Origin of the sequence: Vreelandella titanicae BH1 (assembly GCF_000336575.1) — a bacterium.
Taxonomy (GTDB): domain Bacteria; phylum Pseudomonadota; class Gammaproteobacteria; order Pseudomonadales; family Halomonadaceae; genus Vreelandella; species Vreelandella titanicae.
Genome location: NZ_AOPO01000007.1, coordinates 1 through 114,554, shown reverse-complemented (window position 1 = coordinate 114,554; position 114,554 = coordinate 1). Strand labels below are relative to the sequence as shown.

General features: G+C 56.6%; 106 protein-coding genes (1 of these 106 running past the window's edge). 39 read left to right on the top strand and 67 right to left on the bottom strand.

Annotated features, from left to right (window positions below; genetic code table 11):
* On the bottom strand, positions 1-845 hold the 5' portion of the coding sequence (locus HALTITAN_RS14270; RefSeq protein WP_009287525.1) for a UDP-glucose dehydrogenase family protein. It extends 484 nt beyond the left edge of the window; only the first 845 of its 1,329 coding nucleotides appear in the window; the start codon lies at positions 843-845; its stop codon lies beyond the left edge, outside the window.
* Between the two features lie 172 nt (positions 846-1,017).
* Here HALTITAN_RS14270 and HALTITAN_RS14265 point away from each other — a divergent pair, with 172 nt between their 5' ends.
* Complete coding sequence (locus HALTITAN_RS14265; protein ID WP_039859540.1) at positions 1,018-1,389, top strand: hypothetical protein; 372 nt, start codon at positions 1,018-1,020, stop codon at positions 1,387-1,389.
* A gap of 375 nt (positions 1,390-1,764) precedes the next feature.
* On the opposite strand, the gene HALTITAN_RS14260 is transcribed toward HALTITAN_RS14265, so the two are convergent.
* Both HALTITAN_RS14260 and HALTITAN_RS14255 read right to left on the bottom strand, forming a co-directional pair.
* The gene (locus tag HALTITAN_RS14260; protein ID WP_039859539.1) at positions 1,765-3,003 is read right to left on the bottom strand and encodes a type II toxin-antitoxin system HipA family toxin; all 1,239 of its coding nucleotides are present in this window, start codon (positions 3,001-3,003) and stop codon (positions 1,765-1,767) included.
* Entirely contained in the window at positions 3,000-3,320 is a 321-nt protein-coding gene (locus tag HALTITAN_RS14255) for a helix-turn-helix domain-containing protein (protein WP_230805795.1), read from the bottom strand. The genes HALTITAN_RS14260 and HALTITAN_RS14255 overlap by 4 nt, the downstream gene beginning before the upstream one ends.
* Before the next feature lie 179 nt (positions 3,321-3,499).
* Between HALTITAN_RS14255 and HALTITAN_RS14250 the strand changes: the two genes are divergently transcribed.
* A complete protein-coding gene (locus HALTITAN_RS14250; protein ID WP_039859537.1) occupies positions 3,500-4,522 on the top strand; it encodes a serine hydrolase domain-containing protein in 1,023 nt (340 codons plus the stop codon).
* Positions 4,523-4,544: 22 nt separating this feature from the next.
* On the opposite strand, the gene HALTITAN_RS14245 is transcribed toward HALTITAN_RS14250, so the two are convergent.
* From HALTITAN_RS14245 to HALTITAN_RS14140, 22 genes are all read right to left on the bottom strand, one after another.
* Positions 4,545-5,105, bottom strand: a complete 561-nt coding sequence (locus HALTITAN_RS14245; RefSeq protein ID WP_009287524.1) for a YqhA family protein — start codon at positions 5,103-5,105, stop codon at positions 4,545-4,547.
* Positions 5,106-5,134: 29 nt separating this feature from the next.
* Complete coding sequence (locus HALTITAN_RS14240; protein ID WP_009287523.1) at positions 5,135-5,728, bottom strand: exopolysaccharide biosynthesis protein; 594 nt, start codon at positions 5,726-5,728, stop codon at positions 5,135-5,137.
* Complete coding sequence (locus tag HALTITAN_RS14235; protein WP_039859535.1) at positions 5,721-6,185, bottom strand: tellurite resistance TerB family protein; 465 nt, start codon at positions 6,183-6,185, stop codon at positions 5,721-5,723. The genes HALTITAN_RS14240 and HALTITAN_RS14235 overlap by 8 nt, the downstream gene beginning before the upstream one ends.
* Positions 6,186-6,221: 36 nt before the next feature.
* On the bottom strand, positions 6,222-7,235 hold the full coding sequence (locus tag HALTITAN_RS14230) for a nucleoid-associated protein (RefSeq protein WP_009287522.1): 1,014 nt from the start codon (positions 7,233-7,235) through the stop codon (positions 6,222-6,224).
* Positions 7,236-7,269: 34 nt separating this feature from the next.
* Positions 7,270-8,031, bottom strand: a complete 762-nt coding sequence (locus tag HALTITAN_RS14225; RefSeq protein WP_009287521.1) for an ABC transporter permease — start codon at positions 8,029-8,031, stop codon at positions 7,270-7,272.
* Positions 8,028-8,963 carry an ABC transporter ATP-binding protein gene (locus tag HALTITAN_RS14220; RefSeq protein WP_039859534.1) on the bottom strand — a complete coding sequence of 312 codons (936 nt, stop codon included), beginning with the start codon at positions 8,961-8,963 and terminating at the stop codon, positions 8,028-8,030. Before HALTITAN_RS14220 ends, HALTITAN_RS14225 begins: the two co-directional genes overlap by 4 nt.
* Before the next feature lie 83 nt (positions 8,964-9,046).
* Positions 9,047-9,325 carry a peptidylprolyl isomerase gene (locus tag HALTITAN_RS14215; RefSeq protein ID WP_007112840.1) on the bottom strand — a complete coding sequence of 93 codons (279 nt, stop codon included), beginning with the start codon at positions 9,323-9,325 and terminating at the stop codon, positions 9,047-9,049.
* Between the two features lie 48 nt (positions 9,326-9,373).
* On the bottom strand, positions 9,374-10,498 hold the full coding sequence (locus HALTITAN_RS14210) for a serine hydrolase (protein WP_039859532.1): 1,125 nt from the start codon (positions 10,496-10,498) through the stop codon (positions 9,374-9,376).
* 29 nt (positions 10,499-10,527) lie between these two features.
* Complete coding sequence (locus HALTITAN_RS14205) at positions 10,528-11,652, bottom strand: heparan-alpha-glucosaminide N-acetyltransferase domain-containing protein (protein ID WP_009287520.1); 1,125 nt, start codon at positions 11,650-11,652, stop codon at positions 10,528-10,530.
* A gap of 187 nt (positions 11,653-11,839) precedes the next feature.
* A complete protein-coding gene (locus HALTITAN_RS14200; protein WP_085947154.1) occupies positions 11,840-12,139 on the bottom strand; it encodes a hypothetical protein in 300 nt (99 codons plus the stop codon).
* A gap of 291 nt (positions 12,140-12,430) precedes the next feature.
* Positions 12,431-13,837 (bottom strand): sugar porter family MFS transporter, encoded by a 1,407-nt coding sequence (locus tag HALTITAN_RS14195; RefSeq protein WP_009287519.1) that lies wholly within the window; start codon positions 13,835-13,837, stop codon positions 12,431-12,433.
* Between the two features lie 60 nt (positions 13,838-13,897).
* Entirely contained in the window at positions 13,898-14,953 is a 1,056-nt protein-coding gene (locus HALTITAN_RS14190; protein WP_039859531.1) for an ABC transporter ATP-binding protein, read from the bottom strand.
* Positions 14,954-14,957: 4 nt separating this feature from the next.
* Positions 14,958-16,574, bottom strand: coding sequence for a glycoside hydrolase family 43 protein (locus tag HALTITAN_RS14185; RefSeq protein WP_039859530.1), 1,617 nt, complete (start codon positions 16,572-16,574; stop codon positions 14,958-14,960).
* Positions 16,575-16,587: 13 nt separating this feature from the next.
* Entirely contained in the window at positions 16,588-17,415 is an 828-nt protein-coding gene (locus tag HALTITAN_RS14180) for a carbohydrate ABC transporter permease (RefSeq protein ID WP_009287518.1), read from the bottom strand.
* Positions 17,412-18,344 carry a carbohydrate ABC transporter permease gene (locus HALTITAN_RS14175; RefSeq protein WP_009287517.1) on the bottom strand — a complete coding sequence of 311 codons (933 nt, stop codon included), beginning with the start codon at positions 18,342-18,344 and terminating at the stop codon, positions 17,412-17,414. Before HALTITAN_RS14175 ends, HALTITAN_RS14180 begins: the two co-directional genes overlap by 4 nt.
* 66 nt (positions 18,345-18,410) lie before the next feature.
* The gene (locus HALTITAN_RS14170) at positions 18,411-19,700 is read right to left on the bottom strand and encodes an ABC transporter substrate-binding protein (protein WP_009287516.1); all 1,290 of its coding nucleotides are present in this window, start codon (positions 19,698-19,700) and stop codon (positions 18,411-18,413) included.
* Between the two features lie 45 nt (positions 19,701-19,745).
* A complete protein-coding gene (locus tag HALTITAN_RS14165) occupies positions 19,746-20,516 on the bottom strand; it encodes an SDR family NAD(P)-dependent oxidoreductase (RefSeq protein WP_039859529.1) in 771 nt (256 codons plus the stop codon).
* 43 nt (positions 20,517-20,559) lie between these two features.
* Positions 20,560-21,723 (bottom strand): Gfo/Idh/MocA family protein, encoded by a 1,164-nt coding sequence (locus HALTITAN_RS14160; protein ID WP_039859528.1) that lies wholly within the window; start codon positions 21,721-21,723, stop codon positions 20,560-20,562.
* A gap of 22 nt (positions 21,724-21,745) precedes the next feature.
* Positions 21,746-22,801 (bottom strand): sugar phosphate isomerase/epimerase family protein, encoded by a 1,056-nt coding sequence (locus HALTITAN_RS14155; protein WP_039859527.1) that lies wholly within the window; start codon positions 22,799-22,801, stop codon positions 21,746-21,748.
* A 100-nt stretch (positions 22,802-22,901) separates the two neighbouring features.
* A complete protein-coding gene (locus HALTITAN_RS14150; protein WP_009287515.1) occupies positions 22,902-23,867 on the bottom strand; it encodes an ABC transporter substrate-binding protein in 966 nt (321 codons plus the stop codon).
* Positions 23,868-23,994: 127 nt separating this feature from the next.
* Positions 23,995-25,020, bottom strand: coding sequence for an ABC transporter permease (locus HALTITAN_RS14145; RefSeq protein WP_223828102.1), 1,026 nt, complete (start codon positions 25,018-25,020; stop codon positions 23,995-23,997).
* Positions 25,013-26,524, bottom strand: a complete 1,512-nt coding sequence (locus HALTITAN_RS14140; RefSeq protein ID WP_039859525.1) for a sugar ABC transporter ATP-binding protein — start codon at positions 26,522-26,524, stop codon at positions 25,013-25,015. The genes HALTITAN_RS14145 and HALTITAN_RS14140 overlap by 8 nt, the downstream gene beginning before the upstream one ends.
* A gap of 213 nt (positions 26,525-26,737) precedes the next feature.
* On the opposite strand from HALTITAN_RS14140, the gene HALTITAN_RS14135 reads away from it, so the two are divergent.
* Positions 26,738-27,964, top strand: coding sequence for an ROK family transcriptional regulator (locus tag HALTITAN_RS14135; protein ID WP_039859524.1), 1,227 nt, complete (start codon positions 26,738-26,740; stop codon positions 27,962-27,964).
* 43 nt (positions 27,965-28,007) lie between these two features.
* On the opposite strand, the gene HALTITAN_RS14130 is transcribed toward HALTITAN_RS14135, so the two are convergent.
* From HALTITAN_RS14130 to HALTITAN_RS14110, 5 genes are all read right to left on the bottom strand, one after another.
* On the bottom strand, positions 28,008-29,753 hold the full coding sequence (locus HALTITAN_RS14130; RefSeq protein WP_039859522.1) for an IlvD/Edd family dehydratase: 1,746 nt from the start codon (positions 29,751-29,753) through the stop codon (positions 28,008-28,010).
* Positions 29,754-29,817: 64 nt separating this feature from the next.
* Positions 29,818-30,828, bottom strand: coding sequence for an L-arabinose ABC transporter permease AraH (gene araH / locus HALTITAN_RS14125; RefSeq protein WP_009287512.1), 1,011 nt, complete (start codon positions 30,826-30,828; stop codon positions 29,818-29,820).
* Between the two features lie 65 nt (positions 30,829-30,893).
* Positions 30,894-32,387, bottom strand: a complete 1,494-nt coding sequence (araG, locus tag HALTITAN_RS14120) for an L-arabinose ABC transporter ATP-binding protein AraG (RefSeq protein WP_027958970.1) — start codon at positions 32,385-32,387, stop codon at positions 30,894-30,896.
* Positions 32,388-32,458: 71 nt separating this feature from the next.
* Positions 32,459-33,454, bottom strand: coding sequence for an arabinose ABC transporter substrate-binding protein (locus HALTITAN_RS14115; RefSeq protein WP_009287511.1), 996 nt, complete (start codon positions 33,452-33,454; stop codon positions 32,459-32,461).
* Positions 33,455-33,544: 90 nt separating this feature from the next.
* On the bottom strand, positions 33,545-34,774 hold the full coding sequence (locus HALTITAN_RS14110) for an aldose epimerase family protein (RefSeq protein WP_039859520.1): 1,230 nt from the start codon (positions 34,772-34,774) through the stop codon (positions 33,545-33,547).
* 194 nt (positions 34,775-34,968) lie between these two features.
* Here HALTITAN_RS14110 and HALTITAN_RS14105 point away from each other — a divergent pair, with 194 nt between their 5' ends.
* A complete protein-coding gene (locus tag HALTITAN_RS14105) occupies positions 34,969-35,910 on the top strand; it encodes a LysR substrate-binding domain-containing protein (RefSeq protein WP_009287509.1) in 942 nt (313 codons plus the stop codon).
* Here the strand turns inward: HALTITAN_RS14105 and HALTITAN_RS14100 are convergent.
* Positions 35,907-37,652 (bottom strand): IlvD/Edd family dehydratase, encoded by a 1,746-nt coding sequence (locus HALTITAN_RS14100; protein ID WP_027956957.1) that lies wholly within the window; start codon positions 37,650-37,652, stop codon positions 35,907-35,909. The two genes, HALTITAN_RS14105 and HALTITAN_RS14100, sit on opposite strands and share 4 nt — an antisense overlap.
* A 238-nt stretch (positions 37,653-37,890) precedes the next feature.
* Between HALTITAN_RS14100 and HALTITAN_RS14095 the strand changes: the two genes are divergently transcribed.
* From HALTITAN_RS14095 to HALTITAN_RS14075, 5 genes are all read left to right on the top strand, one after another.
* On the top strand, positions 37,891-38,910 hold the full coding sequence (locus HALTITAN_RS14095) for a TRAP transporter substrate-binding protein (protein WP_022521929.1): 1,020 nt from the start codon (positions 37,891-37,893) through the stop codon (positions 38,908-38,910).
* A gap of 97 nt (positions 38,911-39,007) precedes the next feature.
* Entirely contained in the window at positions 39,008-39,619 is a 612-nt protein-coding gene (locus tag HALTITAN_RS14090; RefSeq protein ID WP_009287508.1) for a TRAP transporter small permease subunit, read from the top strand.
* Entirely contained in the window at positions 39,619-40,920 is a 1,302-nt protein-coding gene (locus HALTITAN_RS14085; protein ID WP_009287507.1) for a TRAP transporter large permease, read from the top strand. Before HALTITAN_RS14090 ends, HALTITAN_RS14085 begins: the two co-directional genes overlap by 1 nt.
* A gap of 42 nt (positions 40,921-40,962) precedes the next feature.
* Positions 40,963-41,949 carry an AraD1 family protein gene (gene araD1 / locus HALTITAN_RS14080; RefSeq protein WP_009287506.1) on the top strand — a complete coding sequence of 329 codons (987 nt, stop codon included), beginning with the start codon at positions 40,963-40,965 and terminating at the stop codon, positions 41,947-41,949.
* A gap of 30 nt (positions 41,950-41,979) precedes the next feature.
* Positions 41,980-43,554, top strand: a complete 1,575-nt coding sequence (locus HALTITAN_RS14075) for an aldehyde dehydrogenase (NADP(+)) (protein WP_009287505.1) — start codon at positions 41,980-41,982, stop codon at positions 43,552-43,554.
* A gap of 109 nt (positions 43,555-43,663) precedes the next feature.
* Here HALTITAN_RS14075 and HALTITAN_RS14070 read toward each other — a convergent pair whose 3' ends face one another.
* From HALTITAN_RS14070 to HALTITAN_RS14055, 4 genes are all read right to left on the bottom strand, one after another.
* A complete protein-coding gene (locus HALTITAN_RS14070; protein ID WP_009287504.1) occupies positions 43,664-45,166 on the bottom strand; it encodes a tripartite tricarboxylate transporter permease in 1,503 nt (500 codons plus the stop codon).
* The gene (locus HALTITAN_RS14065) at positions 45,154-45,489 is read right to left on the bottom strand and encodes a tripartite tricarboxylate transporter TctB family protein (RefSeq protein WP_236614960.1); all 336 of its coding nucleotides are present in this window, start codon (positions 45,487-45,489) and stop codon (positions 45,154-45,156) included. The genes HALTITAN_RS14070 and HALTITAN_RS14065 overlap by 13 nt, the downstream gene beginning before the upstream one ends.
* Positions 45,490-45,656: 167 nt before the next feature.
* A complete protein-coding gene (locus HALTITAN_RS14060) occupies positions 45,657-46,583 on the bottom strand; it encodes a tripartite tricarboxylate transporter substrate binding protein (RefSeq protein WP_197029746.1) in 927 nt (308 codons plus the stop codon).
* A 189-nt stretch (positions 46,584-46,772) separates the two neighbouring features.
* Entirely contained in the window at positions 46,773-47,906 is a 1,134-nt protein-coding gene (locus HALTITAN_RS14055) for an iron-containing alcohol dehydrogenase (RefSeq protein WP_039859518.1), read from the bottom strand.
* 550 nt (positions 47,907-48,456) lie between these two features.
* Between HALTITAN_RS14055 and HALTITAN_RS14050 the strand changes: the two genes are divergently transcribed.
* The 5 genes from HALTITAN_RS14050 (at position 48,457) to HALTITAN_RS14030 (ending at position 54,048) form a co-directional block, all read left to right on the top strand.
* Positions 48,457-49,986, top strand: a complete 1,530-nt coding sequence (locus tag HALTITAN_RS14050) for a UxaA family hydrolase (protein ID WP_027956961.1) — start codon at positions 48,457-48,459, stop codon at positions 49,984-49,986.
* A gap of 28 nt (positions 49,987-50,014) precedes the next feature.
* A complete protein-coding gene (locus HALTITAN_RS14045) occupies positions 50,015-50,980 on the top strand; it encodes a GntR family transcriptional regulator (protein ID WP_009287501.1) in 966 nt (321 codons plus the stop codon).
* A gap of 131 nt (positions 50,981-51,111) precedes the next feature.
* Positions 51,112-51,990, top strand: coding sequence for an NAD(P)-dependent oxidoreductase (locus HALTITAN_RS14040; RefSeq protein ID WP_009287500.1), 879 nt, complete (start codon positions 51,112-51,114; stop codon positions 51,988-51,990).
* Between the two features lie 38 nt (positions 51,991-52,028).
* Positions 52,029-53,084, top strand: a complete 1,056-nt coding sequence (locus tag HALTITAN_RS14035; protein WP_009287499.1) for an Ldh family oxidoreductase — start codon at positions 52,029-52,031, stop codon at positions 53,082-53,084.
* A gap of 67 nt (positions 53,085-53,151) precedes the next feature.
* Positions 53,152-54,048, top strand: coding sequence for an NAD(P)-dependent oxidoreductase (locus HALTITAN_RS14030; protein WP_009287498.1), 897 nt, complete (start codon positions 53,152-53,154; stop codon positions 54,046-54,048).
* 48 nt (positions 54,049-54,096) lie between these two features.
* Here the strand turns inward: HALTITAN_RS14030 and HALTITAN_RS14025 are convergent, their stop codons facing one another.
* The 4 genes from HALTITAN_RS14025 to HALTITAN_RS14010 are packed head-to-tail and all read right to left on the bottom strand — an operon-like array spanning position 54,097 to position 58,649.
* Positions 54,097-55,047 carry a Gfo/Idh/MocA family protein gene (locus tag HALTITAN_RS14025; protein ID WP_051052052.1) on the bottom strand — a complete coding sequence of 317 codons (951 nt, stop codon included), beginning with the start codon at positions 55,045-55,047 and terminating at the stop codon, positions 54,097-54,099.
* A 35-nt stretch (positions 55,048-55,082) separates the two neighbouring features.
* Positions 55,083-55,853, bottom strand: a complete 771-nt coding sequence (locus HALTITAN_RS14020) for a FadR/GntR family transcriptional regulator (RefSeq protein ID WP_027956964.1) — start codon at positions 55,851-55,853, stop codon at positions 55,083-55,085.
* Between the two features lie 31 nt (positions 55,854-55,884).
* Complete coding sequence (locus HALTITAN_RS14015) at positions 55,885-56,829, bottom strand: DMT family transporter (protein ID WP_009287497.1); 945 nt, start codon at positions 56,827-56,829, stop codon at positions 55,885-55,887.
* Between the two features lie 17 nt (positions 56,830-56,846).
* Positions 56,847-58,649: an IlvD/Edd family dehydratase gene (locus HALTITAN_RS14010; protein ID WP_009287496.1), complete on the bottom strand. Its 1,803-nt coding sequence runs from the start codon at positions 58,647-58,649 to the stop codon at positions 56,847-56,849.
* Positions 58,650-58,976: 327 nt separating this feature from the next.
* Between HALTITAN_RS14010 and HALTITAN_RS14005 the strand changes: the two genes are divergently transcribed.
* Positions 58,977-60,053: a TRAP transporter substrate-binding protein gene (locus HALTITAN_RS14005; protein ID WP_022521914.1), complete on the top strand. Its 1,077-nt coding sequence runs from the start codon at positions 58,977-58,979 to the stop codon at positions 60,051-60,053.
* Positions 60,054-60,109: 56 nt separating this feature from the next.
* Here the strand turns inward: HALTITAN_RS14005 and nanR are convergent, their stop codons facing one another.
* From nanR to HALTITAN_RS13965, 8 genes are all read right to left on the bottom strand, one after another.
* Complete coding sequence (nanR, locus tag HALTITAN_RS14000; RefSeq protein ID WP_022521913.1) at positions 60,110-60,832, bottom strand: transcriptional regulator NanR; 723 nt, start codon at positions 60,830-60,832, stop codon at positions 60,110-60,112.
* Positions 60,833-60,896: 64 nt separating this feature from the next.
* Positions 60,897-61,973, bottom strand: a complete 1,077-nt coding sequence (locus HALTITAN_RS13995) for an Ldh family oxidoreductase (RefSeq protein ID WP_027956966.1) — start codon at positions 61,971-61,973, stop codon at positions 60,897-60,899.
* 62 nt (positions 61,974-62,035) lie between these two features.
* On the bottom strand, positions 62,036-63,415 hold the full coding sequence (locus tag HALTITAN_RS13990; protein ID WP_027956967.1) for a TRAP transporter large permease: 1,380 nt from the start codon (positions 63,413-63,415) through the stop codon (positions 62,036-62,038).
* A gap of 38 nt (positions 63,416-63,453) precedes the next feature.
* Positions 63,454-63,987, bottom strand: coding sequence for a TRAP transporter small permease (locus HALTITAN_RS13985; protein WP_009287494.1), 534 nt, complete (start codon positions 63,985-63,987; stop codon positions 63,454-63,456).
* 128 nt (positions 63,988-64,115) lie between these two features.
* Entirely contained in the window at positions 64,116-65,117 is a 1,002-nt protein-coding gene (locus HALTITAN_RS13980) for a sialic acid TRAP transporter substrate-binding protein SiaP (protein ID WP_009287493.1), read from the bottom strand.
* A gap of 199 nt (positions 65,118-65,316) precedes the next feature.
* Entirely contained in the window at positions 65,317-66,510 is a 1,194-nt protein-coding gene (locus tag HALTITAN_RS13975; protein ID WP_009287492.1) for a four-carbon acid sugar kinase family protein, read from the bottom strand.
* A complete protein-coding gene (gene pdxA / locus HALTITAN_RS13970; protein ID WP_009287491.1) occupies positions 66,507-67,508 on the bottom strand; it encodes a 4-hydroxythreonine-4-phosphate dehydrogenase PdxA in 1,002 nt (333 codons plus the stop codon). Before pdxA ends, HALTITAN_RS13975 begins: the two co-directional genes overlap by 4 nt.
* The gene (locus HALTITAN_RS13965) at positions 67,505-68,269 is read right to left on the bottom strand and encodes an SDR family NAD(P)-dependent oxidoreductase (RefSeq protein ID WP_039859515.1); all 765 of its coding nucleotides are present in this window, start codon (positions 68,267-68,269) and stop codon (positions 67,505-67,507) included. Before HALTITAN_RS13965 ends, pdxA begins: the two co-directional genes overlap by 4 nt.
* A 237-nt stretch (positions 68,270-68,506) precedes the next feature.
* Here HALTITAN_RS13965 and HALTITAN_RS13960 point away from each other — a divergent pair, with 237 nt between their 5' ends.
* Genes HALTITAN_RS13960 through HALTITAN_RS13950 form a run of 3 tightly spaced genes read left to right on the top strand, consistent with a single transcriptional unit; the run spans position 68,507 to position 72,442 of the window.
* A complete protein-coding gene (locus tag HALTITAN_RS13960) occupies positions 68,507-69,670 on the top strand; it encodes a fumarylacetoacetate hydrolase family protein (protein ID WP_039859513.1) in 1,164 nt (387 codons plus the stop codon).
* A gap of 46 nt (positions 69,671-69,716) precedes the next feature.
* Positions 69,717-71,021, top strand: coding sequence for an L-fuconate dehydratase (locus HALTITAN_RS13955; RefSeq protein ID WP_009287490.1), 1,305 nt, complete (start codon positions 69,717-69,719; stop codon positions 71,019-71,021).
* Entirely contained in the window at positions 71,018-72,442 is a 1,425-nt protein-coding gene (locus HALTITAN_RS13950; RefSeq protein WP_009287489.1) for an FAD-binding oxidoreductase, read from the top strand. Before HALTITAN_RS13955 ends, HALTITAN_RS13950 begins: the two co-directional genes overlap by 4 nt.
* A gap of 14 nt (positions 72,443-72,456) precedes the next feature.
* Here the strand turns inward: HALTITAN_RS13950 and hpaI are convergent, their stop codons facing one another.
* The 5 genes from hpaI to HALTITAN_RS13925 all read right to left on the bottom strand — a co-directional run bounded on the left by hpaI (position 72,457) and on the right by HALTITAN_RS13925 (position 77,408).
* On the bottom strand, positions 72,457-73,227 hold the full coding sequence (gene hpaI / locus HALTITAN_RS13945) for a 4-hydroxy-2-oxoheptanedioate aldolase (protein WP_009287488.1): 771 nt from the start codon (positions 73,225-73,227) through the stop codon (positions 72,457-72,459).
* A 16-nt stretch (positions 73,228-73,243) separates the two neighbouring features.
* Positions 73,244-74,539: a TRAP transporter large permease gene (locus HALTITAN_RS13940; RefSeq protein ID WP_009287487.1), complete on the bottom strand. Its 1,296-nt coding sequence runs from the start codon at positions 74,537-74,539 to the stop codon at positions 73,244-73,246.
* Positions 74,536-75,078: a TRAP transporter small permease gene (locus tag HALTITAN_RS13935; protein ID WP_009287486.1), complete on the bottom strand. Its 543-nt coding sequence runs from the start codon at positions 75,076-75,078 to the stop codon at positions 74,536-74,538. Before HALTITAN_RS13935 ends, HALTITAN_RS13940 begins: the two co-directional genes overlap by 4 nt.
* A 140-nt stretch (positions 75,079-75,218) precedes the next feature.
* Positions 75,219-76,199, bottom strand: coding sequence for a TRAP transporter substrate-binding protein (locus HALTITAN_RS13930; protein ID WP_009287485.1), 981 nt, complete (start codon positions 76,197-76,199; stop codon positions 75,219-75,221).
* 309 nt (positions 76,200-76,508) lie between these two features.
* Entirely contained in the window at positions 76,509-77,408 is a 900-nt protein-coding gene (locus tag HALTITAN_RS13925) for a LysR family transcriptional regulator (RefSeq protein ID WP_009287484.1), read from the bottom strand.
* 148 nt (positions 77,409-77,556) lie between these two features.
* On the opposite strand from HALTITAN_RS13925, the gene HALTITAN_RS13920 reads away from it, so the two are divergent.
* Positions 77,557-78,762 (top strand): CaiB/BaiF CoA transferase family protein, encoded by a 1,206-nt coding sequence (locus tag HALTITAN_RS13920; RefSeq protein ID WP_039859512.1) that lies wholly within the window; start codon positions 77,557-77,559, stop codon positions 78,760-78,762.
* Positions 78,763-78,772: 10 nt separating this feature from the next.
* On the top strand, positions 78,773-79,702 hold the full coding sequence (locus HALTITAN_RS13915) for a hydroxymethylglutaryl-CoA lyase (protein WP_022521897.1): 930 nt from the start codon (positions 78,773-78,775) through the stop codon (positions 79,700-79,702).
* A gap of 28 nt (positions 79,703-79,730) precedes the next feature.
* On the opposite strand, the gene HALTITAN_RS13910 is transcribed toward HALTITAN_RS13915, so the two are convergent.
* The 6 genes from HALTITAN_RS13910 to speB all read right to left on the bottom strand — a co-directional run bounded on the left by HALTITAN_RS13910 (position 79,731) and on the right by speB (position 87,355).
* Positions 79,731-81,203 (bottom strand): aldehyde dehydrogenase family protein, encoded by a 1,473-nt coding sequence (locus HALTITAN_RS13910; protein WP_051052049.1) that lies wholly within the window; start codon positions 81,201-81,203, stop codon positions 79,731-79,733.
* A 13-nt stretch (positions 81,204-81,216) separates the two neighbouring features.
* Entirely contained in the window at positions 81,217-81,951 is a 735-nt protein-coding gene (locus tag HALTITAN_RS13905) for an MBL fold metallo-hydrolase (protein ID WP_039859511.1), read from the bottom strand.
* Positions 81,948-83,258 carry a purine-cytosine permease family protein gene (locus HALTITAN_RS13900; protein ID WP_009287483.1) on the bottom strand — a complete coding sequence of 437 codons (1,311 nt, stop codon included), beginning with the start codon at positions 83,256-83,258 and terminating at the stop codon, positions 81,948-81,950. The genes HALTITAN_RS13905 and HALTITAN_RS13900 overlap by 4 nt, the downstream gene beginning before the upstream one ends.
* Positions 83,248-84,906, bottom strand: coding sequence for a 5-guanidino-2-oxopentanoate decarboxylase (locus HALTITAN_RS13895; RefSeq protein ID WP_039859510.1), 1,659 nt, complete (start codon positions 84,904-84,906; stop codon positions 83,248-83,250). Before HALTITAN_RS13895 ends, HALTITAN_RS13900 begins: the two co-directional genes overlap by 11 nt.
* A gap of 12 nt (positions 84,907-84,918) precedes the next feature.
* Positions 84,919-86,301: a YjiH family protein gene (locus tag HALTITAN_RS13890; protein WP_039859509.1), complete on the bottom strand. Its 1,383-nt coding sequence runs from the start codon at positions 86,299-86,301 to the stop codon at positions 84,919-84,921.
* A gap of 103 nt (positions 86,302-86,404) precedes the next feature.
* Positions 86,405-87,355 (bottom strand): agmatinase, encoded by a 951-nt coding sequence (gene speB / locus HALTITAN_RS13885; RefSeq protein ID WP_039859507.1) that lies wholly within the window; start codon positions 87,353-87,355, stop codon positions 86,405-86,407.
* 223 nt (positions 87,356-87,578) lie between these two features.
* Between speB and HALTITAN_RS13880 the strand changes: the two genes are divergently transcribed.
* The 6 genes from HALTITAN_RS13880 to HALTITAN_RS25580 all read left to right on the top strand — a co-directional run bounded on the left by HALTITAN_RS13880 (position 87,579) and on the right by HALTITAN_RS25580 (position 93,818).
* Positions 87,579-88,997, top strand: coding sequence for a sigma-54 interaction domain-containing protein (locus tag HALTITAN_RS13880; protein WP_039859506.1), 1,419 nt, complete (start codon positions 87,579-87,581; stop codon positions 88,995-88,997).
* Positions 88,998-89,110: 113 nt separating this feature from the next.
* The gene (locus HALTITAN_RS13875; protein ID WP_039859505.1) at positions 89,111-90,241 is read left to right on the top strand and encodes an ABC transporter ATP-binding protein; all 1,131 of its coding nucleotides are present in this window, start codon (positions 89,111-89,113) and stop codon (positions 90,239-90,241) included.
* Between the two features lie 29 nt (positions 90,242-90,270).
* The gene (locus tag HALTITAN_RS13870) at positions 90,271-91,551 is read left to right on the top strand and encodes an ABC transporter substrate-binding protein (RefSeq protein WP_039859504.1); all 1,281 of its coding nucleotides are present in this window, start codon (positions 90,271-90,273) and stop codon (positions 91,549-91,551) included.
* 63 nt (positions 91,552-91,614) lie between these two features.
* Positions 91,615-92,499 (top strand): carbohydrate ABC transporter permease, encoded by an 885-nt coding sequence (locus HALTITAN_RS13865; protein WP_039859503.1) that lies wholly within the window; start codon positions 91,615-91,617, stop codon positions 92,497-92,499.
* Positions 92,496-93,338 (top strand): carbohydrate ABC transporter permease, encoded by an 843-nt coding sequence (locus HALTITAN_RS13860; protein WP_009287478.1) that lies wholly within the window; start codon positions 92,496-92,498, stop codon positions 93,336-93,338. The genes HALTITAN_RS13865 and HALTITAN_RS13860 overlap by 4 nt, the downstream gene beginning before the upstream one ends.
* Positions 93,339-93,641: 303 nt before the next feature.
* Positions 93,642-93,818: a hypothetical protein gene (locus tag HALTITAN_RS25580; RefSeq protein WP_161609182.1), complete on the top strand. Its 177-nt coding sequence runs from the start codon at positions 93,642-93,644 to the stop codon at positions 93,816-93,818.
* Between the two features lie 50 nt (positions 93,819-93,868).
* Here the strand turns inward: HALTITAN_RS25580 and HALTITAN_RS25575 are convergent, their stop codons facing one another.
* Positions 93,869-94,249, bottom strand: coding sequence for a hypothetical protein (locus tag HALTITAN_RS25575; protein ID WP_161609181.1), 381 nt, complete (start codon positions 94,247-94,249; stop codon positions 93,869-93,871).
* A gap of 30 nt (positions 94,250-94,279) precedes the next feature.
* On the opposite strand from HALTITAN_RS25575, the gene HALTITAN_RS13855 reads away from it, so the two are divergent.
* The 4 genes from HALTITAN_RS13855 (at position 94,280) to HALTITAN_RS13840 (ending at position 98,785) form a co-directional block, all read left to right on the top strand.
* Entirely contained in the window at positions 94,280-95,521 is a 1,242-nt protein-coding gene (locus HALTITAN_RS13855; protein WP_161609180.1) for a calcium-binding protein, read from the top strand.
* A gap of 251 nt (positions 95,522-95,772) precedes the next feature.
* Entirely contained in the window at positions 95,773-97,611 is a 1,839-nt protein-coding gene (gene recQ, locus HALTITAN_RS13850; RefSeq protein ID WP_039859502.1) for a DNA helicase RecQ, read from the top strand.
* A gap of 95 nt (positions 97,612-97,706) precedes the next feature.
* The gene (locus HALTITAN_RS13845; RefSeq protein WP_039859501.1) at positions 97,707-98,108 is read left to right on the top strand and encodes an MbcA/ParS/Xre antitoxin family protein; all 402 of its coding nucleotides are present in this window, start codon (positions 97,707-97,709) and stop codon (positions 98,106-98,108) included.
* The gene (locus HALTITAN_RS13840; protein ID WP_009287476.1) at positions 98,105-98,785 is read left to right on the top strand and encodes an RES family NAD+ phosphorylase; all 681 of its coding nucleotides are present in this window, start codon (positions 98,105-98,107) and stop codon (positions 98,783-98,785) included. The genes HALTITAN_RS13845 and HALTITAN_RS13840 overlap by 4 nt, the downstream gene beginning before the upstream one ends.
* A 16-nt stretch (positions 98,786-98,801) precedes the next feature.
* On the opposite strand, the gene mtnA is transcribed toward HALTITAN_RS13840, so the two are convergent.
* The gene (mtnA, locus tag HALTITAN_RS13835) at positions 98,802-99,827 is read right to left on the bottom strand and encodes an S-methyl-5-thioribose-1-phosphate isomerase (RefSeq protein WP_039859500.1); all 1,026 of its coding nucleotides are present in this window, start codon (positions 99,825-99,827) and stop codon (positions 98,802-98,804) included.
* Between the two features lie 105 nt (positions 99,828-99,932).
* Here mtnA and mtnB point away from each other — a divergent pair, with 105 nt between their 5' ends.
* From mtnB to HALTITAN_RS13820, 3 genes are read left to right on the top strand one after another with little or no spacing between them, the layout of a single operon-like run.
* A complete protein-coding gene (gene mtnB, locus HALTITAN_RS13830; RefSeq protein WP_051052045.1) occupies positions 99,933-100,520 on the top strand; it encodes a methylthioribulose 1-phosphate dehydratase in 588 nt (195 codons plus the stop codon).
* Positions 100,521-101,207: an acireductone synthase gene (mtnC, locus tag HALTITAN_RS13825; RefSeq protein WP_009287474.1), complete on the top strand. Its 687-nt coding sequence runs from the start codon at positions 100,521-100,523 to the stop codon at positions 101,205-101,207.
* 11 nt (positions 101,208-101,218) lie between these two features.
* Positions 101,219-101,767: a 1,2-dihydroxy-3-keto-5-methylthiopentene dioxygenase gene (locus tag HALTITAN_RS13820; protein WP_039859499.1), complete on the top strand. Its 549-nt coding sequence runs from the start codon at positions 101,219-101,221 to the stop codon at positions 101,765-101,767.
* A gap of 417 nt (positions 101,768-102,184) precedes the next feature.
* Here HALTITAN_RS13820 and mtnK read toward each other — a convergent pair whose 3' ends face one another.
* Together mtnK and HALTITAN_RS13810 are read right to left on the bottom strand one after the other, a co-directional pair.
* On the bottom strand, positions 102,185-103,447 hold the full coding sequence (gene mtnK, locus HALTITAN_RS13815) for an S-methyl-5-thioribose kinase (RefSeq protein WP_009287473.1): 1,263 nt from the start codon (positions 103,445-103,447) through the stop codon (positions 102,185-102,187).
* Positions 103,448-103,510: 63 nt separating this feature from the next.
* Positions 103,511-104,755 (bottom strand): GGDEF domain-containing protein, encoded by a 1,245-nt coding sequence (locus tag HALTITAN_RS13810; protein ID WP_009287472.1) that lies wholly within the window; start codon positions 104,753-104,755, stop codon positions 103,511-103,513.
* A gap of 191 nt (positions 104,756-104,946) precedes the next feature.
* Here HALTITAN_RS13810 and HALTITAN_RS13805 point away from each other — a divergent pair, with 191 nt between their 5' ends.
* Positions 104,947-105,234 carry a YrhK family protein gene (locus tag HALTITAN_RS13805; protein WP_309599324.1) on the top strand — a complete coding sequence of 96 codons (288 nt, stop codon included), beginning with the start codon at positions 104,947-104,949 and terminating at the stop codon, positions 105,232-105,234.
* A 12-nt stretch (positions 105,235-105,246) separates the two neighbouring features.
* On the opposite strand, the gene HALTITAN_RS13800 is transcribed toward HALTITAN_RS13805, so the two are convergent.
* Both HALTITAN_RS13800 and HALTITAN_RS13795 read right to left on the bottom strand, forming a co-directional pair.
* Entirely contained in the window at positions 105,247-105,513 is a 267-nt protein-coding gene (locus tag HALTITAN_RS13800; RefSeq protein ID WP_022521873.1) for a DksA/TraR family C4-type zinc finger protein, read from the bottom strand.
* A gap of 64 nt (positions 105,514-105,577) precedes the next feature.
* Positions 105,578-106,330 (bottom strand): DeoR/GlpR family DNA-binding transcription regulator, encoded by a 753-nt coding sequence (locus tag HALTITAN_RS13795; protein ID WP_035538847.1) that lies wholly within the window; start codon positions 106,328-106,330, stop codon positions 105,578-105,580.
* A 134-nt stretch (positions 106,331-106,464) separates the two neighbouring features.
* Here HALTITAN_RS13795 and HALTITAN_RS13790 point away from each other — a divergent pair, with 134 nt between their 5' ends.
* The 5 genes from HALTITAN_RS13790 to HALTITAN_RS13770 are packed head-to-tail and all read left to right on the top strand — an operon-like array spanning position 106,465 to position 111,803.
* Positions 106,465-107,469 carry an ABC transporter substrate-binding protein gene (locus tag HALTITAN_RS13790; protein WP_009287471.1) on the top strand — a complete coding sequence of 335 codons (1,005 nt, stop codon included), beginning with the start codon at positions 106,465-106,467 and terminating at the stop codon, positions 107,467-107,469.
* Positions 107,470-107,471: 2 nt separating this feature from the next.
* On the top strand, positions 107,472-109,202 hold the full coding sequence (locus HALTITAN_RS13785) for an ABC transporter permease (RefSeq protein WP_009287470.1): 1,731 nt from the start codon (positions 107,472-107,474) through the stop codon (positions 109,200-109,202).
* Positions 109,190-110,281, top strand: coding sequence for an ABC transporter ATP-binding protein (locus HALTITAN_RS13780; protein ID WP_039859498.1), 1,092 nt, complete (start codon positions 109,190-109,192; stop codon positions 110,279-110,281). Before HALTITAN_RS13785 ends, HALTITAN_RS13780 begins: the two co-directional genes overlap by 13 nt.
* On the top strand, positions 110,278-111,369 hold the full coding sequence (locus HALTITAN_RS13775; protein WP_027957000.1) for an MBL fold metallo-hydrolase: 1,092 nt from the start codon (positions 110,278-110,280) through the stop codon (positions 111,367-111,369). The genes HALTITAN_RS13780 and HALTITAN_RS13775 overlap by 4 nt, the downstream gene beginning before the upstream one ends.
* The gene (locus HALTITAN_RS13770; RefSeq protein WP_027957001.1) at positions 111,357-111,803 is read left to right on the top strand and encodes a phosphatase domain-containing protein; all 447 of its coding nucleotides are present in this window, start codon (positions 111,357-111,359) and stop codon (positions 111,801-111,803) included. The genes HALTITAN_RS13775 and HALTITAN_RS13770 overlap by 13 nt, the downstream gene beginning before the upstream one ends.
* On the opposite strand, the gene HALTITAN_RS13765 is transcribed toward HALTITAN_RS13770, so the two are convergent.
* The 3 genes from HALTITAN_RS13765 to HALTITAN_RS13755 all read right to left on the bottom strand — a co-directional run.
* On the bottom strand, positions 111,800-112,963 hold the full coding sequence (locus HALTITAN_RS13765; RefSeq protein ID WP_009287469.1) for an MFS transporter: 1,164 nt from the start codon (positions 112,961-112,963) through the stop codon (positions 111,800-111,802). The two genes, HALTITAN_RS13770 and HALTITAN_RS13765, sit on opposite strands and share 4 nt — an antisense overlap.
* The gene (locus tag HALTITAN_RS13760; RefSeq protein ID WP_009287468.1) at positions 112,954-113,961 is read right to left on the bottom strand and encodes a GlxA family transcriptional regulator; all 1,008 of its coding nucleotides are present in this window, start codon (positions 113,959-113,961) and stop codon (positions 112,954-112,956) included. Before HALTITAN_RS13760 ends, HALTITAN_RS13765 begins: the two co-directional genes overlap by 10 nt.
* 221 nt (positions 113,962-114,182) lie before the next feature.
* On the bottom strand, positions 114,183-114,554 hold a 372-nt coding region (locus tag HALTITAN_RS13755; RefSeq protein ID WP_039859494.1), incomplete at its 5' end, for a DUF4214 domain-containing protein.

Here is a 114,554-nt window from a genome sequence, read left to right as displayed (position 1 = left end):
CCTAATTGACGCGCGGCACGCTCTAACGCTTGGACATCTTTGGGGAAGCAGGAGCCGCCGTAGCCACAGCCAGGGTATATAAAGTGGTAGCCAATACGTGGGTCGCTGCCAATCCCTCGGCGCACGTCTTCAACGTCCACTTCGAGCCGTTCGGCAAGATTGGCGATCTCGTTCATAAAGCTGATTTTGGTGGCGAGCATGGCATTGGCGGCGTATTTGGTCAGCTCTGCGGCCCGCACGCTCATAAACATCAGCTTTTCGTGGTTGCGGTTGTAGGGGGCGTAGCACTCTTGCATATGCGCTTTCACCCGCTCGCTTTCTGTACCGACGATAATCCGCGCGCCACGGGTAAAGTCATCTATCGCCGCCCCTTCCTTCATAAACTCAGGGTTCGAACACACATCGAACGCGAGCGATACACCTCGCTGTTCGAGCACATCGCTGATAACGGCGTGGACTTTTTCCGCGGTGCCCACCGGCACGGTAGACTTATCAATCACTAGCTTATAGCTATCCATATGCTGGCCGATCGTGCGCGCCACCTCGAGCACATAGCGCAAGTCGGCACTGCCATCTTCATCGGGCGGCGTTCCCACGGCGATAAACAGCAGTTCGCCATCGGCTACCGCCTGGGCAGCGTCGGTAGTAAAGCGTAAACGGCCAGCCGCCACGTTGTGGGCAACGATAGTGCTTAGCCCTGGCTCAAAGATCGGCACCTCTCCGCCATTAAGCTGATCAATCCGATCAGCGTTAACATCCATACAGGTGACTTGATGACCAACATCGGCTAAACAAGCACCTGCAACAAGGCCGACATAGCCGGTTCCGAATACACTGATATGCATGACTTATTAACTCGCTAAAATACGTGGTAGCGAGCGTAGCACATTGACCTACCGTTGATGAGTTCAATAGTGGGAGATCCTCTCTGAATTATAGACCTTGGTCTAACATCGACCTTGGTTTATAATGCGCTGCAACAAGCCCGACTTGGTGCTGACCGCAGGAGAACATGCTATGACTCCGAGACTTATGACTTCAAAACCTACGCCTCCAGAACTGACGAAAGAACGCTCTACTCCATCGTCTTATGGGTCATCGACCACCGCAAACGTTCAACGTAGCCTTCGCCAGTGTTTATCGATTGCCGCTGAGCTGCTGTACGATCATGGTCATGTACTTGAAACCATTACCCTTCCCCAGCGCGGCTTAGCCCGCCGCGAGTTGTCGGCACTTAGTTCTGCCACGCCCACCTGGGCAACCTGCCAACAGGTGATGGAAGACAGTGAGGCAGCAACCTTTAATGAGTATGGCCGTTTTGTATTAACCTGCCTTGGCCGCGAATTGATGTTTGATATGTTTGGCCAAGGGGCCGCTGACTGCGCCTAATCCCTCTGCCACCAAACATTGCTGCCCTAAACAGCTGATCAAAAAAAACGCCCATAAGCGAAAGCTTTGGGCGTTTTTTGCTTGGTCTTATGTTCTTCAGGCTCATTTTTAAAGCCTGACCCTATAAGACCTAGTTCTATGTAGCTTAGCGCAGGCCGAGCATTGACAGAATGAACAGCACAACCACGATAAGGCCAATAATGTAGATAATATTACGCATAGGGCACTCCTTGCTTATTGCGTTTTAGGGAAATCAAAGGCTTGCTTACCCATTAGCCAACACCTCCAGCCTAGCAGGCTTTTTCTGCTTTTGCGTAATGTCGCTGCATTTCCCTCTTAGAAAGTGGCTGTATTAGCGTGGCCGCATTGATAGCGTTATCCGAGACGCTGGCGGTTCTCGTCGAATGCTCGCTGAATCATTTTCTGCTGCTTGGCATCGATTTCTAATTCACGGCAAAGGGACGACCATTCGGAAAGAGCATCAAGGGTTTGCTCAATATAGAGATCCGGGTTTAAGTAGCTGAAGGAAGCACAAACCTGATTGAGCTTTTTACGGGTAGCCAGGCCTGCCCCACTGAAAGATGTTGTATGCTCATCTGCGTAGCCCCGGACAGGGGCATAAGTCAGGTCATAAGCTGGCGCTAGTGTCCATCGACCTTGGTCATACAAAAAAGCGAAGTTCTTAGCGTGGTCATCGTGATTGTGGGTAAGGGCGTTGAACACCATCAACCTCGCCATGCGTTCAACGTCTTCTGCGTGGCGGGTGAAAGCGTTGGTTGCTTTGAGCAGATCTGAATAGTCCAGCGATGGAGCGCTGTAATCGGCATAAAGAATGCCGCTAGCGGTCATCATATGGATTTTGCGATTACCGTTACGATCAAAACGCTGAGTAGAAAAGAATCGCTCGGTTTCCGCTGAGGAGTTGATCTCAATCAGCTTGCTCGCGGCCATTTTCACCCCAGCACGTTCTGCCAACACCGAGTAGGCGTATTCAATGGCGCCGGTGTCGCGATGCTCGGTTGGCGCACGGAATTTCACTAGCCAATGTTGATAACCCGCAGGAAGTTCCTGAAAAGATGTACTGCACTGCTTACCATCAGAAGATAATGCAACGATCACCTTGGGTCGGGCACCTGCCGGGGAACCACCGGCTAGGCGCAGAGCATCAAGAGTGGCCGCGGTTTCACCTTCGTAAACAGCGCTTGCTGCCTGATAGAGTTGGGCTAGGTCAATATTATCTTCGTCAGTGGTACGCTCAATAACGGGACGATACTCCAGTGCTCCCATTCCCCTGTCGGCCATATAAGCCAGCCGATTAAGAGGAGAAATATCTCTCCGGTCTTTCCCATGCTCGGTCAGGAAATAGCGATCCATGAGCAGCATTCCCCAGCCATCAGGCAGCGAGTCAGCAAATGCTCCTGGTAGACCAGCAAAAAGAAGTGGATCCGGCGCCTTCTGTGGTTGGGTAGTAAAATCCATGTTCAGAGGCGACAAATTGAAGCCTTCCGCCACCCAATGGGGGTGGTAGGCAAAGTAGATGCCCTGCCGGCTAGCGACCAGTTCCCCCACAGGATTACCTGCTAACAGTACCTCTACTGTATTGATACGCTTCATTTTCGCCCCCGGACACGCCCTACCTGCTTGATCTCTTCAAGTGAGATGGGGTGCTCATGCTTGAAGAGCTCGGCAATTTCGCGTGTGGCACCCAGCGCTGTGGCAATGAGCACTAGGCCATCGAGAGTTATTTGCCCACTGGATTCGAATCGTTTAATGGTGGACTCGGAAACACCCGCCATCTGCGCCAAGGTTTTACGGGAAAGGTTCTGCGCCAGTCGCGCTTCTCGTGCATTGGCACCGACCTGCTGGGACAGTTCGCCAGGGGCAAGTAGAGAGTGAGTCAGGGCCATAGAAACCTCTAAATAATGGCTCATTTATAATCCATTATAAACTAAAAATGATTATAAAATATCAAATGTGATCCTTTAAGACATAGGCACTTGGTTCCAGGCTCAGAAAGTACTACCTAGCCTTACTTCTAGCGGTTATTTGCTGTGGAACCTCTGCTACTTCTAAACCTCGAACCTTTGCCACTTATACCGAAGGTGTCGCGATGCGCGCTACTGCTTTGCTTGTTTCGTTTGCTGTTACTTCGTTGTTACCCACCGCCTATGCAGCCGCTAATGAACCTTCTGCAAACACACTCCAAACGCTAGAGCGGCAAACCCGCCAGCTTAACCGCGTGCACAGCGTGGTAGTGGCCTACGACGGTGAGATTATCCACGAGCTTCACCAAGGTGGGCCAGGGGTGGCGTCGCCTGCCAATATTAAGTCGCTGTCCAAAACGGTGCTGGCTGCCATTACTGGGGCGGCGATTGAAGCAGGCATCATTGAATCAACTGATCAACCCATGATGGAGCTGTTTGGCGAACATCTACCTAGCGGTATTGATCCACAAGTTGGTGACATTACCGTGGCGCACCTGCTCGCCCAGCAGGCGGGGCTTGAGCGCACTTCTGGCAGCAACTATGGCGCCTGGGTGGCCAGCGCCAACTGGGTGAACGATGCGATGACGCGCCCATTCGTGGATGAGCCGGGTGGGCAGATGCTCTACTCCACCGGCACCAGCCATCTACTTTCCGCCGCACTCACCCACGCCAGCGGCGAGACGACCCATTCCCTTGCCCAGCGCCTATTGGGTGATCCGCTTAATATCACCATTCGCCCCTGGCTACGCGACCCCCAAGGGATCTACTTTGGCGGCAACGATATGCAGCTCTCGCCACGAGCACTCATTGAGGTAGGCGAGCTGTATCGTAATGATGGCGTCGTAGTGAATGAAGCAGGAGGCGAGCAGCGCGTTCTGCCGGAGGGTTGGGTGGAAGAATCATGGCAACCGCGCGGTACATCGCGCTGGACAGGCGACGGATACGGCTATGGTTGGTTTATTACGCAGTTGGCAGGCGAAGACGTGTACTACGGACGTGGCTACGGCGGCCAGGCACTTTACGTTATTCCAGAGCGTGAGATGACCGTAGCGATCACCTCAGCCCCTAACCCACCCTCGCCGGGCGGGCAGTTCCAGCAGCGGTTAAACAGACTGGTAGAAGGTTTGTTAGCTGAAAATGATGAGTAGCACAGCCAGGTCGCGGGTGCGCTTACTCGCCTTTGTGGCCTAGGCTCATCAGGTAGAGCGCGGCTGCCAGTGCCAGCACTGAAAGCGCTAAGTAGATAGCTTCCAGGGGCGTGGCAAAACGGATATCCACCACGGCGCGGAAAAACTCAATGATCACCGCTAGAATCACCACCCGGGCGATTTTATCTTTCAGTTGGTCTAATGAAGCGACGTTAAACGGGTGGCGCAGATTACTCGCTTCGGCTTGGTCAATACGGGAGACAAACAGTCGGTAAACACCTAAGCCGAAAATCAGCAATACGATGGCAATCAGATAGATGTCCACCGCAATGATGATATCGGGCACCAGGCTGTCGTGAATGTCCTGGGTGCCACCCAATAGGTAGTAACCCATCACGTCGGCGACTACCTTGAAAATATCCACGGTACCGACGATAAACAGCATCAATGAACCCAATAAGCTGGGCACGACCGCCAGCATGACCAAAAAGCGCGAATTCCACAGCGCTGTTTCAATGCGTCGCTCCCAGCGATTCTGGCTCTCGGGGGGGTTAGGCGGCGGCGTTGAAACCGGATCAGTCATGGCATACTCCTGTTGTTATATAAAAGTTGTTATATCAGGCTCATCGTGATCAATACACAGGTGGCGACGAACAGCACGAACCCCAGCAGTAGCACGATACCATCACGGGCAACCAAGCCTAACCCCAGCAGGGTAAGCGCAAGCCCCGCTCCGTTGGCCGAAAAGGGAATAAACTCCATCGGCGGCATGGCCAAGGCAATCAATAAGCACATCAAGGCAGTTACCCGGATACCGATGTAGCCCGTCAGCCAAGGTAATCGCACCCGCAATAGTCCATCTATCCAGCGGGCAGGCTTTTTCATCAGCTGAATGCCTTTATCAAACTTTTGACGGGAGAGAGAGCGTTTTAGCAACCAACGGGGCAACCAAAACGCCTCACTTCCCGCTAGCAACTGCACGGAAACCAGCAATACCAATGCGGCCATTAAGGTCGGCATGCCGGGTATATCGCCAATGATCGGGGTGAGCGTGATCAGCCCGGCAACTAACAGCAGCGGCCCAAACGAGCGCCGCCCAACGGCGTGAACAACATCGTCAACGCTGACCCGCGAAGCATCCTGCTCCATACGCTCAATCGAGCTGATTAGATCCATTAAATTCGAGTCTTCGTTGCGGTTATGCATCGGGTTTACTGCGCTCCTCTACGTGCAGTTTGGTACGGATAAAATCGCTATGGCTAACATACAGTAAATCCGCCAAGCGACGAATACGGTGCTCTTCAAGCGGGTCAACGCTGCCATCGGCCCAGGCCAGCTGCCACATTTGCGCGACCAGCTCACAGCGCTGGTCGTAGTTATAGTGCTCTTTGATCAGGCTAACAAACTGGTAATGATCGACGGCCTCATCCACTTCTGCTTGTGCCAACGCCATCAGCTCTTCCACATCGCTTGCGCTTAGCCGGTAGCGCTCGGTAAGCATAAGGCGCAGCGCGGCAAGCTCTTCATTGGTGGTGTCGTAATCGGCGCGGACGATTTCACACAGCAGTGCTGCGGTGGCCAGTTCCAGGGTAAGCGTTTGATTTTCGCGCTGCTCGGGTTGCGCCAGCGAGCGCTGGAAGAAATCACTAATGGCGTTCAGCATAGGGGGCTCCTAGGTAGCTACAGCGTCGTCCTTACCTCAATCCTTCTTGGTAAGCTGCTCTCTTAACTGCTTGGGCACTTGCTTGATAATCAGGCGATCCTGAGTGGCATCGTACTCGATGCTTGAGCCCAGCAGGTGCGAATCAAAGCTAATCGAAACGCCACCCGCTCGGCCGGTAAAGCGGCGGAACTGGCTCAAGGTGCGCTTATCGGGAGGGATCTCCGGCGAGAGCCCGTAATCGGCGTTGCGAATATGGTCGTAAAAGGCTTTCGGCTGCTGTTCGTCCACCAGCCCAGAAAGCTCTTCCAAGGTCATTGGCTCGCCACGGCGAAGCTGTTCATTGGCGTAATCCACCAGCGTGTCGGTTTTTTCTCGGCTCACCTCGTCGTCGTAATCCTCTTTCTCGACGTAGTCGCTAAACGCTTTTAGCAGCGTGCGGGTTTCGGCCGGAGCATCGACGCCCTCTTCCATACCCAGCAATGCGACCAAACCCTCAGCGAGTTTTTTACCGCCGCGATCTTTGAGGAACGAGACATACTGGGCATTCGGTGCCTCGCTCTGCCATTGGGTAAGATTGATACGCGCCGCCAGGGTAAGCTGGCTGGTGTTGAGCTGGGCAGCAGGCACCGCGTGGTGGTCATCATTAATGCCAATCCCTTCGCGCTGGTGCACCAATGCCATCAGCAGCGTTTCAGTATCACCTTGGCGCTGGTGGCTGAACACTAAGTAACCACTTACTGACAACTGCTCCTGAAGCTGCTTGGCGAGCCGTTCAGCCAGTGCAACAGAAAGCTCAGCAAAGCTTTTATCGCCAGCAAAATAGTCGCGCAGCCACATGGCAAGCGGCCCTGCCTGTTCGCCCTCTTCGACAAAGCGCCCCCAGCCTTTGGGCTTGGTGTTGTAGGTGTCATTGAGCGCACCCACTAGGCTCGCCATCACCGAATCGTCACTGGGCGCTGCCTGCTCTGATTGAGGCGCAGCGGTTAGGGTTAGGCGCTCACCGTCAAGCGTCGGATCGAGGCGGTGCACAATACTTTGCAGTAGTGGCATAAAGGTCTACTAGCTTCCAGGGTTAAAAAAAGAGTCAGGGTTTGAGGCGGTAACCAGTTCGGAAAATCCAGCCAATGGCGACCAGGCAAGCCGCGAGAAAGAGGGCAATCATGCCCACACTCGCGGCAAGGCTTACATCGCTGATACCGTAAAAGCTCCAGCGAAAGCCGCTCACCAGATACACCACGGGGTTTGCCAGGGTAATGGTTTGCCAAAACGGCGGCAGCATATCAATGGAGTAGAAGCTGCCGCCCAAAAAGGTCAGCGGGGTGATCACTAACAGCGGCACCAGCTGCAGTCGGTCAAAGCCATCGGCCCAAATGCCGATGATAAAACCCAGCAGGCTAAAGGTGACAGCCGTCAGCACCAGAAAGAACAACATCCAAAACGGGTGGGCGATTTCCAACGGTACAAACAAGCCCGAGGTCGCCAAAATAATCGCCCCCAGCAGAATCGATTTCGAGGCCGCCGCCCCCACGTAGCCGATCACAATTTCTAAATGCGAGATAGGCGCCGACAACAGCTCGTAAATACTGCCAGAAAACTTCGGAAAGAAGATGCCGAAAGAGGCGTTTGAGACGCTCTGGGTGAGCAGCATTAGCATAATCAGCCCCGGCACAATAAAGGCGCCGTAGCTAACCCCGTTGACCTCACTGATGCGCGAGCCAATTGCGGCACCAAAGACGACGAAGTAAAGCGACGTGGAGATGACCGGCGAGACAATACTTTGCAGCAGCGTGCGGCGCGTGCGCGCCATTTCCGCCATATAAATAGCGCGAACGGGATGCAGGTTCATGCTCGCTCCTTAACCAAATCAACAAAAATATCTTCAAGCGAGCTTTGCCGAGTATTCAGATCTTTAAAGGTGACACCCTCTCGCTCAAGTGCGGTCAACAGCTCTGAAATAGCGTGACCGTCCTCTTCCTGGCTACCGTCATAGGTGTAGATCAGCTCATACCCTTCAGCGGCCAGGCTTAGCTCAAAGCGCTGCAGGTTTGCAGGTATCTCTGCCAGCGGGCTGTGCAGGTTCAGGGTTAGCTGTTTGCTGCCCAGTTTGCTCATTAACGCCGCTTTTTCTTCCACCAGCACCAGCTCACCGCGATTGATAACGCCGATGCGGTCGGCCATCTCTTCGGCTTCTTCGATGTAGTGGGTCGTCAAAATAATCGTCACGCCGTTATCGCGTAGCTGGCGCACCACTTCCCACATATCCCGGCGCAGTTCAACGTCGACCCCAGCGGTGGGCTCATCCAAAAACAGTATGCGCGGCTCGTGGGAAAGCGCTTTGGCGATTAGCACACGGCGCTTCATACCGCCGGAGAGCGTCATGAGCCGGTTGTTGCGCTTATCCCAAAGCGCCAGCGACTTAAGCACTTTTTCGATATGCGCAGGATTGGGCGCGTTGCCAAACAGACCACGGCTGAAACTGACGGTGTTCCAGACGGTTTCAAACGCTTCGTTGGTCAGCTCTTGGGGCACTAGCCCAATGCGCTCCCGGGCTTGGCGGTAGTGGGTAATATTATCGAACCCGTCTACCAACACATGACCAGCGGTGGGGTTAACCAAGCCGCAGACCACGCTAATCAACGTGGTTTTACCTGCCCCATTGGGGCCAAGCAGGGCAAATATCTCGCCGCGCTGGATGGTTAAATCGATATGGGTTAACGCCTGAAAGCCACCCTCGTAGGTTTTGTTCAGGCCGTTAATAGTAATAATCGGGTCGTTCAAGGCGTACTCCTCACGTTGCGGTCGAATGACCGCAACGCTTGACGGCCTTTTAGGCGCAATTAAGAGCGTTTGGTTAGGAAAAGTTAAGTGCGTTCGGTAATTTCCAGCAGGTGGTAGCCAAACTGGGTTTTCACCGGGCCGTGTACCTGGCCTACTTCGTCGTTAAAGACGACTTTATCGAACTCGGGCACCATCTGGCCGGGGCCAAAGCTGCCAAGGTCGCCGCCTTGACGGCTGGAGGGGCAGCTGGAGTGCTCTTTAGCGACTTCAGCAAAGTCACGGCCATTTTGAATTTCTTCTTTGAGTGCTAGGCACTGCTCTTCGCTGCTGACCAAAATGTGGCGGGCGCTGGCGCGTGTCATAGGTTGCTCCTAGTTAATGAAGTTCTGAGGGTCATTCGGGGCGATAGTTTACCACGGCTTACCCAAGGCTCCGCTATAACGCAACGCCTCGCCCACACGGGCCAAGGTGCGTTCGTGAGCGCTTACCGCCTCTGGCCCGCGAGTACAGGTGGCAATCACCCAGGGCCCTTGTGCCGTATCCACGTTAGTGCGCTGGGCTATACCGGCATCGCAGCTACGCCGCTGCTGAGTGCCGGTTTTATGAGCGAAGCTTATGCCGCTCCCCATACCTGCCTTAAGACGCTGTTTGCCGGAACTGGTTCGCTGCATAAGCGCCAACAACGTTTGCCGCTGCTCGTCATTTAAATCATCCATGGCACTTCCTTGTTGAACAGAGTGCAGGCTGGCAAGCAGGTCGCCAAAGGCGCTTAGGGTGCCCACGTTTTCACCACTGGCTTCGTAAGCATCAAACGCATGGTCGTAATCAGGCTGGGTGAAGGACGCCGTACTAACGTCTAGAACGCGGGCTAACGCCTGCCCACGCTGGCTCACCGAGTGCTGACGCAGGGCGATAAAGTCCATTCCGCCAAGCTCTCGCGCATCAGGGTGGAGTTCACCGTAAACGCCTTGGCGAACGCCGACCAACTTCGAGATAGGGCCGAGTTCATCGGGGTTGCCGCCGCTTGCGGCGATCATCGCACGGGCACGTGCGTTAACTGCCGCCAGCCCCACGCGGTCAATCAGCATATCGGTGGCGGTGTTATCGCTGACGGTAATCATCTGCTCCATCAAGTAACGGATAGAGATAGGCGTGCCGGGGTCGTGCCAATTAGTGGGGCCCGCGCCATCGACAAAGTCACTACGCGCAAGCGTTAACCGATCATCCAACGTCAGCGTGCCCGCCTGGCGCGCGGCGAGCACCTGTGCCGCCACCGGTATTTTAATCAGCGAGGCTAAGTACCAAGGATCGTCGGCGCGCCAGGAGTAGGCTTCGCCACTGGCAAGGTTCTGCACATAAACGCCCAATTCGCCCTCAAATACACCTTCGATAGCCTGTAGTCGCGCGGTTAAGTCGCCCTGCCAGGTGCTCTTTTTATCTATCTCATAGTACCAATTTGTATCGTACTCATCTGCATGAGCAGGGAGCGCTATAATCAGCGCTGCCGCCAGCCCACGTTGTATCCAGTGTCGCAAATCATAACTCCAGCAGTTATTAATCGCTTTTAGCGGTGGTTAGCCATCCAACGGGTCAACCAAATCCACCCCGCAGCGCCAAGTATTAACAGCCCGCCTACGCCAAGCGCCTGTGGATAGGTGTACATTCCCTCGCCTTCCCACAAAAAGCGCAGCACTAAAAAGATCATCACAATATGGAAAATAAACGCTTTAAGGGCATCTGAACCGACCATCGTCAGCGGCAAAAGTGCCTTGGCGGCTTTGGCGCCCCCGGCTAAAGCAAGGGCTAACAGCACCAGCGCACCGCCCAAGCTAAACAGCATAAACTCAAGCCCTGGCGGGTGTTTGCCTACGTTATTGGCCACGGCGAGCATTGCCGCATGCACATCGCCACTGGCAAATGCCAAGCCATAAAAGCCAGCGACCATTAGCGCCCCCAGCCCTAACAGGGCGAACACCAAGCGACGCCGCATGACAGGTTCAAAGTAGCAGCGCAGCAACGCTTCGCCGATGAGTAGGCCCACCAAAATCAACGGCGCGCGACTGATCTGCCCCCAGGTGTAATGGTCTTCATGATCCACCAGCAGCGCCTTCAGAATATCGTTGCCGCCAAACGTAAGGCTTTGCAGCCAAATAGTGAGTGCTGTTAATGCGCCAATGGTGGCGAGTCGACTCCAAAGCGGCGCCCGCGCCCAGAGCGGCAGAATCAGCGGCACCCAAAGCAGTGCGATGGCGTAGAAGCCTAAGATTTCGACCCAAATAGCAAAGCGTCCATAGAGCAACGCATCGACGATCTCGCTGGGCGAGTAGAACGGCAGCATTTCAATGACAAGGAGCGCTTTATACCAGAACCACACCTCTACAGCGCGCAGCCATAGCTTTAAACGACGCTTAGGCCAGTCATCGCTTTGAGTGTGGGAAAGAAACGCCACCGCCAGGGCAATGCCAAACACCACAATAAACAGCGAAGAGGAGAATTTAGTCAGAAAATGAACCGGCACCATCCCCCAATCGGGTACATTGCGAATGCCGACTAACCCACTGACTGAATGGCTAATAATCATCAAGCCGATGGCTATACCACGAGCCAAGTCAATCGCCGCTATACGGCCCTCGGCCTTGGGCAGTTGGGGCTTGTCTGTCCATTTTAGGGGCGACCAGTTCAGGGGCATCGAGACATCCTTGTGGGTAGCGTTCTCAAATTGTTAAGCGCGCCGATGCTTAACACCTTAGCGCGAAATTATATCGTGCGCTTTGGTTGATACTGTTAACGGCCACACACAAAGATGCCCCGCAGTTGGCGGGGCATCTGTCGACTCATCCTTGAGCCCGAGAAAAGTTATTCCTTAAAGATTGCAATTACCAGCCGGAATCATCCTCCTCTTCATCGGTGGCGGGTACTTCTTGCTCCTCTTCCTCTTCTTCGTAAGTGAATTCTTCCTCTTCCTCTTCATACTCAGTGCCTACATCCGGACCTTTATCTTGCTCAGTGTCGTAGCTGTTGTAGGTACCTTGATCATCCTGCGTCGTTTCTTCTTGCGGGGTCGGTTCTTCGTACTCGTCACTGCTGTCCACTTGAGCAAACGCAAGTGGGCTGGCCATCAGGCCAAATGATACACCTAGGATGCCAAGTTTCTTGAGAGATTCCGTCTTCATCATGATACTGCTCCTATCAAACGTTGCTACTTAAACATCTGTGCGAGCATCGCACTGGGTTTAATGGGTAAGAGCGTCAGATCGTCCTACCTGTTCCACTCTTACCTACTGCATTGCAGTGCCCGTGCCAGCCTGTGCCAATAGTTAACAAAAAGCATTGTTAAACAATTGCTTATATGTTTTAAAAACACACCAAACCTTTGATTTTATTAATAAAAACTAGCCTTATACTGTTTAAAATAGACACATGATCCCCGGTTAATCATGCAATCGGGGCAACAAAGTGAAAGTGACTTACTCGTAAGCCATTTCTTCGAGCTCTTTCCCGCGCGTCTCTTTGACGAAGTAGATAACAAAGAAGACCGAGGCAACGGCACTGATCGCATAAAACCCGTAGGCGCCGAACAAGCCAATAGATGCCAGCATGATAGGGAAGGTCATGGTGATACCGAAGTTGGCCAGCCACTGGAAAAGACCGGCAATCGCCAGCCCCGAGCCGCGCATTTGATTGGGGAACATTTCCCCCAGCATGACCCACATCACCGGCCCCCAAGAGGCGTTAAAAAACAGCACATAAAGGTTGGCGCACAGCAGCGCAAATACGCCCATGTCACTCGATAACTGTAGGCTGCCATCCACCATCGTCGCTGTAGAAAACGCATAGGAAAGGCACGCCAGTGTCCCCGCCATGCCAACCGAACCACCCCAAAGCAGCGGCTTGCGGCCAATTTTGTCGATCAGCGCAATGGCGAGCAGGCAGGCGCCAATACTCACGGCGCCAGAGATCACATTGATGAGTAGCGCATCGCCTTCGGAGAAACCCACTGACTGCCATAGCACTGCGCCATAGTAGAAAACGACGTTAATGCCCACCAACTGCTGGAAAACCGCCAAGCCAATACCCACCCAGACGATGCCATGTATCTTGCCCGTGGAACGGTTGATCACATCTTTCAACCGTGGCTTGTGATCTTGATCCAGGGTGGTATTAATTTCATCAATTTTGCTGCTGACATCACGCTCAGGCATTACTAACCCAAGCACACGGCGGGCTTCGCCCTGCTTACCAGTGCTGATCAGGTAGCGCGGGCTTTCAGGAATAAATAGCAATGCCACCAGGAAAACGGCAGCCGGTATCAGCTCAATCCAGAACATCCAACGCCAGGTCGCGAAGCCAAACCATAGTTCTGACATGGCCGAGCCCGCTACATAGGCCAAGACATAATTACTCAAAAATGCCATAAAAAGGCCAGAAATAATCGCCACCTGTTGAATAGTAGCTAAGCGTCCTCGGTAGGCCGATGGTGCTACCTCACTGATATAAGCCGGGGTCATGACACTGGCGGCGCCTACGGCAAGCCCACCGAGAATGCGATATATCACAAACTCCATAGAACTACCGGCAACGCCGGAGCCCCAGGCACTGATCAGAAAGAACACCGCCGCCACGATCAACAGAGTGCGACGGCCAAAGCGATCCGCCAGGCGACCCGCAAAGAAAGCACCGATCGCGCAGCCCAGTAGCATCGAGGCGACATTGAACCCCGTGCCCGCACTATCAGAGTTAAAAGAGGCCTGTAGGCCATCCACCGTGCCGTTGATCACGCCACTGTCGAAGCCGAACAGGAAACCGCCGATGGCGGCAATACAGCAAATCACCAGAATATACGATGAGCGGCTTAGCGTTCTTTGTGTTGTCATTATCTAGCTCCTTGGATTTGTTATTGAGCGTTGCTTTGCATATTGGTGGTTGGAAAATCGTCAGTGATATAGGGTGCTTTCGTGACGGGTTGAAGGTTGCTGCAACGCGCCATCAGGCAACCGCTTTCCATCGGCATCAAACGCGTGGAGTTGGGCCTGCTGGGGAGTGATAAAAAGCGTATCGCCATGGCTAAGATCGACATCGCCAGAGAGGCGGACGGTGAGCGGGCCGGTCTGCTCGCTATCTATATAGGCGAAAGCGTCAGCACCCAGCTTCTCGATGAATCGCACACGCCCTTTCCACTCGCCCTGCTCGCGGCTCACCTCTAGATGCTCGGGCCGTATGCCTAGCGTGGTGGCACCGTAAGCCGCCGCTAGGGCACCTTCGATCAAATTCATTTTCGGCGAGCCAATAAAACCCGCCACAAACAGCGTTTCGGGGCGTTGATAAAGCGCCATGGGCTTGCCCATTTGCTCAATCTTCCCGGCGTTCATCACCACAATGCAGTCGGCCAGGGTCATCGCCTCGACCTGATCGTGGGTGACATACACCATGGTGGTCTCGAGCCGTTGATGCAGTTCGGCCAACTCGACCCGCATGCGGTTGCGTAACGAAGCGTCCAGATTAGAGAGCGGCTCGTCGAACAGAAATACGCCGGGGCTGCGCACAATGGCACGGCCAATGGCCACCCGCTGGCGCTGCCCGCCGGAGAGCTCAGCAGGTTTACGCTCGAGCAGATCCTCAAGATTGAGCAAGCGCGCGGCCTCGGCCACTTTGGCTTCCCGCTCTTTGGTGGGCACTTTTGCCAGCCGCATGCCGAAGTCGATATTGCGAGCAACCGTCATGTGCGGGTAAAGCGCGTAGGACTGGAAAACCATGGCAATGTCCCGGTCACTCGGTTCGGCGGTGGTAACGTCTTCCCCGCCGATAGTGATCGTGCCCTGAGTCACGGTCTCCAGGCCCGCAATCATGCGCAGCAAAGTGGATTTTCCGCAGCCAGAAGGTCCAACCAGCACGGTGAAAGAGCCATCTTCGATATGCAGATTTAAATCAGGGATTACCGTGGTTTTGCCATGAAACGTCTTTTCGATGTCGCGTAGTGTTACTTCAGCCATGAGCTTATCTCGTCTCTGAAAGAGGGGCGCGGCGATAGCAAAACGCCTGGAAATCGGCGGGGGTGCCGCGTCCACTAATGTCGTGGGCGGCCATGCCTAAAAAATTGCCGGTGAAATAGCCGTGGGCACGACCACTGCCTTCGTCGGAAAGCAGGCCAGCATCTAACGCAGGACCAATCGATTGCCAGGGCTGATCTCCCTGGGCATAGCGAAAGCGCAGCTCGCGGGCATGGATATCCAGCCCAAGCCGAATCGTGGCATCAGGTTCAATGCGGATGCCTTGTTCGGCGATACTCAAGTTGCCGTTCGGCCAATCATCCAGGCAACTGATAATGCTAAGCACCTTGTCGCCTGCATCGTTCAAGGTCACCGCTAAATAATGGAACTTGAAGCGGTTGTAGTAGGCGATAAGCCCGGCAAACTGCTGAATATCCTCGGGTTCAAAGGTGAGTGTCGTTTCGGCACTGCAGTGGATGCTGTCCTGACGGCGCGCCACTAGCGCCTGCTCAAACCAGGAACCTACCGATTCACGGCCAAAAAGACGTAAGTAGCCAGGCCGTTCAGTGAGCGAAAACAGCCGTTCCGGATAGGGGGTACGCAGCCACTGAAACGCATCGGGCAGCGTTGCTGATTTGAAATCGTAGTGCTCTGCATGAGCAGGCAGCTTCTGCGTCACCCCACTCATCGCCACCTCTAACGCTGGTACATTGCCCTCATCAGCGAGCCGTAGCCAGCCATCTTCGCCCCACTCCACGCACTGAATAGCGGTCTCGCGCCCCATCGGCGATAGCCGGGTGCCTGTCAGAGGTCTACTGCATAAATGCACCAGATAAGTGTCACCTTCAGGGGAGTCGACCAAGTCTGCATGGCCAGCCCGCTGTAGCGGGTTTTCAGGATCATCTCGACTCGTCAGAAGTGGATTGTTGGGATGTACCTCGTAAGGGCCTGTCAGCGTTTTGGAACGCGCCATGGTCACCGCATGCTGGTAACCCGTGCCGCCCTCGGCCACCAAGAGGTGGTACCAACCATCGCGCCAGTAGAGATGCGAACCTTCTGTAAGCTTCATTTCGGTACCGGCGAAAATATTGGTGATATCGCCCACCAAGCGGCGTTGCTCAGGATCGTACTGTTGCAGCACTATTCCGCCGAAACGATCCCGCCCTTCGCGCTGGCGATAATCCCACTGCAGGTTGATCAACCACTTTCGGCCATCGGAATCGTGAAACAGTGAAGGGTCAAAGCCACTTGAATTCAGGTAGACCGGATCGCTCCAGGGCCCCTCGATACGCGGCGCTGTCACCACGTAATTATGTCCATCCTTGAAGTTCCCCTCATAACGTTTCATGTCGGTATAAACCAGCCAGAACAGCCCGTCGGCGTAGCTTAAGCAGGGCGCCCAGATTCCGCATGAGTCCGGATTGCCGCGCATATCTAGTTGGCTGGCACGGCTCAAGGGCCGTGTGACCAGCGTCCAGTTAGCCAAATCGCGGGAGTGATGAATCTGAACGCCTGGGTACCACTCAAAGGTCGATGTGGCCAAGTAATAGTCGTCGCCTACCCGACAAATAGAGGGGTCAGGATTGAACCCGGCCAGAATAGGGTTATGGATAACATCGTTCATTATGGATCCTCCTTTATCCCTTAACCGAGCCGCCGGTCAGGCCAGCCACGATGTACTTCTGGGCGGCGAGAAAGAAAATAACCGCCGGAATGATGGTCAAGGTCACGAAGGCCAGAATCATGTTCCACTGGGTCAGGTACTCCCCTTGGAACTGCATCATGCCCAGTGGCCAGGTGTAGATAGAGCGGTCGTTTAACACCACCAACGGCAGCAGAAAGTTATTCCAGCTCTGCACAAACACAAACACGCCCACGGTGGCCAGAATGGGGGTCGAGAGCGGCAGCGTGAACGACCAGAAGAAGCGCAAATAGCTGCACCCATCCACATAGGCCGCTTCAAACAGCTCTTTAGGCAGCTGGTCGAAGAAGGCCTTAAAGAGCAGGATGGCTAACGACAAACCAAATGCCGTCTGGGGCAGAATCACCGCCCAATAGGTATCCAGCAGGCCCAAATCCCGCACCTTGATAAACAGCGGCAAAATGGCCGCCGCGAAGGGAAACATCAGCCCCAGCAGCAGATAGGAGAGGATCATCTTGGCGCCGAAGAAGTGGATCTGCGAAAACACGTAAGCCGCAGCGGCCCCCACCACCAGGGTTAAAAACACCGTCATTAACGAGATGAAGAAAGAGTTACCCAAATAGCGCCAGAAATTGCCGTCCAGCAGGATGCCGATGTAATTGCCGGCATCCCAACTATCGGGCAGCCACAGCGGATTGGTGCGCAGCTCAGAATTGCCCTTAAAGCCACCGAAGAACGCCGCTAACAGGGGGCCGATCACCACGCTCGCTACCACGATCAGAATGATCACGCGCAGGGTGTTACGGGTAGTGATACTTTTCATGCCTTACTCCCCTTGCCGGTGGTGCGTTGGTAGAAGAAAGCAATTCCGATAGCGAGCACAAACAGCACAACCGCAGCGGCGCTACCAAAGCCAATATTGAGCCGTGAGAGACCGAAGCTGTACAGGTAGGTAACGATGGTATGAGTCGAGTTAGAGGGGCCGCCGTTGGTCATCGGGATGATAATGTCGAAGATCTGTAGCGAACCGATAATGGCAAAGAAACCACTCACCACGATGGCATGCTTAATCAGCGGGATTTGTACAAAAAGCGCCACTTGGCGAGGTTTAGCCCCTTCAAGCTTGGCGGCTTCAACCAGATCCTTGGGCACGCCCTGCAGGGCGGCAATGTAGATCATCATATGGAAACCAAAGTACTTCCAAACGATCACGGTCATAATCGCCGGAAACGCCCACTGGTGGTCGGCCAGTACATATACCGACTCCTGGCCCATGGCATGCAACAGCGAACTGGTAATGCCGTAGTCGCCGTCAAAAACAAAGCTCCAGATGAGCCCCGCGGCCACTTCCGCCAAGATGTAGGGCAGGAAAAACACCAGCCTAAACAGAGTATTGGTGGGCGTTTTACGGTACACCAACAGTGCTAACCCCAGTGCCAGGGGCATCTGAATCAGTAGTGATACCAGTATCAGTTTGGCGGTATTCCACAGCGCGGTATGAAACACCGAGTGATCGAGCAGGCGCTGATAATTTTGCGAGCCGACAAAGTCACTGGGCGCACCGTAGCCATTCCAGGAGAAACCGCTGTAATAGACGGCATCCGCTAGTGGCAGAATGACGAACAGCGAAAAAAGGATTAACGCCGGTGGAAGCAGGATTAATAGCGCGGTGAATTTACCGCTCACCAAACCTTTCTTCACCCGGTCAGCATTCCCTCTCCGCGGCACGGCGGTTCGGTCAAGCGTGGTCATGGCAAACTCCGAGCCAGAGCAAGAATAAGCACAAGCAGCATCGCTTGTGCCCTCACAAGAGATGGATCATCTAAATTGCCAGGCTTCTTCGACCCGGGCAGCGGCCTCTTCGGGCGTCACGACGCCTTGCGCTAAATCGCCGCTGATATCATTAATCGTCGCACCGACGGACGTACCCAGTGCTTGATCCAGAAACACCTGATGAAACTCAGACTCATCAAGAATTTCTGCAACGCGGCGGGCATAGGGCGTTTCAAGGGCTTCAGCTGAGCCCTCGGCAACCGGCACAAAGATGCCTGTCGCGGCGGCTTTACGCTGGTTGTCGGCATTGAGCAAAAAACGCAGGAAATCGACCGCTTCATCGGGCGCATCACGGGTGACAGCAAAACCGTTCATCCCGCCAAAACTCTGTGCGTTGCCCTCACCACCTTCGACCTCTGGAAAAGGGACAAACAGCAAGTCGTCATCCGGGACACCCTCTCCGCTGACTGAGCGCTGCTTGGAAGGCAGATAATCCCAGTCGCCCATCACGTGGAAGGCGGCCTCACCATCTCCAAACATGCCGCTGGCGCGCTCGTAGGAAGTGGCCATAAAGCCGGGCTGAAAAGGGTCAAGCTCAACCAGCGACTGCAGCATCTCGCCAGCGCGTACAAAGGGCTCGCCTTCAAAGCCGCCGTTTTCACCATTTTTCGCCGCTTCGATGCCCTCGCCACCGGCCAGGCGGGTGACTAAAGAGCCCCAATAGAAATGCAGCGGCCAGCCATCCTGGCCACCGACCACCAGCGGCGTTATGCCCTCTTCCCGCAGCACCATCACGGCGTTTTCAAAATCCTCCCAGGTCTTGATCGCTTGCGCATCAACTCCCGCCTTTTCTGTCAGGGCAGTGTTTGCCCAGATACCCACCACCGTGGCGTAGAGCGGCGCGCCATAGACGCGATCATCGAGGGTGAAGGCGCGCACTGCAGATTCTGGGTAGATATCCTGCCAGCCATCGCGCATCGGCTCGCTCAGGTCGCGGACAAACCCCGCATCCACCTGATCGCGCAACCCCTCACCGCCCCAGGTGTAATAGATATCCGGGCGCTGGCTGGACTGCAGCATGGTGGGCAGGCGCGTTTTGTACGCCTCGTTGGCAAGGTATTCGAACTCGACATTAACGTCGGGGTGCTCCGCCTCATAGGCGGCAACCACTTCCTCGTAGTAGCGTTTTTCAGCGCTACTGCTTTCAATCCTTAGTACCGTCACCGTGGTATCGGCGGCTGCGGTTACTGACCCCAAAGCAGCAACAGCGGCAACAACCAGCGCTAAGTGGCGAGGAAGTGAACAGGGCACGTTGTATTTGTTAGATACGTGCATGAAATTCTCCTAATGTTATTTTAAAGCTTGCTGTTGAATCATCCATCAAGCCCAGCCCGCGTCTACCGCCAACTCCTGAGCGGTGATGGCCTGGCTTTCGGCACTGGCTAAAAACAGCACCGCGGGGGCGATATGCTGGGGTTCAAGGCGCATTTTTAGGCACTGGCGTTGTTGAATGGCGACTTCGTCGCCGGGGCTAATCCACTTTTCGAGCTGCCGCTCGGTCATCACCGAGCCGGGCACCAGTGTATTAACGCGAATATTGTGCTCGCCCAGTTCCCGGGCCAGGCTGCGGGTCAAACCGTGCACGGCCGCTTTGGCAGTCACATAAGCAGGCAAACCACCTAACGCCATTTGCACGCTGACCGAGCCAAAATTAATGATCGAGCCACCGCCCGCTTGCATCATTTGTTCAGCTGCGGCCTGGGCAGCAAAGAACATCGGCCGCAGGTTGAGCGACATACGTTCATCCCAGTAAGCAACATCCACATCCTGCCAGGCGTGACGATCATCGCTGGCAGCATTGTTGACCAGGGTATGGATTGGCCCGAGATGCTGGCCGGTCTCGGCGATAACCTGCTGTAGGCTGGCCACATCGCGGATGTCGCAGTGGTGGTAGTGCGGTGCCTCGCCGGTCTCGACGTGGAGCTCTTCGACCAACGCCTCGCTGGCCTCATCGTTAATATCGACAAACACCACCCGCGCGCCCTGAAGGTGAAAGGCTCGGGTAAGCGAGGCGCCAATGCCGCTGCCGCCGCCGGTAATAAAGACCACACGCTGTTCAAGGCTTGTATAGCGCGCTGAGTGCTGATTCATATTGTTTCCCACCTCTCTCTTTTAGGCGTGCTTTAACCGCGTTTTAAATATCCACCCACTGCCCACCGGCAGCGGACGAGGCCAGCGCGCGGGTAATAAAGGTCAGGCCATCGACACCATCGGCTACCCCCGGTGTTTGCATCGCCAGCGACTCAGCGCGTTCACCCTGTTGATGGGCGTGAATTTGCACGGCGAAATCGCGATAGAGCTGGGCAAAGGCTTCGAGATAACCTTCCGGATGCCCCGGAGGGATTCGTGCAGCCACCATGGCGGCTTCGCCCAGACCAGGGCCGTTGCGGGTCAAGATCCGTGGCGGCTCTCCCAGTGGCGAATGCACTAGCTGATTGGGCGTTTCCTGGCGCCAGGCAAGGCCACCCTTGCTGCCATAAACGCGTAGCTGCAGACCGTTTTCGTTGCCCGGCGCGACTTGGCTAGACCACAGCATGCCCCGCGCGCCGCCCTTGAAGCGCAGCAGCATATGTACGTTGTCATCCAACGCTCGCCCTTCGACAAAGGTGTGCATATCGGCGGCGAGTGACTCCAGTTCCAGGCCGGTCACATAGCGCGCCAGGTGGTAGGCGTGAGTGCCGATATCACCCAAACAACCTGCCGGGCCGCTGCGTTTGGGATCGGTGCGCCACTCAGCTTGCTTGACGCCGCTCTCTTCCAGGCGGGTGGAGAGCCAATCTTGCGGGTACTCCACCTGGACGACGCGAAGATCACCCAGCTCACCGTTGGCCACCATCTCTCGCGCCTGGCGAACCAGCGAGTAGCCGGAATAGTTATGGGTTAAGCCGAAAAACAGCCCCGTCCGTTCCACCAGCTCGGCGAGGGTTTGCGCCTCTTCCAGGGTGATCGTCATCGGCTTGTCGCAGATGACGTGAAAACCCGCTTCTAAAAAGGTGCGCGCCACGTCGAAGTGCACATGGTTGGGGGTCACAATGGCGACCACATCGATACCATCCGAGCGCTTGCGCTCCGCTTCGGCCATGGTCTGGTAGTCGGGGTAAGCGCGTTCGGCGTCAACGTGCAGCTCCGCGGCGGCGGCCCGGCTGCGATCAGGGTCAGAGGCAAAGGCCCCGGCAACCAGTTCGAAATGGTCATCCAACCGCGCGGCGATGCGGTGCACCCCGCCGATAAACGCTCCTTGGCCACCGCCGACCATGCCCAGGCGCAGCCGACGCGGCGTGTCGTGTTGATTGCTCATGTCGTATTGCCCTCCCCTTTGGTTAATTAAGACCCAAAATGCGGCGATTGGCGGCCTCGTCGGAGCCGCCGTCAGCGAAGTCATCAAACGCCCGCTCGGTGACCTCAATAATGTGGTCGCGAATAAAGGCTGCGCCTTCACGGGCGCCGACTTCCGGGTGTTTCAAGCAGCACTCCCACTCCAGCACCGCCCAGCCGTGATAGTCGTTGGCCGCCATCCAGGAAAAGATCGACTTGAAGTCGATTTGGCCATCGCCCAGGGAGCGAAAGCGCCCCGCGCGCTCTGTCCATGACTGATAGCCGGAATAAACGCCCTGCTTGGGGCTGGGGTTAAACTCGGCGTCCTTAACGTGAAACATCTGAATATGGTCGCGATACACGTCCAGAAAGCCGCGGTAGTCGAGCTGCTGCAGGATCAGGTGGCTGGGATCGTAAAGGATGTGGCAGCGGGGGTGGTTACCGACCCGCTCAAGGAACATCTCAAAGGTGATGCCGTCGTGCAGGTCTTCGCCGGGATGAATCTCGTAGCAGAGGTTCACGCCCGCTTCATCAAACGCATCCAGAATCGGGCGCCAGCGATTCGCCAGTTCGTCAAAAGCGGTTTCGACCAAACCCGCCGGACGCTGGGGCCAGGGATAGATGAACGGCCACGCCAACGACCCGGAAAAGGTGCCGTGGTCGGTGAGTCCCAGGTTTTGCGATGCCTTGGCGGCCAGCTTTAACTGCTCAACGGCCCAGGCCTGGCGTGCCTTGGGATTACCGCGAACCTCGGGTACCGCAAAACCATCGAACATCTCGTCGTAAACAGGATGTACGGCGACCAACTGGCCCTGAAGATGAGTGGAGAGCTCGGTAAGCGCTAAGCCGTGCTCGGCCAGTGTGCCTTTGATCTCATCGCAGTAGGCGCGGCTCTCGGCAGCACGTTTGAGATCGATCATGCGTGCATCCCAGCTGGGAATCTGCACGCCTTGATACCCAAGCCCCGCCGCCCAAGCAGCAATGCTGTCGAGGCTATTAAAGGGGGCTTCGTCACCGGCGAACTGGGCGAGAAAGAGCGCTGGCCCTTTGATTGTTTTCATAGGACTCTCTCAATATCGTTTGGATTAAGTGCTTGGGTAGGCGCGGGAAGGAGTGGTGCTTTTACCCGCGCCTATTAATCACTACGCAATCAATACGCGGTCAGAACGGCGAATCGGGGAAGTAGTACTGCTCGGCATTCTCCTGGGTAATCAGCGGCGAGCCTAGAATGTACTCACCCAACACCGGGCCATTGGAGACAAAGTGTTGCACGGTAAGATCCATCGCCGTGGCGATCATGGCGGGCGGATAAAGCACGTCTACCGGCACCAGCTCATCGCCGTCCATGACCCGCTTGATGATGTCCTTCATACCCGCGCCGCCGACGATAAACAGCTCATCCTCGCGATCCGCTTGGCGTACCGCTTCAATGACACCCAGCGCGATATCGTCATCCTGGGCCCAGACGGCGTCGATATTGTCGAAGCGCGATAGGTAGTCCTGCATCACTTCAAAGCCATCATCACGGTTCCAGTTGGCATGCTGCATATCGAGGATGTTGACCTCGGAGCCTTCGATCGCTTCCTGGAAGCCCTGCACCCGCTCATCGTCGATCACCGTGGGAATACCGCGCAGCACCACAATGTCGCCCTGATCATCAAGGCGTTCGCGGATGTACTCACCGGAAACGCGGCCTAGTTCATGGTTATTCCCCGCTACATAGAGATCCTGGATCCCCTCTTCCGTCAGGCCTCGATCTACCACGGTGACGAACACCCCGGACTCTTTAACCCGGCGCACCGGATCGGTCAGTGGCCCAGACTCAAACGGCAGCACCACCAGCGCGTCGATGTTGCGCAGCGACACCAAGTCTTCTAGATCATTGGCCTGCTCTCCCGCCGTGCCCGCTGTGGAGATGGTGATCTCAATGTCAGGATAGAGCGCCTCAAGGCGTTTTTTGGCTTCTTCGGCGTGGTAGTTAACGCCCCCCGTCCAACCATGGGTGGCGGCGGGAATGGAGACACCGATGGTGTACTCCTGGGCAACCGCGGCGCCGGAGAGCCCTATTGCTGAAGTGAGTGCTGCAGTAGTGACGCAGGCCTTCACTGCTGTCTTGATGGTTCGCATAGTGATGCTCCTTTCGTGTTTGTAATTGTTTTGCTGTTTTTACTTGCTGTTTTTACTTGCTGCGTTGCGAGCTGCTAAGGGTTGATGTTGCGAACGTTTTTCTGGTTTTTACATTCGTTTCAGTGCCTTAAGGCGCTGCTTTTCTCCACGAGGCACGCTGCAGGTAGACCGCCACAATGATGATGATCCCCTGCACCGTCCCGTTGAGATAGTTAGAAATGGCATCGGTCAAGTTGAGAATATTGCCAATCATGGTGAGCATGATGGCGCCCACCACCGTGCCCCAGATACGCCCATGCCCGCCCTTGAGCATGGTGCCGCCGATGATCACCGCGGCAATCGCCTCCAGCTCCCAGAGTACCCCGGTGGCACCCGATGCAGAGCCCAGCCGGGGCACATAGATAATTGTCGCCAAGGCCACGCACACCCCCTGCAGCATGTAGGTCATGGTTTTGATGCGATCGACGTGAATAGCGCTGTATTCGGCCACTTTTTCATTGGAGCCGATGGCAAAGCAGTAGCGCCCGAAGCGGGTGTAGTTGAGCAGGATGTAGCCAACAATGGCGACAAATAGAAACACCCAGACCGGAATGGTGATGCCCAGGAAGCTGCCGTAATACATCGGCCGATAGATATCACGCACTGCCCAGTCCAGGGTGAGGGTGCCGCCATCGGCGAGGTACGTGACCAGTGAGCGGTAAATCCCCATAGTGCCGAGGGTGACAATAAACGCCTCAATTTTGCCTTTGGTAGTCACCATGCCGTTGATAAAGCCAGCGCACAGCCCCAGCAGCAGCGAGGCACCCACGCCGAACAGCACGGTGGTCAGCCCGGCGCCAAACTGCTCGACGAGGCTGTTCATCAAAATAATCATCACCCCGGCAATAAAGGCCGCCATTGCCCCTACCGAAAGATCCAACCCGCCGGCGGTAATCACGAAGGTGGCGCCGATGGCAATAATGCCGATAAAGGCACTGCGGGTGAGCATGTTCGAGAGATTATCCAGCCCCAAAAAAGCCGGATTAATCAGCACGCCCAGTAGCGCCAGAACCACCAGTGCTACAAAGGGCCCCCAGGTTTTCAGGTCTATGGCGAAGCCTTTTTGCTTGATCATTTGGTTAGCTGCTTTATTAGTCGTTTTGTTATTAGCCATGACGCTGCTCATCGACCTCTGCTCCCTTAATGCCGGATGCGTACTGCATGATTTCGTGTTCGTTTATTTGCTCGCCTTCAAGCACCCCGGTGAGTACCCCGGCGCACATTACCGCCACCCGGTGGGAAAGGCCGATCAGCTCGCCCATTTCTGAAGAGATCAATATCACCGAGCAGCCCGCCTCGGTTAATTCATGGATAAAGTGATAGATCTGGTGCTTGGTTCCCACATCGATGCCCCGGGTCGGTTCGTTGATAATCACGACTTCAGGGGCAATGGACATCACCTTGGCGAGCAGCAGCTTCTGCTGGTTACCGCCGGAGAGTTCGGCAGCGGTGCGCGCTGCCGTCCGCAGGCGGATATCAAAGCGCTGGATGGCCTGCTGGAAGGCTTGCTCCTCGCGGCGGCGGTCGATCAAGGGGTGACAGTGAGCGCGCAAATTGAGCAGCGTAACGTTGGAACGCAAATCCATATTGAGCACCAGGCCTTTGCCTTTTCGATCCTCAGTCAAATAGGCAATCCGCTGATGCACCGCATCACGCAGGTGGCGCAACACCACCGGCTGGCCGTTGCGCAGCACTTGGCCTGCACTTTTGCCGCGTAGGCCCAGCACCGCTTCGATCAGCGCAGTGCGTCCGGCGCCCACGATGCCACCAAACCCCAACACTTCCCCCTGGCGCAGGGTAAAGCTGGCCTGTTTAACGGCCCCGGGCACCACCATACCCCGCGCTTCCAGCACCACCGGCGCATCGGAGGGGAGATGCGTACGCGGTGGGTACATTTCAGTGATCTCACGCCCCACCATCAGCCGTGCCAACTCCTCCTTGCTGCGTCCAGTCATGGAGCCGCTATCGACCAAATGTCCGTCGCGCAATACCGTCACGCGGTCGGCAATCTGCTCAATTTCACGCAGCTTGTGGGAGATATACAGAATCGCCACACCACGCTGGCGCAAACGGTCGATGAGTGCGAACAGCACCGATACTTCGTTTTCCGTCAGCGTGGCAGTGGGCTCGTCCATAATCAGCACGCGCACATCCCGGGTGATCGCCTTGGCAATTTCCACCATCTGCTGATCAGAGGTGCTGAGGTCTTTTACTCGAGCGCGTGGATCAACGTCGGTTTCGAGTTCCAACAGTGCCGTCCGGCTGCGTTCCCGCATGGCTCGTCGATCCAGAAACACTCCACGGCGCAGTTCGCGGCCCAAGAAGATGTTCTCCTCTACGCTGAGCTGTTCCGCCAGTGCCAACTCCTGGTGAATCATCACCACGCCGTCGGCTTCCGCCTCACCGCTGGAGCGGTAGTGCCGTTGGCTGCCGTCCACCACCACCTCGCCCGAAGTGGGTCGAAGGTAACCGGCCAGGATTTTTACCAGGGTCGATTTACCGGCGCCGTTCTCACCCAGCAGGGCGTGCACTTCCCCCACCTGCAGGTCGAGATCAACGTCGAATAACACTTGGTTTTCGCCAAACGAGCGGCAGAGTTTGCGCGCTGATAACAGCATGAGGCCACCTGATGAAGTCTGTTGTTATTGTGTTGGGGGCTTATCAACATCGTTTGATTTAGATTGATGCTTGATTTACTTTAGGTGCTAAAATAAATATTTGCATATGCAACTTAGGTCGTATTTTGACAATTGCGCTCACACCCCACGATGAGAGCGCTCGGCAATGTGCAGCACTGCTTTTTTTCAACACGAACTATAAACGGCGACCCTATGGCCCTTCCGTCGACTGATACTAGCCGCCTCGACAACACCCTGGCGGTGATACGCACTCTGCGTGACCAAGGATCGGTGGCACGCATCGACCTGGGCGCACTCAATTGCATTAGCTCTGCCACCGTCACCTCGATCAGCGCCGAACTACTCCAGCAGGGGTTGATCATGGAACGGCCACCCGAAACACCCCGCCCCACCGGGCGTGGCCGACCAAAAACCTTGATTGAACTCGACCCTAATGCCGCCTGCGTGGTGTGTATCAAGCTATCGATCAATGAGATCCAGTTGGTGGTGGGCGATTTTTCGGGTCAGGTACGCCATAGCGAACACCACGCAGTGCCCACCCTGACGCTGAGCGCCGACGACCTGGAAGCGCTGCTGGAAGAGAAGATCAGCACTGTTTGCGCGCAACAGCTAAAGGGATTTCAACGCTTGGCGGGGATCTGTTTGGCAGTGCAGGGGGTAGTCTCGTCGCAAAGCGGTACGATTATCTGGTCCCCCGCTTTAAGCTTTCGTAACGCACCGATATCGACGCGATTAGCGGAGCGTTTTCACTGCAGCGTACTGCTGGAAAACGATGCCAACTGCATCGCCAGCGTTCTAGCGGCACAGCCCGCCTATGCAGACTGCCCCAACTTGGTGGTCATTATGCTGGGCTACGGTATCGGCATGTCGGTATTGATTAACGGCGTGCCCTTTCTAGGTGCCAATGGCTCAGCGGCGGAGTTTGGGCACAGCAAATACCAACCCGATGGCGCCCTGTGCGCCTGCGGGCGACGGGGCTGCATTGAAGCTTACACTAGCGATTATGCGCTCTATCGCGCCGCCGCCGATCATTTAGCGCTACCCTCCGGCGACAGCGCACACCCCTCAGAGCAGCAGATGCAGGCGCTGACACAGTTGGCATTAAAAGGCGACCCGACAGCCCAGCGTATTTACGCCGAGGCTGGGCGGGCGTTGGGGTTCGGCATTGCCAATGTGCTGGCGCTCTTTAACCCCGATCTAGTGCTGATTACCGGCTCCGGCGTGCGCGGCTTTGACGCCATGCAAGCCGCCATGCACACCGCCATTGACGATGCCCTAGTGGCCGAACTGATGGGCACCACCCGCATCGAACACTGCGCCTGGGATCGCGACATGACCTGCATGGGAGGCATCACCATGGCGCTAAACGCTACCGATGCCCAGACGCTGTTAGATAGCCAAACCGCCCGCGAAGCTTAGCCAGATTGGGGTGGATTGCGATCCGCTAGCGCCGGGAAAGCGATCAATGCGAGTGCCGCGGCACATCAGAACCCCGACAGCCGACCAGGAAGTCGAAGTCGCAGCCTTCGTCCGCCTGGAGCACCCGCTCGATATACAGCTGGCGGTAGCCGCCCTGGCTGGCAATCAGCGTTGAGGCGGCGGTGGGGTCACTTTCGGCCAGGCGCGAGGCCAGTTCTTCGTCGCTGAGTTCCAGATGCAGCCGGCCACTTTCGCAGTCGAGCTCGATCCAGTCACCGTTACGTACCGCGGCCAGCGGGCCACCGGCAGCGGCTTCGGGTGCCACGTGCAGTACCACAGTGCCGTAGGCGGTACCGCTCATGCGGGCGTCGGAGATGCGCACCATGTCGGTAATGCCCTGGGCGAGGATCTTGGGCGGCAGGCCCATATTGCCCACCTCGGCCATGCCGTGATAACCCCGCGGGCCGCAGTGCTTCATGACTAGTATGTCATTGGCTTCCACGTCCAAGTCCGGGTCGTTGATGCGCGCCTTGTAGTCGTCGAAGTCCTCGAACACCACCGCACGACCTCGGTGCTGCATCAGCTCGGCCGTGGCTGCTGAGGGCTTGAGCACCGCACCGTTGGGGGCCAGGTTGCCGCGCACCACGCAGATGCCGCCGTCCGCAGTGAGCGGATTATCCAGCGGGCGAATCACTTCATCGTTATACAGCGGGGCGTCCTGAACGTTCTCCCATAGGGTTTTGCCGTTGACGGTCAAGGCGTCCTTGAAGGGCAGCCGATCGGCCTCGCCCAGGCGTCTGAGCACCGCCGGCAGACCACCGGCGTAGTAGAACTCTTCCATCAGAAAGCGCCCCGAGGGCTGCAGGTCGACCACCGTGGGCGTGCCGCGCCCCACTCGGCTCCAGTCGTCCAGGGTAAGATCGACGCCGATACGCCCGGCAATCGCCTTGAGGTGAATCACCGCATTGGTGGAGCCGCCAATCGCCGCGTTGGTACGGATGGCGTTATCGAAGGCTTCCTTGGTGAGGATTTTGGAGAGCCGCAGGTCTTCGTTGACCATCTCGACAATCCGGTTACCCGAAAGGTGCGCCAGCACGTAGCGGCGAGAATCGACTGCCGGAATCGCTGCATTGTGCGGCAGCGAGGTGCCCAGCGACTCGGCCATGCAGGCCATGGTGGAGGCGGTGCCCATGGTGTTGCAGGTACCGGCGGAGCGGGACATGCCGGCTTCCGCGGCCATAAAGTCGTGCAGCGAAATCTCACCGGCTTTGACCTGCTCGGAGAGCTTCCAGACCACGGTGCCGGAACCAATGTCCTTGCCCTTGTGCTTGCCGTTGAGCATTGGTCCGCCGGTGACCACGATGGTGGGAATATCGCAGCTCGCCGCACCCATCAGTAGCGCCGGGGTAGTTTTGTCGCAGCCCACCAGCAGCACCACCGCATCGATGGGGTTGCCGCGAATCGCTTCCTCCACGTCCATGCTGGCCAGGTTGCGGGTAAACATCGCGGTGGGGCGCAGGTTGGATTCGCCGTTGGAGAACACCGGGAACTCCACCGGGTAGCCCCCCGCCTCCAGCACGCCCTGCTTCACGTGCTCCGCCAACTTACGAAAGTGCGCATTGCAAGGAGTGAGCTCCGACCAGGTGTTGCAGATACCGATGATCGGTTTGCCCTGAAACTCATGGTCAGGAATGCCCTGATTCTTCATCCAACTGCGGTACATAAAACCGTTTTTATCGGCGGTGCCGAACCACTGGGCAGAGCGTAATGGGCGCTGACGATCAGACATAACAAAGCCTCCGTACAAACCGGAAAAAAAGTGACCAACTAATAAAGGGGTAACGGTTTAAGCGTCAGGCCCGCTGACGACGGGTCTGTTTCCAGCGGTCAAACATCACCGCCAGCAGCAGAATCGCGCCACGCACCAGGTACTGGTAAAAGGTGGGGACGTTGAGCAGCCCCATGGCGTTCTGGACACAACCCATGATCAGTACACCGACCACCACACCGGTAATGGTGGCAACGCCGCCGGATAGCGCCACGCCGCCCAGCACACAGGCGGAAATCACCGCCAGCTCCAGGCCCATGGAGGTATTGGGGTCGCCCAGCCCCATGCGTGAAGCTAGCAGTACACCGACGACACCTGCCACTACGCCCTGGAGGCCGAAAACAATAATCTTGAGGCGGCGAACATTAACCCCGGCAAGCGCGGCGGCTTCCGAGTTCCCCCCGGTGGCCAGCACATTGCGCCCGAAAGCGGTCATGTTGAGCACCACGCCAAAGATCACGAAACAGGCCAGCATGGTCCAGACCGGCAGGGTTAGGCCGAGGAACGAGGCGCTGCCCAGGTCAAAGAAACCCGGCACGGTGATCATTACCGCGTCGCCGCCGGAGGTGATATAGGCCAGCCCGCGTACAAACTCCATTGCCGCCAGGGTGGCAATCAGCGAGTTAATACCGAACTTGGCAATTACCAGGCCGTTAAAAGCGCCCACCGCGCCCCCAGCGACAATGCCCCCGATCACGCCGATAAACACGCTACCGGTACTGGAGGTCACCACCGCTGCGACCACCCCCGCAAAGGCCACCGTAGAGGCCACGGAGAGATCCACCTCACCCAGTGCCAGCACCAGCATCATGGTGGTGGCCAAACTGCCGATCAGGGTGATCGAGAGTAGTAGCCCGACCATGTTGCGGCCGGTCAGAAAGTCAGGGATGAGTACCGCCAGGGCCACAAACAGCAGCAAGAAAATTGCAATCAGCCCTGAGGTATCCAGCAGCGTGCGCAGTGGCTTGATCAGCCCCTGCCGGCCCGCCGGGCGGGCAGGCGCAGTCTCGCCTTGGGTTGCATTATTAGTTGTCATGGTTGTTGTCCTGAACTTGTTCTCTTAAGAACGAATATCTTGAAAACCTTAAAAAAAGCTGACACTTAGGCAGGTAGCGCCAAGCCCAGCAGGCGTTCCGGCGTAGCCGATTCCCGCGGCACTATGTCCACCAGTTCACCGTCGCGCATCACCGCGATGCGGTCACAGATGGAGCTGACTTCTGCCAGGTCACTGGAAATCACCACCACGCTTTTGCCCTGTTCGGCCAAATCGTAAAGTAGCGAGTAAATATCCCGCCGTGCGCCGACGTCGATGCCTCGGGTCGGCTCGTCCATCACAAACAGATCAATCTCCTCGGCAAGCCAGCGGGCTAGAATCACCTTCTGCTGGTTGCCGCCGGAAAGTTTGCCGATCGGCGTACGTGGCCCCGGTGTCTTGACACTGAGTTGCTGGATATACGACTCGGCATTGCGCCGCTCACGGCCGGGGTGGCGAAACATGCCCCAGCGTTTGAAAAAGCGCCGGCAGCTGATATTGAGGTTGTCAGCCACGCTGGCCACCGGGAAAATACCCTGGGATTTACGATCCTCTGGACACATGGCAATACCGGCGCGTATCGCCTCGCCAGGGCTTTTAAAACGTCGCGATTCACCGTTGAACTGTACGCTGCCGGCCTTGGGCGATTCGACCCCGCAGATCAGCCTCAGCAGTTCGCTGCGCCCCGCGCCCACCAGACCAAACAGCCCGAAGACTTCCCCGCGTTTGACGGAGAAACTCACCGGCGCCTTGAGGCCGCGCCCGTGGATTCCTTCCACGTTCAAGACCACATCGCCCTGTGTGCGCGGGCGGTAGCCGTAAACATCGTCGATATCCCGGCCGACCATTTCACTCACTAACAGGTCGTGATTGAGTGCCGACATATCCTCATGGGTGCGGATATGCTGGCCATCGCGGAAGATGGTGACCGCATCGCACATCTCAAACACCTCCTCCATGCGATGCGTCACGTAGAGCACCACCCGCCCTTCATCACGCAGTCGTTGGACGATACGTTTTAGCTGGCGAATCTCCTGAATAGAGAGACTACTGGTGGGCTCATCGAACGCGATAACCTTGGCGTCTCGCAGCAGCGCACGGCCAATCTCGATCATCTGCTGCTGGCCGATGGAGAGCTCGCGCACCTTGGTCGAGGGGTGAATCTCCCCCTCGCCAAGATCAGCCAGAATCGCCAGGGCTTTTTGTTTTAACTCGCGGCGGTTAACAAACCCCTGCCGTGTGGGCAGTTGGCCCAGCAGCAGATTCTCGGCCACCGACATATTGGGCGAGAGCGTCAACTCCTGGTAGATAATCGCGATGCCTTCCCGCAGCGCCTCCCGGGCGTTGCTGAATACGTGGCGCTGGCCATCGATCCATAGCGCGCCTTCGGCTGCCCGGTTAACGCCACTGAGCACCTTGAGCAGGGTGGATTTACCCGCGCCGTTCTCACCCATTAGCGCATGCACTTGACCGGCGTGGGCGGCAAAGCTCACCCCATCCAGCGCGCGCACCCCGGGGAACACCACGCTAATCCCGTCGAACCGTAAATAAGCATCAGACATGCATGAATACTCCACAGATGGCCTGTAACAGCGAGCCCGTTACAGGCCTCTTTCATTGCCAATCAAGCGCTTTATAGACCGAGCGCTGCGCGCACTTCTTCCCAGTTGTCGCGCGTCATTAACGTGCCGGAGGTTTCAGTGTTGGCCTGGGGCTCTTGATCCTCGCTAATCCAGCGGTAGAGGTCTTCGGCGGTCTGGCGGCCGTGCATGGTGGAACTGACCGCTACCGTGCCGTGAAAGCCAGTGGGGTTATCCCGGGAAAACTCGGCAAAGGCGGCGCCGGAGCCATTGATACCCACGCCGATCACATCTTCCGGCGCTAAGCCATATTGCTCGGTCGCCCTAACACCGCCGAGCACGCTCTCTTCGTTAAGGGCATAGATCACCCAGTGCTCATAATCGCCACGCTGGGAAAGCACCGGCGAGGCAGCAGAGAAAGCCCCACTGGTATCGGTGCTCTGCTGAGGCGCGTCGAAAATATTATCTTCTGGGAATCCCGCGGCTATCAGCGCCTCGGTGGCGCCGTCGGTACGCTCAACGGCGGTCGGCAGTTCGTTGTTGGTGATCCGCAGCGCGGCTACCTCTTCGGGGTTCCAGCCGCGCGCTTCCATTTCGGCGTTAATGGCTTCGCCCACCTGACGCCCAATTTTGGTGCCCGACATACCCAGGTGCGGCACGCCCTCCATGGGCTCACCGCTTGAGTTAACAAACTGGTCATCCACAGTGACTACTTTCATGCCGTACTGGTTAGCACGGTTCATAATCGCTGGCCCCAAGCGTACGTCTGGCGGGCAGATTACGAACCCTTCAGCGCCTTGGGAGTAGAGGTTATCAATAGCGCTAAGCACCTCTTGACCGTCTTCGCCGCCAAGGCGTACCACTTCGAAGCCGAGCTCTTCGCCTACTTCAGTAGCCGCCTCCTGTTCGTTAATGAACCACGCCTGCTCCGGCTTTTTAACGATAAAGCCAATCTTCACCTCGTCTTCCTGGGCCTGTACTGACCCTAGTGAGGCCAGCATAATCGCGCTACCAAGTGCTAAACGGGTAAATGTTGTCGTCAATTTCATTGTTGTACTCCTGCTATTTTGAGAGTTGTTTTTATTGATATTTTTGATTACTAACCACTGACGGTTGGTAATAGTAATGATGAATCGAGATTACGAGCCCAGGTCTTGCTGCGCGGAAAAGCGATAGACCGTGCGTGAGCGATAAGTCTCGCCCGGCTCTAGGATCGTGCTGGGAAACGCCTCTTGATTGGGAGAGTCAGGGTAGTGCTGAGTTTCCAGCGCAAAGCCGGAGCGGTGCCCGTAGGCCTGGCCCTGCTTGCCGGTCAGGTCGCCGTTAAGGAAGTTGCCGGAATAGAATTGGATCGCGGGTTCGGTGGTGGTGATTTCCACCAGGCGTCCGCTTTGGGGCTCCCATACTTTGGCAGCCAAGACCAGCTCATCTGATGCAGCGTTATCGCGGGCAAGCACAAAGTTGTGGTCATAACCGCCACCAAAGGCAAGCTGCTCGTTCTCCTGCTCGATCCGTTCGCCAATGGGCGTCGCCTGGGTGAAGTCAAACGGCGTGCCCTCCACCGAGCGGATCTCACCGGTTGGAATCAAGGTGTCATTGACCGGGGTAAACTCAGGGGCATTGATCATCAGCTGATGATCGAGAATGGTGTCGCTACCCTCACCCTTTAGGTTGAAGTAGCTGTGCTGGGTTAGGTTAATCGGGGTGGCTTTATCGGTTACCGCCCGATAATCCACCATCAGCTCGTCATTATCGGTCAGCGTATAGGTAACTTCGCTCTCCAACTTACCGGGGTAGCCCTCTTCGCCATCCTCACTGGTATAGCGCAGTACCAATCCATTGCCTGCGTCACTCTCGAATGGTTCGGCCTGCCATAGCACTTTATCGAATCCCTGGTCGCCGCCATGCAGGTGGTTGCTGCCATCGTTGGTAGCCAATGAATAGGTTTCTCCATCGAGGGAGAATTGCCCACCCGCAATACGGTTGCCGTAACGACCAATAATGGCACCGAAGTAAGGATTGGCCTGACGGTACTCATCGGAGAGGTAGGCTTCCAAAGAGTCAAAGCCCAGCGCTATATCGTCAAACTTACCGTCCATATCAGGGGTTTTCAGCGACAGAATGATGCCACCGTAATTGGTCACCCGCAGCTCGATACCATTGGCGTTGGTAAGTTGATAGACATCCACCTGGCGACCATCGGGTAGATGGCCAAACACCGATGTTTGGATACCACTGCCGACGCTGCTGCCCGCGTTGGCTTCAGAACTGCTCTGGGCTTGTGCGGTGTTTGCCAAAAGTACCGCGGCAATTGCACCGAGCAGAAGAGGTGAACCATTTCTTAATCGTTGGCTGTACATGAGAGGCATGAGCTTCCTCCTGGAGGCATACTTTGTTGCTAAATTATTGTTGTTAGGCTTGGTCAGAAAACTCAGTGAGTTACCACAGTTCATCATGACCGATACAGACACTACAGTAGCCATGTCTGGCATAACCAACCAATATACAAATGCCTCACTATCGATATACTTCTAAGTATCAATAACAACACGAGGCTTATGCCATGGGCATTCTCGGCGAAAACTGGTTTTTAGACGTGCGACTAAAGTTGCGTCATTTTCAGCTATTTTTAGCCCTGGACGAGCAGCGCAACCTGCACCGCGCGGCGGCTCAGCTCAATATGAGCCAGCCCGCCGCCTCAAAACTGCTCAGCGACCTGGAAGCCAACCTGGGTATTCGGCTGTTCGATCGCCACCCCCGTGGGCTAACGCCTAACTGGTATGGCGAAATTATGATTCGCCACGCCCACAGCATGCTCTCAGCGCTACGCCACACCGGTGAGGAGCTAAACGCTCTCGGCGAGGGCAGTGCCGGCACGGTAGCCGTCGGCACGGTAATGGCGCCAGCGGTTACGCTGCTCACCAGCGCCATCGAACGGGTGCACCGCGACCGGCCAGGGCTAAAAATCAGCGTAGATGTGGATGTCAGCAAAGTGCTGGTACCACGCCTACTGGAAGGCGAACTGGATTTCGCGATTACTCGCATACCCGCAGGCGTCGATGCCGAGCGCTTTGTCTTCGAGGAGATTGGCGAGGAGGAACTCTGCTTTGTGTGCCGCCAAGGGCATCCATTAGCCGATAAACAAACGCTGAGCCTTGCTGATATGGCGGGCTTCCCTTGGTCGCTGCAGCCCGCTGGCGCGTTGATGCGCCAGCGGGTGGATAGCCTATTTCTGCACCATCAGGTCGCGCCGCCCCGCCAGATCGTCGATACCGCTGACCTGCTGCTGTCGCTGGCCCTCGTCGACAAATCCGATACCATCACGGTGACTACACGGGAAGCCGCTGACCTGCTCTGCCCACCGCAGCGTTTTCATCTACTGCCATTTAGCGAGGCGCTAAGCGTTCAGCCCTATGGGCTGGTGAGCTTACGCCACCAGCGACTCTCCCCCGGTGCCGCCGCATTAATGAGCACTCTGCGGGAAGTGATTGCTCAGTCCAGTTAATGCGAGTGCCGCGGCACATCAGAACCGCGGCAACCCACCAGGAAGTCAAAGTCGCAACCTTCGTCCGCCTGGAGCACCCGCTCGATATACAGCTGGCGGTAGCCGCCCTGGCTGGCAATCAGCGTTGAGGCGGCAGTGGGGTCACTTTCGGCCAGGCGCGAGGCCAGTTCTTCGTCGCTGAGTTCCAGATGCAGCCGGCCACTTTCGCAGTCGAGCTCGATCCAGTCGCCGTTGCGTACCGCGGCCAACGGGCCACCGGCGGCGGCTTCGGGTGCCACGTGCAGTACCACGGTGCCGTAGGCGGTACCGCTCATGCGGGCGTCGGAGATGCGCACCATGTCGGTAATGCCCTGGGCGAGGATCTTGGGCGGCAGGCCCATATTGCCCACCTCCGCCATGCCGTGATAACCACGTGGGCCGCAGTGCTTCATGACCAGAATGTCATTGGCTTCCACGTCCAAGTCCGGGTCGTTGATGCGCGCCTTGTAGTCGTCGAAGTCCTCGAACACCACCGCACGACCTCGGTGCTGCATGAGTTCGGCCGTGGCTGCCGAGGGCTTTAACACCGCGCCATTAGGGGCGAGGTTGCCGCGCACCACGCAGATGCCGCCGTCCGCGGTGAGCGGATTATCCAGCGGGCGAATCACTTCGTCGTTGTACAGCGGGGCGTCCTGGACGTTCTCCCACAGGGTTTTGCCGTTGACGGTCAAGGCGTCCTTGAAGGGCAGCCGGTTGGCCTCGCCCAGGCGTCTAAGCACCGCGGGCAGGCCACCGGCGTAGTAGAACTCCTCCATCAAGAACCGCCCCGAGGGCTGTAGATCGACCACCGTGGGCGTGCCGCGGCCTACACGGCTCCAGTCGTCCAGGGTCAAATCCACACCAATCCGCCCAGCAATGGCCTTGAGATGAATCACTGCGTTGGTGGAGCCGCCAATGGCGGCGTTGGTACGGATGGCGTTGTCGAAAGCTTCCTTGGTAAGGATCTTGGAGAGCCGCAGGTCTTCGTTGACCATCTCGACAATCCGGTTACCCGAAAGGTGTGCCAGCACGTAGCGGCGAGAGTCTACCGCAGGGATCGCCGCATTGTGGGGTAGCGAGGTGCCCAGGGATTCCGCCATGCAGGCCATGGTGGAGGCGGTGCCCATGGTGTTGCAGGTGCCCGCAGAACGGGACATGCCCGCTTCGGCGGCCATAAAGTCGTGGAGTGAAATCTCACCCGCCTTGACCTGCTCGGAGAGCTTCCAGACCACGGTGCCGGAACCAATGTCCTTGCCCTTGTGCTTGCCGTTGAGCATTGGTCCGCCGGTGACCACGATGGTGGGAATATCGCAGCTCGCCGCGCCCATCAGTAGCGCCGGGGTAGTTTTGTCGCAGCCCACCAGCAGCACCACCGCATCGATGGGATTACCGCGAATCGCTTCCTCCACGTCCATGCTGGCCAGGTTGCGGGTAAACATCGCGGTAGGCCGTAGGTTGGATTCGCCGTTGGAGAACACCGGAAACTCCACCGGGTAGCCACCCGCCTCCAGCACGCCCTGCTTCACGTGCTCCGCCAACTTACGAAAGTGCGCATTGCAAGGTGTGAGCTCCGACCAGGTGTTGCAGATACCGATGATCGGTTTGCCCTGAAACTCATGGTCGGGAATGCCCTGGTTTTTCATCCAACTGCGGTACATAAAACCGTTCTTATCAGCCGTGCCAAACCATTCAGCACTGCGCAGCGGACGTTGACGTTGGCCCATGAGGTTAACTCCTTGTTTTATTTCGGTGACGGCTGACGACCTGAGAGTTGGCGTCGAGAGTGGGTGCCGAATGCGCAAGACACTAAACTACCCCGTCAATCTAGTCGACCATACAAAAGTATATGTTGAACAATTGCTCTTAATGTTCAACATTACCCTCCCACGTGGGTCATTGGCCCGTTGCATTACAGCGTTAACCACCACGCTCTCCACAACAAAAAACTTGAGGAATAGTGCTATGCTCAAATCGAAATACAGCTCGCTACTCACTGGTTCCGTGCTACTGCTGGGCCTCTCTGCGGCCCAGGCAGCCGAGTACGAATGGAAATTTCAGGCGTCAGAAACCTCGGGCGAACCCAGCTTTAAGATCAAACAAGAGTGGGCCGAGCGAATTACGGCAATGACCGATGGCCGTGTTGAAATCGAGGTAATGCCGATTAATTCCGTGGTTGGCCCTACTGAGACATTGACCGCCGTTAGCTCAGGGATTCTGCAGGGTCATATGACCGACCCCAGCTACTTCTCTGGCCAGGATCCGGCTTTTGGTATGCTCGGCAATCTTGTTGGTGCTTGGCAGAACCCCTACGATTTCCTGGAGTACATGAAATACGGCGGCGGTGAAGAGCTTTACAACGAACTGGTCGAACCCTATGGCGCCCATTTGATCAGCGCAGCGACCTTTCCGTTGGAGTCGGTACCCTCCACGGTGCCCATCGAATCCATCGCTGACTTTGAAGGGCTAAAAATCCGTGCCCCTCAAGGCATGGTGTACAACATCTTCGAGCGCATTGGCGCCACACCCGTTAATCTGCCGGGCTCTGAGGTGTATACCGGCCTGGAAAAAGGCGTAATCGACGCCGCAGACTCCACGGTGCTCTCGAATAACGACGCCATGGGTCTGCACGCTTTCGCCCCCTACCCGCTCTACCCTGGCTTTCACTCCATGCCCATGATCGCTGTGTCGATCAATAAAGACATCTGGGATGGCTTGCCCGAGGAGCTACAGACGACCCTCAATACCGCCTTTGATGGCATGGCCTACGACCTGATTGCCCGCCTCAAGGAGCAGGATATTGAGACCCTGCAGCGGCTTCAGGATGACCCAGACGTTCACCCCTTCAACTTGCCCGAAGAAGAGCGTCAGAAATTCCGCACCGCGGCTGAGCAGGAGTGGCAAGAGTGGGCGGGTGAAAATGAGATGACCCAGAAGATTTATGACTCGGCGACCGCCTTTTTGCGCTCGCGCAATCTGCTCTAACTCTGTGTTCTCAACTCTCTGCTCACAACCGGCCTCATTAATCTAACCAACGCAGCGCTCGGGCAAACACCCCGAGCGCTGCGCGTAGAGTCGCGCCATGTCCCAAAAAACGCCTGACAATCAAACCCCTTCGCCGAATACCCAGGATCTCCCCGAGATCCTCGAAACGGTGGAAGAGGTGTCTCCCGAACGTAATGCTTTAGACCGCTTAATTGCACGGGGCGGCCGTGCCGTTTCCTGGCTCGTGCTGGTCGCGATGGGCATCAGCGTCGTCGAAGTCTTTATGCGCTACGGTTTCAACAACCCCACCTCCTGGGTACATGAAACCGTCGTGTTTCTGATCGCCGTTATCTTTGTATTGGGCGGTCCAGCGGCCATGGCGCGCAATAGCCATATCCGCGTCAAGGTGCTTTACGACAGCGCCGGGCCCAGGTTGAAATGCTGGATGGATCGTTTCAACGACCTGCTCACCCTGATTTTCTGCCTGACAATGAGCTATGCCGCCTTTCATATGTTCTGGGGAGCTTCGCATAACCCGCTCGGTGAGTGGTCGCTGGAGCGCTCCGGCACCTCTTGGAATCCGCCCTTTCCCGCTATGGTCAAGGGCATGATTCTGTTTGCTCTGGTGTTGATGACGCTACAGGCCTGCCTGCATCTGTGGGAATCGATTAAAGCGAAACCCGCTGCCAACATCGAGGAGGCGCGCTGATGGATATTTCAACCGCAACGATCCTCATGGTCGGGGCCATTTTCGCGCTACTGGTCACCGGTCTGCCGCTGGCGTTTATCACCGGCTTGGTAGCGATGGCGTTCACCTTCGGCTGGTTCGGCGAGGCGGCGCTGCCCCTGGTCACCAGCCGCGTTTATGGGTTTATCACCGAGTATTCGCTGGTGGCGGTGCCCATGTTCGTGTTGATGGCATCACTGCTGGATCGCTCCGGAATCGCCAAAGACCTGTTCAACGCCATGCGCGTCTTCGCCGGTCGCCTGCCAGGTGGCGTGGCGGTGCAGACCATCGTGGTAGCGTTCTTCCTGGCCGCTCTTTCGGGCATTATCGGTGGTGAGATCGTGCTGCTTGGGATTCTGGCGCTGCCCCAAATGCTCCGCCTGGGCTACGACAAACACCTCTCTATTGGGGTGGTGTGTGCCGGGGGCGCCCTGGGCACCATGATGCCGCCCTCAATCGTGCTGATTATCTACGGTCTGATCGCCAGCGTATCGATTGCTGACCTGTTCGCCGCAGCCGTGACGCCAGCGGTGATTTTGATGGGTTGCTACATTGCCTATGTGCTGGTGCGCTGCCTGAGAAATCCCGCACTGGGCCCGCCGTTAGATAGAGATACCCAGGATAACCCTTTCGCCACTAAGCTGGACGCGGTCAAGGCCATTCTGTTACCAGGGCTGATCGCTTTTTTAGTGCTGGGCACTATCTACGGTGGTATCGCCTCGGTCACCGAAGCCGCGGCCATGGGTGTTTTCGGTGTACTGCTCGCCACTATTGTTCGCGGCGAATTCACCCCGGGTATGCTGCACCATAGCCTTGGGCAGACCATGAATACCTGCGGCATGATCATCTGGATCGGCATCGGCGCCGCCGCCCTGGTGGGCGTCTATAATTTAATGGGAGGCAACCGTTTTGTTTCGAGCTTGATCCTGGGACTCGATGTAGCGCCCATTGTGATCATTCTGGTGATGATGGCGATTATGCTCGTGCTGGGGCTATTCCTAGACTGGATCGGGATCGCCATGCTGGCTCTGCCGATCTTTCTACCCATCGTTATTCAGCTCGGTTTCGATCCGATCTGGTTCGGCATTCTATTCGCCGTGAATATGCAGGTATCGTTCCTGTCGCCACCCTTTGGGCCCGCCGCCTTCTACCTTAAAAGCGTGGCACCGCCGGATATCAGCCTCAAGGATATTTACCTGTCCGTACTACCCTTTATGGCCATTCAGCTGTGCGTACTCGCGGCGCTATTGATGTGGCCGCAACTGGCCATTTGGCCACTATGATGACCGCTACACTATTGACTGACTCTGCATAAGGAGACCGCCATGCGACTGATTCAGTGTGACCACCAGGGCCAGGTTCGCGCCGCCCTGGTCGAAAGCGAAGAGCAGGTCAGACTGCTCGACTGCGACACCTACACCCTGGCCAATCGGGCCATTGCCGCCGGCAAGCCACTTAGCGACATGCTGACGGAAGCATTGACCGACACACGCCTGGATTATCAAGCGCTGGTCGACACTAAACAGTTGCTACCCCCGCTGACCCATACCGACCCGGCCCACTGCCTGGTCACCGGCACCGGCCTTACCCACCTGGGAAGTGCCGATACCCGCTCGGCAATGCATGCCAAAGCCCAGGCCGCGGAGGAGGATATGACCGACTCCATGCGCATGTTCAAGCTGGGCGTGGAGGGCGGCAAACCCGATGCAGGCCAGGTAGGTGCACAGCCGGAGTGGTTCTACAAGGGCGATGGCCAGTGCGTGGTGGCGCCAGAAGCGGAGATTCCATCCCCCGCCTTCGCCGAAGATGCAGGCGAGGAGCCTGAGTTGGCGGGCCTCTATGTGATTGGTGATGACGGCCAGCCCTGGCGGGTCGGCTACGCCCTCGGTAACGAATTTTCTGATCACGTGACCGAGCGCTTCAACTACTTGTGGTTAGCTCACTCCAAGCTACGCGCCTGCAGCTTTGGTCCCGAACTGTTGATCGGCGAACTACCTGATCATCTGGAAGGCACCAGCGCTATTCATCGCAGTGGTGAAACAGTGTGGGAGAAGCCCTTTCTCACCGGCGAGGCCAACATGGCCCATAGCCTGGCCAACCTGGAATATCACCACTTTAAATACCCGGGCTTCCGCCGCCCCGGCGATGTGCATGTGCACTTTTTCGGTACCGCGACACTGAGCTTCGCCGACGGCATCAAGGTGCGCGAGGGCGATCGCTTCGAGATCAAAATCAATGAGTTTGGTCGCGCCCTGCGCAACCCTCTACGGGTGGAAGCAGACGCACCGCCCATCAGCGTAAAGTCGCTTTAACGTACTCTAACCACCCCAGCAGGAGGAAGTATGACTCTGGAAGGTAAACTACTGATCGGTCAGCAGGCCATTAGCGGCCAACAGGCTGACATTCATGCGGTAAATCCCGCCACCGGCGAAACGCTGGCGCCCGCCTACCCCGGCGGCAGCAAGACCGAGGTCGAACAGGCCTGCGCATTAGCCGAGGCGGCTTTCGATAGCTATTGCGAGACCTCCTTAGAGGCGCGGGCCAGCTTTCTTGAAGCCATTGCCGCCGAGATCGAAGGGATCGGCGATGAGCTGATCGAACGTGCCATGGCCGAAACCGGCCTGCCCCGCCCGCGTTTAGAGGGCGAACGTGGACGTACCTGTGGCCAGTTGCGGCTGTTCGCCTCGGTAGTGCGCGCAGGTGAATGGCTGGATGTACGTATCGATCCGGCCATGCCCGATCGTCAGCCGCTGCCCCGCGCCGACCTGCGTCAGCGCCATATCGGCCTGGGCCCGGTGGCAGTGTTTGGCGCCAGCAACTTCCCGCTCGCCTTTAGCGTTGCCGGTGGCGATACCGCCTCCGCACTGGCCGCCGGCTGCCCGGTAGTGGTCAAGGGCCACTCTGCCCACCCCGGCACTTCTGAGCTGGTAGGTCGCGCCATTCAACGCGCCGTTGCCAAGTGCGAACTCCCTGAGGGCGTTTTCTCGCTGCTGTTTGGCTCGGGCCGCGAAATCGGTCAGGCGCTGGTTGCCGACCCTCGCATCCAGGCAGTAGGCTTTACCGGTTCACGTAACGGCGGCACGGCGCTCATGGCTACCGCCCAGGCGCGGCCGCAGCCGATCCCGGTTTACGCCGAGATGAGCTCCATTAACCCGGTGTTTCTACTTCCGGAAGCCCTCAAGGCACGCGGTAAAGCGATTGCGGAGGGATTTGTCGGTTCACTCAACATGGGTGCCGGGCAGTTCTGCACCAACCCGGGGCTAGTCATTGCGGTTCAGGGCCCTGAACTGGACGCCTTTGTTGCGGCGGCCGGTGAAGCAGTTAAGGGCAGTGCTGCCCAGACCATGCTGACGCCGGGTATCCATGATGCCTACCAACAGGGCGTAGGCCGACTCGCCAGCCACGCCAAGGTGACCGAGGTGGCACGCGGCCAGGCAGGTGAGACAGCTCACCCCTGCCAGGCCGGGCTGTTCGTTACCCAAGCCGAGGCGTTTCTGAGCGACCCCGCGTTACAGGAAGAGGTGTTCGGTTCGACTTCATTGGTGATCGCCTGTGCTGACACCCAGGAAGTGGCCCGCGTTGCGGCTCAGTTAGAAGGCCAGCTCACCATTACGCTGCAGATGGATGACGGTGACTTGGCGACTGCCAAGCAACTGCTGCCGACGCTGGAGCGCAAGGCCGGACGTATCCTGGCCAACGGCTGGCCGACGGGTGTAGAAGTGTGCCACGCCATGGTGCATGGCGGCCCTTATCCTGCCACCTCGGATTCACGCACGACCTCAGTAGGTAGCGCTGCGATTTTCCGCTTCCTGCGCCCAGTGTGCTATCAGGCGCTGCCGGAAGGGCTACTGCCCGACGCTATTCGTGATGGCAATCCTGCAGGAGTATCGCGCCTGGTCGATGGCAAGCGTGAATAACGTAATAAAGCCAGCGATGGCTTCACGATAGTCTTATAAAACAGACTTACGAACTAGCGCAGCGAGGCCATATTTGCCTCGCTGCGCTTATTTCATAGTAACTGACAGACTAATATACACTTCCTGATTTATGCTGCTGATAGCGATAAGCTTTAATCAAAAGCGGTGAGCACCATAGTAAAATCACCGCAATGCCAAGCCCCGCACTGATTGGTCTTGCAAAGAAGCTCGTTAAGTCACCACCGGTACGCAACATTGCGCTCATGAAATTATTCTCAACAACGGAACCCAACACTAACCCAAGAATGGCTGGCGCCATTGGAAAGTCATTCACAGCCAATACATAAGCCACTAGCCCTACAATAAGCATTAACCAAATATCCACAACGCTATTATTGATAGCGAAAGCCCCCACAATGCAAAAGCATAATATTATGGGCATTAGTACCCGGCTGGGTGTTAGGATGAAAAACTTTGAAAGTCGGATAGCCATATAGCCAATAGGTAGCATCATCAAATTAGCTAAAATAAACACCATAAACAGCGCATAGATCAATCCACTCCCATCCATAAAAATAGTGGGCCCAGGATTCATCCCTTTCATGTATAAAACGCCAATGACGATGGCAGTAATAGAGTCACCTGGAATCCCAAAGACTAAAGCGGGCACCCATGCACCACTGATACCGGAATTATTAGCGGAGCTTGCATCCATGATGCCCTCTATATTACCGGTGCCATATTTGGCACTCTCTTTTGACCTACCCTTTCCCACACCATACGAGATCCAGGCCGCAATATCTGCACCCGCGCCCGGCAGTGCACCAATCAACGTGCCGATTGAGCTACCACGTATCATGTTACGCCAGTAACGTTTAATATGCCCAGGTACATTGTGGAAGACACTATCGTTATCGACGATACTGATTGTTTTCTTCTCAGATTTTGAAGCGTAATAGCTCATCAGTTCATTTAGAGCAAACATACCAATCATAACGGGTATAAAGTTAATACCGGCCATAAGGTCGGGCACTCCAAATGTAAAACGTGGAGCACCACTCATCATATCAAGCCCTACGGTTGAAAGCAGAATGCCAAAAAGAAGTGAGAGGAATGCTTTTGTTCTAGAACCAACTGAAATAAAAATTGAACAGCTTAACCCGAGCACCGCAAGCCAAAAGTACTCAAATGCACTGAACTGCAGCGCTACCTCAGCAAGGGATTGAGCCACAACAATTAAAACGATGGTGCCAAAAATACCGCCAAAAACAGAACATACTAAATTAATACCTAAGGCCTCTCTTGCCCTGCCTTTTTTCGCTAATGCGTAGGACTCCCCTACATAAGCAGCCGATGCAGGCGTGCCCGGTATATTTAGATAGGTACCCGGAATATCACCCGCAAAGATCGCCATCGCCGATGTCGTTACAATGGCAGCAATAGCCGGGATGGTATCCATGTAGAAAGTTAAAGGTACTAATAGCGCTACTGCCATTGTCGCAGTAAGGCCGGGGACTGCACCTACAAATATACCAAACAGTGAAGCCGCTAAAATAACCAGCAAGGTTTCAAAGTTTAAAACCAGCCCAACCCCATTCATTAAGATATCCATGGCAGGCTACCCCCTAATAGAAGACCTTGCGGCAATGGAACGAGCAAGTAGCGCGAGAAGATAAAATAAATAGCTGACGACACTGCTAGAGATGTTGCCAATGCTATGTAGGGTGATGTTTTTCTTAATAACATCAGCAAAAACATAATGATCATTATCGTCAACATTGCACCAAGGTAGTCGCTTGCCAGGATATAAAAGACAATCGATACTGGTGGCAACAACATTGCCCAATTCTTTTTCTCAGGCAGTGAGCCAGCTAGGGATGGACTACCGTGTGCTTCTTGCGCGACAGCTTTTTTTCTAAGCCATAATGCATTCAAGGCAAGTACAGCCCCACCGAGGCAAAATCCCCCCCTATGAGGGAGGGGAAAAGCGAAGGTCCATACTGCAGGCTTGGTAGAGTAGGAAACTGCTGGGCAGTAATGATCGTAACAATCCCAGCAATAACGAACGCTATTCCGGCGAAAAAATCCCGCATTGTCATTCCTCAGTTAGCTAAGCCAACTTGTTCAACAATTTCACCGAATACGCTATCCATATCTTCCATGAGTTGGCCAAACTCTTCCGCGTTACGCCACTCGGTACCAAAACCTTGCTGACTCATAAACCCTTGATAAGTATCACTGTTGTAAGCAGTCTCTAGTGCTGATTCAAGTGTTGCTACTACTTCTGGATCCATGCCTTTAGGCCCTGCAATTCCACGCCACTCGCCCACTTGATAGCTACTACCGATTAACTCATTAGTGGTGGGAACATCAGGGAAGCTGGGTATACGCTCTGGAGACATTACCGCAAAGCTCTTAACGCGACCGGCCTCGATCATTGAGCGGGCTTCAGGCACCGAGCTTGGTACGATATCAATCCCCCCAGACACCAGCTCAGTCATCGCTGGTGCTGCTCCTTCACTAGGAATCCAAATCACTTGGTCGGCGGGAATACCTTGATCCATCAAAAAGCCAGCAAAGGCTAGATGCCACACACCGCCTTGGCCAGTACCCGAAGCAGTAAACGTGCCTTTAGGTTCAGAGCGTATCGCTTCAAGGAGCTCTTCAAGGGTTTCATAAGGAGAGTCGGCTGCTACCTGTATGCCTGGAAAGTCGTAGTTGATTTGAGCAATAGGCGTAAAATCTTCATACGTAAGGTTAGTTAAACCCAACCAATGCATCATGTTAACTTCGCCAGTAGCCAAGCCAATCGTATAACCATCCGGCTCAGCATTAATCATGGCGGTATGACCAACAACGCCACTGCCCCCTGTTCGGTTGACAACATTGACGTTCTGCCCCAGCTCTTCTTCCAGAGCACGGGCGATAGTTCGCGCCGTCGCATCAGTGCCACCACCAGCAGCCCAAGGCACAATCAACGTAAGGGGGCGTTCGGGGTAATCCGCAAGGGCAGAGCCAGACGCTGTCATAACAGCTGCGGCTATACTTGAAGCAAAAATAGTTTTAAGGGAATGGTTTGTAATTATCATATTCATTTTCCTTTAGTAATGTATTGCTTACAATTAATTATCATTTTTGGAACTGCATGCTTTATTACTTTACGTTTTTCTTGTCAAAGACCTCCTTTACGGACTATTAAGTGGACAGAACTCTATTTATCAGAAAGCTTCTTTGAGCATGTCATAAAAGTCTGCCTTAGAGGGCGCGCGCGGATTGGTCGCCGTGGAATGATCTTCCAATGCCCACTGAGCCAGTTGATCCAAGTGCTCTTCCATGACGCCCATTTCGCTCAAGCCAGCAGGCATCCCCAATTTCACATTGAGCTTTTCAAATGCTTCAGCTAAATCGTCACTAGGGTTGAGGCCCATCGCCTCTTTGAGACGAGCAAACTTTTCCTCACAGCCGGGCTGGTTAAATCTAAGCACAGTCGGCATCAACACAGCATTGAGCGTACCGTGATGAAGTTTTAACTCGTGCAGGCCGCCTAATGCATGGGATAAGGAGTGCACCGCTCCCAGCCCCTTCTGAAAAGCCATGGCGCCTTCAAGGGCCGCCATCATCATTTCATTTCTAGCCGTTAAGTTTTCTCCGTTTTCAACTGCCTCTACTAGATATTTGCTAGCGCGCGTCAGCCCATCTAAAGCAATCGCTTCAGCCGGAGGATTCACTTTGGGGCTTAAAAAGGTTTCAACGCAGTGAGCAATCGCATCCATACCCGTGGCGGCAGTCAAAAAAGGTGGTAGACCTAGCGTCAAACGAGGATCACAAATAGCGACCGAAGGAATCAGATAAGGAGAAAGAAAGCCAAGTTTGCGATTGTCTTTCATGGTAATCAATGAGGCTCTTCCCACCTCACTACCGGTTCCCGCCGTTGTCGGTATTGCTATTAATGGCAGCACATCGGCTTTAATTTTTGTCACGCCGCCTTCAATCGCAGCGTATTGGCGTAACGGCCCAGGATGATTAAAAAGTAAGGCGACCGCTTTAGCTAAATCAATGCTGGAACCACCGCCAATGGCAATAATGCCATCACATTTGCTTTCACGCAGGTAAGTAAGCGCTTGCTCTACCGCTACTTCCGTAGGGTTGGACGGCGTATCATCGAAAACACATGCGCCATCATCAAGCTGAGCAGACTCAATAACGTGTGTGATAAGAGGGGTAGCACTGAGCCCCTTATCAGTCACAAACAACGGTCGTTTTATCTTCAGCAATTGCAGCTCATTGGCTAATTCAGCAATAGCGCTTTCACCGAACTGAATTTTTGTTAAATAATTGATTATGTGGGGCATTGTCATTTCTCATTATTGTTTTGCTCGTGAACCCAGCAATCTCTTCACTCAAGGTGTCATACAGTATGACTGCGTGATAACAGTCTAGTAATGTATTTTGCAGCTGCCAAGGCCTTTACAAAAAACGCCTAGCAAAACTGTGAACGGCGGCTCAAATATGGGCATGTTCACGCTGCCCATCCACCAAGCGGATTACCTTCAGGGGATTGCTCTCCTTCAGCGCCTCCGGCAGCAAGGCCATGGGGAGATCTTGGTAACACACAGGCCGTAAGAAGCGATGGATGGCCGCGCCGTATCCAAATCACATCATCCATCTGCGGCGTAATCGTGAGCTGGCCTTCCAACTGAGCCGCAATCGGCAATTAGCTTTGTGCGCCGCGTGTATGAAAGCAATCTAGACTAGATGACCATTGCGCTCAATGAACATTATATAGAACAATAGTCTAATCGACGTACGCGGCCGGCTTGCTAGAGTGCACCCACAATGATCGCTTTTAAGCTTGCGCCTGACCCTTGCAACAAAAGCCCAATAATCAGCTTGAGGTAAACGATGAATCTCATTAATTCCCCGTCAGTTATTATTCATCTCAATCCGCGGGATAACGTAGGCGTTGCCTCAAAAGCAGTTCCAAAAGATATACCCATTGATAAAAAGGGCACGCTTGCTCAAGAAAATATTGATGCGGGGCATAAAGTTGCGCTCACGCCTATCAAAAATGGTGAGGCCGTTTTTAAATATGGCCAACTGATTGGGCTGGCTGCACGGGATATTAATCCTGGTGAGCATGTGCACACCCACAACCTCACCATGATTGAACTTAGTTCTTCATTGGAAGATTTTCAGCCCCATCAAAAAACCGTCACCGTTAGCCATTCACGGACGTTTCAAGGCTACCAACGGGCTGATGGTAGCGTGGGAACGCGTAACTATATTGGTATTCTCTCTACCGTGAACTGTTCTGCCACGGTGGCTAAAGCCGCTGCGGACGCGCTCAATCAGTCTGGGGAATTAAGCCAAATGGGGTTCGATGGTGTAGTGGCCATTACCCATGGTTCTGGTTGCGCCATGAATACTGACTCAGAAGGTTTTGCCTTTCTTGAGCGTGTTATCGCAGGGTATGCCCAGCACCCCAACTTTGCTTTTGTACTCATCATTGGCCTGGGTTGTGAGACCAACCAGGTCAAAACATTAGTCAAAAGAAAGGGGTTGGAAGATGCCTCGCGGCTGGCTTACTTTAATATTCAAGACGCGGGAGGGACACGCACTAGCATCAAAACGGCCTGTGATCACATCATGCAAATGGCCACCCAACACGGCCAACAGCAGCGTGCACCTGCGCCCCTTGAGCACTTAGTGGTTGCATTGCAGTGTGGCGGGTCAGACGGCTACTCAGGTATTACCGCGAACCCAGCTTTGGGCCATGCCGCCGACCTTATCGTGCAACATGGTGGCAGCGTTATACTCGCCGAAACCCCCGAAATCTATGGCGCTGAAAACCTCCTGATAGACCGCTCCATTAATGAGAACGTCGCCCAGAAACTACTCGACCGGATTACCTGGTGGAAACATTACACTGAGATAAATGGCGCTGAGCTAAACAACAACCCTTCCCCAGGCAATAAAGCGGGTGGGCTATCAACTATCCTTGAGAAATCATTGGGCGCAGTAGCTAAAGGCGGAACGTCGAGCCTTAACGACGTGCTGCTGTATGCTGAGAAGATGACCACGCGCGGTTTTAACTTTATGGATAGCCCTGGCTATGACCCGATTTCGGTCACGGGTCAAATCGCCTCCGGTTCTAACGTAGTCTGCTTTACCACTGGGCGAGGTTCAGTCTCAGGCTTCAAACCCGCCCCCTGCCTTAAGCTCGCAACGAATACCTCCATGTATGAGAAAATGCATGAAGACATGGATATAAACTGTGGCGTTATTGTTGATGGCACTGACAGTGTAGAAAGTGTTGGAGAGCAGATTTTTGAGCGCATTATTGCCATCGCTTCAGGTGATATGAGCGCCAGCGAATCATTGGGTTACGGTAATAATGAATTCGTTCCCTGGCTGGTAGGTGCCGTCACCTAAATTTCCATTAGAGAGCCATTAACTGACTATGACAAAAACGCTGCGCGACCAACTCTACACGGCTCTTAAGCAGAGTATTGTTGGGAAACGTCTTGAACCCGGTTTAGTACTGCTTGAGGGAAATATAGCGGAGCTGTTTGGTATTAGCCGCTCGCCCGTTCGGCAAACATTAAGCCGGTTGCACGAAGAGCAGTATATCTGCCGTTTTGAGGGGCGCGGCTATTTAGTAGGCGCATCGCCAGGTGAGGTAGTGCGACGTGCGCTCAGTGAGCATGATTTCAAACAACTTGGCCATGCCCCAAAAGTAGACCGTATCGTTTCTTGGCGGGCGCATATCGACAGCGTTGAGCATGACATCGTTTTATGTTCGATTAAGGGTGCGTTTGAACTCAATGAGCTGCAGCTTTCCAAAACGCTTAATGTCAGCCGCACAGTCACTCACCAAATCTTGCTCTATTTACAGTCTATCGGTTTAGTCGAGAAGATTAAATATAATAGCTGGAGCGTGGTGCCTCTGAATGATCAGCGGTTACATAATCTTTATGAAGCACGTCGCCAATTAGAACCTTATATGATTGCGCGATCCACAAAACATATGCCAGAAAGTGCCATTAAAGGCTATATTACCAAACTCAAACACGCTGCTGAGAGCTATCCTGATATAAAGGGGGAGCTACTGGATGAGTTAGAAAATGACCTCCATCATGCCGCCGTTAGTTTAGGTGATAACCAGGAGGTCATGAATATGCTCCGGCGCACGCATCCTATCTTATTAGTCAGTAAACACCTGCTTGGACGAGTATTAAAGCTTCCCGATCAAGATCCTTTCTTCGATGAACATTTATGGATATTTGAAAAAATGCGCCTGCAACAACCTGCGCAAGCAGGCAAAGCCTTGGCAACCCATTTAGAGCGTTCAGAATCCAAGGTACTCGACCGGCTGATTAACTTCCGAGAATCAGGTGATATCGATATACCGCTTTACCTGCGCTAACAACCAAATAACGAACGTGGATGCCCCATCACGCTGGAACGTAGCTGAGAAACGTAGCTGAAATCTTGCATGAGATATAGAAACGCACCGCCCCTTCTCTTCAATGGCTCATCTAGATAGAGGAACTAATAATGACAACGTCACGTACTATCGGATTTATTGGCACGGGCATTATGGGTGCGCCGATGGCAGCACGCTTGGCACATGCAGGACACCAAGTGCTTGTCTGGAATCGAACAAAAAGCAAAGCCAACCGTTTAGAGTCGGTGGGTGCCACCATCGTAGAAAAGCCCGAAGAAGCCGTTGCCGAAAGCGATGTCGTTATCGTTATGCTTAGCTCTGGGCCTGTGTGTGATGAAATGCTGTTGGGCCCTAGCGGCCTACTCAATGCCATGCAGCGTGACGCCACACTTATTGTCATGAGTTCAATACCTGTCGAAACCGCTCGCCGTCAAGCAGGAGAAGCCGCCAAGAGCCAGATTAATTACCTTGATGCGCCGGTTTCCGGCGGTGAGCAGGGAGCGATCGACGGCACGCTGGCCATTATGGTGGGTGGCGATGCCGTAAGTTTTAAAGCAGTAGAACCCATTCTCTTATCTCTCGGCAGGCCCGTTCATGTTGGCCCTGCAGGTAGCGGGGAACTTGCTAAGCTCGCCAATCAAATGATTGTGGCCAACACCATTGCTACCGTGGCAGAAGCCATACTATTGGCAGAACAGGGCGGGGCAAACCCCGAGCGAATGCTCAGTGCGCTTGAAGGTGGGTTTGCTGACTCGACCATTTTGCGTATACACGGGCAGCGTATGATTCAGGAAAACTTTACCCCGGGTGGGCCAGCGAAATGGCAATTGAAAGATACCCAGACCGCGATGGCTTTTGCCGACACGCTACATCTTAAGCTACCGATTTCGTCATTGGTCAACACACTTTTTGAAGAGCTCGTCGATCAAGGGGATGGCGAGTTAGACCATAGCGCCTTAATCAATCAACTCAGACGGCGCAATGATTAAGAGAGCCTGACAACAACAAATTTAGGAGAATAAATACAATGAGCCACCATTACGACGTGCAGGACATTACTCAATTCAGCACCGCTTTACTTGTGGCAGCCGGGCTCGAAGAAGAAAAGGCTCAAGCAGTTGCCGAGATACTCGTCGAAGGCGATTTAATGGGACACACGACTCACGGGCTTCAGCTACTATCCCCTTACCTTGGCGAGATTCAGTCTGGCCGGATGCCTGTGTCAGGTGAGTATGAGGTAATCTCCAAACGCGCTGCCGTGCAGACATGGGATGGTCGTTATCTTCCCGGCCCCTGGTTGATCATTAAAGCGATGGAAACCGCCGAATTGATGGCTCGCTCCTGCGGCACAGGGACAGTCGTGATTCGATGCTCAAATCATATCGCCTGCTTGGCAGCCTATCTGAAACGTGCCACTGATCAAGACCTCGTGGTGGTGATCGAATCATCCGATCCGGCGACTAAGTCGGTTGCCCCGTATGGCGGTTTGCAAGCGACCCACACCCCTAACCCTATCGCTGTGGGCTATCCGACGGCTTCAGGCCCGGTTCTGTTAGATGTCAGCACATCCATTACCACTAATGGCATGGTCGGCCGACTTCACAAACAAAACAGCCAACTGCCGTATCCGTGGCTTAAGGATCACCAGGGCAATGCGACCGATCAACCTAGCGTGCTGTTCGATGAGCCTAAGGGGAGCATCATGCCAATTGGTGGGCTTGACCACGGCCACAAGGGATATGCGCTGGGGCTAATGGTGGAAGCCTTAACGTCTGGGCTCGCTGGATTTGGCCGTGTGCAGGCGCCTGCACAATGGGGTGCCTCGGTCATGGTACAGATCATGGATCCCGAAGCCTTTGGTGGGCTTGACGCCTTCAAACGCGAAACTGGCGCTTTGGTGGATGCTTGCCGTAACAATCCTGTTGCGGAAGGTAGCCCTCCAGTACGGATTCCTGGCGAGCGCGGACTTGCCCTCCATAAGCGTTATGCGCAGGAGGGCGTGCCTCTTCCAGACGGTGTTCCCGAAGCTCTAGCCGATTGGTCGGAACGTCTGGGGGTTACTTTCCCTCGGGCACTGCAATAACAGCCGCTCATGCAAAGGTCTAGTGGGCGATATTCAGGTGTGGTGAACCAACTCATCAGAGGCGACTATGAAACAAGAACGCATCGGATTCATTGGGCTCGGCTTAATGGGCAAGGAAATGGCCAGACATATCGTACGTAACGGTTATCCGCTAACGGTGATGGCCCATAGGAATCGATCCCCCCTTGAAGCGCTATGCAAGGAAGGCGCGACAGAAGTTAGCACTCCCGCAGAGATGGCAAGAAATAGTGATATTGTTTTTATCTGCGTAAAGACATCCGAACAGGTCAACGAAATCGTCAGCGGGGCTGACGGTTTAATGGCCGGAAGCCACGAAGGGCTTATTATCGTCGACTGCTCTACAACTCATCCCGAATCAACTGAGCGCCTTGCGAAAAACGTAGAACATCAAGGGGGGGTACTCGTTGACGCGCCTTTAGCACGCACGCCTCGTGAAGCCAGAGATGGACGACTAAATGTCATGGTGGGTGGCGATGCCTCCACAGTGGCGCGTATTACGCCGGTCATGGAAAGTTTCGCAGAAAACATCTTTCATGTGGGTAAGGTTGGTTCAGCGCATAAACTGAAACTGATTAATAATTTTCTCTCGTTAGGGGCTGCTGCCCTAGTCAGTGAGGCGGCCACTATGGCGGCTGGCATGGACGTTTCACAAGACAAACTCCTGGAAATTTGCTCACAAGGGGGAGCCAACAGCGCGATGCTCGCTCCCGTTATGGAGTGGGTACTGCAGAAGGAGTGCACAAAGTTACAGTTCAGTCTTGGTAATGCTGAAAAAGATATGCGCTACCTGACTGAAACGTTAAACGCCTATCAGCTAGCCCCCCATATGCTGCCACCGCTTTGCGAGTTTCTTACGTTAGCTCGAGACGACGTGGGGGAAGATAGTTTCGTTCCCCAAGCGTATGACAGCTGTATAAAACGCAATAAGATCGTATCCGATTAAGGCCACTAAGATAGCTTCTTGGCTACCTCATATTTCCAGATAAAGCCTTCACTCGATAAACGCTTCGGTAGCCTCACGATGACCGTATAGAAACGCATCGGCGACCTGGCGCAGCGGGGCCACATCCACCTCGCTGTGCCCGTTGGCGATCAGCTCGGCAAAGCGCGCATATAAACCTTGATACTCGCGCTCCTCCTCTTCAATGATCAGTTCATCGTCGATGACCAATCGACAGCCGCCCTGGGTGAGACTCAGACGGTTGCCATCGCTGTCGATATGCATATCCCAGGTTGGCGGGCCGCTCTGGAGGAAGTCGAAATCGGCCTCGATCGCCGCGCCTTCTGGATCAATAAAGGATAACTTTGCCGCAATCGGAGTTTGCGCGTTACTCGGTACCAGCAGCCGCGCCCGTTGCAGAAAGAACGGTTGGGGCAGGATTTCAGTCGCAATCGACAGCGCGTTAATACCGGGGTCAAAAACCCCCATGCCACCGGGCTGCCAGATCCACGCCTGGCCTGGATGCCATACCCGCACGTCCTCTTTCCACTCGATCTCAACCCGCTGAACCTGGCGATCGGCTAACCACTGCTGGGCCTGAGCCACGCCGGGGGCAAACCGCGAATGCCAGGCGGCAAATAGGCTAACGCCCTGCTTCTGAGCGCAGGCAATCAAATCCTCCACTTCGCTTAACGTCGCCCCTGGCGGCTTCTCAAGCAGCACGTGCTTGCCACGCATCAGCGCTGCCCGCGCCTGGGAGTAGCGCAGGTGCGTCGGCGTGCAGATTGAGACGGCGGTGATTTCAGGGTGGGCGTCTAGCATCGCTTCCAGGTCTTGATAGGCGGGTAGTTCCGGCAGCGAGGCATGAGGATCCGCCGTGGCGACAAGATGGCAGTTTGGGGTGGCGGCTATGGCAGGAAGGTGCTGGTCTCGGACAATTTTACCCACGCCCACTAGGCCGAACTTAAAGCCAGAGCTAAAGCCAGAGTTGAAGTCAGACATACGCTTGCCTTTGTTTTTAACCATTGAAAATGGGTTCAGGGGGTGGTGTGGGGCAGCTCAACGCTGCGCCCTAATGAGCTAACGCTGTGCTCAAGCCCTAGCGCTGCGGCGGTACCTGCCAACACCGCTTGGGACGCTAAAAACGCCTCCCGGGGGCGGCGCAGCCGGATGCTCTCCATCAGTTGACGGTGACGCTCCAGGCTCTCTTCAGGATCTGGGGCGTTCTCGTTGGACATGGAAATCAGCATGTAGATGGAGGGTCGCAGGATATGCGATAGCTGCGCCCAGACAATATTGTGGGTCGCCTTGAAGATCGCCTCGTGAAAAGCGACATCACACTCACTGTGCAGCCGCCGCTCCTCTTCGCAGGTGGCATTGCGTAGATTCTGCCCTAGCCCTTCAAAGGCTTCTTCGATGGCGACTAAATCACGCGCCTTGGCCCGCTTGGCGGCGGTCATCGCCACATAGGGCTCAACGTCCAGACGGAAGGCAAGAATCTCGCGCTGAATATCCGGGTTGGGGGCAGCGTAGCGGGTCAGCCAGTCAGTCACCTGGGCATCAAGAATATGCCACTCTGAGTATTCGCGCACCTTGGAACCATGACCAGAAATCCGCTCAATAATCCCGGCATCGACCAGTTGGCGAAGATCGCTACGCACCGCTGAGCGATTGATCGCAAAGCGTTCGCATAGATCCATTTCTCGGGGTACTAAGTCACCGGGGTGATAGCGCCCACCAAAGATCTCCTCGGCGAGATGTTCGGCAATACTGGGGCGAGCTACTGGCTTACTAGGAGATGACGTCACTGCGATAAGGCCCTATTTCGATTCCTGTCAATCATACCGTACTTGACCGGTCGACTGTTATCGACGGCGTAGCATCGAGCCCCGCCCGCTGTTTCAGTTCCAGCCGCCGTTCATAGAGGCCTTTAGCACCCAGTGTGCCCAGCACCAGAACGCCGCCAACCATGGCCATTGGCGCGGGCTGTTCGGCCAGAATCCACCAGGCCAACAGCGTGCCTATCACCACTTCCAGCAGTATTAGCAGGCCCACTTCGGCGGAGGGCAGATAGAGCGGCCCACGCTGCAGTAGCGTCACGCCGCAAGGCACAATAATCAGGCAGAGCAGGATAACGACAGCAAGCTGGTTGGCTGCAGGCAGGGTTGGTTCGCTGCCCGCCAGCCAAAACAGCCCTGCGGTGCTACCCACAATAAGGCCGTTGAACACCAGCATCGGGCTCATATCCACCCCCGGCCGCGTACGGCAGAGGGTAAAGTTAATCGCCAGGGTCGTTGCCGCCATCAAAGCGAAAGCGTTTCCGACCCAAGAACCTGCGCCCGCGTCATCGAGGGCGATCATGGCGACACCCACCATGCACAGCAATATCGCTAACCAGGTACGCCTTGGCAGACGCTCCTTGAGGATGATCCAGGAGAGCACGGCAGCGATTAACGGCGAACTGGCCAGTATCATCAGTACGTTGCCCGCCTTGGTGTACTGGTTGCCCAGCACGAAACCGCAGGTGGTCAGGCTGAACAGCAGCGCCACGGCGATACCCGTCCAGCCGCAGCGACGGTAGGCTGCCAGCGTGCCACGGCCATAGCGCATCAGGGCGATCAGTAGAAAACCTAAGCCCGAAAGAAAGCCACGCCACATCAATATCTCGGCATCGGGCAGATCGGCCACTTTAATCAGCAGGGCATCCGGGGCCATGATCAGCGCCCCGCCAGCGGTCAATAGTAGTCCCTGCTGGCGATGCGATAAGGTACTCCAACGACTCATCTTTAGTATTCGCCTCTTCAGTGATTATCCCTGGGCGGATGCTGGCGAGCCACATCGCGGTACTTGGTGGCGGGTTCCAATGTCATACCGCGGTCCAGCGGTTCGACCATGCTGCGCTGGATCTCCTGCCAAGGCGTCTGGTGGCCAGGGTAGCGGTAACCGCCCTGCTGGGCTAAACGCTCCCGGCGGGCTTCCAGTTCACTGGGTTCGATCAGCAGCTGCACCTCACCGCGCTTGAGATCGACCCGCAGACGGTCGCCACTCTCCAGCAGCGCCAAGCCACCCCCGGTAGCGGCTTCCGGGGAGGCATTGAGAATCGACGGTGAGCCGGAAGTACCCGACTGGCGACCATCGCCCAGGCACGGCAGCGATTCGATGCCCTGTTTGATCAGCGCCTCCGGCGGCTGCATATTAACCACTTCGGCACCGCCAGGATGCCCTACCGGCCCTGCACCGCGCATTACCAGGATGGTGCGTGCATCAATGTTCAGCGCTGGGTCATCAATACGGGCGTGGTAATCCTCGGAGCCATCGAATACCACCACCTTGCCCTCAAAGGCTTCCGGGTCATTGGGGTCATTCAGGAAGCGTTCGCGGAAATCCCGCGAGATCACGCTGGTTTTCATCAGCGCCGAGTCGAATAGATTGCCCTTGAGATTGAGGAAGCCCGCATGATCCACCAACGGGTCGCTATAGCGACAAATCACATCAGTGTCTTGAGTTTCACGGCCCTGCAAATTATCGCCGATGGAGCGGCCATTGACCGTTAGCGCCTCGCCGTGCAGCTTACCGGCAGTGTGTAGCTCATGGAGGATCGCGGGCACACCACCGGCGCGGTAGAACTCTTCGCACAGGAAAGCACCGGCAGGCATTACGTTGGCCAGCAGTGGAATTTCATGGCCCAGGCGCTGCCAGTCATCGTTATCCAGCTCGATGCCTGCATGGCGGGCAATCGCATTGATATGTACCGGCGCATTGGATGAACCGCCCAGTGCCGAGCACGCCACGATGGCGTTCTCAAACGCTTCCCGGGTCAGAATATCCAGCGGGCGCAGGTCTTCCCACACCATATCGACAATCCGCGTACCCGTGTCGTAGGCCACCATTGCGCGCTCTTTATAGGGCGCAGGAATCACCGCCGACCCCGGCAGGCTCATGCCCAGGACTTCCGCCATGGAATTCATGGTAGAGGCGGTGCCCATGGTGTTGCAGTGGCCTATCGAAGGCGCTGAGTCGCTGGCGCGGGAAAGGAACTCTGCGTAGTCGATATCCCCAGCTGCCAGCCGCTTGCGAAGCTCCCAGATAATCGTGCCTGAGCCCACCCGCTCGGCGCCACGCCAGCCGTTAAGCATCGGACCACCGGAGAGCACAATGGCCGGAATATTCACCGTTGCCGCGGCCATCAGCGCAGCCGGGGTGGTTTTATCACAGCCGGTGGTCAATACCACGCCATCTAGCGGGTAGCCATGGAGCACTTCCACGATGCCCAAGTAAGCGAGGTTCCGATCCAGCGCAGCAGTGGGTCGGCGCACGTTCTCATGAATAGGATGCATGGGAAATTCAAACGGCACGCCACCTGCGGCGCGAATTCCGTCTTTAACCCGCTTGACCAAGTCAATGTGGTGGCGGTTGCACGGGGTTAAATCAGAGCCCGACTGGCAAATACCAATGATCGGCTTACCGCTGGTCAGCTCATCCAGAGTAATACCGTAATTGAGGTAACGCTCAATACATAGCGCCGTGGTTCCGGGGTGATCAGGGTTATCGAACCAGTAGCGTGAACGCAACTGCTCAGGAGTTATTCGCTGAAAATTGGCCATGGTTCCGCTCCACGCCTAAAGTAAATATACAAGTCGGCAGGCGCGCTTTAGGCACTCAAACTGCCCACCAACACTAACGATGAAGAAAGCTTCCTAAAATGTAGGGAAGAGTTGCCATGACGGTACGCGTTCTTACCCGCGGCGTCGATACATACAAAAGTATATGTTGAACATATACCAAAAACGTTAGACATTCACCTAAGGGAGCGGCACTTACACCTCTATAAGCGAGTGCCGCTTACACACAACAACAATCAACCACGCTGCAGCTCGCTAGGAATATCCCCTTAGCGTAGCGACCTGCAGCACGCCAGGAGAGTGACGACTATGCACCATCTTTGGAAACGCACCCTATTAATGACCGGCGCTACACTGCTCAGCTCAGGCATTGCCTACGCGCAAACGCCTGACCTTTCCGATCCGCCAGAGATAGAGGGCGGCACCGTGGGTGACCACGGCAGCGTCACTCTGCGCATGGGATTGGGCTTGGCGGAAAGCTCGCCTCAATATATCTCTAGCCAATACTTTGCGGATATTCTCGACCAGCGCAGCGAAGGGCGTATCAGCGTTAATATCTTTCCCAACAGCCAGCTTGGCGATGACGTGCAGATGATGGAAATGCTGCAAACCGGTACGCTGGATATGACCTACCCTTCCTCTTCACCCGCCACAGGTTATGTCGAGGAGCTGGCAGTCTTTGACCTTCCTTTCCTACTGCCTACTCGGGAAGCGGCTATAAAGGCCATGCGTAGCGATGCTGCCCAGGAGATGCTTGATGCCTTCGATGGCACTGGTCTAAAAGCCCTGGCATTCTCTGAAAACGGCTTCCGCCAGCTCTCCAATAGTGCTCGTGAAGTCGCTTCACCAGAAGATGTGGCGGGCCTGGACGTTCGTGGCTTGTCTATTCGCACCATGGAGAACCCAGTGCACCTGGCGATTTGGGAAGCGCTGGGCGCCAACCCGACCCCGATGGCATTTGGTGAACTCTTCTCCGCCATGGAACAAGGCGTTGTCGATGGCCAGGAAAACCCTTGGAGCACCATCCTGACCTCCAACTTCTATGAGGTGCAGGATTACGGCTCCGAAACCCGTCACGTTTATACACCCTTCATCAAGATGATCTCTCAGCGTACCTGGGATCGCCTCGATCCAGAGTATCAGGAACTTGTTCAGGAAGCCGCGCTGCAAGCAGCGGATTACGAAATCCAGCTTTCCAGCGAGTACGACGACTGGGCACGGGATCAGCTTGAAGAGCGCGGCATGCAAATTACCCGTCTTAATGACGAGCAGATTGCCGCTTTCCAGGAAGCCGTGCAGCCGGTTTACGAAGAGTGGGCACCACGCATCGGCGAAGATCTCGTGACTGAATTCCAAGAGATTGCTGAATCGACAATGACCGAGTGATCCCATCCCTGCCGCCGAATAAAAAAGGCGGCAGGATTAATTGGGTAGCATGAGAATTAAGAAGCGTCCGAGAGGCGCTTTTTAAGCTGCATATAGGTGCCGTAGTGACGGTCTAGGTGGCGCCGCATGGCTGCTTCGGCCGCATCTGGGTCACGAGACTCTATCGCTGCGATGATTTCGGTATGCGCAGCGGTAGCCGCTTTGTCTTCGTCCTTCTGTTGCAGCACCAGCGCGCGGCGATCGTCCAACCACTCAGAGAGCGCCACATGGATAGCATCGAAAATGGGGTTACGACCAATGCTGGCCAACACGCCATGGAAGTCATTATCAGAACGTTTAAAGCGTGCTTCATCACCTATTGCATCGCGATTATCCGCTAATGCATCGCGCAGCCTCGCTAGATCCTCTTCACTGGCATTACGCGCCGCGTAGCGAGCCAAAGATATCTCGAACATGGCCCGCGCTTCCTGGAAATACTGTTGACCATCGGGCTTAGAAAGCAGCTGTCGGGTTACCCCAGAAAGCCTGGCCATCACCGCCTCAGCGGTGGGACGAATTACCCTGGCGCGGGTACCGCTGTTGATGGCGATAAGTCCTAGCTGTTGCAGGTGGAACAGTGCTTCACGCACCGCGGGTCTGCCAACACCAAACTGCTCCATCAACTCCCTCTCTGAAGGCAGTTGATCGTTTTCACTCAGCCGCCCCTCGAGAATCTCCGCCTCAAGCTGCTCAGCGACCTGTTCCGATAGCGTTTTACGCTCGATCCGGTATCTGCTCATAGGCAGTCACCCCTGGTTAACCTGGAATTTTCCGCCATTTTACTGCATTTCTGGTCATTATCCTTCAAACCAGCCGAGAGAGCGGCGCTATTTGGTACTGCTCGGCAATCTCGGCATAGGCGATTTGATTGGCAGAATCGAGCGGAATGCCTTCGGCGTCGCGCTGGGCCTGGCAGCGCCATTCGCGATCCCCAGGTGCCATTACCTGGGTATTGGGTGCAGCAGGCTGGGCGCGTAGGTCGGCTAGATACTCGGCCATTCCTTGCGCAAAAGTGCCTGCATCCACAAACGCATCCGGTTGCATGACCAGGAAGAAGTGCCCTACACCGCGTGGCGTCGCCATGTCTGGCCCACCCATGGGCAGCAGCTTAAAGCCATGCTGCATACCCGACAGCATCGAACTCAGAACCTCAACCATGCCACCCAACCCCGCGCCCTTGAAGCCGAAGCCGCTACCACCCAGTGGTAACAGTGCGGCCACTTCACCAGGAACGCGGCTTACCTGCCCGGCAGCATCCGCCGCGACCTGGTCTGGCAGTTCACGCCCAATCGCCCCGTACTGCTGCACGCGATTCCAGGGCACCGAGCTGGTCGCCATATCCAGCAGGTAAGGCGACTCGCCCGCCACCGGCGCCGCAAAGGCGATGGGGTTGGTACCGTGAAAGGGTTTGGCGCCCTCATGCAACAGCACGAAAGGATCCGAATTGCAGAACGCCATGCCGAGATAACCGCGCTCAGCCGCTGCCAACGCATAGCACCCCGCCGCACCGAAGTGCGACGAGTTGCCCACCGCGACGGCGCCCATCCCCACCGTCTCGGCCATCGCCATGGCGTGCTCCATGGCGGTATAACCTGCAAGGTGCCCCAACCCGTCGTCAGCATCCAGAAAACCGGTCGCCGCCAGGCGCTGGTGGAACTGCATGTCGGGCGCGCCGTTGATCCGCCCGCCCTTGAGCGCCTGCAGATAGTGGGGCAGCAGACGCAGGCCATGGCTGTCGGTGCCCATACGTGAGGCGGTAATCAGCGCGCGAGTGACCGCGTTTGCTGATGCCTGATCAGCACCTGCCGCCTTCAGAACGGCTTGCATGAAGCGGGCAAGGTCTTCGCGAGCGACGCGAAAATTTGACGACGTATCTCTCATTAATCGATAGCTCCTGGTTTCAGTCGGGCTACTGGCTGACCATTGGCCAGCCCCGGTAATGCTTAACGATAAATCAGTGTTGGCAGCCACAGCGAGATAGCTGGAATGAAGGTAACCAATAGCAATGCGATGACCAGCGGCACCAGGAACGGCAGCGTGCCACGCATGCATTTCTCGAAGGAAATTCCGGACACTCGCGACAGTACATACAGCACCATGCCTACCGGCGGCGTTAACAAGCCGATCATCAGGTTTAGCACCATGATCACGCCAAAGTGCACCGGATCGACACCCGCAGTAATGGCCACCGGCAACAATACCGGCACCAGGATGGTGATCGCCGCGATGGTCTCCATAAAACAGCCCACCAGAATCAGCACCAGGTTGATGATGATCAGCGTGGCTATGGGGTTATCGGCAAATGGCCCGAGCAGGGTCACAACATGCTGCGTGACTTGGTTGCTGGTCAGGATCCAGGCAAATATCGAGGCACCAGCGACGATCAGCAGGATCACGGCAGTGGTTTCAATAGTTTCCATGCTCACCTTGAGCAGGCGGCGCCAGGTCAGGCTACGATAAACCACTCCCCCCAGCACCAAGGCGTAGACCACCGCAGCAATCGCCGCTTCGGTAGGAGTGAAGGCCCCCGACATTATGCCGCCGACGATGATGACCGGTGTTAAGAGTGACAGGAAGGCGCGCTTGAACGTATGACCAAGCACCGGAAACGAGAACACCGCATCGCGGGTATAGCCGCGCCGCCGTGAAATGATCGTGATCATGACCATGAGTACCAGCCCCATTAACAGGCCCGGTACCAGGCCGGCGACGAACAACTGGCCGACCGACACCGAGGCCATTACACCGTAGATAACCATCGGCAGACTCGGCGGAATAATCGGGCCAATGGTCGAAGATGCCGCGGTGATACCCACCGAGAACTCCTCGTCGTAACCGGCATCTTTCATGGCCTTGATTTCAATGGTACCTAGCCCCCCTGCATCGGCGACTGCGGCTCCTGACATGCCGGAAAAAACAATGCTGGCGCCTACATTGACGTGCCCCAGACCGCCACGCATCCAGCCCATCAATGCCTTGGCAAAGTCAAATATCCGCACGGTAATACCACCATTGTTCATTAGGTTACCGGCGAGTATAAAAAACGGAATCGCCAACAGGGGAAAGCTGTCGACGCCGTTGATCATGCGATGCATCACGACAACATCGGGTACTCTGCCGGTCAGCAGCACATACAGCAGGCACGAGCCGGCAAGACTAATGGCGATCGGCACCCCCATCACCAGCAGGGTAAAGAGCGCCGCAAACAGGAACAGTAAATAGTGCTGGGTGGCGGCCAATGCGATACAGCCGAGTATCGCGACAGCCGCGACCAATGGCGGTACTATCGCACCGCCGCGCCTCACAGCCAGAATGTTGGGCATTGGGGTGATCTCCGAGAGAGTAGCGTGTTGGCGTGTTGTTATTGGGTATTGAGCAGTTCACTGGTGCCCGAGCGCCAGTGACGAATAGCCACCTCCACCCCTCTCACCAGCATGATGATAAAGCCCACCATCACCAAGTAGTAAAGCCAGCTTTTAGGGATATCCACCGAGGTCATCATGGCACTGGTACGATCAGCCAGTTTGAAGGTGATCCAGGCCATGCTGGCGAAGAAGGCAATATTGATCAGGTCTACCAGCGTCGACATCACGCGCCCCAGCCACCCCGGCATGTAGCGATAGAAAAATTCCACTGCGATATGCGATCCCTTTCGCACGGCCATGGTGCTGCCCATAAAGCCCACCATAACCAATAGATAGCGCGCCATCTCCTCCGTCCAGGCGATGGAATTACCCAGCACATAGCGGCTGAAAAACTGCATAAAGACATCCAGTGCCAGTAGCCAGAAGATCCCAAGCGTCAGGAAATCCTCCAGGGCATAGTCGTGAATGTTGAAGGAATCATCGTCGAGACCTGCAAGGCTGGTCTCGTCAGTAGAGTCAGTTTGGCTCATGGAAGGCTCCCGCTTCGCCCCACCCGAGGCTTGGGCGGGGCGAGTCTTGGTCTACGAAAAAAACGATCCCGGAAACGTACGGATTCTGGAAAACTCAGGCCTCACGGCATTACCGTCCGATAGTCTGATTACTGGCCGATAGCCTGCAGACGATCATAGGTTTCCTGATCCCAAGTCGCCGCTTCACCGTTATGGGCAGGAATCGTGGCTTCGCGGAAGGGTTCTATATCGACTTCGTTGACGGTCACACCCTGCTCTTCGAACCAAGCCACCAGCTCTTCCTCGGATTTCAAGATATCTTGAGTGATGCGCTCGCCGGCTTCGGTGTAGACCTCACGGAAAACCTCACGATCCTCCTCGGAGAGGCGATTCCACAATGGGCCACCGGCGATGGTGATTAGCGAATCGGTGATATGCCCGGTCAGATTGATATAGTCCTGCACCTCATGAAACGCTTTGGCGCGAATGGTCGGCAGTGGGTTTTCTTGAGCATCCACCACACCTTGCTGCAGCGCCAGATAAACCTCGGAGAATGCGATCGGAGTGGGGTTGGCGCCCACCGCTTCGGGGAACATCATGTACATTGGCGCATTGGGCGTACGAATTTTCAGGTCTTGCATGTCCTCCGGCGTATTGATCGGTTTGTTGGAGGTTACATGGCGACGCCCGTAGTAGTTCATGGCCAGCGGTACGTTACCGGTTTCATCCTGGTAGCCCTGGGCGATTTCTTTGAACAGGTCGCTATCGGCATAGGCCTGCCAATGGTCAAAATCGCGGAACATATAGGGCGCGCCAGCGATACCCACCGGGCCATAGAAACGACCGGCAAATTGGTTGCCGGTGTAGATCAGATCAACCGTGCCAAGCTGTAGGCCTTCGTTGATGTCCGACTCCTTACCCAGTGACGACGCCGGGTGGACACTGATCGAATAACGGCCATCAGTACGCTCCTCGATTTCATCTGCCGCCCACAGTGCCCACTCGTGGTAGGGCTCGGATGTCTCATAGACGTGAGCAAAGGTGAGTTCTTCTTGCGCATGCACAGCACCGGTCACTGAGAGACCACCGGCGATAAGCGTAGCGGTCAGCAGGCGGGCCATCTTAAGCGAGTGTTGGCGTTTGTGACTCATCGTGTACTCCTCACAACCATTGGATTTGTTGTTGGATAGTGTGATTTGCTGCTATTTATTGTGATGTATTTGGTTATTTTTTAAGCGGCGGCAACCAACGTAACCGATCATAGTGCTATATACGTGTCATACCACCAGCTTCAAACTTAGTTGGCTGCCCGCAATCGCGCAACTATCCAGGTAACGATTTTAGTAGTGCCTATGATGATTCAAGCCGTGGAGCGAACTGATGGTATAAGCGCACCAGCAGTTGAGGATCGCCAAAGCCACCTGCTTTAGTCATCACTCGCTTTCGCCTATCGCCATCCATACTCCCTAGTGCCACCCCGGGTGACCACTCCGTCTCGACAGAGATATAACTCACCCCCAGTTGGGTCAATACGGCCATGGCGATATCCCCGCCGGTTAAAAATAGCAAACACGGATCATCGTCCCGCCAGGCAGACGTAAGGTCGGCCACTTTGGAAGCCATCGACTCGGCGACTTGGTTTGCCGTGCATTCCTCACTCTCTCCGGGCACGACCACATAGGTCCCTAAGGCCGGGCTACTATTACAAGGTGTAGCAGAGGGCTCGGTACACGCTTTAATCACGGCCAAACCGGGCACGTATTGTCGCAACTGTTGGAGCTGTTCGGCAGCACGAGGGCTTCTAGAACCGATGGCATAAAGCACTGTATTTACGCTATTCAACGCTCGAAATGGTGCATCAGGCCGCCCGAAAAAACGCTGGGCGATAGCCGTTGCCAGCCCCGCAGCCCCCGCCATTGCTCGGCGGCAGCCAGCACTCGACACGAGCTGATAGAGCGCAGCAAGCTCCTCGTCGCTTTGGGCATCGGCGATACAGTCCCCGTTAGGGAGTTGAACGCCCTGACCAGAGCGATAGCGCTGCAGCGGTTGTCCGCTGACGGAAAATGCCTGATCAATGGGGCCGATCAGGGGCGTTGAGAGGGCATCCTGTTGGTAGGTGGTATCAGCCAGTGGAATGCCGTCCACCCACACTTCGGCATTACGCACTGTTCGCCCCTGGGCCGGTACCGCGGGAGCCAGCAGCAGGGGAAAGCCAAGCGCTTCCCGCAGTGCCGTGCACTCTGCGACTACTTGGCCACGCAGGGTTGAATCGACTTTCTTGAACCACTCCTGCGGCGCGACTCGCGTGAGCAAACGCACTGCTTCGCTTACCCGAAGCGCCGCCTCCTCAGATTGCAGATGGCGAGACTGGGTATTCACGGCGATGACCTCTGGCCACTGACCTTGCCATGCCTCTAGCGTTGTCGCTAATGCCTCCAGGCTAATCACCACGCGGACATCTGCGCCTCGCGCGGCAAAGGGTGCTGAAGTGTCCAGCGCGCCCGAAAGATCATCGGCAATAATCGCCAATCGGCAGCCGCTCATGCCTTGGCGCCACTGGCTAACCGTCGCGCATAGGCAATCGCTGATCCCATGTTGGTGGCATCGGCTTTGCCCTGCCAGGCAATATCAAAAGCAGTGCCGTGATCCACCGAGGTGCGCTGAAGCGGCAAGCCAAGGCTGACATTGACCGTGGTATCAAAAGCAATCAGTTTGACGGGGATATGGCCCTGGTCGTGATACTGGGCAATAACCAAATCGAACTCGCCTTTCGAAGCGCGGTAAAACACCGTATCCGCAGAGATCGGCCCGCTCACATCAAAACCCCGTTCCCGCAAGCGTTCCACCGCTGGGGCGATACAGCGACTATCTTCGTCGCCAAAAATCCCTCCTTCACCGCAGTGCGGATTAAGGCCTGCCACGGCAATGCGCGGAGCCTTCATGCCCAACGCGAGCAAGTGCGCGTGTCCTGCTTCAACGGTGGCAATGATGCGTTCAGGGGTCACTCGGTCGATCGCATCACGTAGCGACACGTGGGTGGATACATGTAGCGTCGAGAGCGTCTCAGATGCCAGCAGCATAAACGACGAGGGCGCACCGGTCAGCGATGCCAGCATCCCGGTGTGGCCATCGTAATGGTGCCCGGCTTCATGCAACGCCGCCTTGTTCAGCGGGGCGGTGACAATCACCTGCGCCCGCCCCGCCTGCACCAATTCCACGGCTTTATGAACGCAGCGAAACGCCATATCACCCGCACCGGCGCTAATTTGACCATCAGCAATCTCAACGCCTTTCGGCACCTCGACCACACCGACCGCCACACAATCCTTATCGCTCTCTACCTGCTCCAATGGCACGAACTCAAGCACAACACCAACACTTGCCGCCGCACGGCGATAAATAGCCGGGTCACCGATGACCATCGCCGTGGCACGTTCGGTGGCGGACATAGCACTCAGCGCGCGGCAAATAATCTCAGGGCCGATGCCAGCAGGGTCGCCCATGGTGATCGCAATTTCATAACAGCGTGGGGAGCTATTCATGGCATTAACTGCCCGCCGTTGACCTCAATGATTTGACCAGTGACATAGCTACTGAGCGTATCGGTCGCCAGAAAAACGTACGCACCCACGCACTCTTCCGCCGTGCCCAAACGCCCCATGGGAATCGATGCCCGAGCTGCGTTTAGATGAGCATCGCTTGAGTGGCGCTCATGAAAATCGGTCGCAATCGTACCGGGGGCCACAGCATTCACGCGGATATTATCCCCGGCAAGTTCCTTGGCCATATTTCGCGTTATCGTGCTCACAAAACCTTTTGCTGAGGCGTATAGGCCAGCGCCTCCCCCGCCACCATTACGTGCGGCAATCGAGGTAGTGTGAATAATATTGCCGCCACCTGCGCGACGAAAATGCGGTAGCGCCGCCCGGCTAGCCATAATCACTGAACGGACATTGAGATCCATGACCCGGTCATATTGGTCATCGTCCATCTCACCTAAGCCAACCCGGCCCAGCATGTCCCCCGCGTTATTGATCAACAGGTCTAAACCGCCCAGACGCTCGGCGGCATCGTCGACGAGTTTTTGGGTCTCGCTGGTGTGGCTGACGTCTGCTTTAACGGTAAAGGCTTCCCCACCCGCATCGCGAATCGCCTTAGCCACTGCTTCAGCGGGCGCTTCACTGTTGTGATAGTGCACCGCTACGTGCGCTCCCAGCGCCCCCAATTGCTTCGCCACAGCCGCGCCAATGCCACGGCTAGCACCGGTGATAAGTACTCGCTTACCGTTCCACTCGTCTAACATGAAATTCTCCTTAACACTTTTGCTTTTATTGTGAGAGCCACACTTAGCGAAACCGTCGTCCTCTAGATAGATTTAACTATCGACCCGAAATGGAGCGGTGCGCTAAAGTAAGCAATGAACTGGCATACCTGTCATACAAATCGACATCTATAACATGATAGGCGATGGCGTGTTTAGCGCCAGTCGCCTCCCACTGCTAACGATTAAAACTAATTCTAAGAGCGAATGGAGAAGTACATGAATCCACTTTCATCGACGGACACACTTCCCGCCGACCGGGGTAACGCGCTGCTGGTTGGCCGCGTTTGGCTGGAGGGCAGCCATCCTGGCCCCGCGCTAGTGACCGTCAACAACGGTCAGGTGATCGACATTACCGCCTATGGGCCCACCATGGCTGACCTGCTGGAACGCGACGACCTACAAGCGGTAGTACAGCGAGCGGAAGGCCCCAACCTAGGTAGTGTCGAGGCACTGCTGGAAAACTCTCAGTTACCCCAACCACAAGCGCCCTACCTGCTAGCCCCCTGCGATGTTCAGGCCGTTAAAGCCTGTGGCGTCACCTTTGCTGTGAGTTTGTTAGAGCGAGTGATCGAAGAGCAAGCGGGCGGCGACCCTGCACGAGCGGTGGAGCTGCGCAACGACCTGCAGGCACTGATCGGCACCGACCTTTCCAAGATTGCGCCGGGTTCTGAAGAGGCGATGTCGCTAAAAAAAGCGCTTCAGGCGCGCGGTGGGTGGTCGCAATATATGGAAGTTGGCATCGGCCCCGACGCGGAGGTATTTACCAAAGCCCAGCCGCTCTCCTCGGTAGGTTTTGGCACCCCGGTAGGTTTACACCCATCATCTCAATGGAATAACCCCGAGCCAGAAATTGTCCTGGCAGTCGATAGCCGTGGTCAGGTGCGTGGCGCGACCTTAGGCAACGACGTCAACTTGCGCGACGTGGAGGGGCGCAGCGCACTGTTACTCGGCAAGGCAAAAGATAACAATGCCTCCTGTTCCATTGGCCCGTTTATTCGCCTGTTTGATGACCACTTCGATATCGACAGCGTGCGCAACTGCCAGGTATCGCTGCGTATTGAGGGGGAGGATGACGACTTCCTGCTCCAGGGCGAGAGCGATATGCGCGAGATCAGCCGCGACCCGCTGGACTTGGTAAGCCAAACCATCGGCGACCACCACCAATATCCGGATGGTTTTATGCTGTTCCTCGGCACCATGTTTTCTCCCATTCAGGATCGCGACGGGGAAGGCCAGGGTTTTACCCATCATCTGGGTGATCGCGTCACCATCGCCACCCCCGCCCTGGGCGCCCTGGTCAACCAGGTAGGCAGAAGCGATCAATTACCGCCCTGGACCTACGGTATTCGCGAACTGATGCGCCACTTAGCGCGCCGCTGATTCTAACAATCAATACGCCACTCATATCACAGCCTAGGAGCGCACAATGACAACCATCACTCGCGTCGAGATCCAGGATATTCGTTTTCCCACCTCGCGTTCTCTGGATGGCTCGGATGCCATGAATGCCGCGCCGGACTACTCCGCCGCCTACGTCATCCTGCACACCGATGACAGCAGCCCCGAGGGGCACGGCTTAACTTTTACCATTGGCCGCGGCAACGAGATTGTGGTTACCGGTTTGCACTCACTAGCGCCGCTGATTGAAGGTCGCTCGCTGGCCTCTATTACCGACAATATGGGCACCTTCTGGCGGGAAATTACCGGCGACAGCCAGTTGCGTTGGATTGGCCCCGATAAAGGCGCAATTCACCTAGCCACCGCCGCCATCGTCAACGCCGTGTGGGATATGTGGGCGAAAAACGAAGGTAAGCCGGTGTGGAAGCTGCTGGTGGATATGACCCCGGAACAGCTGGTGCGCTGCCTTGATTTCCGTTTCGTCACCGACGCGCTAACGCCGGAAGAAGCGATCTGTCTGCTGCGCCGTCAGGCCTCCGGCAAAGAAACCCGCGAAGCCGAAATGCGCCACGATGGCTACCCCGCCTACACTACTTCAGCGGGCTGGCTGGGTTACAGCGACGAGAAAGTGCGCGGTCTGGCGCGTGAAGCGCTGGCTGAAGGCTGGACTCATTTCAAACAGAAGATTGGCGGCGACATTGAAGAGGATGCCCGCCGAGCGGCGCTGCTACGCGAAGAGATCGGTTGGGACAACGTGCTGATGATGGACGCCAACCAGGTGTGGGAAGTCGACGAGACGATCACCAAGATGCGTCGGCTGGCCGAATTTGACCCGCTATGGATAGAAGAGCCCACCAGCCCTGACGACATTCTCGGCCACGCCGAAATCCGCCACCGGGTTGCGCCTATCGGCGTCGCCACTGGCGAGCACTGTCACAATAAAGTGATGTTCAAGCAGTTCTTCCAGGCGGATGCCATCGACTATTGCCAGCTCGATGCGGCACGTTTGGGCGGGCTTAACGAAGTGATTTTAGTAACGCTGATGGCCGCCAAGTTCGGCGTGCCGATTTGCCCCCACGGCGGTGGCGTCGGGCTGTGTGAGTACACCCAGCATATCTCCCTATTCGACTATATCGCGGTATCCGGCAGCCTTGAAGGTCGCGTGCTTGAGTATGTGGATCACTTGCACGAACACTTTATCGACCCAGTAGTAATCAACCGTGGCCGCTATCAAGTGCCTGAAGCGCCAGGTTACAGTATCGCCATGCACGCAGAATCCCAAGCACAGCACCGCTTCCCCGAGGGCGCGGCCTGGCAGGAAGAGAATGAATGACAGACACCACCTCCTTTCTAAATGAGCTAATCAGCCTGCTCGGCGAGCGAGGCCTGCTGCGCGAACCAGACGCCATAGCGCGCTACGTTAGCGACTGGGCGGGGGATACGCTGGGCACACCGCTGGCGGTGGCCCGTCCGGCTAACACGGAAGAAGTCGCCGAGGTGGTAAAGCGCTGCTACGCCCAAGGAATCGCGATGACGCCCCAGGGCGGCCATAGCGGTCTGGTGGCGGGCGCCTTGCCCGCTGCCAATGATCAGGAGTTGGTGATCAGTCTTGAGCGCTTAAATAGCGTGCGCGCCATTGATCCGATTAACTTCACCATTACCGTAGACGCTGGCTGCATCCTTGAGAACGTCAAGCTGGCAGCTTTTGATCATGACTGTGACTTTCCGCTCTCGCTGGGCGCCCAAGGCAGTTGTCAGATTGGTGGCAATATTGCCACCAATGCGGGCGGACTTAACGTACTCCGCTACGGCATGATGCGCGAGCTGGTGCTGGGGCTTGAAGTGGTGCTGCCCGATGGGCGCGTCTGGGAAAGCCTGAATGCGCTGCACAAGGACAACCGTGGTTACGACCTTCAGCAATTGTTTCTGGGTAGTGAAGGTACGCTGGGTATTGTTACGGGCGCAGTGTTAAAGCTTTCACCACGCACTACCCAGAACCGGACTGCTCTACTGGGCCTACCCTCCATCCAGGCGGTCATCGACCTGTATGGTCTGGCGCGCCGGGAGTGCTGCGACCTGCTGACGGCTTTTGAGCTGATTCCTCGCCGCTGTATCGAGCTGGCGATTGAAGCAACGCCAGAGCTGCGTGACCCGCTTGAAGACGCGTACCCCTGGTACGTGCTGATGGAAGTCGCGGCCACGGGGCCAGTGGATCTGGGTTCGATGTTGGAAGCGCTGCTGGAAACCGGCATGGAGCGCGAGCTGGTGCTGGATGGCGCGCTGGCTTCCAGCGACACCCAATCCGCCCAGCTATGGCAGTTCCGCGAAAGCATGCTGGAAGGCCAGCGGCGGCGCGGAGAGCACCTGCGTACCGATATCTCGGTGCCCATCTCGGCGATACCCGACTTCGTTACCCGGGCAAGCGAGGTGGTGATGGTAGCATCACCCGAGTGCGAAATTATTGCCTACGGGCATGTGGGCGACGGCAATCTGCACTTCAACATTCTACCGCCCACGGCAATGGCGGATAGCGATAAGAAAGCCCACCTGCACGACCTGGAGGAGCGGCTGTTTGAGGTACTTGACGGTTTCAACGGCAGCATCAGCGCCGAGCACGGCATTGGCCGCACCAAGCAGGCACCCTACCTGGCACGGCTATCGCCTGTTGAGCGGGAACTGGTCAGCGGCGTTAAGGCGCTGTTCGACCCCAAGGGGTTGATGAATCCAGGCAGGATCTTGCCTGCCGTAGAGTAACCCCGACGCTTTGTTCATTCGTGCCTGAACCGCTCCGCCAGACCGCGCAGGGCATTGGCATAGAGCAGGGCATCGATACCCACCCCAACAAAGGTGCAGCCCGCAGCAAGATAGCCGCGGGCTGCCTGCTCATCCACCGTCACGATACCTGCGGCCTTTCCTGCCGCACGTATTGTGGTGATGGCATCGTTAATCGCCGCGGTGACGTCAGGATGACTGGCGTTGCCCAGGTGCCCCATTGAGGCCGATAAATCCGCCGGGCCAATGAACACCCCATCGACACCTTCTACTGCGGCGATTGCCTCCAGATTGGCAAGTGCTTGGGGGCTCTCTACCTGCAGCATTAGGCAGATTTCGTCATCGGCGCGGGAGAGGTAGTCTTCTGCCTGCCCCCAGCGCGAGGCGCGTGCCAGCACATGACCAACACCGCGACTACCGCGGGGTGGATAGCGTGTGGCCGCCACCAGCTGGGCAGCCTGCTCAGCCGTTTCCACCATGGGGATTAACAGGTTCTGAACGCCAATATCCAGGTAGCGCTTGATCAGCACCGTATCCCCGGTGGGCGGGCGCACCACCGGGTGGCTGTCATAGGGGGCCAATGCCTGTAGTTGGGCAAGCAGGCTCGATACATCGTTGGGAGCATGCTCGGCGTCAAGCAGCAGCCAGTCGAATCCTGCCGTGGCGGCAATCTCCGCGGTGTAGGCGCTCGCCAAGCCGAGCCAAATCCCCGTTTGGGGCTGTCCCGCCAGCAGTTGCTGCTTAAACGTGTTGTGCGGCATTTTCATTCGCTTTCCTTTTACATCAATACCCCATAACGTCTGGCAGCCAGGTAGCCAGCCCCGGCACGGCGATGAGCAGTAGAATGGTAGCGATAATCGGCAGTAAGAACGGCATGATCGCTGTGACGACCTGGCCGTAGCGCAACCGTGTGATCCCCACCATCAGGAACAACACGGTGCCAAAGGGCGGGGTAATAACCCCTACTGAAAGCGTGATCACCATCACAATACCGAAATGCACGGGGTCTAATCCGGCACTTAGCGCCGCGGGAACCACAATCGGGGTAAAAATCAGGATGCTTTCAATCACCGACATAAAGCAGCCGATAAGCAGGAAGAACAGCGCAAAGCAGAGCAACAGCAGGATCGTTGGCATATCGATGCTGGCCACCTGCCCCGCCAACGCCTGAGGGATCCCCATACGCACCAGGATCCAGCCATAAAAGCTGGAGACCGCAATAATCAGCAGGATCACTGCACTGAACATCAGGGTACGGCGGAAAGCGTTATAGAGGTCTCGCCAGTTCAAGTCACGGTAGATCAGCCCGCCTAGAATTACCGCGTAGAGCGAGGCAATAGCACCCGCCTCGGTGGGTGTGAAGAAACCACCCCAAATACCACCGACGATAATCGCCGGCATCATTAATGGCAAGATGGCACGCCTACCGGTGCGGGCGACTTCGCAGGCATCAAAGGGTGTGGGCTTGGGCATCACCACCTTGCCACTGGCAGCCAGTAGCACGGTCATCCCCATCAGCAGCAGCGCCATCAAAATACCCGGCAGTAGCCCCGCCATAAACAGCCCGCCAATGCTCACATTGGCTAACCAGCCGTACACAACCAAGGCAATACTGGGCGGCAGAATCGGCCCAATAACGCTGGAAGCAGCGGTAACACCGGTGGAGTAATCCAGCGCATAGCCACGCTCTTTCATGGCTTTGATTTCAATGCTGCCAAGCCCTGCGGCATCGGCAACGGCAGTGCCTGACATAGTGGCAAAAATGGAGCTGGCCACCACATTCGCGTGACCCAGGCCGCCCTTGGTAAAGCCCACCAGCGCGGTGGCGAAGTCGAAAATACGCGTGGTGGTGGAGCCAATATTCATGATGTTGGCGGCCAGAATAAACAACGGTATCGCCAGCAGGGTAAAGTTATTGAGCGTTTGCACCATGCGCAGCGGCAGTAACTCAACGGGCAGCCCACCGGTACCAGTAGCCACCAGGGCGATAAAGGAGGTCACGCCAATGGCGACCACCACAGGCAAACCAATGGCCATCAGTACTAACAGGCCACCGACGAAAATCAGTAGTTCGGTCATGGTTGAGAAGCCTCCTCTTCATGGGACGTTTCCAACCACGCCACCGGGCCGCGCAAAGTTTGCCAAAGGGCAATCAGCGCCATGCCCACAAAGCTGAAAAAGATGCCGTAATAGAGATAGCTGAAGCTGATACTTAACGAGACGGTTTTATTGTTGGCGCTCATGTCCGACATGATCCATGCACCCCAAGCAGCAAGGGCAAAAAAAACGCAGGAAACCAGTGCAGTAAACCGATACTGAATATTCTTACCCAGCCCGGAAAGCTTGTGGCTAAACAGATCGACCACCAGGTGTTCACTGCGCACCCACGCCGATAGCGAGCCAAAGCCAATCGCGTAGATGGCCAACATAGACGCTACTTCTTCGGTCCAGGGCATGCCCAGCCCCAACAAGTCGCGGGCAATGACCGCCGCCACGATCAATAGCAGGATGGCCGCCATTAACGCCACGCCTACCCCATCGCACAGGCGGGTGACGCCGCGCAGCGTATAGAAAGCGATTCGATCCGGCCCTTGGCTGGGCGCTACAGCGTCTTCCACAGCAGAACTCCTTACCCTGACGTCTTTTTTTGGTTATGAAAACTTATTTGTCATGAAAAACTGGCTTGTCTTGTAAAACTGGCTTGTCTTGTAAAACAGCGACGGCCCAATGGGCCGCCGCTGTTTTTGCCAAAGGTGTGTTACTCGCTCTGGTTACCCAGGGCATCTTCACGAACACCGTCGGCCATTTCGGCCATGACACGATCAATCGCCGGTAATGCGGCTTCGCGGAAAGCGGCAATATCAGGCTCAATAACCGTCATGCCTTCGTCCTGCAGTGCTTCCAGGTAGTACTCATCGAGTTCGCGCTCACGCTCGGTACCGTGCTGACGCGCCACATGAATGGCCTCTTCGATCAGTTCCTGATCCTCGGCTTCAAGACCTTCCCACCAGCGCGCACTCGCCACCCAGTTCCACGGGAACTGCACATGGCTGGTCATGATGAGATGATCCTGCACTTCCCACAGGCGGCGGGTATAGGGCGATGAGAGCGAGTTCTCGTGACCATCAACCTGCCCCGTTTGCATGGCAAGGTAAATTTCGGGAGCGGGCACATTGACGACCTGGGCGCCGATCTCTTCCCACACTTCCATCCATACTGGCAGCGCAGGAAGGCGCATGCGGAAACCATCAAGATCTTCCGGGGTTTCGATGGCTTTATTGGCGGTCATGTGGCGCGGGCCGCGGTGCTGGGTGCCGAAGTATTTAAGGCCGCCCTGACTCTCCGCCTTTTCAATCAACGCCTGGCCGGAGGGGCTCTCCATATAGGCATCGACTTCGTCCCAGGTTGAGAACACAAAGGGCACAGTAATGGCATCGTATTCAGGCGCGTACTGCTGGCGCCAGTTACCGCCAGTGATAGAGAGCTGGGTTTGACCAAGGTTCAGTAGTTCCAAAACGGCATTTTCGCCGCCCAATGAACCCGCCAGGAAGGGACGAACATCGAAACGACCCGGTGCCTGTTCTTCTAAGTACTCAGCAAAGCGCTCCACCGCTGCGCTTTCCGAACCGCCCTCACTCATGGTGTTGTTAACTTGGATTTCGATAGGATTCGCCAAGACGAACGGCGCCGTCGTTAGCATGCCTAGGGTAGCCAGCGTGGCAAGCAGTTGTTTCCGCATGGGATAGACTCTCTACGGTTGTCGTTATTGGGTGTGGTTCTTGTAACTTTCAGGTAACGCTTACGTGATCTTGAAACATGCATCCCAAGGGCTCAAATCGACGTTCAAGAAGGCTGACTTCGTAAAACACGATGGCTAGAAACGCTGCTATAACGGGCTTTTAAATCCATTCCATCACGGCCGTACGACCAAAGATGAATACCGAGCTCCTTTAATCAACCACTGTTTAGCTTGCTTTAGGCCATTGAAAGGGTAGCTATTGGAGCTTTGCTTTCTCAAACCACGAAGCCATAAGGAGAATTTCTTGAGCTATTGCTCATCCTCTTTCTGGGTAAGGTGATCCACCAAATGCCGGGCAGTCACATGCAACGAGGCATAGCGACGCATGCCAATCACCAGTTCGCGCTGAGCCCATGGATCGCTAAGCGGGATACTTTTAAGCTGTAAGTCTCCCAGATCACGATAGATGGTTTGCTCAGGCAGTACGCCAACACCCATACCATGGTGGATCATGCGGCAAATGGCATCGAAGCTGCGTACCTGAATACGCATTCGCAGCGCTTTACCCGCTAGGTTAGCCTGCTCGTTCAACAGCGACTGCAGCGAGGCATCCTGCTGCAAGCCGATAAAATCGAAAGCTAGCGCTTCATTAAAGGCGATTCTTTCACGCCCAGCCAAAGGATGATCGATAGGAGTCATTAACACGAGTCGATCTTGTCGATAGGAGAGCTGTTGAAGGTCGGGCGCCGCGACATGTCCAGCAAAGATACCGATATCGGTCAGTCCGTCGCGAACGGCAGCGATAATTTCGCTGCTGACCCGCTCTTGAAGATCAATTTTAATTTCAGGGTAGAGGCGTGAGAAGGCGCTGAGATCCTGGGGAAGAAAGGCAATGATCGCCGAAGTATTGGAGTGGATACGCACATGGCCGCGGACGCCTTCGCCATACTCGCTGAGCTCGGCCTGCAGGCGCTCAATGTTATCCATAATACGGCGGGCATGGTGCAAAAACGCCTGACCTGCGGGAGTCAGTTCTACACCTCTGGGGCGACGATAGAGCAGCGTGGTGCCGACCAACGTTTCCAGGTCACTTATGCGTTTGCTCACCGCGGCGAGAGCTAAGTGTTCACGCTCCGCCGCCGCCGTCAGACGCCCCTCATCCGCCACGGAGATAAACAGTTTAAGGGTGACAAAATCAAAGCGGCGCATCCTACGAACTCCTTGAAAGCAAGCTCCCTATGGTAGCCCACACCTTCGCCAGCCACGAACCCTTTGTTATCCATTGCCTAATTGTCGCCCCTGTTTAGCTCACGCATGCTGGCTAATAGTGATAATCCAATGATAAGAGAGAGCCTTAATGAATGCTTCCGAAGCGCGCCAGCTTCCGCTACAGGGCTTAAAAGTACTTGAGCTTGGCCAACTGATTGCAGGGCCTTTCGCCACCAAACTGCTGGGCGAATTCGGTGCCGACGTGATTAAAATCGAGCCCCCCGGCACCGGCGACCCACTTCGCAAATGGCGAATGATTGAAGACGGCACCTCGCTGTGGTGGCACGTCCAAACCCGCAACAAGCGCTCGGTCGCGTTAGATTTACGCAGCGAAGAGGGGCAAGGCCTGGTGCGCCAGCTCGCCGCGGAGGCCGATGTGGTGGTTGAAAACTTCCGCCCCGGCACCTTAGACAACTGGGGGCTAGGCTGGGAAGCACTCTCCCAACTCAACCCACGGCTGATCATGGTGCATATTTCCGGCTACGGGCAAACGGGCCCCTACCGCGACAAGCCCGGCTTTGGGGTGATTGGCGAAGCCATGGGCGGGCTGCGTTACCTCACCGGCCAGCCGGGAGAACCTTCCGTGCGCGTGGGGGTGAGCATCGGCGACTCGCTTTCCGCGCTCTACGCGGTGATTGGCACTCTGCTGGCGCTCCAGGAGCGCAACCGTAGCGGCCTGGGCCAAGAAATCGACGTCGCGCTATATGAGTCGGTATTTGCCATGATGGAGAGCCTGCTACCGGAGTTCGATGCCAGCGGCCAGGTTCGCGAACCCAGCGGCAGCGCCCTGCCCGGCATTACCCCCTCAAACGCCTACCGCTGCCAGGGCGGCGATTACGTGCTGATTGCCGGTAACGGCGACAGCATCTTCAAACGCTTAATGGGCGTGATTAGTCGTGATGATCTCGCCAACGACCCGGCACTGGCCCACAACGATGGGCGCAGCCAGCAAGCCGAGATGATTGATGCCGCCATTCAGTCCTGGACGGAAGAACGCCCACGGGATGCCATTTTACAGGCGCTGGATGACGCCCGCGTGCCCGCAGGCTACCCCTACACAGCTGAGGATATCGCCTTTGATCCCCACTATTTGGCGCGGGAGATGATTCAAACCTTCACTCGCCCCAACGGTAAACCGCTAAAAGTACCCGGTGTATTGCCCAAGCTGAGCGCTACCCCTGGGCGAATCGGCGACGGCGGCCCCACGCTTGGCCAGCATACCGACGATGTTTTGGATGAGCTGGGCATTGACCACGAAACCCGCGCCAAACTACGCCAAGCGGGCATTATCTAGGAAGTTTATTATGAGCCAGTTATCACCATGCCCCGCCAAGATAGAGATCAACGAAGTTGCTCCCCGGGACGGCCTGCAGATAGAGGCACGCTTTGTGCCCACAGAAGACAAAATCCGCTGGATCGACGCGCTCTCCGCCACCGGGCTACGACGTATTGAAGCAACGTCGTTCACTTCACCCAAAGCAATTCCCAACCTACGCGATGCCGCCGACGTAGTAACCGGCATTCAGCGTCGGGAGGGAGTTGATATCACCGTACTGGTGCCTAATGTAAAAGGCACCGAGCGAGCCCTTGCCTGCCAGGTGGATGAAATCAATCTGGTGATGTCCGCCAGCAACAGCCACGGGCTGGCCAATCTGCGCATGACGCCAGAGCAATCCCTTGAACAATTCGCGGCGATTTTGGAGGTCAGCAAAGTCAGCGGTGCGTTTATCAACGCCTCGCTCTCCACCGCCTTTGGCTGCCCGTTTGAGGGCGAAGTACCCGAAGCACGGGTGTTGGAACTGGTTGAGAAGCTTATCGACCTTGGCATTCAGGGCGTCACGCTCTGCGATACCACCGGCATGGCCAACCCTGCCCAGGTCAAACGCCTGTGCGCAGCCGTGCTTGAGCGCTGGCCGGAAACGCCGTTCACTCTGCACTTCCACAACACTCGCGGCATGGGGCTGGCCAACGCCCTGGCGGCGTGGCAAGCAGGTATTAGCCGCTTTGATGCCTCACTAGGTGGGCTCGGCGGCTGCCCCTTCGCTCCCGGCGCTAGCGGTAATGTATGCACCGAAGACCTGGTGCATATGTTTGAAGCCATGGGCGTCGATACCGGTGTTGATCTGGATGCACTGCTTGAAGTCGCCGCCACCCTTCCCGACCTTATCGGCCATGATGTGCCGGGGCAGGTGGTAAAAGCCGGGAAATCGACTCGGCGTTATGCGATGCCATAAGTTCATGCCTAAAGCTCACGCCTAAGCGTTAGGCAGGCCCAATCACATGCTTCACTTCCAGATAAGCACTTAGCCCCCAAGGGCCTAGTTCACGCCCAACACCGCTGCGCTTGAAGCCGCCCCAGGCGGTTTCAGGTAGTACTAGCTGCTCGCTGTTGTACCAGATGCTGCCCGCCTTCAGCTGGCGCCCAATGCGCTTGGCCCGCTCTGGATCGCCGCTGATTACCGTTGCCGCCAGACCATAGGCGCTATCGTTGGCGAGTTTAATAGCTTCCGCTTCGCTTGCCACGCTGCGCCCACACAGCACTGGGCCAAAAATCTCTTCCTTCCATAGTCGGCTCTCTACTGGCACATCGCGGTAAAGCGTGGGCGCTAGGAAGTAGCCCTTCTCTGGCAGCGAGCGGTGTTGCTCATCGCGCACTACCGTAAGACCTTCCTGTTCGGCAATATCTAAATAGCACTGTACAGCGTCGCGCTGTTTGGCGCTGGTCAGTGGCCCTAAGTCAGTTCCTTCTGCAAGCGGGTCGCCCAGCGTTAGCACATCCATACGTTCGGCAAGTGCCGCATAGAGCCCTTCCGCTACACTTTCGTGCACTAGCAGCCGTGAGGTTGCTGAGCAGATTTGCCCAGCGTTGAAGTAGATACCGGCCATTACCCAGTCGGCGGCCTGGGCGGGGTCGGCGTCTTCCATCACCAGAATCGGTGACTTTCCGCCTAGTTCCAGAGAAACGCTGGCGGTACGGGCGCTTGCCGCTTGCATCACCGCTTCACCGACGCGGTTGCTGCCGGTAAAGGAAATTTTATCCACGTCGGCATGGTGGGTCAGCGGTGCACCGATGCCCTCACCGTCGCCGTTTAGAAGGTTGAGCACCCCAGCAGGTAGGCCAATCTCCAGGGCTATTTCTGCCAGCACCCGCTCGGGGAGCGGAGTGACTTCCGAAGGTTTGAGCACCGCGGCACAACCGGCCGCCAAGGCGGGTGCCAGCTTCCAAGCGCTGGTCACCAGCGGGAAATTCCACGGCGCAATCAGCCCTACCACGCCCACGGGGTCGTGATAGGTACGCGCCTCGACGCCTTCCATTTCCACACTGACCAATTCGCCCTGGCGGGCATCCAGCCCCCTGGCCTGCCCGGCGTAGTAGCGATAGCAGGCAATCGCATCGTCCAGGTCGATCCCCGCTTCCGCCAGCGGCTTGCCGTTGTTGGTTGCTGAAAGCGTGATAATCGAGTCCCGACGGGCTTCCAGTGTATCGGCAACCCCCTCAAGGTATTTTGCCCGTGCGTTGCCGCCCAGCGCCTGCCAGGCGGGCTGCGCCTGCCTTGCGGCTTTGACGGCGGCGTCGACATCGGCGGCGTCTCCCGCCGTGACCTGGGCAATCCGCTCTTCGCGGAAAGGATTCATTACGTCGAGCAGGCGGGTGCCCGCCGAGGGCACCCATTGATTGTTGATGAATTGGTGGTCAACAACCGAGGGGTAATCGGTCTGGGAGGTCATGGGCATTGTCGAGGCTCCTTTAGAGGTCGTGTTGGCGAAGCCAATCATCGATGAGCGTTGTGAGATGCTGGCCGCTAAAGCTGGGGAAATGGCCGCCGTGCACGGTGCGGACGGGCAGCTTGCGCAGCCGCCGCATGCTGGCAGCGTAGTCGCTAAGATCGCTGTGCCAGAGGTCTTCAATGAGCGGGCCATCGTAAATCAGATCGCCCGAGATCAGCGTCTGGGTGGCTGCCTCCCACAGGGCGATGCCGCCGGGGGAGTGACCCGGGGTATGGATCACCTCCCACTGACGGCTCCCCAAGTCCAGTATTTCGCCATCCGCCAGCGGACACACCTGCTGCGGTGCCGTGATGCGGTAGCGGCTGTGCGAATAAGGCTTGGCAGGGAGCGCCTCAAACATGTCATCGCTGAGAAACTGGTCGGCCAGGGTACGCGTATTGTCGGGTGAGGCCAGGATTTCCGCCTCGGCGGCATGCACATGGCAACAGCCAAACTCGTGGGCGGCGCCGATATGGTCAAAGTGCGTGTGGCTGGCCACCGCCAGCAGGTCACGCTCGGCAAGCTGCGCCACGTGCTGGCGTAGCGGCACCGCGCCCAGACCAAAGTCCACGACCATGCCACGCTTGCTGCCCTGGACATGCCAGATATTGCAGCGATAAAACGGCTTGATCCACGGTTCGTCGATCAGAGTGATACCGTCCGCCTTGGGGACGGTACGGTACCACTGCTGTGCAGTGATGCGCTCAAGGCTCATGCGGGCACCCGCCTGGCGACCGCGACCTTGCTGACCACGAAATAGAGCGCGCCGGTGATCACGAAAACCGGCAGCGACGCGCCAAAATCAAGCGGCGCGACCCAGTTCCAGTAGTAAGCCAGCAACGCCCCGACCGCGTAGCTCCCCAGCGCCAGCCAGTTGAAGGCGGGAAGGCTATGTTCAGCCTGGATCAGCTGTGCCGAGGTATAGCGCTGGCGACCCAGCAGGTAGTAATCCACGATCATCAGGGAAAAGGCCGGAATAAAGACACTGCCGATAATCAACAGAAAGGTCTGGAACTGGTCGAGAATGCCGGGGATCAGCGCACCAATGACCGACACCACGCCAATGATCAACGCCGGTTTCCAGAACGACACCTTGGGACGCACGCTCATGAACGAAAGCGTCGCGCTGTAGACGCACATCACGTTAGTGGTCAGCACCGAGAAGAAAATCACCAGGGCGGCGGGCAGGCCGAAACCGAAGCCGCTGAGCAGGGTCGTCGGGTCGTAGGTGGGCTCCATGCCCACGCTGATCGACAGCGCTGACACCGTGGCACCCAGGCCCATCGCTACCAGCGTTGCCACCACGTAGCCGCCCCAGGTGCCCACCACCGCGGCTTTTAGCGAGCGGCAGTGGCGGTTGTAGTCCGCAGCTAACGGAATCCAGGAAAAAGCGGTTGCCACGACAATATCGAACACCACGCCGCCGCCCAACACGCCTTCGGGTTCCAGCTGGGTGATGCTCGGCAGATCGTAATGGCGATTAAGCGCGAACAGCACCACCGCCGAGAGCCCCAGCATCAGCAAGGCCGCTATCTTCTCGACTTTCTCGATCCCCAGGTGACCACGCAGGGCAATCAGCACCACCAGGGATTCACAGATAACCGTAAAGAGCGCCACATTGGAGTAACCGGTCAGGCTTTCTACGGCGTAGTCCAGACTCATGCCGGCGAGCAGCGCCTGGATCCAGCTCCAGGCAATCAGCGCCAATAGATTCACCCAGGCGGGAAAATTAGCGCCTTTTCTGCCGAAGGTGCCCCGCGCCAGCACCATGGTGGTCATGCCGGTTTGCTGGCCCATTACCCCGATCAATACCAGCGGGATGATGCCGATCGCCGAACCGATTAATATCAGCAGCATCGCATGCTGAAAGGTCAGGTCGGGGACTAAAAACATGCCGGTTAGAATAGTGGTCACTACCACGTTGGCGCCGAGCCACAGCGCAAAGGTTCCCGGCAGCCCAAGACTGTGTTCAACGTCGTCGACAGATAGGGTGTCTTGGCCGAGCACATGATTATTCTTCATTGTTATCTCCTGGTGGCATCAGGTTTTTCTGCCAGGCAGCAGCGTCAATTTCGATCAATAGAGGCCCGTTGGTTTCCCGGTTGGCGAGCGCCTTAGCAAACTCGGCGGGGCTTTCTACCAGCACGCCGGGGCAGCCAAAGCCTTCGGCCAGGGTGAGAAAGTTGGGCGCCTGAATATCCACGCCCAGGCGCGCAACACCATTGGCATCCATATAGCGACGAATCTCTTCGTAACCGGCGTTGTGCCAGAGCACAATCACCACGGGCAGGCGCTCTTCTACGGCGGTTGCCATTTCCGAGAGCGTAAACATCACCCCGCCATCACCCACCAGTGCCACCACCGGCAGATCCGCTCGCGCAAGCTGTGCGCCCAGCGCCGCCGGCAGCCCATAGCCCAATGTGCCGTAGCCCGTTGAGGCATTGAAGTAGCGCCTGGGCGCTGGCTGGCTGACCAGGTGGTTACCGGCATACACCGGCGCGGTGGAATCGCCTACCAGAATGGCCTCGGGTAGATGCTCGGCAAGCGTTGCATACAGCGGCACAAAGTCGCTAAAGGCCGGGTCGTTGTGAAGGCTCAGCGCGCTCAATACGGCCGCGGTTCGCGCCTTGCCGTGGCGGTATAGCGGCTCAGGGAAGTAGCCAAGAAGAAGTTCAAGGCTACGCCCGGCATCGCCGACTAGCCCCAGCGTTACGCGCTGATTGCGCACCAGCTGCTCAGGGTCGAGGTCAATACGAATCAGCGTGCCGTTGAGATGAAAGCCGCCATCAAACACAACATCGTAGTCGGTCTCGCCAAGCTCGGTGCCCACCGCCAGAATCACATCGGCATTGGCGGCTAGTTCACGAACTGCGGGCAACGCGGCATTAGCGCCCAAATCCAGCGGATGGTCACGTCCTAGCAACCCTTTGGCGTTAATGGTCGTTACCGTGGGGGCATCAAGATTTTCTACTAATGCTCGCGCTGCTTCTGGGGCTGAAACGCAGCCACCGCCTAATAGCACCAGGGGCTGTTTCGCCGCATGTAACAAACGGGCGGCTTCGGTAAGTCCTTCTGGATCAGGCGCGGCCCGATAGAGCCTAGGCGCCTGCCAACTCACCGGCGCTTTCACCGGTGCATTGAACAGGTCGATGGGGATTTCGATGTGCACCGGTCCCGGTCGCGCGCCGTTGAACACGGCAAAGGCCTGGGCCAGCACCTCGGGTAGTGTATTGGCGTCCAACAGCGTGTGGCTGAATCGCGCCACGCCGCTGATCATCTGTTGCTGGCTGGGCAGCTCGTGCAATCGCCCTTGGCCCATGCCCAGCGTATCGCGACGGTTAACGCTTGAAATCACCAGCATGGGGATCGAATCCGCCAGGGCCTGGCCCATGGCGGTGGCCATATTGGTCATCCCCGGCCCGGTGATAATTAGGCACACCCCCGGCTGACCGCTGGCCCGGGCATAGCCGTCGGCCATAAACCCAGCGCCCTGTTCATGGCGTGGGGTTATATGCTGCACATCGCTGCCTTCCAGCCCGCGATAAAGCTCCACCGTGTGCACGCCTGGGATGCCGAACAGGGCCCGCACGCCGTAAGTATCGCGCAGCAGGCGGATCAGCAGTTCGGCACAGGTCATGGTGGCTTGCTGGCTCTGCGCTTTATTGGTCATCGTTGCGGCCCCTTAAAAGAAAAACGTATGGGCCATAAAGGCAATGATTGGCAGCGTAATGGCGGTACGCAGCAGGAAGATGGCAACCAGTTCCCAGAGCTTGATGGGAATTTTTGACTTGAGCAGCAGCGCGCCGATTTCCGACATGTAGATCAGTTGGGTGAGCGACAGGCAGGCAATCACAAAGCGGGTAAGCTCGCTTTCGATATTGGTCGCCAGCACCGCGGGCAGGAACATATCGGCAAAGCCCACCAGGGTGGCGGGCGCTGCCGCTTCTGCTTCAGGAATCCGCAGCAGCTCAAGCACCGGTACCATGGGGTAAGAGAGCCAGGTAAACAGCGGAGTAAATTCCGCCAGAATCAGCGCCACCGTGCCAATGGCAAACACCAAGGGAAGTAGACCAAGGAAAATATCCATCACGTTGAGGAGCGCCAAACGTGCCAGCTCACGGGGCCCGGGAGCTCCAGCGGCGCGATTGGTGGCCTGAATCAAGCTGTAACGGAACAGACCCACTTTTTCAGTGCGCTCTTCGCTCAACTGGCAGCCCACGGGCTCGTAATAGTCATTGGATTTGCGCGACAGCGGCGGCAGGCGCGGCACAATCACTGCAGCGATCAACCCGGAAACCACCACCGTAAAGTAGAACTGCACAAACAGGTGGTTGATATCGACAAAACTGGTGACGAGCAGCGCAAACGCAATCGACACCACGGAGAAGTTGGTGGCAATGACCGAGGCTTCGCGGCGGTTATAGAAGCCCTGCTCGTACTGCTGAGTGGTGATCAGCACACCGACGGTGCCCGATCCCATCCATGAGGCGGTGGCATCAATAGCGCTGCGTCCCGGCAAATTAAAAATCACCCGAAACGGCTTACGTACCATACTGCCGATGAACTCCATAAAGCCAAACTCGACTAGAAACGGCAGCAGCAGCGCGGCAAAGAAAAAGAAGGTGAGCAGTACCGGCGCCAGGTCATTGAGCATCACGCCACCGGTAAAGGAAGCGGTCACGAACTCAGGCCCGAACTGAAAATAGGTCATCACAGCAAACAGCGCGCCTAAAACGCGCATCACCAACCACACTGGCCCGACATGAAACATTTCGTGCAGCATGCCCTTTTTGGCCCAGGAAGGGTTAGCTAGCTTGGCGTAAATCGTCGCTACCACCGACAGGCAGAGCACAACGACAGCAATGGCCGGCAGCGCCGAGCCCAGCAAAGCCTGCAGACTATCGGCCATGAGCCCCATGCCGATATTGATGGTATCGCCCACTTGAAAAGGGACGAGAAACAGCAGCACCCCAATTAGCGATGGAATGATAAATTTCAGTAAGTGCGCGCGGGGTATCGGTGCCGACGAGGTCGGCTGTTCCGATTTAACGTTGCTATACGACATAGGGGTCACCCATTGGAAGTGATTATTGGAGGTGGCTGGCGGCGTAGCTAGGTCAGTACTTTTTTATTTAGTCGCTATTTCTTTGTTAGCTATTTGGTCGGCGTCACTCGCTGTGTTTAACGCCCGGCAGTACGCAAAGCATTTCATACAGCAGCGTGGCGCCCATCAGCGCGGTGTTGCCGCTGGGGTCATAAGGTGGTGACACTTCCACCAGGTCGCCGCCGACAATATTCAGCCCAGCGGCACCGCGAACCAGCTCCAATCCTTGGCTAGAGGTCAGCCCGCCCATTTCCACCGTGCCGGTGCCGGGGGCAACAGAAGGATCCAGGCCGTCGATGTCGAAACTGATGTACACCGGAATATCGCCCATCTGCTCACGCACCTCGGCCATCAAGGGCGCTAGCGAGCGATACCAGCACTCTTCGGCGGGCACGACACGAAAGCCCTGGTCGCGACACCAGTCAAAATCTTCAGCGGCATAGCCGGTACCGCGCAGGCCGATTTGCACTACCTTGCCATGGGCCAGCAACCCCTCCTCCTGGGCACGACGAAACGGCGTACCGTGGGCAATTGGCTCACCGAACATGTGCTCGTTGACATCGGCATGAGCATCGATATGAATCAACCCCACCGGGCCGTGTTTTTTGGCCATGGCGCGAAGGATAGGCAGCGTTAGGGTGTGCTCACCGCCCAGGGTCAGCGGAATGCAGTCATGTTTCAGTACGCCATCGTAAAAGGCGGTGATGATGTCGACGCTTTTCGGCAGGTGAAAGGTGTTGATAGGCACGTCGCCGATATCGGCCACCTGCAGACTTTCAAAGGGCGCTGCGCGGGTCGCCATGTTGTAGGGGCGCAGCATACGCGACTCGTCGCGAATCTGGCGTGGCCCAAGCCGCGTGCCGGGGCGGTTTGAAGTGCCGATATCCATGGGAATGCCAATGAACGCAGCGTCTAATCCCTCGGCTGTCTCTTGGGTAGGCAGGCGCATCATGGTGGCAGGGCCTGCAAAGCGCGGCATGGTGTTTCCGCCCAGAGGCTGATTAAACTCCGACATACACATCTCCTTATATTTTTTGGCGGTGAGCACGGTGTAGGTATTGGCCTAGCTCTTTTCACTAATCTTCTAAAGACATTGCACAGACCATGCCAAGTCGTAGATGCCTATAAAGTGGTGGGATTAGCGGCCAAACGATGCAAAAATGAATCAACCAAAGGCCTTTTCAATTCATTTATGAATCAAAGATTCATAAATGAATCACTCAGAGGAGTCGGCTGCGATGAGTGAAATAGATAAACGCGTGCTGCAAACCATTGTGGAGACCGCAAACGACCACTTCTTTATCGTCAGTGGCGATGGGCAAGTAGTTGACATTAGCCCAGGGGCCGAAGCGGTCTACGGAGTATCCCGAGAAGAGCTGCTCTCCAGTAGTGTGCAGCAACTGCAAGCGGCCGGGGTGCTCAAGCCCTCTATCACCATGGAAGTGATGCGCACCCGCCGGCCTGCGCAGCTTATGCAGGTCACCGGAACAGGTCGCCGGGTGATTGCCGAAGCCTACCCTGTATTCGTCGACGGTAAGCTGGAGCGCATTATCAGCCGCTCACGGGACTTAACCGACTTGCAGCTATTGCAGGACGAGTATGCGCTGCTACAAAAACGCTTTAGCGAACACTTAAAGCGCAGTCAGGCAGCGCCAGACGCGGAAGAGCAGGCGTTGGATGACGCCCTGGACAATTTGCAGGTACGTAGCAGCGTGATGCGTGAAATTGCGCTACTGCTTAAGCGGGTCGCCCCTTCGGATGCCAATGTGCTGATGCTGGGTGAATCAGGTGTGGGTAAAACCGCCTTTGCCAAGCAGCTACACCGCTGGAGCCAGCGCTGTGAAGGCCCCTTTATTGACGTTAACTGTGCGGCGATTCCAGAGAATCTGTTTGAATCCGAGATGTTTGGCTACCAGCCCGGCGCTTTCAGCGGTGCCGCTCGCCAGGGCAAAGCCGGGCTGTTAGAGCAGGCCGAGGGCGGTACGCTATTTTTGGATGAAATCGGCGAGCTGCCGCTGTTGATGCAAACCAAACTGCTCAAGGTGATTCAGGACGGCAGCTTGACCCGACTGGGTGACACCCGATCACGCAAGGTCAATTTTCGCTTGGTCGTGGCGACCAACCAGGATTTGGGCAAGCAAGTAGAAGCCGGCCTTTTCCGTCTGGATCTTTACTACCGCCTCAATGTGATCCCGGTCACCCTGCCGCCGCTGCGTGACCGCCGGGAGGATATCCCCGACCTGGTTGAAGCGTGCTTAAATCGGCTCAACCAGCGCTATGGCCGGCAAAAAATCCTTGATACCCGCGTTTGGTCGACGCTGATGGGTGGCGAATGGCCAGGGAATGTCCGCGAGCTGGAGAACTGGCTAGAGAGAGCCTGGCTTTCCAGCCCCACCGATCAAATCGAAGTACCTACTGCGCTTCCTCACGCCGAGCAGCACTCAGCCAGTTTGCCGAGCGCCTCGCCAGCAGCGTCGGCAGTAGCACTCGAGCCCCAGGAAACCCTCAAGCAGTACCTAGCGCGGCTGGAGCGTGAAACGTTTGAAGAGCTGTGCAACACGCTCCCCAGCACCTATGCCATTGCCAAGCGGCTGGGCATTAGTCAATCCAGCGTGGTGCGCAGGCTTCAGCGCTATGGCATTAAAGTCGCCAAGTGATTTTCTGCTTGACACAGCGGCTGTCATAAACCATCCATGTAAGTGTCATGAAACGGCAACACCTTCAACACAAGCTGAACCAATAACAACCAACAGCCGGTGATGTGTGTGCTATGTCAAACCAATCGCGTATTCGCCTGGAACGCGTCACTAAACGTTGGGACGCGACCACTGCCGTCGATGAAATCTCCTTCGACGTCACGCCTGGGCAATTTGTCATTCTGCTCGGCCCTTCAGGCTGCGGTAAATCCACCACGCTACGCATGATCGCGGGCCTGGAAGAGGCCAGCAACGGACGTATTCATATCGGCGAGCGCGACGTCACACGCCTGCCGCCCGGCGACCGCGGGCTAAGCATGGTGTTTCAGTCCTACGCCCTGTTTCCGCACTTAAGCGTTGCCGACAATATCGTGTTTGGCCTGCGCAGCCGCAAAGTTCCCAAAGATGAACAGCGCCAGCGGCTGGCCAAGGTCGCCGAGCTGGTCGATTTAACCGATTACCTAGACCGCAAACCTGCCCAGCTTTCCGGCGGCCAACGCCAGCGGGTTGCTTTGGCGCGCTCGGTTATTTCCGAACACCCTATCTGCCTGATGGATGAACCGCTATCCAACCTGGACGCCCGGCTGCGCAGCGACATGCGCCGGGAAATCAAAGCGCTGCAAAGCCGCCTGAATATGACGGTGATTTACGTTACCCACGACCAGGTGGAAGCCATGAGCATGGGCGATCGCGTCATTCTGATGCAGCACGGCAAAATCGTGCAGGACGGCACCCCAGACGAGCTCTATAACCGCCCCGCTAGCGCTTTTGCCGCCAGCTTTATTGGCAGCCCCGCCATGAACCTGCTGCCCCTAGTGGCCGGTGAGAATGGCGCCGTTATCGAAGGTGAACCAAGTACCCCCGTAGCCCCCTTGGATGCCGTTGGTGGCCACTTGGGCATCCGCCCGGAAGATATCGAGCTGCGAATCGCACCCGGTTCCGGCGTACCCGCTAACGTATTAAGTGAAGAGTATCTGGGAGCGGACACCATTGCTTATGTCGCGGTGGGGTCGCACACCCTACGCGTGCGGCTTAGCGGCAAGCAGGCACTGACAGGCCAGCCATGCAGCCTCTATTGGACTTCAAAGAATACACACCTTTTCGATGCCGACGGCCTGCGGCGGGACGACCTGACACCGCCCCCCTTACCCAGCTCATCTCGAAGCGTTCCTCGTCCACCGGCGGTGGGCTCTTTCCAACACTGACAGCAGTATTGACACTTGCGGAGTCTCTTATGCGTTTGCGTACCCCTTTTGCAATGACCGCCCTGGCAGCGGGCTTGTTAAGCGCCGCCCAGGTAAACGCGGATAGCGTCGATCTGACCATGTACTACCCGGTCGCGGTGGGCGGTGCACTCACCGACGTCGTTGATAATCTGGTGGAAGAGTTTGAGAGCGAATACCCCGATATCAATGTGGAAGCGATCTACGCCGGTAACTACGACGACACCCGCGTGCGCGCCATGTCGGCGATGGAAGCGGGCGAAACGCCTCAGCTGTCGGTCATGTTCTCCATCGATCTGTACGAGCTGATTGAGCAGAACGCCATCGTCGCCTTTGATGACCTGGTAGAAACCGATGAAGAGCGCGAATGGCTCGATGGCTTCTACCCAGGGCTGATGGAAAATGGCCAGCTGGACGGCAAAACTTACGGCATTCCCTTCCAGCGCTCCACCATCGTACTGTTCTGGAACAAAGACGCCTTTGAAGCCGCCGGCCTAGACCCCGAAACTCCCCCAGAGAACTGGGAAGAGATGGCCGAGATGGCGGCGACCGTGCGCGAAGCCACCAACGGCGAGCAGTGGGGCGTGATGGTGCCGTCGACTGGCTACCCCTACTGGATGTTCCAGGCCTTTGCCTTTCAGAACGGCCATCGGCTAATGAGCGAAGACGGCACCGAGGTCTACTTTGACGACCCCGCAGCGGTTGAAGCGCTGGAGTACTGGGTATCGCTGGCCACCGAGCATAACGCCATGCCCGACGGCACCATCGAGTGGGGCACCCTGCGCCAGAACTTCCTGGAAGAGTCCACGGCAATGATGTGGCACACCACGGGCAACCTGACCGCCGTACGCAGCGAAGCCAATTTTGATTTTGGCGTCGCCATGCTGCCGATGAAAACCCAGCGCGGCAGCCCCACCGGCGGCGGCAACTTCTACATTTTTGAAGACGCCACTGAAGAAGAACAGCGCGCGGCGATAACCTTCATTCGCTGGATGACCGCTCCCGAGCGCGCCGCTGCCTGGTCGATTGAGACGGGCTATATGGGCGTTAGCCCTGCCGCTTATGAGACCGACGCGCTGCAAGGCTATGTGGAAGAATTCCCACCCGCCGCGGTCGCCCGCGACCAGCTTGAACACGGCACGGCAGAGCTTTCCACCTATCAAGGTGGCCGTATTCGCCGCGCCTTAGATAACGCCGTGCAAGCGGCGCTGACCGGTCAAATGACGCCGCAAGAAGCGCTTAGTCAGGCGCAGCAAGAGGCCGACAGCGTGTTGCGCCGCTACGCCCGCTAATCGCTAGACATTTCACTGTTCGCCGGGGCATGCCCCGGCTTTTCCAACGTGCGGTACGTCTTTATGTCATTCACCAACCACCGCAAAATGCAGCTCTACGGCGCGCTTCTGCTGCTGCCCGCTGCGCTACTGCTGACGACGTTTGCTTATTTACCGACCGTGACAACGGTCATTAACAGCCTGTTTTTACCCGGCTTTCGCGGAGGCCCCACTGAATTCGTAGGCCTTGAAAATTATCAGGTGTTGTTCGATGACCCGACTTTTTGGAAAGTAGCTCGTAACAACTTTATCTACGCCGTCGGTACGATTCCTACGTCTATCGCGCTGGCCTTGGGTATGGCGCTGTTCGTCAATGGCAAGCTTCGCGGGCGCGGCTTTGTGCGCATGGCGTATTTCACGCCGACCATTCTGCCCATGATTGCCGCGGCCAATATATGGATGTTTTTCTACGCGCCGCAGATTGGCCTATTCAATAAACTGCTCGGCATGCTGGGCTTTTCCGGGGTGAACTGGCTGGGCGATCCAAGCGTTGCGTTAAGCTCGGTGATCGTGATGTCGGTGTGGAAAGAAGCCGGCTTTTTTATGATCTTCTACCTAGCGGCGCTACAGAGCATGCCACCTGAGTTAAAAGAGGCAGCTGATTTAGAAGGCACTAGCCGCTGGAGCTTCTTTTGGCGTGTCACCTTTCCGCTACTCATGCCCACCACGCTGTTTGTGCTGATCAACGCGCTGATTAACTCGGTGCGGGTCGTGGATCACCTGTTTATCTTGACCAAGGGCGGGCCCAACAACGCCACCAACCTGCTGCTTTATTACGTCTACGAGAATGCGTTCTCGTTCTTTGACCGCACCACGGCCGCCACCATTACGGTGGTGATTCTGCTGGTGCTCGCGGTAGTGGCCACGCTTAAGTTCACGATTTTAGATCGCAGGACGCACTATCAATGAATACGACCACTACCTATGCGCCCCGCTCCCGTTTCGTCTCAATTCCAGCACTGGAAACAGTGGCCGCGTGGCTACTGGCGATTATTTGGATTTTTCCGCTGCTGTATGCTTTTTGGGCTGCCTTTCACCCCAGCGAGTTTATGGTGAACTTTGAGCTCTTCGCCCCGCTGACGCTGGAGAACTTCACTAACGCCTGGTCTCAAGCGCCCTTTGCCCGCTACTACTTGAACACCTTTGCGCTGGTGACAGGGGTGGTGATCGGTCAATTTGTAGTCTGTACCCTGGCGGCGTTTGCCTTTGCGCGCTTTCCGATTCCCGGCAAGAACGTTTTATTTATGCTGGTGCTGATTCAGCTCTTTGTGTTCCCCGAAGTGCTGATTGTCGAGAACTACCGCATCGCCAGCGAGCTGGGGCTGATTAACACCATCACAGGGATTGGCTTACCTTACGTGGCCAGCGCCTTGGGTATTTTTCTGCTCCGCCAAACCTTTAAAACCATCCCCCGTGAGTTGGAAGACGCCGCCCGCATCGAAGGCTGCAACTGGCTGGAAATTCTCTGGAAGGTCTACGTACCGCTCGCCAAGCCCACCTACCTTGCTTACGGGCTGGTCTCGATTAGCCACCACTGGAACAACTTTATCTGGCCACTGGTGGTTACCAACTCGGTAGAGAGCCGCCCGTTAACGGTCGGCCTTGGGGTTTTCTCCGCCCCGGAAACCGGCGTTAACTGGGCCACCGTCAGCGCCGCAACACTGCTCAGTATCGCCCCGCTGCTGATCGCCTTCCTGCTGTTCCAGCGCCAGTTTGTGCAGTCGTTCTTACGGGCGGGGATTAGGTAAACCCGCTTTATTCAAGACGGCAAGCCAACAACGAAGGATGGGGGCGCCTTGCACTCCCTGTTTTACCACCCCTCCACAACTTACCCAGTAAGGCGGCCTGTCTCACTCGACTAAGGTCTCGCCACTAATGTCGCATTGCCTCCTGCGGGGATATCTTGTGCTATTAAAACACTCGAATGATACGAGTGTTTTAATCAGTCATTTCATACCTCGAGTTGCCCTTGGCACACCCGTAGATGCAGTGACTTCAGCATCATGGATCAACAATAACAACCATATAGCACGAGATACGGAGGTATCTTAATGGCAATGCTCGACTACAAAAACTATACCAGTGAAGCATCCATCGAATTGCTGCTGACATCCCACAAGCTCGCCACCTACGCCAGCCTGTCGGGCGCCATTGGCATTCCGCAGACTCGGGAAATCATACAAGGATTCACAGACCTTTACCCGATGGTGCCTACCCCAATGAGATAGATACCGGACTGCCCGGGGGATGGCGGGAACTGACGCCGACCGAGCTTGGCCTACCCGCGAGCGCCCTCGATGGGGCCGGCCACTACATCATCGAGAGCCCGATTACCGGCACCCTGCCGACTGGCCCCCAAGCCAAGCTGCTTGGCGAGTTCGATGAACAGGGACAACTGACCCGGGTATCGCTGACCTTCACCGGCACCAACTCGCCGGTGGATATTGTCGACTACCTGCAACTCAATGCTGGCACCATCGCACCCAACCTTGAGCCGCTGCTCATTGCGCTCAAGAATTACAGTCAGGCCAACGGCCTGGAGGCTGAGGACGCACTGATCACCGGCTACAGCCTGGGGGGCGGGATGGTGAACATTATGGCGCGCTTTCGCGAGGAGTTGGCCGACGGCTTCTTCGCTGAGGCCGACTATATCGGTCACGAGTCGCCACTGATCTATGACGATCCCGAGGTGGTGTACAACTACGGCTACGAGAATGATGCGGTGTATCGTGTGGCAGGAGACGCAGATACCTTCCTCGAGGCGCTGCAGGAACAAGGGCCACTGCTGACCCACCCCAACACCTCTTACGAGTCGAGCGGGGACAATGTCGTACTGTTCAACGATATGTATGGTTCACCATTGTGGCCATTACCAGCTTTCTCACTGCTGAACATTCCGGTGAGCTGGTATGCCCATGTCGATGGCATAATCACGGATGCCATTCAGCGTATCGCTGATTCGCCCTTCTATGAATACACCGACCGTGACAGCGCGGTGGTTGTTTCCAGTCTTTCCTCTCTATCACGCTCGTCGGTCTGGGTAGAGGACAAGCAGACCTCGAGCTCAAACCATTTTGGCCAACCCGCGTTTCTAATTGGCACCGAACATGCTGACAAGGTTCGCAGCGGTGAGAATAGCGACTACATCTACACTGGTGGGGGAGATGACTTGATTCGGCTATCCAGCGGTGCCGATGGCGGCTCGGGAGTCAACACTCTGCGCCTCAAAGGCGATGGGGCGGATTGGGATGCCTATCAACTCTCGGACGGCACGCTGTTCCTCAATTCCAAGCAGGATCTTGGATTGAAGCAAGTGGAAAATGTCAGTTACGTGGAGTTCGAGGGCCTGTCGCTACTCGACATTTCACTGACCCAGCAACGCTACAGTGTCGGCGAGCGCGGACTCGAGGACGAACGCTTCGACCCATTCGGTCTATTCAGCCAAGACCTTGAGTATGGCGAACATATAGAAGGCAGCGCTGGTGACGACGAACTCACTGGAACAGTGGCCTTCGGCGGTGTAGGAAACGACACCCTGACGGCGCTGGAGAGCGGTAGCTTGCTACATGGCGGCGAGGGAGATGACACGCTGGTAGGCGGCCTGGGCGATGATCAACTCTATGGTGGTGAGGGCGACGATACCTTGATTGTGCGTGGCGGCAACGATGTACTCTATGGAGGAGTGGGCGACGACCTGTTCATGTTCGACGAGGGGTATCAAGGCAGTGCCGTGATCAAGGACTTCAACCAGCATGCGGGGGATCAGGACTGGTTGGTGTTCATGGGTGAGTTGTTCGCGGATCAGGAAGATCTGCTCGGCAGCGCCAATCAGATGGACAATGACGTGGTCATCGCCCGGGACGGCCTCTATGTCACGGTGGAGAGCATTGGCATCGCCGAACTGGTCGAGAGCAGCCAGTTCCTGGCCTGAGTCTTGGCTATCCGCGCGCTCGCCTGCTGGCGAGCGCGGTTCCCTCTCGTACTGGCTCTTATAGCCTGATCTCAATCAGCCACCACTGGAACAACTTTATCCGACCATTAGAGGTCACCAACTCGGTAGAGATTTTGCTCTTCCAGCGCCAGTTTGTGCAGTCGTTATCTACGCGCTGGGATTCGCTAGGCAAAATCCCTTGAGTTTTCGTGCGACAATTCTTCCTCAAGCACGAGATAAGGAGAGCATTGATGCACGGCGCCCCTCACCCGGCAGCCCTCAAGGTGTTGCAGGAAGTATTTGGTTACGACAGCTTTCGCGGCCCACAGCAGGCTATTATTGAGCATGTAATGGCCGGTGGCGATGCGCTGGTGCTGATGCCTACCGGCGGAGGCAAGTCGCTGTGCTATCAAATCCCTGCACTGCTGCGCGAAGGCACCGCGATTGTGGTCTCGCCGCTGATCGCGCTGATGCAGGATCAGGTGGCGGCGCTTGAGCAGAACGGGGTCAGGGCGGCTTACCTGAACTCCAGCCTCGATTATCACGAGGCAGTCGAGGTGGAGAACCGCCTGCGGGCGGGGGAGCTGGATCTTTTGTATGTCGCGCCCGAGCGGCTGGCCACGCCCCGTATGCAGATGCTGCTGGAGCAGACCCGGATTGCACTGTTCGCCATTGATGAAGCCCACTGCGTCTCCCAGTGGGGCCACGATTTTCGCCCCGAGTATCGCCAGCTCTCCCAGCTTCATCAGCGCTTTCCCCTGGTGCCCCGCATCGCCCTCACCGCCACTGCCGATGTGCCCACCCGGGGCGATATCATGGAGCATCTGCAGCTCCAGGAAGCGGCGCTTTACAACAGCGGCTTTGACCGGCCCAACATTCGCTACCATATCGCCGAAAATCAGGGCAACGCCAAGGAACAGCTGCTGCGCTTTATTCGCGAGCACCACGACGGCGAGGCGGGTATCGTCTACTGCCTTTCCCGGCGCAAGGTGGAGGAGACCGCCGCCTGGCTGGAACGCCAGGGGCTGACAGCACTGCCCTACCACGCGGGGCTTCCCCCAGAGCAGCGCCAGCACCACCAGACCCGCTTTCTGCGTGAAGATGGCGTGGTGGTAGTGGCTACCATCGCCTTTGGCATGGGCATCGACAAGCCCGATGTGCGTTTTGTGGCACATCTCAATCTGCCCAAGAGTATCGAAGCCTACTACCAAGAGACCGGCCGCGCCGGGCGTGACGGCCTGCCCGCCGATGCATGGATGGCGTTTGGTCTTCAGGACGTGATCACGCTGCGCCAGATGCAGCAGGACTCCAGCGCCGCCGACCATCAAAAGCGCATCGAACAGCAGAAGCTCGACGCCATGCTCGGGCTGTGTGAAATCATCAGCTGCCGCCGCCAGGCGCTGTTGCACTATTTTGGCGATCATCTGGACGCCCCCTGCGGCAACTGCGACAACTGCCTGACCCCACCCGAGACCTGGGAGGCCACCGTGGCGGCGCAAAAGGCGCTCTCCTGTGTCTACCGCACCGAACAGCGCTTCGGCGTGACCTACCTGGTGGACGTACTGCTAGGCAAAAGCAACGAGCGCATCACCCGCTTTGGTCACGACCGCCTCAGCACCTACGGCATAGGCAAAGACCTCTCCGCCAACGAATGGAAGGCGCTCTTTCGCCAGCTGATTGCCAGCGGCTTTTTAAGCGTGGATATGGAGGGCCACGGCGGCATTATGCTCACTGCCAATGCCAAGCCGGTGCTGCGCGGCGAGCAGAACCTCACTCTGCGCAAGCCAAGCAACAAACCCAGCAAAGCCAAAACCGCCCGACGGGGAAGCAAAGGCGCCTCTGCCCCGCAGGGCCACGGCCCGCTGTGGGAAGCCCTGCGACAGCACCGCCGGGAACTGGCCGAAGCACAGGGCGTACCAGCCTATGTGATCTTCCACGACGCCACCCTGGCTGAAATGATCGAGCAGAAACCCCAAAGCCTAGCGGCACTAGGCGCGATCTCCGGCATCGGCGCACGCAAGCTGGCGGATTACGGCGAGGGCTTTCTGGACGTCATTCTGGCGCATCAGGAAACCGAGCAAAGCAGTTGAACCAGCGCGCCGGGCATTAAAAAAAGCTCAAATGGTCAATATTTTCAAAAATCGCTCACTTGGCGTATTCTATACATAAGTGAGGAGGAAGATAGATGGCTATTCAACACAAAACCGCCGACAAGCGCCGCGAAATGGGGGTCGCTGCGATGCGCACCTACCCCAACATTTCACACACATGGGGTTTGAAAGAGAGTGAAGCTGCTCTTCTGCTCGGGGTGCCTGATTCCACCTATCGGCGTTGGAAGCAGGCACCAGAGAATGCCCGCCTGGATGCCAATCATCTGGAGCGAATGTCGTTGATCCTCGGCATCTACAAAGCACTGCATATACTATTGCCCAATAAAGAAGCGGCTAACAGTTGGTTGCAGCGAGCCAACCGTAACCCTCTTTTTGCCGGTCACACACCAATGGAGCGCCTGTTAAACGGACAAGTCTCCGACCTCTACGTTGTTCGCCAGCATTTGGATGCCGCGCGTGGTGGGGGGCATGCGTGACATTCCCGTTGAGCAACGTTACGTGGCGGCCCAGTTACCGCGTTATTCCCTCGCGTTTCCCTCCCATTGATTTATTCGAAGGCGTCAACAGCAACGCTGATGACTGGGACTTACTCAATGAGCTGGAGGGTGAAACCTCCGCAAGGCTACGTGAGGAAACGGGAGCTATTCACTTGGTTCGTGATGACGACCGTCGCTACGGCCCCGGCTGGACGCCCGTCATGGCGGCCTTCTGCCACTTCCCCGCGACCGGTTCGCGTTTTAGCGATGGCACCTTTGGCGCCTACTACTGCGCACTCACCGAAGCCACCGCCATTGCCGAAACCGTTTACCACGCAGAGCGCTTTATGGGGGAGTCAAACGAACCGTCCATGATGCTTCAGCAGCGTGTTTATCTGTCAGATTTAACGGGCCAACTAATTGATTTACGCCGACAGGATGCGGCCCAAACGCTTCTCAGACCGGATAGCTGGGCAGCTGGGCAAACCTTGGGGAGAAAAGCCTGGGAGGAACACACGGACGGCATCGTTTACCCTAGCGTTCGAGACCCTGAAGGCGAGTGTGCCGCTGTGCTACGGCCGCCCGTGCTCTCCGCCACAAGGCAAGGACGGCATCTTGGCTATGACTGGGATGGTCAGCATATCCGCCATGTCTATGAGCTAACGCTATTGGGCTAGCGATTAACTTTCGCTCCTAATTTTCGCCGCGCCCCAGGCAGTGTTCGCCGCGTGCTATCGCGGCGGCATCAAATACGCCGGTATCCAACACCCAAGCCGTCACGAGCTTGGCGGGAGTGACGTCAAAGGCCGGGTTCCACACCGGTGCATTATCGGGTGCCCAGATAACCTCGCCAAAGGCACCAGCGACGCCGCGGATCTCGGCGGGGTCGCGCTGTTCAATAGGAATGTCCGCACCAGTGGCACAAGCGGGATCAACCGTAGTGTAGGGAGCTACCACATAGAACGGCACCTGGTGGTAGTGAGCGATCACCGCCAGCATGTAAGTACCCACTTTATTGGCGAAGTCGCCGTTGGCGCAGATACGGTCGGCGCCCACCATCACTTTATCTACCTTGCCCGCTGACATCAGGCTGGCAGCCATGCTATCGGTAATTAGCTGGTAGGGAATGCCCAGGTCGGCCATCTCCCAGGCGGTTAAGCGGCCACCTTGCAGCAGCGGGCGGGTTTCATCCACAAATACATGCAGCTCTACACCGCGCTGTTTGGCCACTGCCAGCGCACCAATCGCCGTGCCCACCCCGGCGGTCGCCAGCGCGCCAGTATTGCAGTGGGTCAGCACACGGTCACCCATTTTCAGCAAGTCAGCGCCCCGTTCAGCCATGCGTTGGCATAGCGCGCGGTCTTCTGCAAACAGTCCAGCGGCACGTTCGGCCAGGGCGTTGGCGCCTTGCTCAAAGCAGGCTTCCATGGCATCCAGGCAGTACATTAAGTTGACTGCTGTGGGACGCGTGGCGCGTAAGCGATCACTTACCCACTGCCAATCACTTTGTGGATGGCGAGCGGCGTATTGGGCCAGTACAAAGGCGGCGCTCAAACCAATCAGCGGCGCCCCGCGAATCGCCAGGTTTTTCACCGCATGCTGCCACTCTTCTGGCGAGTCACAACGCACCCACTGCTCCGCCTGGGGCAGTTGGGTTTGATCCAAATACTCAAGGTGGTCGGCATAGACCCGTAAACTGCGTGACTGTAAGTGGGGCATTGATGGACTCCTTGAGCACTTGAGTAGCGGAACAACGGCGCGGCTTATCAGGCGCGAAGCTTATCATATAGAATGGCTGCCACTAGAAGAGGCGACGCAGATCCTATGATGACGCTACAAACTGAACTGCTGGCCGCCATTTCGTGGGCGGCGCAGCAAGGCTGGACGCCAGCCACCGGCGGTAATTTTTCCGCCCGTACCGAGGCTGGCTATCTTGTCACCGCCTCTGGGCGGGATAAAACCCGCATTCAGGCCGATGACCTCTTGCTCTGCAACCTGGATGGCAAGGTGCTATCCGGCGATGGTAAGCCTAGCGCAGAAAGCGATCTACATGCCGCGCTCTATCGTCTGGATGCGTCGATTAACTGCGTGCTGCACTCTCACACCGTGGCCAGCACGGTGCTGTCGCGACGATTTCCTAAGGGCATAGAGCTCAACGGCTTTGAAATGCAAAAAGCCTTAGCGGGCAACGAGACCCACGAGGCTACCATCCGGTTACCGGTGGTGCCCAACTCCCAGGATATGGAAGAACTGGCCGAGCAGGTACGCAGCGGCTGGCCGATGCCCTGGGGCTTTTTGGTCGCAGGGCATGGCATTTATGCCGTGGGCGATAGCATTGCCAGCTGTCGCCGCCACCTGGAAGCGATTGAGTTTTTACTTGCCTGTGTTCTTGAAGAGAGTCGGTGGTCTTAAATGAGTAATTCAACTGTTCGCGCCATTGTGACCGATATTGAAGGCACCACCACGGACATTAACTTCGTCCATAAGGTGCTTTTTCCCTACGCCCACGCCAAGTTGCCCGACTTTCTACTTGCGAATGCAGACACACCTGCAGTTGCCGAGCAGATTGATGCCGTGCGCAGTGAAATGGGCGCCCCTGATGCCACGCTGGAATCAGTTATTGCGCAGTTGCTGCACTGGATCGAGACTGACCAAAAAGTTACTCCGCTGAAAGCACTGCAAGGTATGGTGTGGGCCGATGGCTACCAGCGCGGCGACTTTAAAGGCCATCTATATAGCGATGTAGCACCGGCACTGCGCCAGTGGAAAGACTTGGGCAAGGCGCTGTACGTCTACTCGTCCGGCTCGGTGCAGGCGCAGAAGCTGCTGTTTGGCTATAGCGATGCGGGCGATCTAACCCCGCTATTTAGCGGTTACTTTGATACCCATATTGGTCATAAACGTGAGGCTGCCGCTTACCATCGCATTGTCACCGAGCTTGACCTGCCGCCAGCAGCGGTGCTGTTCTTGTCGGACGTGGTCGAAGAACTGGACGCCGCCAAACAGGCAGGCATGCAAACCCTGCAGTTGGTGCGCGAAGGCACACAGGCGGGCAATACCCATGCTTGCGTTACTCGCTTTGATGAAATTGCGCTTTAGGAGACCCTACGATGTCGCAACTAAAAGTATTTGCTGATCAAAACCCTAACGATGCCCTGATCGACACCACTGACGGCGAGCAGATTACCGCTGAGCTACACAAGGTGGGTGTGCTTTTTGAGCGCTGGGCCACGCCAGGCGAGATTGCCGCTGATGCCACCCAGGAAGATATCTTGGCGCTTTATCAGCAAGATATCGACCGGGTAAAAGCCAAGGGCGGCTACCAAACCGTCGACGTGCTGCACATGGTGCCTACACATCCAGAAAAAGAGGCCATGCGTCAAAAGTTCTTGAACGAACATCGCCACCACGAAGATGAAGTGCGCTTCTTCGTCAAAGGTCAGGGGCTGTTCTGCCTGCACATTGAAGACAAGGTGTATCAGGTTCTATGTACCCGCAACGACCTGATTAGCGTACCCACCAACACGCCCCATTGGTTCGATATGGGCCCTGCGCCAGAATTCACTGCGCTGCGCTTCTTCGATAATGTGGAAGGCTGGGTACCACACTGGACCGAAAGTGATATCGCCGGGAAGTTCGATCGCTTGGATCAGCTTTGATTAGTGAATAGTAAATCGTAAGTAGTGAATCGTGGGAGGCAGTTGTAGCGCGGCGTAAGCGTCAGCGCACCCGCGAAGCAACGCGCGAGCGTTGCCGAAGGTGGCACCGAGGCCGGATCAGGCGCGGAGGCATCATCCAGGCGGCTGGCGCCGCCGTCGCGGGTGCCTCATACGCTCGTTCCTCGCGAGATTCGTTACGCCTCGCTACGGGGCTTAGCAATAGTTGCGCTGAGCTCATTATGTAGCGCGGCGTAAGCGTCAGCGCACCCGCGGAAGCAGCGCGCTAGCGGTGCCGAAGGTGGCACCGAGGCCGGATCAGGCGCGGAGGCATTATCCAGGCGGCTGGCGCCGCCGTCGCGGGTGCCTCATACGCTCGTTCCTCGCGAGATTCGTTACACCGCGCTACGGGGCAGGCGTTTACAACACCTCTTGCTGGTTATACGCCCTGGCTAAATCCACCAGCGCGGTAAGGTCACTATAGGCTTCCGGCTCCATAATCAGCGTTTGGCCCATCAGCACATTGCGCGCTTCAAGCTTGGCGCGCAGTCCTGTGTCTTCTATCTCTTCAAAGTCGGCGTTGTGGGCCAGTGATAAAACACGGCGGTGCATTTCGATGCCGCAGTAGGCCAGCGCATCCAGGCGAATCTCTTCCAGTAGCGCATCACAAGCGTCGTCGGCGCTATTGCCCTGCTCTTCAAACAGCGATTTGGGAAATAGAATGCCCGTCCGCTCGGTTTGCCACAGGTGGCGAAACTCGGCATCAAAGTGGCTAAAGCACGCCTCGACCACATCAAGGATCCACGCCTGATACTCATCAAGCTCACCTTCTTGACGGTGAGCGGGCTGGCTGAAGTAGGCCATCAGGAAGTTGGCCACCGCCATACCCAGGTCAAAAGTCATCGGCCCGTACTGGGAAAACTCGGGATCAATGACCCGCACATCGGTATCCGTGGCCATAATCGAGCCGGAGTGCAAATCACCGTGCAGCATGGTTTCGGTGTTCGCGGTGAACTTCATCAACAGCCGCTGTACTTTGGCCTTTAAACGCGCGTTACGGCGCAATTCATCCACCACCGGTGAAAGCTCCGGGGTGTGGTGATTCATTTCAGCGCCGTAATAAGGGTCGGTAAATACCAGTGATTCGGTAATGGCAGGAATCGCCACATTGCCGGAAAACAGCCCCACATCCGCCTTTTTCTCTGGGCTACTCAGCGAAAGCTCTGAGCCACGAAACGCCGTGCGGGCGCAAAACTTGCCGATGGTTTCGCCAAGTCGAGCGACTCGCTCACCGTTGATCAACTTACGGCGCAAGATAGTGTGGGGGTGCAGATACTCCATCACAAACAGCGCCTGGGGCTTGTCGAAGTAGTAGACTTCAGGGGCAATGCCCGGTGCACGCTTGGCCTGACGCACCAAGGCGTAGTACTCAAAGTGGGCACGATAGACCGGCAACGGCCAACTCTCGCCGACCATACGTACATAGGGAAGCGCCTGCTTAACCACTACACTGCCCGCGTCACCGGAGACGATAAACACTAGGTTGAGGTTGCCGTCACCCACCTCGCGAATGTCCCAGCTCGCGGGTTCTTCGCCCACGCGTCTAACCACCGCCTCAACATCACCAAGCCGCTGGGATAGAGTGTCAACGCTTAGCGCGCGGTAATGTTGATCAATCTCCACAGTTCTCTCCTCACAAACGTTTACGTGTTTGGCTAGGGCCTGTTGGCCCGTTAATCTCCACGATTAGGCTGATACGCTTAAGCCATCAATAGCATTATCGCCAGATGATGAATCAATCGCACTAGCCACCCATACACGGTTGCGGCCTTGCCGCTTGGCTTCATAAAGCGCTTCATCTGCCTGAGATAATAGTTCGGCTGGGGCAAGGCTAACTTTCGGGTAGAGTACTGCAACGCCAACGCTAACGGTAACAACGCTTTGCGCCGAGACACCGTGATTAGGAATTTCCAAGGCCTCCACGTTGCACCGAATGCGCTCGGCCGCCGGTTTTGCCGCCTCAGGCGATGCATTGGCTATTAGCACTACAAACTCTTCACCGCCAAAACGCACCACTAAATCGGCATCACGGCTATTGGCCTGCATGGCAGTAGCGACTTGGCGCAAGCACTCGTCACCCTGAGGATGCCCATAGTAGTCGTTGTAAGCTTTGAAATGATCGATATCGATCACCATCAGCCCTAAACAAAGGCCTTTATCGGTAGCCTCCTGCCAGCGCACAGGAAAAACCGTATCGAACTGGCGCCGGTTGGCAAGATTGGTTAAAGGATCAGTCACCGACATGCGCGACAGTTCCTGGTTATCTTTTAAGTAATAGCCAGCGCGGAGCTTTTCTTTCAATACATGCAAGTAGGAGGTTCGCTCGCTCTGCTCGAAACGATAGTTGGCCACTAACGTAAACAGCGTCTGAGCGATAATAGTAAATATTGCTAGCCGCTTCGCCTCTGGCGGCATGGGGTCATAAGATAGAACAAAAAGCAGTATTATAAATATACAAATGGCAGATGAGACGCAGGCATAGTTAAACCGCAGTGAGTAAACAATATTACCCACCAGCAAAATAAGGCCGAAAGAGAAAACATCCAGGTAAGAGTAAGGAACGGTGGATTCCACCAAGATCAAACATGAAATCACCGTAGCAACGATCACCGTACTCGCCATTAACGTTTCACGTTGGGCTGGAGACACACCACGGTAAACCCACCACAGAATTGGCATACCAAAAGGCAGCATTACCCCCACCCTTAACGCTAGCGCGGTGGCGAAAGTATCCGGTCGAAAGCTGTGGTCGTTGATCAAAAACAAGCAGTAGATGATCGCCGATATCAACCCTGCCATGACCATGCTACGGCTACGTTGGCGCTGAGTATCTTCTTCAAACCTTGCTTCCACTTCATCAGCAAAACGTAACCGCCAAGGCCCTCTACGCAACTCATCTTCCACCGCTGTCAGCAGCGTGTCATTGATCATTACTCGCCCTCAATGCCGCACCCGGTTACTTGTGGCTTTCATGTATCATCAATGAACATCAGAAGCCTAATACTACCTTTGAGTACGACGATAGTGTGCCACAATAGCGTTTAGTTAAAATGAATATTGGTACACATGTTAAACGAAACTCATCCCAATTTTCATTAATTGAACATTCAACCAGGAGACTAATGATGCAGCGCCAACAGGATCCGGTGACTAACGACTGGACTTTCATCATTGGGCATCGCGAACTCGTTGTGCACCAACGCTATGAGGTGCTTAGCATGATCAACGACTTTATGCTGGGCATTTGGTTTACGATCGGCAGTGTCTGCTTTTTTTACCAGGGTGCGGTTCAAACTGTCGGCGTGTGGCTGTTTGTGATAGGTAGCATCCAACTGCTGATTCGCCCAGCGATTCGCCTTCACCGCTATGTCTATTTTAAGCAGTTGCCGGACACCGACCAGGACGCTTAGACACAAGCCCGTTCAACGCAGTTGGCTATCTTTACTACCACGACGGTTGTAGCCACTATAGGCCGACTGCTTTTTGTCCAATTCACCCTGACACACCACACACAGTCTAACGCCCGGAATCGCTTTACGGCGCGGTTCAGGAATGGGATTGCCACACTCTTCGCAAACCTCAAGACTTTCGCCGCGGGGCAACTGGCTACGCGCACGCTGCACCGCATCCTCTAGCGTGCTTTCCATCTGCTCTTGTTCGGCGCCATCTTTTGCCCATCCACCTGCCATAATCGCACTCCTCGCTTCGGCACTAGCAATCTATCAGCATAGCAGTAACGAGAAGCGTGCACCGTTAGCCCAAAAACCGAACGCCTTGGGCAGCCAAGGGGCTGCGTAGTTTGTCTGGCAGCGGTACATCGGTCACTACGGCATCATAATCACCCAGTTGACCCGCGGCGCAGCGTAGTGGCAGGTCGAACTTGGTTTTATCCAGCACTAACACGCGATAACCGGCATGGGCCAACAGCGCCTCACGGGCCATCACTTCGTCGTCGTTGTAGTCATAAAGCTGGCCATGGCTATCCATTCCCCCCACCGACACAATCCCCACATCGGCACGGTAGCGTTGAAAAAAGCGCCAGGCATCGCCGCCAATCACATCCTGGTCGCGACGACGCACTCGCCCACCGGCTACTACTAACTCACACTTCAACTGGCACAGCTTAATCAGCGCATGCAGGTTATTGGTCATGATATGCAGGCCTTGCTTATCACTCAGCGCATCGGCCAACTGCTCAACCGTGGTGCCCGTGCCTAAGAACAGTGCTTGATGATCCTGTACCAAGCTCGCTGCCCGCGCCGCGATCTGCCGTTTACCCGCCACGTTAACGATCTGACGCTGGTCGTAGCCGATATTTTCCTGCTCGGGAAACGGCAGCACCTCCCCTTGGCGGCGCAGCACCAGGCCTTTATCGGCTAGGTGGCGAATATCCCCACGCAGGGTTTGCACAGAAACCCCAAACTCGCCTGCCAGGCTGTCTACCGACTGGCGCCCTTGTGAGTGGATTCGCTGTAACAGCTGTTGTCGACGTTCGAACTGGCGCATAACCCCTCTCGGCACAACGAAAGCAAAAAGTGCAGCAAACGAAAGCTACAAAATGTTGAACGAAAGCATAGTGTCACTTTGTTGTAAGCAGATGACAGTAGCTTAGGTGGGGTTCACTCACTGGAGGTTTACCCATGTTGAAGCGCCCCCTGTTATCTATTCCGACATCTGCCCTTACTACTGCCGTCGCGGTAGCCAGCTTTTCCCTTTCGGCTCAGGTAGCGGCGAACGAAACGCTAACGCTCTACACCAGCCAGCCCAATAGCGATGCACAGCAAACCGTTGACGCCTTTGAAGCAGCCTATCCTGATATTGAAGTGGAGTGGGTACGCGACGGTACCACGCGCTTGATGACCCGGCTGCGCTCGGAACTTTCAGCCGGGGTGAGCAACCCTGACGTGCTGCTGATTGCCGACAGCATGACCATGGAATCACTTAAGCAAGAGGGCCATTTACAGCCTTACCTAAGCGATGAGCGCCAGGCCTATGACGCCGACCTGTATGACCCAGAAGGCTACTACTACGGCACCAAGCTGATCACCACCGGGATTGTCTATAACACCGGCGCCGAGCATCAGCCGCAGAGCTGGCAAGACCTGCTGGGGCCTGACTACGAAGGGTTGGTCACCATGCCTAGTCCGCTTTACTCCGGCGCGGCACTGATCCATATGGCGTCGATCACTGCCAACCCTGACCTTGGCATGGCGTATTACGAAGCGCTTCATGAAAACCGTACCGAAGCACAGGGCGGCAATGGTGGCGTATTTAATGCCGTGGCCGCGGGCACCAAGCCCTACGGCATCGTGGTGGATTTCCTGCCAATTCGTGAAGCTGCCAAAGGCTCGCCGGTCGAATTCGTGTTCCCGGAAGAGGGCGTGAGCGCGGTGACCGAGCCGGTCGCCATTATGCAAGGTGCAGAGAATGTCGAGGCCGCGCAAAAGTTTGTTGATTTTGTGCTTTCCCAGCAGGGCCAGGAGCTGGTCAGCCAGCAAGGCTATCTGCCTGCTCACAACGACGTTACCCCACCGGAAGGCTTCCCCGAGCGCAATAGCATTACCCTGATGCCGGTTGATACCGAGCAGGCATTGGCGCAGGAAGAAGAGCTTAAACAGAGTTTTAGTGACCTCTTCGGCGGGTAATCATGACGTCCGCTCTCATCTTTGACAACAAGACCGGTAACGACAACAAGTACGGCAGCCAGCACCGCTGGCTGCTTTCAAGCCTGCTGATCGCCATTGTACTGCTGAGCCTGGCACCCAGCCTGCGTCTGCTGATGGAGGCGTTGAGCGATCTTGCTCAGGGCCGCCAGTCACCGCTGTGGCAGGTGCTCAGTAGTGCCAGCACTTGGCGAGCACTCTGGCATAGCCTGTATACCTCGGGGCTCGGCATGCTGATCGCTCTGGTGCTGGGCAGTCTATTCGCCTTTGCCACCACGCTCACCAATGTGCGCGGCAAAGCGTGGCTGGTGTTCTGCTTTATGCTGCCGATGATGATTCCGCCCCAGGTTACCGCCCTGAGCTGGCTGCAGCTCTTTGGCCCGGCCAGCCCGCTACTGAAAAGCATTGGCTTGGCGCCACCACTGGGCAGCCCGCAACCACTCTACTCCGCTGAAGGTATCGCCTTACTGCTGGGCATCCAGAGCGCACCGCTGGTGTTTTTAGCCCTGCGCACCAGCCTGCTTTCGCTACCCCGAGAGCTTATTGAAGCCGCCCGCATTAGCGGTGCCAAACAGACCCAGGTGTGGGGTCACATTATTCTACCCGTGACCCGTAGCGGCTTGATCGCCGGGGGCGCGATGGCGTTTATCTCCAGCCTGGGCAACTTTGGCATCCCCGCCATGCTGGGTATTCCCGCAGGCTATTACGTGCTGCCCACACTGATCTACCAGCGTATGGCCAACTTCGGCACCGGGGTGTTGGCAGAGATGGCTGCGCTCTCCTTGCTGATTGGGTTACTGGCACTGGCCGGGGTGGCGTTACAGCAGCAGTTAATGAATCGCAGCCGCTTCGGGCTGGGCGGCCATAGTGGGCGCTCCCATGATTTCACCCTGGGAAGCTGGCGCTCGCTGGTGACCGCCACGCTCGTCGGGATCTTACTGATTATTCTGGTCGCGCCGCTGCTTGCCCTGATCATCAGCTCGCTGGTACCCGCCATGGGCGTGCCATTAAACGCCGAGACCGCCACCCTGAACGCTTACGCCGAAGTGGTGGGTCGCCAAGGCGCCACATGGCGAGCGGTGAACAACAGTCTGTGGCTGGCGGGCAGCGCGGCTGTGGTGCTGATGCTGCTCAGTCTGCCATTGGCTTACCGGCTACAGCGCCTGCCGGAGCGTTGGCGGGGTATGGTACTCAGTGCCATTGAGATTCCCTATGCGCTTCCCGGCGTGGTATTGGCCATTGCCTGCATCCTGCTATTTGTTCGCCCGCTGCCGATTATCAATGTGGCGCTCTACGGCACCTTGGGGCTGATTTTTATCGCTTACCTGGCGCGCTTTCTGGTGGTCTGCGTCAAGCCCGTCGCCGCCAGCCTGGCGCAGCTGGATCCTTCCCTTGAAGAGGCGGCACAGCTCGCGGGTGCAGGCCCCTGGCGGCGCCTGGGCAGCATTATTTTACCCCTGGTCGCGCCCGCGCTGTTCGCAGGCGGCCTGCTGGTGTTTCTGCTGGCGGTCAACGAACTGACCGTGTCAGCCCTGCTATGGAGCGCCGGTAACGAAACCCTCGGCGTGCTGATTTTCAACCTCGACGAAGGCGGCGAAAGCGTGCTGGCCTCTGCGGTGTCAGTGCTGGTGGTGATCATGGTCGCCTCGCTGATGCTGACACTCAGTTTACTGGCGCCGCGTTTACCCAAAGGAGTCATTCCATGGCAGAGCTAGACACATCAGGGTTAAACACAGCAGGGCTAACGATCGACCGTGTCACCAAGCGCTTTGGCGAGCAGACGGCAGTTGATGCGCTGTCGCTGACGATCAATCCAGGCGAGTTTGTCGCCCTGCTCGGCCCCAGCGGCTGTGGCAAAACCACCATGCTACGCATGCTGGCAGGCTTTGAAACGATCAACGACGGTACGATTCAATTAGCCAATCGCACCCTGGCCAGCGCCGATACCCATGTGCCGCCTGAACAGCGCAATATGGCCATGGTGTTCCAATCATATGCGCTATGGCCGCATATGAGCGTGGCTGACAACGTCGGCTACCCGGTCAAGCTACGCGGCCTGCGCGGGGCGGCGTATCAGCAAAAGGTGCAGCAGGCCCTAGCCCTGGTGGAGCTCGATGCCTACGCCGATCGCATGCCCCAAGCCCTTAGCGGCGGCCAGCGCCAGCGGGTGGCCCTGGCGCGCTGCTTGGTGAGCGACCCTTCGGTGGTGCTGCTGGATGAGCCGCTGGCCAACCTTGATCGGCACCTGCGCGCCACCATGGAGCACAGCTTCCGCGATTTTCACCAGCGCACTGGCGCCACGCTGGTCTATGTCACCCACGACCAAACCGAAGCCATGGCGCTGGCGGACAAAATCGCCGTGATGAAAGCGGGCAAGCTGGTTCAATGGGGCGCCCCTGAAACCCTTTACAGGCAGCCGAGAACCGCCTGGGTGGCGGGCTTTATCGGCCAGGGCAGCCAATTAAAGGTCGCCGCCGGTCACCCAGGGAAGCTCCTTGAGGGCGCGGCCCTGATGCGCGGGCTGAACGCCATCGAGTCCGAACGAACCCAAAGCGTGCTGGTGCGCCCGGAACATATTCAGATCAGCGCGGCACTAGCATCCTCCGCGGCTCCCACTCATAACCAGCTTGCCGCACAGGTGGAGAGCGTGATTTTCCGCGGCGAGCGCTATGAGCTCACACTGCGCCTGCCCAGCGGGGAAACACTGCTGGCCTACCACCACACCGCGCCCGACCTGGGTAGCCAGGTTGCCGTCGACCTTCAGCAGGGCTGGTGCCTGGAGCCCGACCAATGAGTGTCACTATCGAGATTCTCAGTGGTTTAGGCGCCAAAGGGCCTGCCGCGATAGTGGTAGCAGCCCAGGGAAAACGCTTACTGCTAGATGCAGGCGGTGCACTCCACCCGGATGACGCCATTACTTGGGCAAACAACCTGAATGTGGATGCCGTGCTGATTAGCCACGACCATATTGACCATATTGGCGGCGTGGCCGAGCTAGCGGAGAACGTGCCACTTTATTGCACACCGCTGGTAGCCAAGGCCTTGCCTCACAACCGCGCGTGGCGCTCCTTGCCCGAACGCGGTACGTTAGAGGTGGAAGGCATCACCGTTACTACCGGCCAAGCGGGGCACTCGCTAGGCGGTGTGTGGCTACATTTAGCGGTAGGGGGCGGTGTTTACTATAGCGGCGACGCCTGTTTTGAGTCGCGACTGTTTCCTTTTGATACTCCGCCGAAAGCGGCTATTGCGCTACTGGATGCCTCCTACGGCAGCTACGACCAACCCCAAGCACATTGTGTACAGGCCATTAGTGAGCATCTTTATCAGCCGCTGGCATTTCCAGTGCCGGAAACCGGCCGTGCCCTGGAAATGGCACTATGGCTGGCGGAAGAAGCTGACCAGCGGCAGTTAACGCTCGCCATCGACCCGGTGATTCGCGACAACCTGGCCGCGCTATTGGCACTGCCTGCAACACTGCGTCGGCCTGGGCTCGACCACTCGATTCGCTCGCTTTTAGCGCGGCAAAACGCTTGCCCGCCAACCCTTATGTTGATGTGCGATCGCAGCGATACGCCGGAACAGTGGCCCGACCACCACCTGCTCCACACCGGCTATCTGACTCCTGATCGCCGCGCCGAGCTAGCGGCAGGCCAAATCAGTTGGCAGCGCTGGAATGTTCACCTACGCGCGTCGCACCTGGTGGCGCTTGCCGATCAGTTGGGCGCCACTCAAGTGGTGCCGCTATTTACCCAGCTTGCCAATAACGAATTGAATGCCTGGCATGGACTACTAGGCGAGCGCCTCTGCACTGCCCAGCGTTTATCTGCTCATTCACGTCTAGTCACCCTTTCCAGTTTAGGGAGTTTTGCATGTCCGCAGTAATTGTTGATGTTGACGGCACCTTAGCCGAGTTTCACCCCCACCAGGTCAGTGACTGGGTGCTGGGCAGCCAAAAACAGTGGGAGCCCTTCTTTGCCCATATGGCCGAAGCGCCGGTGATCGAAGCGGTGGCCAAGCTGGTCAAGATACTGAAGGCCCAAGGCCAGCAGATCGTGATTTGCAGCGGCCGCCCGGATAGCCATCGTGAGCATACCCAGCGCTGGCTAGAGCGCCACACTATCCCCTTTGATGCCATGTACCTGCGCCCTGAGGGCGATGACCATATAGATGATGAAGAGGTGAAAGCCGCGCTACTCAATCAAATGCGCAGCGACGGCTTTACGCCTTGGCTGGTGCTGGATGACCGTGATGCCGTGGTCGCCCAGTGGCGCGCGCTCGGGCTTACTTGCCTGCAGTGCGCGCCGGGGGATTTTTAAGCGTTTGCCAGCTTGGTTCGGTGCTGCCACACCAGCACCGCCAAGGGCACCAGCGAGATAGGGATCAACAGTAGATTAAGTGTCGCCCAGCCTAAGCCGCTGACCAAGGGCCCAGCGAGCAACGCAGTGATAGCGGCGGTGCCAAAGACTAAAAACTCGTTGGCGGCCTGGGTGCGCGCTTTATCCACCGGGCGGTAGCTCTCAGTGAGCAGCCCGGTAGCGGGCAGAAAGGTAAAATTCCAGCCCAAGCCCAGCAAAATCAGCGCCACGTTGAAACCGGCTAAACTGATACCCAACTGAGCGACCAAGGCACTTGCCACCAGCAGCAGGCAGCCGGCCACAATGACTTGCTTAGCGCCGAAGCGGGTGGCCAAATGGCCAGTAAAGAACGAGGGTAAAAACATCGCTACCACGTGCCACTGAATGGTCATTGAAACATGGTTAAAGTGGTGTCCAGCCCCCGCCATGGCGAGCGGCGTGGCGGTCATGGCCAGATTCATCACGCCGTATCCGATCATCGCCGCGCTCACCGCCACAATAAATCCAGGCTGGCGGAGTATCTTACCCAGCGACAGTGCATTGCCTTCGCCGTGGGTGCGGGAAGCAGGCGGTAGTTGCGTCAGCATCAGCACCACTAACGCCAGTGCGTAGAGCGCTGCCAAGCCCACAAAGCTGCCCAGAAACGGCACCTCCCCCAGCTCACGGCTCACTCTGGCCAACCACGGCCCGGCAAATGCAGCCAGCACACCGCCCCCCATCACCAAACCAATCGCCCGGTCACGCATCGGCGTAGGGGCAGCTTCCACCGCGGCAAAGCGATAGAGCTGACCAAAGCCAATGCCGATACCAATCAGCCAGGTTGCCAGCAAGAACAGCCCAAAGCGCTCGCCGATCAGCGCCTGCACGGCGAGCAGTGCGCCCACCAGTCCCACAAGGTTGCCCAGTATAAAGCCGCGCTTCCGGCCCAGCCTGGCCATAATTAACGAGGCGGGAATGGTGGCACACATCAGCCCCAGCCACTGGGTGGCGACCGGCGCGGTCGACCAGGACGCACTTGGCGCCAAAGACGCCCCAATCAGCGGCGAAACGGCAATCAGTAAGACATTACCGGTAACCAGTAGCGCCTGGCAGAGCGACAATAGGGTGACGGTTAAAGGCATGAAACGCTCTCCTGAATAGAATCATCTGTATGGGAAGACGCAAAGCGCTGGCGATATACCGAGGGTGATACGCCGTAGTAACGCTGAAACTGGCGGCGCAGTTGTTCTGCGCCGCCCAGCCGCCAGCGTTGCGCCAGGCGCTCGAGGGATACGTTTTCGCGCCCGTTAAGCAGCGCCAAGCGCGCTTGTTCAAGACGTAGTTGGGTCAGGTAAGCGCCGGGGGTGGTATTTAAGTAGCGCCTAAATAACCGGGTTAAATGGCGCGGGGAGACCGCCATCAGGTCGGCCATGCTCTCAAGCCCGTGATCTACGCTGGGGTCGGCGTGGAGCTGATCCAGCAAGCGGCGCAGCGGCCCCGCCTCTTGTTGGTGTCGCAGTATCTCGCTGAACTGCGACTGCCCACCAGGGCGCTGCAAAAACACCACTAGCTCACGGGCCACTCGACCAGCTAGATCAGCACCGTGATCTGCTTCTACCAGCGAAAGCGCCAAATCAATCCCTGCCGTTACGCCTGCGCTGGTATAGCGAGCGTTGCTTTCGACATACAACGCATCGGGCTCGACGCTAAGCGCGGGGTACTCCTCGGCTAATTGCTGGGCATGGCGCCAGTGGGTGGTAACGCGGCAGCCATCCAATAGCCCTGCAGCGGCTAACAAAAATGCTCCAGAGCAGATGGACCCAAGTCGTCGTACCTCTGGGGCGATCTCACAAAGCGCCTGTTTCACGGCGGCTATTTCACTCTGCTGGATGACACCACTGCCACCCGCTACCAACAGCGTATCCAGGGGCAGTAAAGGGGTAAGTTGATGGTAGGTGTGCGTAGCGTGCACTGCTAGGCCGCCGTTGGTGGCAACCGGGCCGACGGCATCGGCGACCAGAGTTAACTGATAGAGCGGCTGGGGGCTTAGTGCATTGGCGCTGGCAAACACCTGCCAGGGACCGCAGACATCCAGCAGTTGGCAGTCGGGATAGGCAAATAGAGCAATATGGCGAGTCACAGTCTCTCTCCGCTAAGGGGGAATCGAAGCATTAGAGAGAGTGTCAGCGCTGCGGCTTATGTCGGCAAGGACGATTACCCCACCAATATAGACACATCTAAAAAGTTACAAAGCTTTCGCTCAAGGCATTCCCTAAGCAAAAGTTGTTTTACTCGTCGTTAGCCATAATCAACCCACGGCACCGCCACTTAGTGGCGGTGCCGTGGGGTTAGTCCATGACCCTAGCCGAACAGGTAGGACTCAAGGTCCGTTTCAACGCCTATCAGGTTGGCTGGATCCAGATAATTATCCACGTCTGGACGGCTGAGTTGTTGGTGTTCGTCGGAGTCCGTAAACGCCAGCACCATTTCAACCAGCGTAGCCTCTCCGTTTTGCAGCACCTCTTGCCAATACTGCTCGCCAGCGGTGTCCGGTGTGCGATTGAGCACCCGCTCATAAAGCGTATCGATGAAGGCCTCAACATCGAGCGGCTCGCCGGTGGTTAGCAAGTCTTCGCTTTCCAGCAGGCTGGCCGCTAGTGCTTCTGGTGTTTGGCCACTCTCCAGCCATTCATTAAACGTCGCCTCATTAGGTGACTCTCCGGCTAAGCCGGC

What these genes read in the sequence shown, in the direction of transcription:
- HALTITAN_RS14265 (WP_039859540.1), top strand. Translation starts at nt 1,018, where the DNA reads ATGACTCCGAGACTTATGACTTCAAAACCTACGCCTCCAGAACTGACG.
- HALTITAN_RS14260 (WP_039859539.1), bottom strand. Translation starts at nt 3,003, where the DNA reads ATGAAGCGTATCAATACAGTAGAGGTACTGTTAGCAGGTAATCCTGTG.
- HALTITAN_RS14255 (WP_230805795.1), bottom strand. Translation starts at nt 3,320, where the DNA reads ATGAGCCATTATTTAGAGGTTTCTATGGCCCTGACTCACTCTCTACTT.
- HALTITAN_RS14250 (WP_039859537.1), top strand. Translation starts at nt 3,500, where the DNA reads ATGCGCGCTACTGCTTTGCTTGTTTCGTTTGCTGTTACTTCGTTGTTA.
- HALTITAN_RS14245 (WP_009287524.1), bottom strand. Translation starts at nt 5,105, where the DNA reads ATGACTGATCCGGTTTCAACGCCGCCGCCTAACCCCCCCGAGAGCCAG.
- HALTITAN_RS14240 (WP_009287523.1), bottom strand. Translation starts at nt 5,728, where the DNA reads ATGCATAACCGCAACGAAGACTCGAATTTAATGGATCTAATCAGCTCG.
- HALTITAN_RS14235 (WP_039859535.1), bottom strand. Translation starts at nt 6,185, where the DNA reads ATGCTGAACGCCATTAGTGATTTCTTCCAGCGCTCGCTGGCGCAACCC.
- HALTITAN_RS14230 (WP_009287522.1), bottom strand. Translation starts at nt 7,235, where the DNA reads ATGCCACTACTGCAAAGTATTGTGCACCGCCTCGATCCGACGCTTGAC.
- HALTITAN_RS14225 (WP_009287521.1), bottom strand. Translation starts at nt 8,031, where the DNA reads ATGAACCTGCATCCCGTTCGCGCTATTTATATGGCGGAAATGGCGCGC.
- HALTITAN_RS14215 (WP_007112840.1), bottom strand. Translation starts at nt 9,325, where the DNA reads ATGACACGCGCCAGCGCCCGCCACATTTTGGTCAGCAGCGAAGAGCAG.
- HALTITAN_RS14205 (WP_009287520.1), bottom strand. Translation starts at nt 11,652, where the DNA reads ATGCCCCTGAACTGGTCGCCCCTAAAATGGACAGACAAGCCCCAACTG.
- HALTITAN_RS14200 (WP_085947154.1), bottom strand. Translation starts at nt 12,139, where the DNA reads ATGATGAAGACGGAATCTCTCAAGAAACTTGGCATCCTAGGTGTATCA.
- HALTITAN_RS14195 (WP_009287519.1), bottom strand. Translation starts at nt 13,837, where the DNA reads ATGACAACACAAAGAACGCTAAGCCGCTCATCGTATATTCTGGTGATT.
- HALTITAN_RS14190 (WP_039859531.1), bottom strand. Translation starts at nt 14,953, where the DNA reads ATGGCTGAAGTAACACTACGCGACATCGAAAAGACGTTTCATGGCAAA.
- HALTITAN_RS14185 (WP_039859530.1), bottom strand. Translation starts at nt 16,574, where the DNA reads ATGAACGATGTTATCCATAACCCTATTCTGGCCGGGTTCAATCCTGAC.
- HALTITAN_RS14180 (WP_009287518.1), bottom strand. Translation starts at nt 17,415, where the DNA reads ATGAAAAGTATCACTACCCGTAACACCCTGCGCGTGATCATTCTGATC.
- HALTITAN_RS14175 (WP_009287517.1), bottom strand. Translation starts at nt 18,344, where the DNA reads ATGACCACGCTTGACCGAACCGCCGTGCCGCGGAGAGGGAATGCTGAC.
- HALTITAN_RS14170 (WP_009287516.1), bottom strand. Translation starts at nt 19,700, where the DNA reads ATGCACGTATCTAACAAATACAACGTGCCCTGTTCACTTCCTCGCCAC.
- HALTITAN_RS14165 (WP_039859529.1), bottom strand. Translation starts at nt 20,516, where the DNA reads ATGAATCAGCACTCAGCGCGCTATACAAGCCTTGAACAGCGTGTGGTC.
- HALTITAN_RS14160 (WP_039859528.1), bottom strand. Translation starts at nt 21,723, where the DNA reads ATGAGCAATCAACACGACACGCCGCGTCGGCTGCGCCTGGGCATGGTC.
- HALTITAN_RS14155 (WP_039859527.1), bottom strand. Translation starts at nt 22,801, where the DNA reads ATGAAAACAATCAAAGGGCCAGCGCTCTTTCTCGCCCAGTTCGCCGGT.
- HALTITAN_RS14150 (WP_009287515.1), bottom strand. Translation starts at nt 23,867, where the DNA reads ATGCGAACCATCAAGACAGCAGTGAAGGCCTGCGTCACTACTGCAGCA.
- HALTITAN_RS14145 (WP_223828102.1), bottom strand. Translation starts at nt 25,020, where the DNA reads ATGGCTAATAACAAAACGACTAATAAAGCAGCTAACCAAATGATCAAG.
- HALTITAN_RS14140 (WP_039859525.1), bottom strand. Translation starts at nt 26,524, where the DNA reads ATGCTGTTATCAGCGCGCAAACTCTGCCGCTCGTTTGGCGAAAACCAA.
- HALTITAN_RS14135 (WP_039859524.1), top strand. Translation starts at nt 26,738, where the DNA reads ATGGCCCTTCCGTCGACTGATACTAGCCGCCTCGACAACACCCTGGCG.
- HALTITAN_RS14130 (WP_039859522.1), bottom strand. Translation starts at nt 29,753, where the DNA reads ATGTCTGATCGTCAGCGCCCATTACGCTCTGCCCAGTGGTTCGGCACC.
- araH (WP_009287512.1), bottom strand. Translation starts at nt 30,828, where the DNA reads ATGACAACTAATAATGCAACCCAAGGCGAGACTGCGCCTGCCCGCCCG.
- araG (WP_027958970.1), bottom strand. Translation starts at nt 32,387, where the DNA reads ATGTCTGATGCTTATTTACGGTTCGACGGGATTAGCGTGGTGTTCCCC.
- HALTITAN_RS14115 (WP_009287511.1), bottom strand. Translation starts at nt 33,454, where the DNA reads ATGAAATTGACGACAACATTTACCCGTTTAGCACTTGGTAGCGCGATT.
- HALTITAN_RS14110 (WP_039859520.1), bottom strand. Translation starts at nt 34,774, where the DNA reads ATGCCTCTCATGTACAGCCAACGATTAAGAAATGGTTCACCTCTTCTG.
- HALTITAN_RS14105 (WP_009287509.1), top strand. Translation starts at nt 34,969, where the DNA reads ATGGGCATTCTCGGCGAAAACTGGTTTTTAGACGTGCGACTAAAGTTG.
- HALTITAN_RS14100 (WP_027956957.1), bottom strand. Translation starts at nt 37,652, where the DNA reads ATGGGCCAACGTCAACGTCCGCTGCGCAGTGCTGAATGGTTTGGCACG.
- HALTITAN_RS14095 (WP_022521929.1), top strand. Translation starts at nt 37,891, where the DNA reads ATGCTCAAATCGAAATACAGCTCGCTACTCACTGGTTCCGTGCTACTG.
- HALTITAN_RS14090 (WP_009287508.1), top strand. Translation starts at nt 39,008, where the DNA reads ATGTCCCAAAAAACGCCTGACAATCAAACCCCTTCGCCGAATACCCAG.
- HALTITAN_RS14085 (WP_009287507.1), top strand. Translation starts at nt 39,619, where the DNA reads ATGGATATTTCAACCGCAACGATCCTCATGGTCGGGGCCATTTTCGCG.
- araD1 (WP_009287506.1), top strand. Translation starts at nt 40,963, where the DNA reads ATGCGACTGATTCAGTGTGACCACCAGGGCCAGGTTCGCGCCGCCCTG.
- HALTITAN_RS14075 (WP_009287505.1), top strand. Translation starts at nt 41,980, where the DNA reads ATGACTCTGGAAGGTAAACTACTGATCGGTCAGCAGGCCATTAGCGGC.
- HALTITAN_RS14070 (WP_009287504.1), bottom strand. Translation starts at nt 45,166, where the DNA reads ATGGATATCTTAATGAATGGGGTTGGGCTGGTTTTAAACTTTGAAACC.
- HALTITAN_RS14060 (WP_197029746.1), bottom strand. Translation starts at nt 46,583, where the DNA reads ATGACAGCGTCTGGCTCTGCCCTTGCGGATTACCCCGAACGCCCCCTT.
- HALTITAN_RS14055 (WP_039859518.1), bottom strand. Translation starts at nt 47,906, where the DNA reads ATGCCCCACATAATCAATTATTTAACAAAAATTCAGTTCGGTGAAAGC.
- HALTITAN_RS14050 (WP_027956961.1), top strand. Translation starts at nt 48,457, where the DNA reads ATGAATCTCATTAATTCCCCGTCAGTTATTATTCATCTCAATCCGCGG.
- HALTITAN_RS14045 (WP_009287501.1), top strand. Translation starts at nt 50,015, where the DNA reads ATGACAAAAACGCTGCGCGACCAACTCTACACGGCTCTTAAGCAGAGT.
- HALTITAN_RS14040 (WP_009287500.1), top strand. Translation starts at nt 51,112, where the DNA reads ATGACAACGTCACGTACTATCGGATTTATTGGCACGGGCATTATGGGT.
- HALTITAN_RS14035 (WP_009287499.1), top strand. Translation starts at nt 52,029, where the DNA reads ATGAGCCACCATTACGACGTGCAGGACATTACTCAATTCAGCACCGCT.
- HALTITAN_RS14030 (WP_009287498.1), top strand. Translation starts at nt 53,152, where the DNA reads ATGAAACAAGAACGCATCGGATTCATTGGGCTCGGCTTAATGGGCAAG.
- HALTITAN_RS14025 (WP_051052052.1), bottom strand. Translation starts at nt 55,047, where the DNA reads ATGTCTGACTTCAACTCTGGCTTTAGCTCTGGCTTTAAGTTCGGCCTA.
- HALTITAN_RS14015 (WP_009287497.1), bottom strand. Translation starts at nt 56,829, where the DNA reads ATGAGTCGTTGGAGTACCTTATCGCATCGCCAGCAGGGACTACTATTG.
- HALTITAN_RS14010 (WP_009287496.1), bottom strand. Translation starts at nt 58,649, where the DNA reads ATGGCCAATTTTCAGCGAATAACTCCTGAGCAGTTGCGTTCACGCTAC.
- HALTITAN_RS14005 (WP_022521914.1), top strand. Translation starts at nt 58,977, where the DNA reads ATGCACCATCTTTGGAAACGCACCCTATTAATGACCGGCGCTACACTG.
- nanR (WP_022521913.1), bottom strand. Translation starts at nt 60,832, where the DNA reads ATGAGCAGATACCGGATCGAGCGTAAAACGCTATCGGAACAGGTCGCT.
- HALTITAN_RS13995 (WP_027956966.1), bottom strand. Translation starts at nt 61,973, where the DNA reads ATGAGAGATACGTCGTCAAATTTTCGCGTCGCTCGCGAAGACCTTGCC.
- HALTITAN_RS13990 (WP_027956967.1), bottom strand. Translation starts at nt 63,415, where the DNA reads ATGCCCAACATTCTGGCTGTGAGGCGCGGCGGTGCGATAGTACCGCCA.
- HALTITAN_RS13985 (WP_009287494.1), bottom strand. Translation starts at nt 63,987, where the DNA reads ATGAGCCAAACTGACTCTACTGACGAGACCAGCCTTGCAGGTCTCGAC.
- HALTITAN_RS13980 (WP_009287493.1), bottom strand. Translation starts at nt 65,117, where the DNA reads ATGAGTCACAAACGCCAACACTCGCTTAAGATGGCCCGCCTGCTGACC.
- HALTITAN_RS13975 (WP_009287492.1), bottom strand. Translation starts at nt 66,510, where the DNA reads ATGAGCGGCTGCCGATTGGCGATTATTGCCGATGATCTTTCGGGCGCG.
- pdxA (WP_009287491.1), bottom strand. Translation starts at nt 67,508, where the DNA reads ATGAATAGCTCCCCACGCTGTTATGAAATTGCGATCACCATGGGCGAC.
- HALTITAN_RS13965 (WP_039859515.1), bottom strand. Translation starts at nt 68,269, where the DNA reads ATGTTAGACGAGTGGAACGGTAAGCGAGTACTTATCACCGGTGCTAGC.
- HALTITAN_RS13960 (WP_039859513.1), top strand. Translation starts at nt 68,507, where the DNA reads ATGAATCCACTTTCATCGACGGACACACTTCCCGCCGACCGGGGTAAC.
- HALTITAN_RS13955 (WP_009287490.1), top strand. Translation starts at nt 69,717, where the DNA reads ATGACAACCATCACTCGCGTCGAGATCCAGGATATTCGTTTTCCCACC.
- HALTITAN_RS13950 (WP_009287489.1), top strand. Translation starts at nt 71,018, where the DNA reads ATGACAGACACCACCTCCTTTCTAAATGAGCTAATCAGCCTGCTCGGC.
- hpaI (WP_009287488.1), bottom strand. Translation starts at nt 73,227, where the DNA reads ATGAAAATGCCGCACAACACGTTTAAGCAGCAACTGCTGGCGGGACAG.
- HALTITAN_RS13940 (WP_009287487.1), bottom strand. Translation starts at nt 74,539, where the DNA reads ATGACCGAACTACTGATTTTCGTCGGTGGCCTGTTAGTACTGATGGCC.
- HALTITAN_RS13930 (WP_009287485.1), bottom strand. Translation starts at nt 76,199, where the DNA reads ATGCGGAAACAACTGCTTGCCACGCTGGCTACCCTAGGCATGCTAACG.
- HALTITAN_RS13925 (WP_009287484.1), bottom strand. Translation starts at nt 77,408, where the DNA reads ATGCGCCGCTTTGATTTTGTCACCCTTAAACTGTTTATCTCCGTGGCG.
- HALTITAN_RS13920 (WP_039859512.1), top strand. Translation starts at nt 77,557, where the DNA reads ATGAATGCTTCCGAAGCGCGCCAGCTTCCGCTACAGGGCTTAAAAGTA.
- HALTITAN_RS13915 (WP_022521897.1), top strand. Translation starts at nt 78,773, where the DNA reads ATGAGCCAGTTATCACCATGCCCCGCCAAGATAGAGATCAACGAAGTT.
- HALTITAN_RS13910 (WP_051052049.1), bottom strand. Translation starts at nt 81,203, where the DNA reads ATGCCCATGACCTCCCAGACCGATTACCCCTCGGTTGTTGACCACCAA.
- HALTITAN_RS13905 (WP_039859511.1), bottom strand. Translation starts at nt 81,951, where the DNA reads ATGAGCCTTGAGCGCATCACTGCACAGCAGTGGTACCGTACCGTCCCC.
- HALTITAN_RS13900 (WP_009287483.1), bottom strand. Translation starts at nt 83,258, where the DNA reads ATGAAGAATAATCATGTGCTCGGCCAAGACACCCTATCTGTCGACGAC.
- HALTITAN_RS13895 (WP_039859510.1), bottom strand. Translation starts at nt 84,906, where the DNA reads ATGACCAATAAAGCGCAGAGCCAGCAAGCCACCATGACCTGTGCCGAA.
- HALTITAN_RS13890 (WP_039859509.1), bottom strand. Translation starts at nt 86,301, where the DNA reads ATGTCGTATAGCAACGTTAAATCGGAACAGCCGACCTCGTCGGCACCG.
- speB (WP_039859507.1), bottom strand. Translation starts at nt 87,355, where the DNA reads ATGTCGGAGTTTAATCAGCCTCTGGGCGGAAACACCATGCCGCGCTTT.
- HALTITAN_RS13880 (WP_039859506.1), top strand. Translation starts at nt 87,579, where the DNA reads ATGAGTGAAATAGATAAACGCGTGCTGCAAACCATTGTGGAGACCGCA.
- HALTITAN_RS13875 (WP_039859505.1), top strand. Translation starts at nt 89,111, where the DNA reads ATGTCAAACCAATCGCGTATTCGCCTGGAACGCGTCACTAAACGTTGG.
- HALTITAN_RS13870 (WP_039859504.1), top strand. Translation starts at nt 90,271, where the DNA reads ATGCGTTTGCGTACCCCTTTTGCAATGACCGCCCTGGCAGCGGGCTTG.
- HALTITAN_RS13865 (WP_039859503.1), top strand. Translation starts at nt 91,615, where the DNA reads ATGTCATTCACCAACCACCGCAAAATGCAGCTCTACGGCGCGCTTCTG.
- HALTITAN_RS13860 (WP_009287478.1), top strand. Translation starts at nt 92,496, where the DNA reads ATGAATACGACCACTACCTATGCGCCCCGCTCCCGTTTCGTCTCAATT.
- HALTITAN_RS25580 (WP_161609182.1), top strand. Translation starts at nt 93,642, where the DNA reads ATGGCAATGCTCGACTACAAAAACTATACCAGTGAAGCATCCATCGAA.
- recQ (WP_039859502.1), top strand. Translation starts at nt 95,773, where the DNA reads ATGCACGGCGCCCCTCACCCGGCAGCCCTCAAGGTGTTGCAGGAAGTA.
- HALTITAN_RS13845 (WP_039859501.1), top strand. Translation starts at nt 97,707, where the DNA reads ATGGCTATTCAACACAAAACCGCCGACAAGCGCCGCGAAATGGGGGTC.
- mtnA (WP_039859500.1), bottom strand. Translation starts at nt 99,827, where the DNA reads ATGCCCCACTTACAGTCACGCAGTTTACGGGTCTATGCCGACCACCTT.
- mtnB (WP_051052045.1), top strand. Translation starts at nt 99,933, where the DNA reads ATGATGACGCTACAAACTGAACTGCTGGCCGCCATTTCGTGGGCGGCG.
- mtnC (WP_009287474.1), top strand. Translation starts at nt 100,521, where the DNA reads ATGAGTAATTCAACTGTTCGCGCCATTGTGACCGATATTGAAGGCACC.
- HALTITAN_RS13820 (WP_039859499.1), top strand. Translation starts at nt 101,219, where the DNA reads ATGTCGCAACTAAAAGTATTTGCTGATCAAAACCCTAACGATGCCCTG.
- HALTITAN_RS13810 (WP_009287472.1), bottom strand. Translation starts at nt 104,755, where the DNA reads ATGATCAATGACACGCTGCTGACAGCGGTGGAAGATGAGTTGCGTAGA.
- HALTITAN_RS13805 (WP_309599324.1), top strand. Translation starts at nt 104,947, where the DNA reads ATGATGCAGCGCCAACAGGATCCGGTGACTAACGACTGGACTTTCATC.
- HALTITAN_RS13800 (WP_022521873.1), bottom strand. Translation starts at nt 105,513, where the DNA reads ATGGCAGGTGGATGGGCAAAAGATGGCGCCGAACAAGAGCAGATGGAA.
- HALTITAN_RS13795 (WP_035538847.1), bottom strand. Translation starts at nt 106,330, where the DNA reads ATGCGCCAGTTCGAACGTCGACAACAGCTGTTACAGCGAATCCACTCA.
- HALTITAN_RS13790 (WP_009287471.1), top strand. Translation starts at nt 106,465, where the DNA reads ATGTTGAAGCGCCCCCTGTTATCTATTCCGACATCTGCCCTTACTACT.
- HALTITAN_RS13785 (WP_009287470.1), top strand. Translation starts at nt 107,472, where the DNA reads ATGACGTCCGCTCTCATCTTTGACAACAAGACCGGTAACGACAACAAG.
- HALTITAN_RS13780 (WP_039859498.1), top strand. Translation starts at nt 109,190, where the DNA reads ATGGCAGAGCTAGACACATCAGGGTTAAACACAGCAGGGCTAACGATC.
- HALTITAN_RS13775 (WP_027957000.1), top strand. Translation starts at nt 110,278, where the DNA reads ATGAGTGTCACTATCGAGATTCTCAGTGGTTTAGGCGCCAAAGGGCCT.
- HALTITAN_RS13770 (WP_027957001.1), top strand. Translation starts at nt 111,357, where the DNA reads ATGTCCGCAGTAATTGTTGATGTTGACGGCACCTTAGCCGAGTTTCAC.
- HALTITAN_RS13765 (WP_009287469.1), bottom strand. Translation starts at nt 112,963, where the DNA reads ATGCCTTTAACCGTCACCCTATTGTCGCTCTGCCAGGCGCTACTGGTT.